The organism is Exiguobacterium sp. SH5S13, assembly GCF_004337085.1.
Lineage (GTDB): Bacteria > Bacillota > Bacilli > Exiguobacteriales > Exiguobacteriaceae > Exiguobacterium > Exiguobacterium aurantiacum_A.
On the sequence record NZ_SJUS01000002.1, the window covers coordinates 1 to 115343 of the forward strand.

Consider the following 115343-nt stretch of genomic DNA (forward strand, 5'->3'; position numbering starts at 1 on the left):
CTAGCTCTCATCTCATGTACGCTTCCGTGAATCATCCACTTGTCCACTCCTTGTGTCCTCCCCTGACGCTGTTTCTGAGAACAGTGTAGCGAAGAATTGATTGTTGTGGAAAGTGTTGCGTCGTAGTAGTCGCCAGTTGCCCTTTAAGTTTAGCAGTCACAACGGGTATCTTCACGGAAAGGTTTCCTTCCCTATGTCGACCACACTCCCGCAGAACAATCCGTTTGGAACGCGGCCTGTTGAGGCTATTGAGTGGGATGAGTGCGATCGGGCTGGAACGTATCTTGAACAACATCAGCGATAGTACGCTACTCCGAATGTTGAAACGATCGGAACATCATGTGAAGAGACCTGCCCCTCGCGTTATCGGTATCGATGACTGGGCCTGGAGAAAACGAAAAAAGTATGGGACGATCATCTGCGACCTTGAGACCAGACGCCCAATCGCCTTGCTTCCCTCTCGGGACGTCAACACTGTCTGTGCCTGGATCCGTTCACATCCAACTGTCCAGGTCGTGGCACGGGACGGATCGGTCGAGTTCCGGGAGGCCATCCGCTTGGCCGATGAGACGATTCAACAGGTGAGTGACCGATGGCACCTGTTTCATAATTTAGGAAAGAAAATTGAAGAGATCTTGAAACGGCGCCTTCCATCTAGCGAAAAGATTCTTCTCGAACCGGATGATCTAAGCGTCGAACGTGAGCTGACCGATGCCGAGAGAAGGAAGTGGACACTGGTTCAATCCGTACAACAAGATGCCAAGCAAGGTGTCCCGATCTCCGTGTTGGTCCGACGACACCAGATTGATCCGAAAACATGCCGAAGATATCTGAAGATGACTGAGCCACCAAAGATTAATCGGTCTCACCAAAAACACAGCGCAGACATCTACAAACGAGACATCGTCAGATGGATCCGTCAAGGCAGGACGACAGAATGGATGCATCGGACATTGAGCCGGAGAGGATATGCGCGTGGAATCAGTACGTTTCGACCCTATGTCGCAAAGTTGAAAAAAGCAGTCCCACACGAAATAAGCATCAATCGACGAATTATCCAGAAAGTCCTTTGGGAGGACGAGCCTTCCAACGAACCACTTCTCCTAAAGATACTGGACATCTACCCCTTCTTGAAGCAATTGAACGAGCTCGTCCGTTCATTCAAGGAACTCTTTGGGGAGACGACGTCTGAACAGGATATCTTAAAGTGGTGTGAACAAGCGGAACGGATGAACGAAACACCACTATCCTCTTTCGCAACCTATATACGAGGCGATGTCGACGCCATCCGGCTCGGGATGACGCTGCCCTGGTCAAATGGCATGGTCGAAGGACAGGTCAATCGACTGAAAACGATCAAACGTCAAATGTATGGTCGGGCGGGATTGGCGCTGTTGCGCATCAAAATATTGAATATCACTTGAAGCCTGATGTTCTACTGAGATATGAATCGATGTCTACATAACCGTAGAGATGGAGCGTTTCATCAAAAGTGAGGAAGAACCACAGCGTTGATTACATAAATACGAAGGCGAAATTAAGTAAATCTAATTTTTAATTCGTTTAGTAAGGAGATATCTTACTTTTCCTAAAAATTCAATCCATTTGTCATGGTGAATGACTTAGTTATGGCAATAAGCAAATTGTATAACTCCAGAAGATTTCTTTTATATTGGAACTACTCTCTTCACGTATATTATTATGAAAATTCCTTTATAAGCATAGCTATTAATTTTTTATTACTACTATAAAGTTTATATAAATATTAAATGTGTTTTAGATACTGCAATTGCATATTTACAAATAGGCTCCCGCATTTGCGAGAGCCTGTCGGGTTCATTATTTGACGAGTGTGATCGTCTTCGTCGTCACGTTGCCGGCGAGGTCGACCGCTTCGAACGTGAACGTATTCTCTCCTGACGTCACAGGAAGCGTGACTTTTTCAGTTCTTGAGAAAGCGCGCATCTCGTAAGGTGCTTTTAGTGCCTGGCTGAATTTCAAATCACCGTTCACGAGGAGCTTCACTTCATCAAAATTATCTTTGACAGTCACGTTGACGTTGACCGCAGTTTGTTTTTTCCCGATTTGTTTCGGTAGTTTCCCGATCTCGATGACGGCTGGTGTCGCATCGACAAAAATCGTCCGTTGGAAGTTGGCGACGTTTCCAGCCGCATCCTCAGCTACGAAGCGGAGTTTGTGCACGCCATCTATAAATGTCCGATTCGTACTGAAGTCATACCGTTTCGTTGTTTCATTCCATGTGAGCGGGACATCGATCCCATCGACTTGGAATGAGTTGATGTTTGATGCGTCTTGAATCGATCCTTTGATGGGGACGATTGACGTCGCGTAAGGTGACAAAGCGAGCGGCGCGTCCAAGAAGACGCCAGGTTTTTCTGAATCCGTCGAATAGGCGACTGTTTTGGTCGTGCTATTTCCGGCATGGTCGGTGACGCGGACGCTGACTTCATCGGTCTCACTAAGTGGCGACGTGAAGGCATGACTGGCCGACCCGTTTGCAAGTTTGGCGACAGACTTACCGTTCAAGAAGTATTCGACAGAATGGATACCAGAGAAGTCGTCGTTCGCTTTTACGGACAAACTGTCATCTTGCCACTTCGCCGAGAACGTCGGATCTGTATAGTCGACTTTAACCGGGAAGCGGAGCGTCTGTGCCTCTTTTTTCATGTAATCGATGCTCGCTTCGATCTCATAGAAGTACTTGCCGGCCGGGGCCGGGTTACCGTTCAATTGTCCGTCCCATTTGTAGTCGGCTGAGTAGTAGTAAGGTGTATTGCGTCCGCCATCGAAGTAGTTTTTACGCAACTCGTCATCTTGCCGGAGCGTGCGGACGACATCGCCTGACTCGTCGACGATGCGATATTTGACGTCTTTGGCGTTACGAAGGAGCGAGAAGACCGGTGTCGCCACATCTTTTACGTTGTCCCCGTCAGGAGAGAACGCGATTGTGTCGGACGTGAACGATTCATCTAGGTTCATGCCCAAATAATTCCCTGTCTGATCGACCATTCCAGCCGTCTGATAGAACGATCCTGATTCATAGATGGAAGCGTCAAAGATCGGTGCTTTGCCCCAGTCGCCTTCGAAACCGACGAACGGTACGACGAGTCCTGGATTGCCTTCTGCCCCGTTCACATCGGTCAAGCGCACGAAACCGTCGACGAAATAGCCGTTTTCAAATACGTCTTTGGCCGAGACGAGACCGTTCAGCGTCTTTGGATTGAGAACTTGCGCTTTCGAGACGTCGAGCGCGATTTTGAGTTCGACTGTTTGCTTCGCTTTCAGTTTGACCGTATTTGCTTTCTTCCCGTTGATCGTCACGCTGGCGTTTTGGAGTGGTTGGGCCTCCATCGCATTTTGAATCGTCCCGGCCGTCCGTTCGATGGCGAGGTCGGTCTGAAGTGAAGACGAAACATCGTATGACACGGCTTTGTCGGATAAGTTCTCGACAACAAGCGTGAACGTCGCCTTGCTTCGGTTGAGTTCTTTTAAGGCAACTTTTGCTTCTTTTGTTGTCTTTTCATAGGCGACGGCTGGCGTTGAGACGGCCGCGTGCAATTGCATCAAACCGGCTCCTCCCCGACGCGGCGTGTATGGGAGGTTCTGATTCAACTGTTGGTTGTATGGACCGATATCAGTCACGGCTTTCGATGTGTTGATCAACAAATTCTTCGCCATCGTTACCCGAGCCGTACCGCTTAAAGCGAACTCGCGGTCGACACGTTCGAGCACGAGCGCGGCGCCTCCTGCGACGTGTGGTGCAGCCATCGACGTTCCGCTCATCAATCCGTATTGATCGTCATTCAACGTCGAGAAGATTTGTCCGCCTGGCGCCGAGATTTCAGGTTTGAAATCGAGGTTTGGTGTCACACCCCACGAAGTGAAGTTAGACAGTGAACCGGCTGCACGGTTAGCGACGCTAATGCGGTCACCTGCGAATTTAATGTTCATTTGTTCACCGGCAACGAGTCGCTGTTGAAGCTCATTTCCGTCTTTAATGCTGAGTGATGCCATCGGGATTTGTGGGTTCGCTAGCGCCATACTGACGTAATCACCATGACCGACGGCACCGCGGACGATGACACCGGCAGCCCCGTTCGCTTCGGCTGTCTTTTGAATGTTCGAGTAGAAATAGGCGCCGTCACGCACCGCGAAGACAATCTTCCCTTTCACGTCTTTCCCGACGTATTGACCAGGCTGTCCGTCACCGACATGGACGAGTTCATAGTCCCCGTTCGTGAAAGCTGGGCCATCTTGTTTCTTCCATCCGATTTTATCTGTCTTGTCACCGGATTGAATCGAGAAAGCGTCCAATTGGATTTGGTCGTTCTCGAGTGAGGCGACTGAAGTCGAGGCCGAGCTCACGCTCGGAGCGCCGACGACGCCGGTATCCGGGTTGTTCGCATAAGGGAGATCGTATCCGTTTCCGAAGTACGCCGAGTTACCAGCTGAGATCGACATGAAGACACCGTTATCGACAGCACGCTGTACCGCTTGTTGCTCGGGTGAGTCGGCATCGACGAAACCGGCCGTCGATCCGAGACTCATATTGATGACGTCGGCGCCGAGTTTGATGGCATCGTCGATCGCTTTAATATAGATATCGCCGTACGTCGAGGCGTAGTTCGGGTCGTTGCTGAATACTTTGAGACCGAGTACTTGCGATTCTGGAGCGACACCTTTCAAACCGCCAGTCGCCTCATCCCCGTTGGCCGCGACCGTACCCGATACGTGCATCCCGTGCATCGAGGCGCCAGGGGAATCATCGCGAATATCATCGTTCTCGTCGTAATAGTTATAAGCATAAGGAACTTTCTCGTTTATGTAGGCTCCCGGCAAACCGAACTCACTGACTGCCGACTCGACCTCACCTTGCGTGAGCTCCGCTTTTGTATCGTCGGTTAAGCGGAAGTCGCGATGGTCTGCATCGACACCCGTATCGATGACGGCGACGATCGTTCCTTCGCCGGTATACCCATAGTCGCCCCATGTTTGTTGCGATTGGACCATGCCGTTACTCGTTACCATATCCGGTTTGACCTCGGGACGCTCGTATTCATTGACGACATGGACGTGAGCGACTTCAGGTAACGCTTCAACTTTCTGGACGTCTGTAGCCGAGAGCAACGTACTGAATCCGTTGAAGACGGTCGTGAACTCTTCAATCGTTTCTGCTTTCACACCTTTTTTTGAGATGGCGGCTTTCGCTTTTTTCTGTTCGGCTTTGACGAGCCCGTGAGCATTGTCTTTCTCGGCCTTCGTCAATTCATTAAATTTTTTCCCTTTCTTTTTTGCTTGTTCGATGGCAGGTGCACCGACAAGTTCGACGACGACACGCAATTTTTCTTGCTTGTCGGCAATCTCAGCGTTCGGCGTAACGGATCGTTTGGCAAGTACCGGATCTGTTCCGAGTCCGAGCAGCCCAGGTGTTAACGCCAGGCATGTCGCGAGGGAGACGTTTACATAAAATTTAAGTTTTGGCAATTTGAAAATCCTCCAATCATTTAATTGAAAAGTATATGTATTTGTGGAAAATGATAGCCTAATTCGAACTGATAATCCTTGGTTTTTTCGAAATAAAGGGTAATGAATTTGAACAAGTTTAAAAATTCTGACAATTACTTTCGGCCTATCTTTTACTAAAACAGCTAGGTCTAAATTCACGCGTTCAACTCAAGTTTCAAAATTGGGGCGTGATATGACCTCGAATAAAATGATTCGAACAATTCGCTTGAGATTTTTTTGGAAAATTGGTATGGTCTGAATAGATAAAACACATAAAACTTATCGACATAGTCGGAATAAAGCGATGGGGTGGAGCAATGGGATTACAGTTCATGGACATTTTTAAGGAATGGGCAACGCAATACGACACGACCGTGGCCGGACATGACGAGCAATATAAAGAAGTGTTCGCAGGTTATGAGGAGATGTTGAGCGATGTCGTGGATCATCTCGAAGGGAAGGTCATGGAGTTCGGAGTCGGGACCGGGAACTTAAGTATGAAGATTTTAGAACGTCACGAGCTGGTTGCGGTCGAACCGTCACCGGAGATGCGGGCTGTCGCCGCCGAAAAACTTGAGATTGATATTATCGACGGTGACTTTTTAAACTATCCGACGACAGAGCAGATAGATACGATCGTGTCGTCATACGCGTTTCACCATCTGACGGATGAAGAGAAACGGACAGCGATTCAAGGTTACGTCGAGCAGCTCGATTCACCGCGATTCGTCTTACTCGACACGATGTTCGCCTCACAAAAGGCGAAGCGAGACATTCTCGACTGGGCGAGCGTGAACGGTTACGACGATTTAATCGAAGACTTGAACCGTGAGTTTTATCCGTACACGCAAACGATCCAAGCAATGCTCGAAGCGAACGGCTATACGGTCTCGCTGACACAAAAAAATAAATTCGTCTGGCTCGTCGTGGCCACGAAACAATCTGGAGGAACTCAATCATGAAAAGTTATAAAGTCGAAAGTTTTAATTTGGACCATACAAAAGTACAAGCGCCTTACGTCCGTTTAGCGGGTGTGAAAAAAGGTACGGCCGATACGATCTATAAATACGACATTCGTTTCATCCAACCGAACGAGGGACTCATGCCGATGCGGGCCGTCCACTCGCTCGAACACTTGATCGCTGAAAATAGCCGCAGTCACTCGGAGCAAATCGTCGACGTCTCGCCGATGGGTTGCCAGACTGGTTTTTACTGGACGATGTTGAACGATGGAGACTACGAAGCGATGCTCAGCCTCGTCGAAGCGACGTTGCGTGATGCGGTCGCCGCGGAAGAGTTGCCGGCGCAAAACCCGATCCAATGCGGTAGCGCCAACCACCACGACTTTGAGGGCGCAAAAAAATTAGCGGCCGACATGCTCGCGAAACGTGACGAGTGGCACATCATCTTTAAGGACGAAGCGTAATATGCTCGTCAATAACGTCTATGAACTGATCGGGGACACACCGCTGCTCGAGTTACGGACGTTGCCTGTTCCGAAAGGCGTTAAAATATACGGCAAGCTCGAGATGATGAATCCAGGCGGGAGTGTGAAAGACCGGCTCGGGCTTCATTTGATCGAACAAGCGCTTGAACGCGGCCAACTCGAACGGGGTGGTACGGTCGTCGAGCCGACGGCAGGGAATACCGGCATCGGGCTCGCCCTCGCCTGTCAGCGGTACGGGGTGAACTTGATCACGGTCACGCCTGAAAAGTTTAGTCAAGAGAAGCAAGCGCTCATGTCATTGCTTGGCGCGACTGTCATTAACACGGAAACCGAGCTCGGGATGAAGGGTGCGATCGAGCGGGCCAAAGCGCTGGCGATTGAACATAACGCCTATTTACCTGAACAGTTCTCGAATCCGGATAACCCGGATACGTATGTCGATTCACTCGCCCGAGAGTTATTGCAAGATATACCGAACATCGACGTCTTCATCGCCGGCGCGGGCTCGGGTGGCACGTTCACTGGGGTCGCCGCGGTTTTGAAAAACTACGGCACCCGCAACGTTGTAGTTGAGCCCGAAGGATCAATCTTAAACGGTGGGCAACCAGGGCCCCATAAAACAGAAGGAATCGGTGTCGAGAAGTGGCCTGTGTTTTTAGATCGCGAACTCGTCGATGGGATTTATACGATTTCTGATGATGACGCGTTTTATTACGTCGCCCATTTGGCGAAGCAAGAAGGACTGCTCGTCGGAAGTTCGTCCGGCGCGGCCATCGCCGCCTGTGTGCAAGAAGCAAACCGGATGACCGAAGGTGTGATCGTCACGATTTTACCGGACAGTGTCGAACGATATTTAAGTCAAGGAATAGTCAAGGAGGCAGAACATGCGTACAAAAACAGCGCTTATTCACGGCGGTAAGACGACGGACCCGTTGACGGGTGCCGTGACACCAGCCATCTATCAAACGAGTACTTATAAACAAGACGGAATCGGCAATTTGCGGGACGGGTATGAATATTCGCGGACGGCTAACCCGACGCGGACGGCGCTTGAGACGCTGATCGCCGACATCGAAGGCGGGGCGCGTGGTTTTGCGTTCGCTTCAGGGATGGCCGCCATCTCAACGATTCTCATGTTAATGAAATCAGGGGACCACGTCATCGTCGGTTCTGACGTATATGGGGGAACGTACCGTGTATTCAATCGAGTATTTCAATCACTTGGCTTGGAAGCATCTTTTGTCGATACGTCTGACGCGGCGGCAGTCCGCGAAGCCGTCCAACCGAACACGAAAATGATTTATGTCGAGACGCCGACGAATCCGCTCTTGAACGTCACGGACATGCGGAGTGTGCGTGACATTGCGACCGAGGCCGACGTCTTGTTCGTCGTCGACAATACGTTCATGACACCGTATTTCCAAAATCCGATTGAGTTCGGTGCGGACTACGTCTTGCACAGTGCCACGAAATATTTAGGTGGACATAGTGACGTCGTCGCCGGACTCGTCGTCGCCCGGACAGAAGATTTAGGGGAACGTTTGGCGTTCCTACAAAACTCGGTCGGAGCCGTGCTCGGACCGCAAGACAGCTTCCTCGTCGTGCGCGGCATCAAGACGCTCGCGGTCCGGATGGAAGAGATCGAGACGAACGCGCTCGCACTCGTCGAGTTCTTGACGTCTCACGAGGCGATCAGCCGGGTGTTGCACCCGAGCATTGCCGGCGAGACGGCGAAACAAGTCCATCTGTCACAAGCCCGAGGCTTTGGCGGCATGATCGCTTTTGACGTCGGCTCGGCCGAAGCGGCAGAGACGGTCGTTGCGAAAACGAACTACTTCACGCTCGCTGAAAGTCTCGGTGCGGTCGAGAGCTTGATCAGCGTGCCGGCACGGATGACACATGCCTCGATTCCGGCCGAACGTCGGGCAGAACTCGGCATCACGGACGGGCTCGTCCGTATCTCTGTCGGACTTGAAGACGTGAACGATTTGATTGAAGACTTGGAGCAAGCACTTGCGGCCTTGACGACAATCACGAGCTGAATGAACGTGTGACACGAGGTGCGCTCTCAGAGCGCGCCTCTTTTGTCGTGGGAAGGGTGGAAGAAATCGCTTGAATGTCCGAAACGCATCGACTAAACTGACGATAATTGATTAGGAGAGCGGGTGAACGGATTGAATAAAGGAGTCATGCCCACAATCGGTGCGTACGTCATGTGGGGCATCCTGCCGATCTATTGGAAGTTTCTACAGGAAATACCGAGCAGTCAAATCCTCGCCCACCGTATCGTCTGGTCGTTTCTATTCATTTTACTCGTCTTGAAATGGACGAAACAGTGGACTGAATTCAATTATGCGCTCAGACATCGGGCGACGCGGAACGCCTTTATGTTGAACGGCTTTATCGTCAGTGCGAACTGGTTTGTCTACATATGGGCGGTCAATCACGGCTATATCATCGAGGCATCGCTCGGATATTACATCAATCCGCTCGTCAGCATGGTGTTAGGTGTCCTCGTTTTTCGGGAATCATTAAACCGAGTCCAATGGCTCGCGGTCGGTGTCGCGACGGTCGGGGTGCTCGTCTTGACGTTCGGTTATGGGTCGTTCCCGTGGATTGCTTTCATATTGGCGAGTACGTTCGGGTTTTACGGAATGGTCAAAAAACGGCGGCCGCTTGCGTCGACGGTCAGTCTAGGTATCGAGACGCTCGCGGTCGTTCCGGTCGCGGTCATCTTCCTCGCCTTCGAAACGTCGCGCGGCGGGCTCACGATGACGGGCGAACCGATTGTCTGGGCCGCGCTCTTAGGCACGGGCGTCATGACGGCGTTGCCGCTCCTGTTGTTCGGTTACGGGGCGCAACATATCCCGTTCACGCTCGTCGGTTTTTTACAGTTTATCGCCCCGACGCTCAGTCTGGCGATCGGTGTCATCTTGTACGACGAACCGTTCACGACGTATCATATTTTCGCGTTCACATGCATCTGGATCGCCATCTTTTTCTTCAGTTGGAACAGCTGGGTCCAAACGCGAAAACGCCGTCAACTTGCATGAAGTGAAAGCTGTTACATTTCTCAAAAACATGATAATATGTTAGATGTCAGACCTATATGTCAGAGGAGGAATTTATTATGGAATTAGCACGTTATATCGACCACACGGCCTTGAAGGCAGAAACAACGAAAGATCAAGTCACAAAACTATGTGCAGAGGCACTTGAGTACAAATTCGCGAGCGTTTGTGTCAACCCGACATGGGTCGCTTACGCTGCCGAGCAACTTAAATTAGATGAGGACGTCAAAGTTTGTACGGTCATCGGATTCCCGCTCGGTGCGAACACACCTGAAGTGAAAGCGTTCGAAACGAAAGATGCGATTGCCAACGGCGCAGACGAAGTCGACATGGTCATCAACATCAGCGCGATGAAAGACGGCGATTTCGACCTCGTCGAACGCGACATCCGTGCCGTCGTCGAAGCAGCAAACGGTACGCTCGTCAAAGTCATCTTTGAAACGTGCCTGCTTACTAAAGAAGAAATCAAAAAAGCGGCTGAACTGTCAGTCAAAGCGGGTGCGGACTTCGTGAAAACGTCGACTGGATTCTCAACTGGCGGCGCTACCGTCGAAGACATCCGACTCATGCGTGAGACGGTCGGACCGGATCTTGGCGTCAAAGCATCAGGTGGCGTCCGTGATTTCGCAGGCGCACAAGCGATGATCGATGCTGGTGCAACGCGCATTGGCGCTTCTGCCGGAATTGCCATCGTCACAGGCGGGCGTTCGGACAGCGATTATTAATTGAAGTAGTAGTTGACCACACGACTTAATTTCACTATAATGTGGTATGACGTGTGAAACACGTTTCCTTAGTCGTGTAATTCGGAGGGAGGGAAAACTAGTGGAAACTCGTGTCCGTAAAAACGAATCGCTTGAAGACGCTCTTCGTCGTTTCAAACGCGGTGTTGCGAAAGATGGCACTCTTGCCGAAGTTCGCAAACGTCGTCACTACGAAAAGCCAAGCGTAAAACGTAAATTGAAATCAGAAGCTGCTCGCAAGAACAAGAAATTCTGATTGAAGTTTCTTTTGTAGAGAGGGTGTTGGCTCATGAGTCTGCAAGAACGCTTGACGGACGACATGAAGCAAGCCATGCGCGCTAAACAGAAAGATCGTCTCACGACGATCCGGATGGTCAAAGCGTCGCTCCAGAACGAGGCCATCAAACTTGGTCGACAAGATCTTACTGAGGAAGAGGAGCTCACGGTGCTCAACCGAGAGATGAAACAGCGCAGAGACTCCCTCCGAGAATTCGAAAGCGCTGGTCGTGAAGACCTTGCTTCTAAAGTAGCTGATGAAATTGTCGTACTAGAGGTCTACATGCCTAAGCAACTCTCTGAAGACGAAGTCACAGCAATCGTCAAGGCAGCAATTGCCGAGACGAACGCTGCGGGTCCGTCCGATATGGGTAAGGTGATGGGCGTCGTCATGCCACAAGTTAAAGGCAAGGCTGACGGTGGTCTTGTGAACCGAATTGTCAAACAACAATTGACGAATTAATGATAAAAGGCAGGGAACTTTGGAGAAATCCAAAAGTTTCTGCCTTTTTTTGCGTATTATGAAACCACATTCAATCTTGTTTCGTATACACTAGAGATAAGAGGTAGCTTTGGATTTGGAAGGGGGTAGCAATACGATGACATTTGGTCTCGGAGTGATTCTGACGGTGTTTTTCGTCGGGATTGTCCTTCTTGGAATTGAAGTGTTCGTTGCCGGTTTTGGATTGTTCGGGGTCCTCGGGATAGGCGCCGTCGTGGCGAGTTTGATTATGGCAGGTGCCACGATCGGGCAGCTTTGGCTGTCACTTGGTTTAGCGACGGCGCTTGTTGCGGGACTCGGGTTTTGGGCGTACCGTCGACTGCAGTCGAATCGCTCGCTCATGTATAAAGGCTTGATTTTGACCGATTCGACGTCGACTGATAAGGGGTATTTGTCTCATGACGACCGGAAACGGTTGCTTGGGAAAGTCGGTGTCACATTGACGCCGCTTCGTCCAGCAGGTACTGCTGAGATTGAAGGCGAACGAATCGACGTCGTGGCAGAAGGTAGCTATCTCGATGAACAAACAAAAATTGAGGTGTATAAAGTCGACTCAGGACGCGTTGTCGTCCGACGCTTTGTAGAACCGAAGGAGGGTGTAACAGAATGACACCAGAACTATTAAGCACGTTACTCATCACAGGTGGGGGATTGATCGCGCTCGCCGTGTTCTTCACGTTTGTACCGGTCGGGCTGTGGATCAGCTCGTTTGCTTCAGGCGTCCACGTCTCCATCTTCACATTGATCGGGATGCGACTTCGTCGCGTCGTCCCGTCTAAAATCATCAACCCGCTCATCAAAGCCGTCAAAGCAGGCATCGGTTTGAACACGAACCAGCTCGAGAGTCACTTTTTAGCCGGTGGTAACGTCGACCGTGTCGTCAACGCTTTGATCGCGGCGCACCGTGCCGATATCGAGTTATCGTTCGAACGTGCCGCCGCCATCGACCTTGCTGGTCGGAACGTGTTAGAAGCCGTTCAGATGTCGGTTAACCCGAAAGTCATCGAGACACCGTTCATCGCCGGTGTGGCGATGGATGGGATCGAAGTGAAAGCGAAAGCGCGGATCACGGTTCGTGCCAACATCGACCGCCTCGTCGGGGGTGCCGGTGAAGAAACGATCATCGCCCGTGTCGGTGAAGGGGTCGTCTCGACGATCGGTTCGCAACATAACCATAAACACGTGCTTGAGAACCCGGACATGATTTCACGTACCGTATTGACGAAAGGTCTCGATTCAGGGACGGCGTTTGAAATCTTGTCGATCGATATCGCCGACATTGATATCGGTAAAAACATCGGCGCGGTGCTCCAAACCGACCAAGCCGAGGCAGATAAGAAAATTGCGCAGGCGAAAGCCGAGGAACGTCGCGCGATGGCGATCGCCCGCGAGCAAGAGATGAAGTCGTCGGTCGAAGAAATGCGCGCCAAAGTTGTCGCGGCCGAGGCGGAAGTACCGCTCGCGATGGCAGATGCGCTTCGTAACGGCAAACTTGGGGTCATGGATTACGTCAACTACTTGAACGTCCAAGCGGATACGCAAATGCGTAATGCGATCGGGCACCCAGTCGAATCTGATAGAGAGTAATCGATATGGATGGATTATGGATCTTACTATTAGTCGCCTTCGGGGTCGCTTCCGCGGTCATGAAGCGACTTGAGAAGTCGTCATCTACAGGAGAAAAGCCACCGAGCACGGATCTGAAACGGTATTTGGATACGGTCGGCGACATGGTGAAAGAAGTCGATGGACAACTCAACGATCCGCGAGACGAACGACAGAACAAAGTACCGCAAAAAGTTCGTCGTCGTGTCGCGATTCCGGTCGAAAATTCAGACCGGCACGAGTTTGATCCGAATCGGCACGCACCAAAGTCGCGTGAGTCGCTCCCGAAAGTGAGCGCTGCGTTCGAACAGGCAGTCAAAATCCCTCCGATAACGGAAGCGACCGATTCACGACAGACAGCGCAACCGCGCATTTCGATGAAGCAAGCGCGTCAAGCCATCGTCTGGAGTGAGATTCTTCAGCCGCCGGTCTCGAAACGCCGCCGTCGGTAATTTTTTTAGCAGTGACTCGATGTCACTGCTTTTTTTTGTGGCTCGAGCTAACGGTCTTTCTTTCACGAACGGCATGATAGTGCTAAAGTAAAGAAGGAACAATCTATAGATGAGGGGGAGAAACATCCATTGATTATGACAGATAAGATACCGTTCGTCATGGAACATGCGAGCGAAGCGCAGGCACTCCTCGGACCGAAAGATGAGGTGTTCCATGCGATCGAGGCCGAGCTTGCCGTCGCACTTACGCCTCGTGGCGAAGAGCTGATCATCCAAGCCGATAGCGCGGAGACGCTCGAATTGACGAAAAGTGTGATCAAGACGTTGCAACAACTCGTTAAACAAGGTGCACGGTTGAACGAGGGCGATGCGATCAGTGTCATCCAACATATTAAGATCGGCAAAGGGGAAGAACTGCTCGAACATTATGGCCGCGTCGTCTTCACGACGAACAAAGGGAAACCGATCCGGGCGAAGACGGTCGGACAGAGCCGTTACGTCCGGGCCATCGAGAAACGCGACCTCGTATTCGGGATCGGGCCGGCCGGGACCGGGAAGACGTATTTGGCGGTCGTCCTGGCTGCGCGGGCGCTGAAAGAAGGTCAAGTGAAACGGATCATTTTGACGCGTCCTGCCGTCGAGGCGGGTGAGAACCTCGGTTTCTTGCCGGGTGACTTAAAAGAGAAAGTCGACCCTTACTTACGACCGCTCTATGACGCCTTGTTTGACGTCTATGGTGTCGAACACACGAACCGTCTGCTCGAGCGAGGGACGATCGAAGTCGCCCCGCTCGCTTACATGCGCGGACGGACGCTTGAAGATGCGTTCGTCATTTTGGATGAGGCGCAGAATACGACGAAAGAACAGATGAAAATGTTTTTGACACGGCTCGGGTTCGGGTCGAAGATGGTCGTCACCGGTGATTTGACGCAAGTCGACTTACCGAGAGGGAAAGCGTCGGGGCTTCAAGAAGCGCTCCATCTCCTCGAAGGGGTCGACGGGATTCATTTCGAGCACTTTAGCGCCTCAGACGTCGTGCGGCATCCACTCGTCAAAAAAATCATCAACGCCTACAGTACAGATATTACATGACGAAAGGGGGGGCACTGATGCAGCAAGCACGTCATTGGACGGTCGCCACAATCTCCGTCCTCTTTTTTCTCATCCTTGGCGCGATCCTCTACTTTACGGTGCGCCCATCAATCATCAGCGTAGAGCCGCTTGGCATCGCCGCACAAGATATCCGCTCCCCGATCACGATCGAGGACAGGGTCGCCTCAGACCGTCTGAGACAAGACGCGACGAACGCCGTCGGGAGTCAGTTCTCATTACGCCGTGAATTCGCCGATCAACAGATTGCCAAAATCGAGCAATTGTTTGCGGCGTTCGAAGACACGGATGAGGACACTGAACTGTCTGATATCAAAAATCGATTGAACTCGACAGAAGTGAACGGGCTCCTTGCAGACGATGAGTTGAACTCACTCCTGGAGGCGACCGTGAACACGCGTCGTACCGTCGAAGACGTCGCCGTGACGGCGCTTCAAGAAGTCATGGCGAATCGGATCGAAACGAGTTCCGAGTCGATTGCCGAGGCGAGAGACCGGGCGTCGACGGTCATCGACCAATCACCGTTGTCGTTAGAATTCCGAGCGGTCGCGACGAGTTTAAGTGACCAACTGATCGTCCCGAACTATGTTTTCGATTCGGAAGCGACTCGTCAGAAAGAACAAGAAGCGATCGACGCCGTTGAACCGGTCATCATTCAAGAAGGACAGCTCCTCGTCAACCAAGGGGAAGTCGTGACCCGTGAAATCTATCGGAAGCTCGAATTGACCGGTGCGATTGACCCGAACCGTTCGTTCGCGCCTTTGTTCGGTGCCTATTTGCTCAGCGGACTCTTGACGGTCGGATTTTTATTCATGCTGATCCGTTCAAAAATTCAAGAACTTTTGCTCCGACCTAAAATTTTGATTACTGTCTATGGCCTACTATTGCTGCAACTAGGTATTTTCTTCGGCGTCGGTTATATCGGGATCGAGTTCACGACGTATGCGTACGTCATCGCCCCGACGGCGTTCGTCGTCTTATTGCTCCGTATCTTAGTCGATGAACGGGTCGCGTTGGCTTCGGCGCTCATCACGATGATCGCTGGTTCAATTGTTGCGAGCTTTGGCCAAAATACGAGCTTTATGACTGTCGTTTACTTTGCGACCGGGAGTTTCCTGGCTGTCTTTTTGGTCGAACCGAAGATTCAACGGAAACGCTTGTTCCTTTCAGGCGTCTTGCTCGGAATCATCAACATCATCATGGTGCTCGCGCTCCTGTTCTTGCGGAACACGCAAGTGACGTGGGAGATGGTCGCCTATTTATCCGGTTTCGCGATCACGAGCGCCTTGTTGTCGATCGTTCTCACGTTCGGCTTCCTGCCGTTTCTAGAGCCTTGGTTCGGCGTGTTGTCGTCCGGACGCTTAGTCGAATTGATGAGCCCGACGCACCCGCTGCTGCGAAAACTGTTGATGGAGGCTCCGGGTACGTATCACCATAGCATGATGGTCGCCAATCTCGCCGAGTCGGCGTGTGAGGCGATCGGGGCCGACGGTCTGCTCGCCCGGGTCGCGAGCTATTATCACGACCTCGGCAAGACGGAACGGCCGCTCCACTTTATCGAGAATCAACAAAACGGCGTGAACCCGCACGACCGGCTCACACCGGAAGAGTCGGCCGACATCATTATGGCGCATCCTTACGACGGCTCTGATTTGTTGCGGCGCTATAAACTGCCGAAAGAGATTATCGACATCGCCGAGCAACATCACGGGACGTCGCTGCTCAAGTTCTTTTATGTGAAAGCGAAAGAGTCACGAGACGTGTCGGAGTCACGTTTCCGTTACCCGGGACCGAAACCGCAGTCGCGTGAGGCGGCGGTCGTCATGATCGTTGATTCGATCGAAGCAGCGGTCAGGTCGCAAAAACAGCCGACACCGGAGCGGATACGCCAGCTCGTCAGCTCGATCATTCGCGACAAGCTCCAAGACGGTCAGTTCGAAGAGTGTGACTTGACGACGAAGGAAGTGTGGCGTGTCGGCGAGAGTGCGTGCGAGACGTTGACCGGCTTGTTCCATGAACGGATCGAATACCCAGAACTAAAGAAAGAAGGCGAATTACATGCAAATCATCTCGAACGATGAACAAGGGCTGTTGACCGAGTCTCAGCTCGAGTTAGTCGAATCGATTTTAGTTCACGCGGCCTCGGCGGAACAAGTCGAAGAACCGAGTGAACTGTCAGTCACGTTTTTAACGAATGACGAGATTCAAGTCATCAACCAGGAATGGCGCGGCAAAGACGCGCCGACGGACGTCATCAGTTTTGCGTTTGACGAGATGGGAGAAGAAGAGATGGACTTCATGCTCGATGAGGATGAACCTCGTCTATTGGGCGACATCGTCATCTCGGTGGAGCGGTGCCGCGAGCAAGCGGCGGACTACGGTCATTCGTTTGAACGCGAACTCGGCTTCTTGGCGATCCATGGCTTTCTCCATTTGCTCGGCTACGACCATATGACGCCAGAAGAAGAAGCCGAGATGACGGCGCGTCAGGAGCAAGTGCTCGCTCACTTTGAGTTGAAGCGAGGCGAGGTGTGAATCCGTTCTGGTTTGCGGTGCACGGGATCGTGCACGCAGTGCGAACCGAACGGAACATGCTGATTCACCTCATTGCAAGCTTGCTCGTCGGATTGTTCTGTTGGTGGCTCCCGACGACAACGCTTGAAAACCTCATCTTGTTCGGTTGGGTCGTGCTTGTCATCGCTCTCGAATTGATGAACACGGCCGTCGAACGGACGGTCGATCTCGTGACGAAAGACATCGAGCCGCTCGCCAAACAAGCGAAAGACGTCGCGGCGGGCTCGGTCCTCGTCGCTTCGGGCGGAGCAGCCGTAACAGCGCTCGTCATTTTCGGACCGTATTTATTCGCTTTATAATCAATGTATTGGAAATTTAGAAAGCAGGTGCACTATGTATCAAGAAGGTTTTAAATCAGGTTTTGTTTCAATTATCGGACGTCCGAACGTCGGGAAATCGACGTTCTTGAACCGGGTCATCGGTCAAAAGATCGCCATCATGTCAGACAAACCCCAGACGACACGTAACAAGGTCCAAGGTGTCTATACGACAGACGACACGCAAATCATCTTCATCGACACGCCAGGGATCCATAAACCGAAGCACCGTCTCGGCGACTTCATGATGAAAGTGGCGACGAACGCGTTGCGCGAAGTCGACGCGATTTTGTTCATGGTCAACGTAACAGAGCCGCGTGGTGCCGGTGACGAGTTCATCATCGAGAAGTTGAAAGGACTCGACACACCGATCATCCTTGTGATGAACAAAATCGATTTGATTCATCCGGACGAGATCCCTGCTGTCATCGAACAGTATACGAATCAACTTGATTTCGCGGCGTACGTTCCGATTTCAGCCTTGCAAGGCAATAACGTCGAACCGCTCATCGGTGAGATCAAGAAGCTGCTACCAGAAGGGCCGATGTACTATCCGGCTGATCAAGTGACGGATCACCCGGAGCGCTTCATCATCTCGGAACTGATTCGCGAGAAAGTGCTTCATAACACGCGCGATGAGATTCCGCATTCGATCGCGGTCAACATCGAATCGATCAAGAAACGAGACAACTCGGACATGGTCGACGTCGAAGCCGTCATCATGGTCGAGCGTGACTCGCAAAAAGGAATCGTCATCGGCAAGAAAGGTGCGATGCTCCGTCAGGTCGGGACGGAAGCGCGTCATGACATCGAGCTCTTGCTCGGTACGAAAGTGTATTTAAACTTATGGGTGAAAGTCCAAAAAGATTGGCGCAATAAGATGGGCCAACTCCGTGACCTCGGGTTCCGCGACGACGAGTATTGAGCCATGTTACAAAAAGTCACGGGCATCGTCATTCGGACCGTCAATTACGGTGAATCCAACAAAGTCGTGACCCTCTTCACAGAAGAGCTCGGGAAAGTCGCCGTCATGGCACGCGGTGCGAAAAAGCCGGGGAGCCGGCTGCACGCAGCGAGCCAACCGTTCGTCGAAGCCGTCTATATCTTCCCGGCGAGCCGCGGTCTCGGTCAACTCAAGTCGTCTGACGTGATTACGTCATACCCGGAAATCCGTAAAGATGTCGAGCGGATGGCGTATGCCGTGTACTTGCTCGAACTCGTCGATAAAACTGTCGAAGATCGAGTCCCGAATCGGCCGTTATACCGAATTTTGAATGACGCGCTCCAAGCGCTGAACGCCGGAATGGACCCTGAGATCATCACCCATCATTTCGAACTCAGAATTATGTATCTGCTCGGCGTCGCCCCGGTCTTGACCGGTTGTGTGCGGTGCAATGATGTGACCGACCCGATGTTCTTTTCCGTGACGTCGGGCGGGTTTCTCTGTTCGCGCCACCAAGAGGCAGGGTCGATTCAGATGAGTGAGCGGCTGGCAAAGTTACTTTACTTGTTGAGCCGGCATGAGTTGTCAGAGTTTAGTAACGTCCCGTTGACGAAGGAGACACGTCTCCTGTTACGGCAACTGTTTGACGCCTATATGGACTCTTACAGCGGACTGAACCTCAAGACGAAACGGGTCCTCGATCAGATGCAGCGACTTTACTTGAACGATGATTGACAATTCATGCAAGGTTCGATACCATAATCTACGATTAGACAAATGAAATAGCGTGCGCTGTGAAGGAAAATGAGTAGTTCTTAAATCATGGGTAAAGCGAGTTCGGGAAGGTGAGAGCCGAACGCCATGAAGAGAGCGAATGGCGATTCCGGAGCGCCCCAATCCAAAGAGTGGCCTCGATACCGAGGCAAGTAGGGTGGAACCGCGGGTAATCCCGTCCCTATGTGCATGGCACATAGGGGCGTTTTTTGTCGTTTCAATACTTTTGGAGGTGTCACATATGAAGCACAAAACGGTGCAAGAAATCATTCTCACGTTGCAAAATTTTTGGGCGTCGAAAAACTGCCTGACGATGCAAGCGTATGACGTAGAAAAAGGGGCCGGAACGATGAACCCGATGACGTTTTTACGGAGTCTCGGACCAGAGCCGTGGAACGTTTGTTATACGGAGCCGTCACGCCGTCCGGCTGACGGTCGATACGGGGAAAACCCGAACCGTCTGTATCAACATCACCAATTCCAAGTCATCATGAAGCCGTCCCCAAACAACATTCAAGAACTCTATTTGGAGAGTTTGGAGTTGATCGGTATCAACCCGCTCGAACACGACATTCGCTTCGTCGAGGACAACTGGGAAAACCCGACGTTCGGTGCGGCCGGACTCGGTTGGGAAGTATGGTTGAACGGGATGGAAATCACCCAGTTCACATACTTCCAACAAGTCGGCGGGATCGAGTGCGACCCGATCGCCGTCGAGATCACGTACGGTCTCGAACGTCTCGCGTCATATATTCAAGAAGTTGAGAGTGTGTTCGACCTCGTCTGGACAGACGGTTTCAAGTATGGCGATATTTTCTATCAGCCAGAGTTTGAACACTCGAAGTACACGTTTGAGCTGTCAGACGTCGATATGTTGTTCACGTTGTTCGATACGTATGAGAAAGAAGCGAAGCGGGCGCTCGAGGAAAACCTCGTCTTCCCGGCGTACGATTACATCTTAAAATGCTCGCACACGTTCAACCTGCTCGACGCGAAAGGCGCGATCTCGGTGACGGAACGGACCGGTTTCATCCAACGTGTCCGCAACATGTCGCGGGCATGTGCGGCCAAATTTATCGAAGAACGGGAACGCCTCGGCTTCCCACTCCTTAATCAAGAGAAAGCAGGTGCCTTGGATGCGTGACCTTTTACTAGAAATTGGACTTGAAGAACTACCAGCCCAATACGTGCTCCGCTCGGAGAAACAGTTAGGAGAGCGCGTGGCGGCGTTCTTGTCGGACGCCCGCGTCGACTTCGGAGCTGTCACGGTCTATTCGACACCACGTCGTCTCGCTGTACTCGTTCGTGACGTCGAGGAGAGTCAACAAGATTTGACGGAGACGCTCCGGGGACCGGCTAAAAAGATTGCGCAAGATGCAGACGGAAACTGGTCGAAAGCGGCAGCGGGATTTGCGCGTGGACGCGGACTGTCAGTCGACGACCTTTACTTCGCGGAAGAAAAAGGGGTCGAATACGTCTTCGCAGATCGTCACGAGTCAGGTCAGCCGACGGCTTCATTACTTGGCGGCCTTGAAGACGTCGTCCGCGGCATGACGTTCCCGAAAAATATGAAATGGGGTACGAGCAGCCTCCGCTACATGCGTCCGATCCGCTGGTTAGTCGCCATGTTTGGGACAGAACAGATCGATTTCGAGATCGAGGGCGTCCAAACAGGTAACGTGACACGCGGACATCGCTTCTTAAGTAAAGGCGACGTGACAATCTCATCACCTGACCGCTATGTGGCCACGCTCGAACAAGAGTTTGTCGTCGCATCTTACGACGACCGTCGCGAACGCATCGAACGTCAAATCGAACAGTTGGCGAATGAACAAGGATGGACGGTGCCACTTGACGCGTCGTTGCTTGAAGAAGTGACGAACCTCGTCGAATGGCCGACAGCCCTGTTCGGTGAGTTTGACGCGAGCTACCTCGACCTTCCTGAAGAAGTGTTGATCACGACGATGAAAGAGCATCAGCGCTATTTCCCAGTCTATATCGGTGACACGCTCCAACACTATTTTGTGACGGTTCGTAACGGTAACGCAGACCATCTGCAAAACGTTGCCAAAGGGAACGAGAAAGTCATCCGGGCACGACTCGCCGATGCCGTCTTCTTCTATGAAGAAGATAAAAAGACGAAAATCGACGACCAGCTCGACCGTCTCGATCGCATCGTCTTTCATGAGAAGCTCGGGACGACAGGCGCGAAAGTTCGCCGCGTCCAACAACTCGCGCTCACGCTCGCTCCACTGTTCAATGCCGATGCTCAGAAAGTCGAACGCGCTGGGAAAATCCATAAATTCGACCTCGTTAGCCAGATGGTTTACGAATTTACCGAGCTTCAAGGCGTGATGGGAGAAAAGTATGCACTCCAGCAAGGTGAGGACAAAGAAGTTGCGGCCGCGATCCGTGAGCACTATATGCCACGCTTCGCCGGAGACGCTTCACCGGCCATGCCGACGGGGGCCGCGCTCGCACTCGCGGATAAACTCGATTCGATTGCTGCGTTCTTCGGGGTCGGCATGATTCCAAGCGGTTCACAAGATCCGTTCGCCCTTCGCCGCCAAGCGCAAGGAGTCGTTCAAATTCTTGGAGATTGGCACGTCGATCTACCAGTCGACAAATTACTTTCACAAGTTGTCGAATCTCAGGTGGAAGCAGGACTTTATGATGCCGATAAAGAACAAGTCAAGGCGCAACTTAATGACTTCTTTATGCTCCGCTTGAAGTATCGTCTGCAAGAGAGACAAGTACGATACGATGTGATTGACGCCGTTCTCACGACTGGTCTGACTGTCGAACAGCTCGACGCTCGCGCGGAGGCGGTTCAAAACATGCTGTCAGACGAGGCGAAACAGTTGATCGAGCAGTTGACGCGCGTCGTCAATATCGCTAAAAAAGGCGAACCAGGACTAGTGGATCCGGCCTTGTTTGAGAATGCTGAAGAGAAAGCCCTTCACGCCGCGGTCGAATCAACGTTGCCCGAGACACATGAAGCGGTCGAAGTGGGCGACTACATGCGTGCCATCACATCACTTCGAGCGCTTGAACAACCGATAAGTGCTTATTTTGAAAATACGATGGTCATGAGCGACGTAGAAACGATTCGCCATAATCGTCTCAGTGAGATGAAGCGACTCGCTACGACGATCGAGCGTGTTGCTGACTTCAGCGCGCTCGTACTCTGATCAAACTAGAGGGGGTTGGCTATGCAGCTGAATGAACGCCAACAGAAGATTGTTGAGATTGTGAGAGTGAACGGACCGATCACGGGAGAGCAGATTGCTCAAGAGTTATCGCTCACCCGTGCCACGCTCCGCCCTGATCTTGCCATTTTGACGATGACTGGAATATTAGAAGCAAGACCACGCGTCGGCTACACGTTCGTCGGCAAACGAAATTCATCGCTGCTCCGCGAAAAACTTGATTCGCTGACCGTTGGTGATTTCATGTCGTCCGCGAAAGTCGTCAGCAATGAAATGACCGTGTATGATGCGGTCGTCACGTTGTTCTTAGAAGATGTCGGGTCGTTGTTCGTCGTCGGAAAAGACAATGAACTTGTCGGGGTGTTGTCCCGCAAAGATTTACTGCGGGCGGCCATCGGCAATCAGGACCTCGACCAATTGCCTGTCAACGTCATTATGACACGGATGCCGAATATTACCGTTTGTGAAAAAGGTGAGACGCTCATTCGGGCCGGGATGAAGTTGATTGAGAAACAGATTGACGCCATGCCTGTCGTCGAAGAGAAGGATGGTTCGCTCATCGTGCTCGGCCGAATGACGAAGACGAACATGACCAAGGTGTTGATTGCACTTGCCAACGATGAATCGTTCTGAGGAGGAAATTGGTTTGATAAACAAACAACTCGTATTTGTCGTGAGTGACTCTGTCGGAGAAACGTGTGAGCTCGTCGTCCGGGCGGCAAGCATCCAATTCCATGAGAATGCGATCGAGACACTCCGGATTCCTTTCGTCGAAGACGAACAGACGATTCATGATGTCGTCACGCAGGCTAGAGCCCAAGGAGCGGTGATCGCCTTCACGCTCGTTAACGAAGAACATCGCTCATTGCTCGTGTCACTCGGTAAAGCGTATGACGTCAAAACGATCGACCTGCTCGGTGATCTCCTCGACATCTTATCGGGAAAACTGGGGGAGAGTCCGCGTGAGAAACCGGGTCTGATCTATCGTCTAGACGAGGATTACTTCCGTAAAATCGAGGCGATGGAGTTTGCCGTCAAGTATGACGACGGACGCGATCCGCGTGGCTTGAAAAAGGCTGATATCGTCCTCGTCGGTGTGTCTCGCACATCGAAGACGCCGCTGTCACAATATTTGGCGCTAAAACGTTATAAAGTCGCTAACGTCCCGCTCGTGCCGGAGTCGCGTCCGCCGGAAGAACTGTTTGAGCTGTCACCGGATAAGTGTGTCGGTTTGATCATTTCGCCGGACAAGTTGATTTCGATTCGAATGGAGCGTTTGAAATCGCTCGGTTTAAAACCGGAAGCGGATTACGCTCAACTCGAGCGAATCAATCGGGAACTCGAGTACGCGCGAGGGATATACGAACGAATCGGCTGCGAGGTCATCGATGTGACGAATAAGGCGGTCGAAGAGACGGCAGGGATCATTTTACGTCAGCTTGAACAGTCGAAAGATGACTGAGCGCTCGCATTAGTAATCGACGCGTGTTAACGGTATAATAGAGTATTGACACGATAGTGAAACGGAACGTGGTGAGCGTTCCGTTTCGTTGCGAGATTGGATAGGGAGTGGTGGAGTTGCCACGGATACCGGATGAAGTCATTGCGGAAGTGAAACAAGCCACGGATATCGTGGACTTGATCAGTGAACGCGTTGAATTGAAGAAACAAGGCCACCGTCTTGTCGGACTTTGTCCGTTCCACTCGGAAAATAGTCCTTCTTTTTCCGTATCGCCTGAAAAAGGCATGTATCATTGTTTCGGTTGCGGTGCTGGCGGGAACGTCTTTACGTTCGTCATGGAAACGGAAGGGTTGTCCTTCCCGGAAACGATTGAGCGCTTAGCGACACGGGCAAACATCGCTGTAGAAGGGGTGGCCGGTGACGAAGAGCTGACACGCGATCAAGTCGTTCGTAAACAAATGCGTGATGCTCATCGGATCATCGCCGACCTGTATCACGAGGTATTGATGAAAACCGAGGCCGGAGAAGTCGGCTTGACGTATTTACGTGAACGCGGTTTGGCCGAGACGACGATCGGGCAGTACAAAATCGGATACGCCCCTGATCAACGCCGCTTCACCGTCGATTCACTCGAGCGAAGAGGGTTCGACCTAGAAGTCATGGTCGAGGCAGGACTTATTTCTAAATCTAGATCCGGTGAATATTTTGACCGGTTCGAAGGAAGAGTCGTCTTTCCGATTGCGGATCGAGACGGCACAATCGTCGGATTTAGCGGCCGTGCGATTGACGACAGACAGCCCAAGTATGTAAATACGGCGGAGACACCACTCTTTAACAAGAGTGAGCTGTTATTTGGATTTTCACAAGCACGTGCATCGATGCGGAAACAAAAACGGGTGCTCCTCGTCGAAGGGAACGTCGATGTCCTCCAAGTCGCCCAAGCCGGGACGGCCGAGGTCGTCGCTTCACTCGGGACGGCATTTTCATCGCAGCATGCCCGGGCGTTGTCACGGATGGTCGATGAAGTCGTGATTTGTTACGACGGAGACCATGCCGGACAAGAGGCGACGCTCAAAGTCGTTCGCATGCTCGAGGCGTATCCGCTCGACGTCCAAGTGCTCATGCTACCGGAGAAGACGGACCCGGATGATTATATTCGGACGAACGGTCGGGAGCAATGGCAACGTTTTGTCGAATCGGAACGCTTATCCGTCCTCGATTTCATGAACCGGACGCTTCGGCGCGGGAAAAATATGAATCGAGAAGGAGAACGGATTCGGTTTATTGAAGCGATGCTTGGGGAAATCAGCAAGACGGACAACTCGATTCGCCGCGATTTATATTTAAAAAAATTGGCGAACGAGTTTGACATTCCTGTCGAAACGCTAGCGAATCGAATGCCGCGACCGGTGTCGAGCCAAGTGCAGGCATCGCCAGCGGTTCGTGAACCAGAACCAATCCGTAAACGATCGAGTAAAGCGAATGAACCACGTTTTGTGAAGGCCGAAAAATTACTGTTACGGGCGATGCTCAGCGGACCGGAACGGGTTCGCTTCGTCCGCGACCGACTCGGCCTAGCTTACCAAGATGAGATTCATCGCATGTTGGCGACGGCGTTTTATGAGATCGTTTCAGAAGATATGACGCTTGAAGAGTTTGAGCAGGTCATGCCGCCTTTTATGGAGCGTCACTGCGACCAACGTCCTGACTATGCCAACCGCTATGCAGAGATTCGGCTCATGTCAGCGCCTGATGATCTGACTGAAGAGGTTTTAGATGAATACATTAAGGTGATAAACAGTTATGAGGAACAGCGTCAAATCGAGCGAGCAAAAAGGGAAATCGGGCAGGATGCCGAAAGTATAGTAGACCAGGCATCGAAGCTACAAGAATTGATTACCCGGAGTCGCCGCTTACGTGAACGATGAACGTGAAGGAAGTTTGGAAGGAGTTGAACTGCTAGATGGCAGAGAAGAAAAAAGAGGATTTATTTAACGCCATAGACGAACTTGAAAAGTTGGGGAAAAAGAAGGGTGTCGTATCGATGCAAGCGATCCAGGATCGCCTCAGCCATTTTGAGGTCGATTCAGATTTTATCGATAACTTCATTGAAGATTTAGAAGGCAAAGACATCCGCGTCACAGAAGATGCGGCCGATGCCGAAGAGACTCCTACGAAAAAAGAAGACGAAGAGGTCGACTTGAATGATCTGGCTGTACCGCCAGGAATTAAAATCAACGACCCGGTCCGGATGTACTTGAAAGAAATCGGCCGTGTCGATTTGTTGAGTGCCAAAGACGAGACCGAACTCGCGAAGCGAATCGAGCAAGGCGATGACGAGGCGAAAAAACGTCTCGCTGAAGCCAACCTTCGTCTCGTCGTCTCGATCGCGAAACGCTATGTCGGTCGCGGTATGTTGTTCCTTGACTTGATCCAAGAAGGAAACATGGGTCTGATCAAGGCAGTCGAGAAGTTCGACTACATGAAAGGGTTCAAGTTCTCGACGTATGCGACGTGGTGGATTCGTCAAGCGATCACACGTGCCATCGCCGACCAAGCCCGAACGATCCGGATTCCGGTCCATATGGTCGAAACGATCAACAAATTGATCCGTGTTCAACGTCAATTGTTGCAAGACCTCGGGCGTGAGCCGGCTCCTGAAGAGATTGCCAAGGAAATGGAATTGACGCCTGAGAAAGTTCGTGAGATTTTAAAAATCGCGCAAGAACCGGTGTCGCTTGAAACACCGATTGGTGAAGAGGACGATTCGCACCTCGGTGACTTCATTGAAGATCAAGATGCGATGGCACCTCAGGATGCAGCAGCCTACGAGCTGCTCAAAGAACAACTCGAAGACGTGCTCGATACGTTGACAGACCGAGAAGAGAACGTACTCCGTCTCCGCTTCGGGCTTGATGACGGTCGGACGCGCACGCTCGAAGAAGTCGGTAAAGTGTTCGGGGTCACGCGTGAGCGGATCCGTCAAATCGAAGCGAAGGCGTTACGGAAGCTCCGTCACCCGAGTCGCTCGAAACGCTTGAAAGACTTCCTCGATTAATCGTGTTTTTGAATAAAATGTGAAGTTTTAGAAGAAAGGAAGGAAAATGAGTGATTTTCCTTCCTTCTTTATTGTTTTTTGAGTAAAATAGTGATGGGTAGAAATTTGGAAAGAACATGAGGGGGAAATACAATGCGTAATCCATTGTTACCGTTTGCAGCGATTGCGATCGTCGCAATCATCGCTATGGTCTCATTATCGTATTTTGGCGTAAACCAAGCGCAACAAGCCGCTGAAGGTCCAGCCGTCACCGAGATGAACCCGGAAGACTTGTACGCTGCTAAAGGCTGCACAGGTTGCCACGGCGGAAATCTTGAAGGTGGCGTCGGTCCGGCGTTGACTGGAGTCGGAGAACGTTTGTCTGCTGAAGAAATCGCGAACATCATCGTCAACGGTCAAGGTACAATGCCGGCCGGTCTCGCGTCTGCCGAAGAAGCCGACGTGCTCGCGACATGGTTGATCGAACAATAAGGGTGAGGCGTACTCCTTCTGGGGTACGTTTTTTGTTGTCCGGACAAGAATATTTCGTTACCCTAAAGAAGAAGAAGTAGACAAAAGGAGTTGTCCCCATGCAAGAACAAGTCACGTTAGACCGGCGACTGAAACGAGTCGTCGATTTTATACCAGCTAAAAGCATTTTAGCCGATATCGGTTCCGACCACGCTTACGTCCCGTGTTATCTCGTACAGCAAGGAATCATCGACCGGGCCATCGCCGGAGAAGTGAATCAAGGACCGATGGAAGCGGCCAAAGCCCAAGTCGATTTGATCGGCGCATCGGACAAGATTGACGTCCGGCTCGGTGACGGATTGGCGGTCCTGAATGAAGACGAGGCAACATGTATCTCGATCTGTGGGATGGGCGGAAGCTTGATCCGCTCGATCTTAGAGAACGGACGGGATAAGTTAGGCGCGGTCGAACGACTCGTGCTGCAACCGAACGTCGATGGACAGCAAGTTCGGGAATGGTTGCTTGTATCAGGTTTTACGCTCGTCACGGAAACGATCGTCGAGGAGAACGATAAAATATATGAGATTCTTGTCGGAGAGCGGGGCACAGAAACGCGTTACAGTGCGGACGAGGCGGAGCGGACGTGGCAGCTTATGTTCGGGCCGGAGTTGCTGAAGACTCGTCCTGAACCGTTCAAGTTGAAGTGGGGCCGGGAAGCGGACAAATTGGATTACGTGCTCGGTCAAATGGCCGCAGGCGCCCAGACCGAGGCGCTCGTCCGGAAGCAGGAGGAGTTCAAAACGTTACGCGACAAAATGAGAGAGGTGAGTCAGTGATGGCAAACGGAAATCATATCATCCAACTGTTTGAAGAGTTCGCGCCGAAACACCTCGCGGTCGAAGGCGACAAGATCGGCCTGCAGATCGGTACGCTGAATAAACAAGTGAATCGGGTCATGGTCACGCTCGACGTGCTCGAGTCGGTCGTCGACGAAGCCATCGAACAAGAGGTGGACTTGATTATCGCGCATCATCCGCCGATCTTTAGTGCGCTCACCCAAGTGACCGATCGCAACGCCGCCGGTCGAATCGTCATGAAATGTCTTCAAAACGACATCGCCGTCTACGTCGCCCATACGAATTTAGACGTCTGTGAGGGTGGGGTCAACGACTGGATGAGCGAGGCACTCGGATTACATGAGACCGAAGTGCTCGTCCCGACGTATGAAGAGCCGGTGTATAAATTGTCGGTCTTCGTCCCGGAGACACATCAGTCCGCCGTGTCTAAAGCGTTAGGCAAGGCCGGAGCCGGTCGGATCGGGAATTACGGCGATTGCCAATTCACGGTCACAGGGAAAGGGCAGTTCACCCCTCTCGACTTGGCCGACCCGTACCTCGGGCAAATCGGGAAAACGGAGCAAGTCGATGAAGTGAAGATCGAGACGATCGTTACCGAAAGTAAGAAGAAGCGGGTGTTAAAAGCGATGTTTGACGCTCATCCTTACGAAGAGGTCGCTCATGACTTGATTCGGGATGAGATTGCAGGGCCTGTCCTAGGTCTCGGCCGCATCGGTCGACTCGACAAGCCGCTGACGCTCGCTGAATTTTCTGAACATGTCAAAGCAAGCTTTGGTGTCGAAGCGGTGCGGGTCGTCGGCGACTTGGACCGAACGATCAAAAAAGTGGCCGTGCTCGGTGGTGACGGCAACAAGTACGTCTCGGCCGCGCACTTCAAGGGAGCCGACGCCTACGTGACCGGTGACTTATATTTCCATGTCGCCCACGACGCGATGGCGCTCGGGCTCGCCGTGGTCGACCCGGGTCATCACGTCGAGAGCGTCATGAAACAAGGCGTCGTCGACGTCTTGCAACAGAAGTTCACGGCAGCAAAACTCGAGGTCGAGCTCCTCGTTTCCGCTACGAACACGAACCCTTTTAAGTTCCGCTGAAACCGAACACAACCCCCGTCCTCATGCATGAGGACGGGGGTTGCTTGTCATTTGCGAAGCGCCTTCACTCTCGGCAGGATGTTTCGTAGTTCGAGATAAGGTGTCTTGTCGTGTGTGCTCAAGTCATCACGGTCGTACTGCGTCAAAAAGTCGATGACTTTTTTCGTGATCGGTGTCGGTGTCGACGCGCCCGATGTGACCGCGACCGTTTCGACGTCTTGAAGCCAATTGAGATCGAGCTCACTCAAATCACCGATGCGATAGGCATTCGTCCCGGCAATCTCTTTAGAGACTTGGGCGAGACGGTTCGAGTTGTTCGATTTCGGATCACCGACGACGATGAGCAAGTCGCAGTCGCCGGCCTGTTCGGCGACTGCTTCCTGACGAACTTGTGTCGCGTTACAAATCTCGTTATGCACCTCGACGTGAGGATAGCGTTCTTGAATGAGGTCGATCAATGCCGAAACGTCCCATTGGCTCATTGTCGTCTGGTTCGTGACGAGAATGTTTGCGTCTAACAAACGATCTGGCAACGCCTCAAAATCGCTCTCGTACTGGACGAGATGGACTTTTCCAGGGGCGACACCCATCGCGCCTTCAGGTTCGGGGTGACCGTGCTTGCCGATATAGATGACTTCGTAGCCGGCCGCTGTCTTCTCACGAATTAAATCGTGCGTGACGAGAACGTCAGGACAAGACGCATCGACAATCGTCAGTCCTTTTTCGATGGCACGCTTCCGAACGAGCGGGGAGATACCGTGGGCCGTAAACACGACGGTCCCTTTGTCGATTGTTTCAACTGCTTGCATCCGATCCTCGCCGTCTACGGTCTTGACGCCTAAGTCTTCAAACGCTTGGGTGACGTGACGGTTATGGACGATCATACCGAGTATATGGATAGGCCGTGGTAAATCTGGGTTGGCCACGGCTTCATTCGCTAATTTCATGGCATCGACGACGCCATAGCAGTATCCGCGTGGGCTAATTTTTTTAACTTTCATTTCGTGATGAACGCTCCTTTCGCGATGCTTTCCTACGTATTAGTCTAACATTGTTTCGAAAATACGAAAAGAATTGCGTGTATTCATGCTATAATCTTAAGGTTAGAAAGGAGGGACACCGTGGAACGCTTGAGAACATTGCTTGAAGTTCGAAAATCGTACTTCTTTCAAATCACATTTATTATCTTTATCATTCTTGGACTCGTCATCTCATCACTAGCTTTCTCTGCCGATCGCGTGACGGTGTCCCGCGCGGAAGAATTGGCGAAAGAACAATTTGACTATGCGATTGATGGGAGTATCGAGAACCTCGAGACAAGGCTTGGGAAATTGTATGAAGACCTCGTCTACCTTGGTGCTTATGTTGGAAACGAAACTTGGATTGAAGAGCGGATTCGGACGGGTTACTTGAACCAACGAACGAGTTTCACTTCGATCTTTTACTATGATTTACGAGAAGATGAATTCACTTGGTATTCGCAACGGCAAGTCCCCGCGATGACGTTAAAGGCTGATCCGAAATTTAAAGAAGTCATCACCTCGAACGGCGACAATGTATTCATGAGTGACCCGATATCGATTTCTGGTGATGCCGGCACGTATCTTTACGTACCAGTCATCGAGGACAACCGACCGATTGGCATGTTTGGTGGCAGTATCAGTGTGCTTAACTCGGACCTCTATCGGCGCATGCTCGAATCCACGAACGATGACATGATTCTCTATCTCTTAAATGAGCGGGGAGAAGTGTTATCGACATCGTTTAACCTCGTCACGGATGCTGAGCGAAGGTTATCACGCTCAATCGTCGAAACGACGGATGAGTATGACGTTCGGACGATTTTAAGTACCGACGACGACGTCATCATGTTCGAACCGGACGCTCGAGTGGACGGATGGAGCGTATTGGCCAAGCATAGCACGGATTCGGTGTATGAGGCGGTCTACGATACACGCTGGCAATATTTGATGATTACACTCGTCACTTTCTTCTTAAGTATTTTAGTCGGTCTCCTTCTCTCTAAGACATTGACGAGCCCGCTGCTCGAACTCGTTCAAAACATCAAGAAACAACAGTCACTCGAACCGATTTTACTCGAACGCACCGGTTCAAAAGAAGTCCAGACGCTCCTCGATACGTATAACGACTACTCGAATCGGATGGAGACGGCTCGACGTGAGCAGTTGAGCCAACAACAGCTCTTGCTCCAACAAGAGAAGCTCGCCTCGCTCGGTCAACTCGCGGCCGGGATCGCTCACGAGATCCGTAACCCGCTCACACCTGTCCAAATCACCTTGCAGATGGCGAAAGAAGGTCATGGTAGTGAAGAAATGCTCGACCTTGCACTGTCCGAGCTCAATCGGGCTAACCATTTGATTACGACGATGCTCACGCTCGCCAAACCAGATCAATCCAAGCTTCAAGAAGAGTGGCTCGACATGACCGAATTTGCGAGTCGGCTCGAGTTCTTACTCGACGCCGAATGTTATAAACGGGTGACGAAGTGGGAACTGATTGTTCCGAACGAGATGCCGCCGTTCTACTGTTCGAGCGACATGCTCGTCCAAACCATCTACAACTTGTTTAAAAACGCCGTCGAAGCCGTCGATTCAAAAGGGGCGGACGGTAGCGTCACGGTCACGGTCCTCTTCACGGAGCGGGATTATCGGTTCTTGATTGAGGATAACGGGATCGGGATGACGAAAGATCAAGTGAACACGGTCGGGTCGGCATTCTATACGACGAAAGAGAACGGCAACGGGCTAGGGCTGTATATGATTCGAGAATCATTAAAAGCCGTAAACGGTCAAATGGAGATCGAGAGCGTTGAAGGAGAAGGTACGGCGATGATGATTAAAATCCCAAGGCGGACAGACGTATGAAAGGCTTCCGCTATTACTGGCTTTGGATTCCCGTCGTCTGGGCCATGACGATTTTATTGATCACGTCGATCCAGTTGCCGGAACGCGTGACGACGAACAATGAGGTCGGCTTCGTGTTCGTCAGTGAAAAACACGAACACGCCAATAAGTTGTTAGCCGCCTTTGTACGAACAGCCAATCAAAAAGGGTTCATTCCGATTCCGACGACAAGTGAAGATTCACGTGTCTTAGAAAAAGAGAAATTGGATTCTTTGATCGAACGCGGTGTCAAAGCCATCTTCGTGACGACGCTTGACGAGACGTTCATACAGTCATCGCTCGAAAAGGCGAGAGAGAATGGCATCCCGATTATCGCGATCGACCGGATGATCGACCACGATAGCGTGCTCACGTCCGTCGTGTCCGATAACGTTGAAATCGGGCGGATGGCCGCCAACCATATTGCCGCCCAACATACCGCACTCGGTCGGCCGATCCGTGTCGTCGAAGTGCGGGGAACGGCAAAAGTCCGCTCGACCATCGACCGTAGCCTTGGGTTGACCGAGTACGATAAAGCCCATGACGACCTCGAGGTCGTGGCCTCGCTCACGGGTAACTACGATACGTTCCAAGCCGAGATCGAGATGTCGCGTTGGCTCGAGGAAGACATCCCGTTCGACGCCGTGTTTTCCCATAACGACGACAACACGTTCGGGGTCGTAAGGGCGCTCGAGAGCAAGGGACTAAATGACAAGACAATCGTGTCGGTAGACGGTGTGACAGAGATTTACCCGTTGATTCATAGCGGGAAAGTCGATGCGACGGTCGTGCAATCCCCGAACGAAATGATTGAAGTCGGGTTCAAAGCGCTCGAACAGCATTTGAGCGGTAAAAAAATCTCGGCGCACTACTATTCATCGAGTTACTTGTATGAAGGACTCGGTAAAGATTAATTGACAAATAACTAGATTCCGCTATGCTAGGAAAAGTGGAAAGAAACAGGAGGTGTATCGATTGAACAGCTTCCAACAGTTCAAATTGTTACCGTTTATCGTCGATGCCTTGACAGAAAAGCGCATCACTAACCCAACGGACATTCAGGCACGGATTATTCCAGCCGCGATGAATGGCCGTGACATCATTGGAAAATCACAAACCGGGACCGGGAAGACACTCGCGTTCCTCTTACCTATTTTAGAATCGATCGACCCGAGCGAACACGAAGTCCAGGCGATCGTTGTCGCACCGACACGCGAACTCGCCTGGCAGATCCACGAAGAGTTGAAAACACTCCTCGTGAAGCAGCCTGACTATATTAAGACGAGTTTGATCGTCGGTGGAACTGACCGCGAACGTCAAATCGACAAGATGAAAAACCCACCACAGTTGATCATCGGGACGCCAGGCCGTCTACTCGACTTGATGAAAGTTCAGGCGTTGTTCCCGCATAAAGTCAAACATTTCGTCGTCGATGAAGCCGATCAAATGCTTGATATGGGCTTCTTGCCAGAAGTGGACCGCATCGCGCAGTCGCTTCCGGAAAGACTGCAAACGATGGTCTTCTCAGCAACAATCCCAGAGAAGCTCGAGCCGTTCTTGAAGAAATATCTTCATGACCCGCGTTATGCAGAAGCGAGTGCCGAGCACCGCGTCGCACCGAAGATCAAGCACCACGTCATCCCGGTCCGTCACCGCGATCGCAAAGAATTGACGGTCGAAGTGGCCAAAGCGATCAATCCGTTCGTCTGCCTCGTGTTCACGAACACGAAACAAGACGCGGATGAGCTCGAGAAGTCGTTCCAGGAGGCAGGCCTCAACGTCGGGACGCTTCATGGCGACATGCAAGCCCGTCGACGCAAGCAAGCAATCAAAGACATTAACGATGCAAAATATCAATACGTGATCGCAACCGACTTGGCTGCCCGCGGGATTGATATTAAAGGTGTGTCGCACATCATCAACTTCGGTATCCCGAAAGATCTCGACTTCTACACACACCGTGTCGGCCGGACCGGTCGTGCCGGTGCTACCGGAGAAGCGTATACGCTGTATGAAGATCACGAGAACGGCCCGATCAATCGACTTGAAGAGCGTGGTTTCGCGTTCACACATGTCGATGTCAAAGGCGGGACGCTCCAAGAGATCAAGACTCGTAAACGCCGCGTGACCGACCGTAAGATGAAAGTATCGCACACGGCGCACAGCCGTATGGCCGGTGAGATCAAGAAGGCGAAGAAGAAAGTCAAACCAGGCTACAAGAAGAAGTTCAAGTATAAATTGAAAGAGACGGCTTCGCGTGAGCATATGCAACAACAGCGCACGGAACGTCGTGAGACCCGTAAGAAGAACAGACGGTAATCACTAAACAGAAGAATCGACTTCATGGAGTCGGTTCTTCTTTTTGTGTACACTAAAGGCAGAAGATTGCGAAGGAGAGTTGACTATGTTAAAAATTGGTTCACACGTTTCGGTTTCAGGTAAGAAGATGCTGCTCGCTGGCAGTGAGGAAGCCGTCTCGTACGGTGCGACGACGATGATGGTCTATACGGGCGCGCCTCAAAACACGCGCCGTAAACCGATCGAGGAGTTAAATATCGAAGCGGCGCTTGTCCACATGGCGGCGCATGACATCGAGGAGATCGTCGTCCACGCCCCATACATCATCAACCTGGGCAATACGACGAAACCCGAGACGTTCGAACTCGCGGTCTCGTTTTTGGCGGCTGAAATCAAGCGGGCCGAGGCGCTACAAGTCGCCCGTCACGTCGTCCTTCACCCAGGTGCCCATGTCGGTGCCGGCGAAGACGTCGGTCTCGCTCGCATCATCGAAGGCTTGAATGAAGTGCTGACCGGAGACGAGACGGTGAAGATCGCCCTCGAGACGATGGCAGGAAAAGGAAGCGAACTCGGGAAGACGTTTGAAGAACTCGCGACGATCATCGACGGAGTGACGCATAACGACCGGCTGTCGGTCTGTTTCGACACGTGCCACGTCCATGACGCCGGGTATGATCTCGTGGGGGATTTAGACGGCGTGATTGCCGAGTTTGACCGCATCGTCGGAATCGACCGACTCGGCGTCATCCACGTCAACGATTCGAAAAACGTGCGCGGGGCGAGAAAAGACCGCCACGAAAATATCGGCTACGGGGAGATCGGTTTTGACGCGTTGAACCGAATCATCCATCATGAGGCGTTCGCGCATTTGCCAAAAATTCTTGAAACACCTTACATTCCAATCAGCGAGAAGACGAAAGTCGCGCCGTATAAGCAAGAGATTGACATGTTCCGGTTAGGCGCGTTCGACGCCGAATGGCGCGAACGATTCGCGCTCGCGCATCAATAAGCGATGAGCGTGCTAAAGATCGATCCAGAGACGTATGACGTATGGGCGGCGCTCCCGACATACTTTCGCGAGCAGAGCCCGTTTTACATTGAAGGAAGCGTTGAGGGACCAGCCTTGATCGAAGTCGTTGGATATGGGATCGTCGCGGAAGTCGAGATCATGCTCGTCGAGACGATGACGCGCCCCGACGACCGGTATTGGCGAACGCGTCCCGACGATGAAGTTCGAGACTATTGTCTCGTCGATTTAGTCGGCCTTGATTTTCATCATCCGCTGCTCAAGAGTGGTATGTACGACGTGTCGACGTCATATGCGACGTTAAAAGATATGTGGGACCGCGGTTATCAAGTCCCATCCCAACGCTGGACACGGCAAACGTACGAGACGCATCTAGCCCGGGAACGAATGATGATGCACCGTATCGCTTCCGTCACGGCTTGTACGAGCTGTGGAGTCGACTTGACAGACAGGTATGGGGCGATGGCCCATCGTCTGCTAGAGTACCATCTTGAAGGGGACAGCGGGATGTGGGTCTGTCCGACTTGTCATAAGGCGATCCATCATGCAGAGTAACAAAAAGAACGATGCCCGCGGGCATCGTTCTTTTTGTTTAAAATGGCCAGTTCGCGAGCGCGAATTGGTAAACTTTCATCCCGAGAAAGACGCCAAAGATTCCGATGACGCCAGGCAAGACCGGGGGGGCAGGCAACGGCAACTTCAAGGCAGTGAAAATCATGCCACAGATGAGGCCGGCGAGCAACGAGAGTAAGATTTCTTGCATGAATGATTCCTCCATATTCGAAAATGAAAGCGTTTCAACTGACTAATCGAACTAATTATACAATGTTCTTTCTCGTTTGAGAAGTCTAACATCAGTCATCAGTCATTTTCTCATTTTCGGCCCGAAGGCGAAGCACTTCACGTTCGGCCCAGTTCGACGGCTCCCGTTCGAAGACGCTCGGGATGTTGTTCCAACGGCCGCCTGTATATTGATGGATAATGATCTGCGATTGAATTTTCTCTTGGCCGGGCTCTTGTTTGATGTAGACGTAACTGCCATCGGCGCGTTGGATCCGCGCTTTGACGTTGTCGACGAGCTGTAGCGCGAGCATGTCTTTAATGTATGACTTATGACCCGCATCTAGGATCGGGAACAAGATCTCGATGCGCTTTTTCATGTTTCGGGTCATCCAGTCCGCAGACGAGCAATACAAGTCTTCTTTCCCGTTTTGATAGAAATAGAAGATGCGAGAATGTTCTAGATAGCGGTCGATGATCGAGACGACACGAATATTGTCCGAGACACCTTTAATGCCGGGCCGCAGGCAACAGATGCCGCGAATGATCAAATCGATCTTGACCCCGGCCTGAGACGCGTCATACAGCTTCGTGATGATCGACTTGTCGGTGAGCGAGTTCATCTTGGCGACGATGCGACCGTTCCCATACTTCTCATGCAGTTTGATTTCGTCTTCAATCTTATGAAGGAAGAAGTCGAGCATGTCGTCAGGCGACGTCTCGAACTCATGCCAAGACGGTCGTTCACCGTAACCGGAGAGCCAGTTGAAGAAGTTGGTCGCATCTTCGGCCAAGTCCTCATTTGTTGTCAACAAGCCGATGTCCGTATAAAGCTTCGCCGTCGAGTCGTTGTAGTTACCGGTACCGAGGTGGACGAAGCGTTGGAGGACACCTCCTTCTAAAATCCGCACGACAAGCGTGATCTTCGAGTGCGTTTTTAACTCTTTATAGCCGTAGATGACGTGGGCCCCGGCTTTCTCGAGCTGTTTCGCCCATTGAATGTTCTTCTCTTCATCGAACCGGGCCTTCAGTTCGACGAGGACGGTGACTTGTTTGCCGCTCTCGGCAGCGTCAGTGAGCGCTTTAATGATCGGTGAATCGCCAGACACACGGTAAAGCGTCTGCTTGATGGCCAAGACGTTCGGGTCTTTCGCGGCCTGAGCGATAAAGCGGACGACCGGGTCGAACGAATGGTATGGGTGATGGAGCAAGTAATCCTTTTTCAAGACGGCCTTGAACAAGTCCTTGCCGGGCTCGAGTCCTTCCGGGACGAACGGGATGAGCGTCTCATTGATCATCTCGTCATATTCGATCCCGATCTTGTTGTAGATGCCAAACAAGAACGTCAAATCGATTGGTCCGTCGACGACGAAAATATCGCGCTCGTGCAGATCGAGGACGTCTTGTAGCATAAACAACAGTTCTTTACTGAGTGAACGTTGTTGGACCTCGAGGCGGATGCCGACGCCGTAACGGCGTTTCTTCAATTCTTTCTCGATCTGTTTCAACACATCGTGACTGCCTTCTTCATGGAACGGCATGTCAGCGTTGCGGGTGATCCGGAACGGCATCGTCGACTCGACTTCAAAGCCTTTGAAGAGCGAATCGATAAATTGGATGATGACGTCTTCGAGCAACATCAAATCGGCATGTTCTTCGTCTTCTGTCGGCAGTTCGAGAAAACGCGGTAGGACGGCCGGTACTTGAACGAGGGCGAGTCGCTTTTTGCCTTCGGCGGTCGAAGAGATTTCGACGGCAATATTGAGCGATTTTGACAACAGCATCGGGAACGGGCGATACGCATCGACCGCGATCGGTGTCAAGACCGGGAAGACGTGGGTCCGGAAATACAGTTTGACGAAATTAAGCTGCTCTTTGTTCAAGTTCTTCGGACGTAAAAAGCGGACGTTTTCGTTTCCGAGCTGTTTGACGATTTTTTTATACGTCGCATACTGGACTTCGACGAGTTCTTGAGCCTTGATCGAGATCGCTTTAATTTGCTGCTTCGGTGTCAGCCCGGCCTTGTCCTCCGGTTGGTTGAATCCGGCGAGCACCTCGTCTTTCAGTCCTCCGAAACGGACCATGTAGAACTCATCGAGGTTTGCACTGAAGATGCCGAGGAATTTGAGACGTTCCATGAGCGGATTGCGGTCATCGATCGCTTCTTGGAGCACGCGCTCGTTAAAGCTGAGCCAGCTCAATTCGCGGTTGTTAAAATGTTCGGGTAAGTAAGTTGTCATAAAGTAATCCTCTCCTCTACGCGTAGCTCGATCGTCGTTTCGATCGCGCGTTCTAAATGCTTTTTGTGACGGATGCCACGCTGCAGTTCAAAGCGCGGGGACGTCGTTGTTTGAAGGGTGAAGGCAAGCCCGTCGTCTGTTGTCTCGACGTCGATGTCCTCGACGACTTGACGCTCGGTCAAATCGAGCGCGTCGACAAGTTTGACGATTGACCCGATCAGCTCTAGACTTTTTAACATTTTCGAGTCGAACCATTCAGGAAAGCCCTCGATATGCTGTTCGAGCAGGCGCCGGGACTTGTAAGACGTGACGAGTGCCAGGGCGAGCCGGTCTTCGTTGTTCATGCCTTTAAAGTCATTTGTCGTGATCAAATGGAACGTATGGTCGCTCTTGTTGTTATGGTCGATGTATTCACCGACGTAAGCGAGACGGCAAGCTGCTTCTAACAGTCCCGGTTCGAACGGTTTTGGTTTGATCGTCTTCGCCTCGATCAAGCCCATATAAATTTGACGGGCCAGATGGACGAGATGACGATGCCGGACCGGGTCGACGTCGTATTGTTTCTCGAAGTGGCGGAAACTTTCTTCTTTGACATCAGCGAAACGGATCTCGTTGTTCTCTTTTAAATAGTATTCATAAAATAGCCCTTCCCGCAGACCGTTATTGCTCATCGTAAACTCAGGCACTTTTAAATAGCGGGCCAGTTCATCGATTGCGGTCACGGCCGGAGCGATGATGTCCATCCGGTCTTTTGACAGGCCATCGAGTCGTCCGAGTTGTTTCGTCGACATGTCGATCAGTTCATCGACGACTTCGTGAAGCCGGTCGGCACCGAGCGTATATTGATGGATGCCTTCAAGCGGGAAGTGGGACAACGACTGTTCGACGCGGACGAGGTTACGGGCGGTCCCGCCGACGCCGACAAGCGGAACACCGTGAGGGACGAGCCACTCGATGTCTTTGAACGCCTTCTTCAAGAAAGAAGTCAGTTGTTTCCGCTCATCTTTCGAGAGCGTGTCGCCTGACATAAAATCGTTCGTCAACGTGACGGCACCGAACGGGAAACTATGATAAAAGACGAGCTCGCGGTCTTTGAAGTAAGTCACTTCCATTGAGCCGCCGCCGATGTCGACCGAATAGCCGTCTTCGATATAAGTCGAGTTGACGATGGCCGAGTATCCGTAATACGCCTCTTCATAGTCACTCAACAAGCGGATCTCCATCCCGGTCGCGTCAAGGACCTCGTTTAAAATCGCTTCAGAATTGCTGGCGTTGCGGATGGCTGCGGTCGCGACCGGCAACATCTCTTTGACGCCATGATGCTTGTTCAGACTGATGAAATGGTCGAGTGTCTCGATTAACGATTGGATGCCCATTTCGGATAGTTCGTTCGCATCGGTGATGTGACTCGAGAGCCGAGCGACTTCTTTCACGTTCAACCGTTCGAAATATTGGCCGTGTCGATTCACTTCAAAAATGACGTTGCGAATCGAGTTTGACCCGATATCAATGACTGCTAATTTTTTTTCCACGGTAAATCCCCCTCTGCGATACCTCTAGTGTACAACGAACACTAGACAAACTCATCTTGATTTTGTGTGAAGGCGTGACGACGAGCGCCGCGATCTTCTCAAACTTGAAGCATTTAATAATATTCTGTATAATACAGACGCCAAGCAAGTAGAAATGATTACGATTTATCAAACGAGAGAAGGGTAGCTCATGACGACATCTGTCGTAAAATTAGATCATGTTTCGTATTATTACGATGGCACGGCCGCACTTCAGGACGTGTCCATCGACATCAAGCAAGGTGATTTCGTCGCCATCGTCGGCGAGAACGGGTCAGGCAAGTCGACGTTGATTCGGACGATCCTTGGTCTATTGAGCCCGCAGGCGGGAACGGTCGAACTGTTCGGTCACCCGCAAGGCCAATTCAAAGACAAGTCCCGTATCAGTTACGTTTCCCAAAAAGCGGCGTCATTTAACTCTGGGTTTCCGGTGACGGTCGAAGAAGTCGTCGCCATGGGCCGGTACGGACGGCTAGGCCTGTTCAAGCGATTGAACATGGAAGATAGGGCCGCGATTCAAAATGCGCTCGAGACGGTCAACATGTGGCAGTATCGGAACCGCAAAATCGGAAGCCTGTCCGGTGGGCAACAGCAGCGTGTGTTCATCGCCCGGGCCATCGTCAACCAACCCGATTTGCTCATCTTGGATGAGCCGACGGTCGGGGTCGACCAAAAGCATCTGCGGGACTTTTATGAAGTGCTCCACTTGTTGCGCGAGCAGACGTCATGCACGTTCATCCTCGTCACGCACGATTTAAACGTCGTCACCGACCTCGTCACGAAAGTCGTCCATCTTGACCGAGGACGTATGGCCTGTAACTGTGGGTTGAAAGAGTATAGCGAACTAGGAGAACTTGCCGCCATCAAGCCGTATCCCGTCAAAGTCCTCGTTCATGAAGGTATGTCATGATTGCCGACTTGTTAACCTATAGTTTTTTACGTTATGCGTTCATAGCGGCCGTCGTCATCGGGTTTACGGCCCCGTTGATCGGTTCCTTCGTCGTCGTCAGACGGATGAGTCTGATTGCTGACGCTTTGTCACACGTGACGCTCGCCGGCATCTCCTTTAGTTTATTTCTCGGACAGTATGTCTTGTTCTTCTCTGACTTGAATCCGCTCTACCTCGGGACGCTCGTCTCGGTGCTCGCGGCGCTCGGTCTCGATTGGCTCCGCAATAAGTACGTCCATTTCCAAGAGCTGTCGATCCCGATCATGATGTCGGCGGGGATGGGACTGAGCGCGATCTTCATTTCGTTGTCGCGCGGCTTCTCGGTCGATTTGTCGACGCTGTTGTTCGGTTCGATTTCAGCGGTCAGTCCGTCTGATATCGGTTTGATTCTAGCTGTCGCGCTCATCACGGTCATCGTCATCGTCGTGTTTTATAAACAGCTCTTGTTCTTGTCGTTCGATGAAGAACAAGCAAAAGTGTCCGGATTGCCGAGCACGCTGTTACACTTGTTGTTCATGCTCGTCGTCGCGCTCGTCATCGCCGTCAGTATGCGGATCGTCGGCACGTTGCTCGTCTCAAGCTTGATCACGTTACCGGTCGCGGCCGCACTCCGGTTCACGAACAGTTTCAAACAGACGATTGTTTGGGCAATCGTGTTCGGTGAGCTTGCGACGATTGGGGGACTTGTACTCGCCTACGAACTAGACGTCGCCCCGGGCGGTGTCATCGTCTTGCTCGCCGTCTTGATTTTGGCTGCCGTCATGTTGTTTGAGAAGATCGGCTCGTTACGGAAGAAGGGAGTACTCCATGAAACAGACTGAACAAATCGAACGGTTGCAGTCGTCGTCATTGAAAGTGACGCCGAAACGGATTGAGATGTACGCTTATTTGGCGGCCGAAGAGCGCTATATCAGTGCGAAAGACGTCCTCGACTATATGCGTTCGAAACATCCGACGATGAGCTTTGATACGGTCTACCGGAACTTGAAGTCGTTTGCGGAGGAAGGGTTGCTCGAAGCGACCGAGTTGAACGGTGAGAAAGCGTTCCGGGTCACGTGTGGCTCATCGCACCACCACCATCATTTGATCTGCCGCGGGTGCGGCAAGACGAAACTGCTCGAACTTTGCCCGATGCGTTATGTAGGGACGCTTGACCCCGATTTTGAGGTCATCGATCATAAATTTGAGATTTACGGGTATTGTAAACAATGTAAGTAAGGAAGTTGATTACTTCAACTTCCTTTTTTGTGTACATATGGGGAGGGAGTGAGTCGATGATTTATACGGCAAGTGATATCAAGCGAGCGGATGAACAGGCTTTTGCGCACGGGACGACGCCTGAAGTTTTGATGGAGCGGGCGGCGCTGGCCTTGACGAATCGTTTGGCGATTCGAGCAGAGGCGTCCGTCCTCGTCGTCTGTGGACGAGGGAATAACGGGGGCGACGGCTGGGTCATCGCCCGTGAACTGCACCGGCGTGGGTATGACGTCAGCGTCTGGGCACCACTCGGTGAGCCGAGATCGCCAGAAGCCTTGACGCACGCAGCGTTAGCGAAGCAAGTGGTCCCGGTCGTAGATAATCCGAGACAGGCGGACTATATCATCGATGCCTTGTTCGGAGTCGGCCTTGACGGACCGGTCACCGGGAAAGCGAGAGACGTGATCACCTGGATGTGCGACCAAGCGGCGACGGTGATCGCGGTCGATGTCCCGTCCGGTGTGCCGAGCGACGAGACGAGCCGGTTCGACGGTCACGCGATCGAAGCCGATCAGACGTTGACGTTACATGGTTATAAGCGTAGTGCGTTCTTGAATCAAACCGCACCGTTTTACGGGAAAGTCGAACGAATCGACATCGGATTGCCTGAGACGTCGAACTGGCGCGTATTGACGGAGGCCGATTTTGACCGCGGTCTGCTATCCCGTGATCCATATGGCCATAAATCGACTTACGGTCACGGCCAGCTCGTCGGCGGGAGCCGCCACTTGATCGGGGCACCGTTTTTAGCGGCTCAGGCTGCCCTTCGGAGCGGACTCGGGCTGCTCGACTTGGCGGTGCCGGCTGAGGCGATGGCACTGGCCGCAACGTTACCGGAGGCGATGTTTTACGAGATTGACGCCATACCGGACGCGCGGTATGCGGCGACGGCGATCGGTCCGGGCATGGTCGAGGATGAACGGTTGACGAACGCTTGGCAAGCGGTCAAGAAACGGACGACGCCGATCATCGTCGATGCCGGTGCGCTGACGAAGGAACACTTACAGGCGTCGGGCCCATTGACGCTCACCCCGCATCCCGGTGAACTTGCCCGGTTGACGGGACAGACGGTCGAGATGATCGAGGCAGACCGGTTTAAGGCCGCATCAGACTTTGCGAGGCAACATGGGGTTCATCTCATTCTAAAAGGGACGTACACGTTGATCGTTTCGCCAGACGGGACTGGTGCCGTCAACACGGTCGCAGCACCGGCACTCTCGAAAGGCGGGAGTGGTGACGTCCTGACCGGCATGCTGCTCGCGCTCTGGGCCCGGAGTGCGCGGATCGAGCCGGAGCAGCCCCCGAACGAACAAGCCGTCCTATGGCACGCGTTAGCCGCTAGGTCGGCGAGTGAACGGATTCATCCGGCAAGCGTTCTCGCGAGCGATGTCATCGAGGCGATCGGACGGGTATAGAAAAGAGGAATCCAGCGGCGGATTCCTCTTTTTTATAGGGTAATGATGGATTTTGTAGTCTCGAAGCGGTCGACGAGATGGAGTGCCTCGTTCCAAGACGTGATGCGTTTCACCCCGTCCGGTAACGGTCGACGATTATACGGGGCATCGAACAAGAGCACTGGAATCAATGTCTGTTCATGGATCGAGATGGCATTCTCATAGCGGTCCTCCATGAACAAGTCGAGCGCGAGATCTTTGACGACGCCGACTTTGTCGTGACTGCCTGTCATAATCAATGAGTCGAGCGGCAGTTCGTACTGTTTGATCCAGTCCTCGGTGACAGAGCGAACGGCCTCGCTGCGCGCCGTCACGTAGTGAAGTTGGTGCGTTTTCCGAATGTGCCAGAGCACTTCGTTCACTTCAGAGTGAGGTAGTGAACGCCGATAGATGGCTTCTTCATGACCGTGTTCGATCATGAACGTCCAAAAATCATGTTGCGTCATATTCGTGTACGTATGGAGCTCGTATTCGGTCGCCTGATGATAATCGATGGCGTAACCGAGCATGTCGTTCATATAGTGAAAGCAACTTTGCGGATCCGTGACGGTTCCGTCTAAATCTATCCCAATGTGCATCTTGATTCCTCCTTGCCATAACACTCATTGTATCAAAAGCCCGCTCGGTTGCAACCGAGCGGGCGAGAGATTAGTTAGATTGGTTGGCAAGTTGTTGTTCTTCAAGCTCACGCGCGGCAAGTTTCTCGGCGACGATGGCGTCGATTTCTTTCTTCAACTCTTCGACCATCGTTGCTTCCGGTACTTTACGGATGATTTTCCCGTGACGGAAGAGCAGGCCTTCGTTACGGGCACCGGCGATGCCGATGTCCGCCTCACGTGCTTCACCTGGTCCGTTGACCGCGCAGCCGAGGACGGCGACTTTGATGTTGACGTTAATGTTTTGGATGTACTCTTCAACTTCTTTCGCAATCGAGATCAAATCGATTTCGATGCGGCCGCATGTCGGGCAAGAGATGAGCGTCGCGGCGTTAGCGGCTAGGCCAAACGACTTGAGCACTTCTTTGGCGACTTTGATCTCTTCGACAGGGTCGTCAGACAGCGACACACGTACCGTCGAGCCGATCCCGAGTGAGAGGATCGCACCGAGTCCGGCCGCTGATTTGAGTGATCCTGAGAACAGTGGTCCTGATTCAGTGATCCCGACGTGGAGCGGGTAGTCGAACGTCTTCGCGGCGAGCGTGTACGCCTCGAGGGCAAGGTTCACGTCAGACGCTTTGAGCGAAATGATCGTGTTGTAAAAACCGAGGTCCTCTAAAATCTTGACGTGATGCATCGCACTTTCGACCATGCCTTGGGCTGTCGGATATCCGTATTTTTCGAGGAATTGCTTCTCGAGCGATCCGGCGTTGACACCGATGCGGATCGGGATGCCTTTCGCTTTAGCGGCGTTAACGACCGCTTCGACTTTCTCACGGCGACCGATGTTACCAGGGTTGATCCGAATCTTGTCGACACCGCTTTCGATGGCTTTCAACGCCAATTTGTAGTCGAAGTGAATATCGACAACGAGCGGGATGTTGATGCGACTCTTGATTTCAGCGAGCGCGTCGGCCGCTCGCTCATCTGGACAAGCGACGCGGACGATTTGGCAGCCCGCTTCTTCAAGACGTAAAATTTCGGCGACAGTCGCTTCGACGTCGTGCGTTTTCGTCGTCGTCATCGACTGAATGACGACTTCATCAGATCCTCCGATGATGACGTTGCCGACACGAATCGGACGAGTTAATGAACGGTGTAAAATTTCTGACATATACGTAATCTCCTTCTTTTGGAAAGGTTCCAATCGATTTAGATGGTTGGTTTCTTTCTTATCATAACGAAATGTTTGTGAAAAAGCACCCGGCAAGCGCTCCTGAGATGTGCTCTTTACAAAGCCTAACGTTATCTTAACAGAGGCTTCATAATTTTCCACCGTCTCAAGACCGATATATCGGACGAATAGTAACTTGAGAAAGGTGAGGATTAGATGTGTTAACGCGATTGCAACAGCTGTGGAAGCAGCGACGTCCCGACGGCGTCAAAATTGAGCGACGTCTCCAATGGACGCTGATGCCGCTTGTCGTCATCCTGTTTTTGACGACGTTCGGTTGGTTCGCCCTGAAAGCGGAACACCTGTTGACAGCTGAAGTCGAGAAGCGCTTACTCCGAGAAGCGACAGTCATGCGCGAGACGGTCAAAACGACGTACGGGGCATACCTATCAAATGAAAAAGGGTTGGTACGCTCATTGAAGTCGACGTACATGCAACAGGCGTCAATTTTATCAGCGGACGGACTCGAGGCCGGTCAGTACTTGATTCGAGACGAGCAAGTCGAGCAATTGACAGGAAAAAAAGCGAGCAAGCAGCTTGAAGACAAATTTAATGAAGTGACAGTGAACGAACTCGCAGTCATTGAACGAGACGATTTCTTTTTAGCAGCGGTTCCGATCCCAGAACTACAAGCTCATTACGTATTGGCTGTCACGAGACAATCGGTACTTGGCTCGATGTGGGAACTTCGACAGGCGCTTTTCGCTGTGATCATCATAGCGATGGGAATCATTATCTATTTATTTTCTCGGATGATTCGTCGCGAAGTCAGACCGTTATCGCAGTTTGCGACGCGACTGCGTGAGGCGGTAGAGACGCGTGCTTTTAAAGAAGTAGACTTAGGAGCCAAGTCGTTCGAGATCCGTAGTTTAGAGCGTGAGTACAATACGTTCATCGGTCTGTGGAAAAAGTCGTTGCTGACGATGGACGAGACGTCTTTGGCGTTTGAGACGAGCTTGCCGACGTTCATGCGGCAACTTGCATCAAATGAACAACAAGTTGTCGCTTTTAAAGAAGTCGCAAGTACGGTCGAACAGACGAGTCGATCGTATCAGGCGTTTACGAGTGAATCGACGCATCGCTTCACGGACATTGCGGCCCATGTCGCGGCACTCAAACAAGATATTTCGGCTGTCGACTTGAGAGCGGTAGCGCTGCAACAAACGATTTCGAGCGAAATCGCCTCGTTTGCTTCGGTCAGAGGCGTGAGCGAGCAGTTCAAAGAGAAGGCGGGCGGTATCCAAGAGCGTTTACGCGACAGCGCGGAAACGTCAGAACGAGCCGACGAAGCGCTACAGACGATTTTATCGGTCGCGGCAGCCACGAAGATGTTGGCATTGAACGCCTCAATCGAAGCGGCTCGCGCCGGGGAACACGGAAAAGGGTTTGCTGTCGTCGCTCATGAAGTCGGTCAGCTAGCGAAAGTGACGAATGAATCTTCGATACTTGCCGTTGCGGCAATCGGACAAATCAAATCCGAACGGGAAGAGATTTTTAGCGATATGATTCGCTTCGGCGACGATATCCTTCATTTAGGTGAGACGTTGGACCGAGTTGAGGCAGGGATTGCGAGAATCAATCACGAAGTGCGCGACCAGATGGCTGAGTTCCAATCGATCACGGATCAGACGGCCGCGACGGGAAGTCAGTTGCTCCACATGGCGGAAGCGAACGAACAACTGAAAGAAATCGGCTTGACGCTCGAGCGGAAGTTGAACGAATTGTACGAAGGGGTCGAAGTATGGACGGACGTTCAAGCAACGTTACAAGCAGCCGGGACAGACCTCGGTCATCAAAGTCGACGGCTGCAGGAAGTACTTACTGAACTTGCACCGAAGACGTGATAAAAATCGGGACAGCGCGTATTAGCGCCGTCCCGATTTTTTTTGTTTAAGCGGAATTTGGAATAGCGGGACGGTCAAGAAGACGATCGTGACGACAAAGCCGAGCCAAAGAAGTGCGGGCATAAAGTGATACAAGGCGACGAGCACGAGCGTCGGCACGAGTGTCATCGCGACCGCGTAAGGCCAAGCTTGCCGATACGGCCACGGTTTCTTCATTCGAAGTCTCGTCACGAGTTGAACGAACAAGGCGGCGACGGCGACCCAAGTCATATAGAAGAAGAAGATGGCGAACCCGTGTAAAAACAACCACATCGGTGCGAAAAAATCGGGTCGCAAGACGAGGTAATCTAAAACAGTCGCGACGATTGTAAAGACGAGGCTCGCCAACATATAAGTGTGCAGCGGAGCCAGACGAAGCCGTAGCGTTTGCTTCGTAGGTAGCAGGCTATGGCGGATAAACATTGATGTCGTTTTAAGCATACAGACAAAACCCCATTCTGTTATAGTACAAATCATCTAAAATACATAAAAATAAGACAACTATTTAATAAAACCTTAACATTAAACGTGTTTACATCAACTCAGGGAAGAAGGCATAATGAGTAAGGCAATAAGAACCAATTAAACACAACCAATTCACAATCAAAAGGGGTACAAAAATCGTGGAATACAATTTGCAAGAAATGTTATTCATGTTTTTTGGAGGATTAGGGATCTTCCTATTCGGTATCAAATCGATGGGAGACGGCCTTCAAAAGTCTGCAGGAGATCGACTCCGCGACATCCTTGATAAGTATACAACGAATCCATTCCTCGGAGTACTAGCCGGGATCATCGTTACGATTCTTCTTCAGACGTCTACAGGTACGACAGTTATCACGGTCGGTCTTGTCAGTGCCGGTTTCATGACGCTCCGTCAAGCGATCGGGGTCATCATGGGTGCGAACATCGGGACAACGGTGACAGCGTTCATCATCGGAATTGATATCGGTGAGTATGCGCTCCCGATGATTGCCGTCGGTTCTGCACTGTTGTTCTTCTTTAAAAAAGAGAAGTTTCAACATATGGGTCAAATCATCTTTGGCGCCGGAGCTCTCTTCTACGGTCTTGAACTTATGGGAGACGGCATGCGTCCGCTCCGTACGAGCGAGTACTTCTTCGAACTCACACAATCGATGAGTCAAAACCCGATCCTCGGAGTTGTCGTCGGTACGGTGTTCACGTTGATCGTTCAATCGTCATCAGCGACGATCGGTGTCCTCCAGGAACTATACGCTGGTGGTTCGATCGACTTGAAGGCCGCTCTACCGGTCTTGTTCGGTGATAACATTGGGACGACAATCACAGCGGTTCTCGCTGCACTCGGTGCGTCAGTCGCGGCTCGTCGCGCAGCTGCGGCCCACGTCATCTTTAACTTGGTCGGGACGGCCATGTTCTTGATTATCTTACCGCTCTTTACGCAATACATTTTCTGGATTACAAATTTCCTTAACATTGAGGCGAAGATGCAAATCGCCTTCGCCCACGGTACGTTCAACGTCGCCAACACATTGATCCAGTTCTGGTTCATCGGGACAATTGCCTGGGTCGTGACGAAACTTGTACCAGGCGAAGATTCAATCGTTGATACGAAAGCGCAACACTTGGACCCAATCTTCATTCAACAGTCGCCTTCAATCGCGGTCGAACAAGCTAAATATGAAGTCATCCGCATGGGTGATTTCGCGAAGCTTGGTCTTGATGAGGCACGTTCTTATATGGAGACTGGTGACAAGAAGCACGCGGAAAAATCAGCGCACATTGAAGATGCGTTAAACTCGCTGAACTCTAAAATTACGGATTATCTTGTTCAACTCGCGGCCGTCGATTTGACGGAGCACGAATCACAACAACATAAGACACTCATGCATGCCATCAACGATATCGAGCGAATCGGTGACCACGTTGAGAACATCATCGAGTTGATCGACTATAAGACGGCGACACGCATCACGCTCTCGCCGGGAGCTCAAAAAGAATTGACGGAAATGTATGATCTGACACGGGCCACACTCGAGAAGTCACTCCAAACGCTCGCGAGCGGTGACATGGTCGAGGCGCGTCAAGTCATCGAGATGGAAGCGAAACTCGACATGCTCGAGCGCCAGTTCCGCAAAAATCATGTCGTTCGTTTGAACACAGGTGAATGTGACGGCCAAGCTGGTATGTTCTTCGTCGATATGCTCTCGAACCTTGAGCGGATCGGTGACCATGCGATGAACATAACGGAAATCACACTCGAAGACGCAACGAACGAAGTATCGGTCTAACGTTTCGAAAAAGTTCTGCTACTTAAGTTATAAGTAGTAGGACTTTTTTTCGTACATATGACTTTTCATTGACAGTGGCGGCTTCATTCAGTATATTATTACTGTATAACAACGTGGCGGTGTAGCTCAGCTGGCTAGAGCGTACGGTTCATACCCGTGAGGTCGTGGGTTCGACTCCCTCCGCCGCTACCAATAAGGACCCTTAGCTCAGCTGGTTAGAGCAGACGGCTCATAACCGTCCGGTCGTAGGTTCAAGTCCTACAGGGTCCATCAAAGACAGCTTTCTGATGAAAGCTGTCTTTTTATTTACATTTTTGTTTTCAAAAGTGAAGACGTGGGTAAATATTCGTTAGCATTTTATTTTTGAAAAATATGAAACGAGGCGAAGTAAGATGGAACGAAATCATACGATGATGCAATTTTTTGAATGGCACGTCCCGGCTGACCAAAAGCATTGGAAGCGATTGAAAGAACGTGCTTCTAAGTTGAAAAAAGCAGGAATCACCGCACTTTGGTTGCCACCTGTCACAAAAGGTCAAAATGATGAGGATACGGGATATGGTGTCTATGATTTGTATGATTTAGGCGAGTTTGATCAAAAAGGGACCATCGCTACAAAATATGGGACGAAGCAAGAGCTGCTTGAGGCGACGAAACACGCCCAAGAGCTCGGGATGCAAGTATATATGGACGTCGTGTTGAACCATAAAGCTGGAGCCGACGCAACCGAGAAGTTCGACGTGTTAGAAGTCGACTCGGAAGACCGGACGAAAGTGTTGTCGGAAGAACCGTTTGAGATCGAAGGGTGGACGAAGTTTGATTATAAAGAACGAAACGATAAGTACTCGTCGTTCAAATGGAACTTCCATCATTTCAACGGCACGGACTATGACGCGGCGAGCGAGCATAGGGGTATCTTCTTCATCTTAGGCGATAACAAAAAATGGAATGACAACGTCGATAGTGAGTTCGGCGTATACGATTATCTGATGTTCGCGAACATTGACTATCATCATCCGGAAGTCCAGGAAGAAGTGTTAAGTTGGGGCAAGTGGTTCATCGAAGAGACGAAATGTGACGGCTTCCGTCTCGATGCGATCAAACATATCAACTATGATTTCGTCAAAGAGTTCAGCCAAACGATGAAAGATGAAAAAGGTGAGAACTTTTACTTGGTCGGTGAGTTTTGGAAGTCAGAGCTCGAAGATTGCCGCGCCTTTTTAGACAACATCGACTACCACGTCGATTTGTTCGACGTGCCGCTCCACTACAATTTGCAACGTGCCTCGATCGAAGGCGCATCGTTCGATTTGCGGACGATTTTTGACGACACGCTCGTCCAGTCCCACCCGTTTCACTCGGTCACGTTCGTCGACAACCATGACTCACAGCCGGCCGAGGCGCTTGAATCATGGGTCGAAGATTGGTTCAAACAAAGTGCTTACGGTCTGATCTTGCTTCGCCGAGACGGTTATCCGTGCGTCTTCTACGGGGATTACTACGGCATCAACGGGCCCCACCCGACTGAAGGGAAGAAACAGGCCATCGATCCGCTTCTGTACGCACGTCGCGAAAAAGCATACGGGCAGCAAGATGATTACTTCGATAACGAGAACGTGATCGGCTGGGTCCGACACGGTAGCGAGGACATCGAGCGCTCAGGTTGTGCCGTCATCATCTCGAATAACGAGGAGGCGGAGAAACGGATGTACGTCGGGGAATATCGTGCCGGGGAGAAATGGGTCGACTTGACGCAGACGATCGATGAAATCATCGAGATTGACGAAGATGGAAAAGGGGTATTTAAAGTAGCGGCAGGATCGATCTCGGTCTGGGCGTTGCCGGACGAAGAGGTGGAATAAGCCTTTACAATTGAGTAAGCCGTCACAAATCTGTTACATTTAAAGCGAACGTTGTTCAAACCAATTTAAAGGGGGATTTTAGTTATGGCTAAATTTGAATTACCACAACTTGATTACGCATACGATGCACTCGAACCACACATTGACGCACGCACGATGGAAATCCACCATTCGAAACACCACAACGCTTACGTCACGAACGTGAACAATGCACTCGAAGGAAAAGATGTAGAGTACTCTTCACTTGAAGACTTGCTCCAAAAACTCGATTCGCTTCCTGCTGACATTCAGACAGCTGTTCGTAACAACGGCGGCGGCCATTGGAACCACTCGTTCTTCTGGAAGTTGTTGAAGAAAAACGAGAACGGGACACCAACGGGCGAACTCGCAACGGCGATCGACGAAGCGTTCGGCAGCTTTGACGCGTTTAAAGATGAGTTCACGAAAGCCGCTACAACTCGTTTCGGTTCAGGTTGGGCTTGGCTCGTCGTCAAAGGCGGCAAGCTCGAAGTCACGTCGACACCGAACCAAGATTCACCGATCATGGAAGGCATCACGCCGATCCTCGGACTCGATGTTTGGGAGCACGCGTACTACTTGAACTATCAAAACCGTCGCCCGGACTACATCCAAGCGTTCTTCCACGTCATCGACTGGGATTACGTCGCGAAGCTTTACGCTGACGCCAAATAATGACACGATCCCGAGATTCGGTTGAATCTCGGGATTTTTTCTACATTTCATTAATTTGTAAACAAATTATGATATAGTGAAAATCGAGTCTGAAAATAGAAATACAGAAAAGTATAATATAGAAGCAACTGAATGTGGAAGGAGATAACTGAATTGGCTAGACACCGTGTGAAAGTGCCGAAAAAACGGCGTAACCACCTTCCGTTACGGTTAAATTTATTGTTCTTTATCGTCTTCATCTTGTTTGCGACGTTGATTTTTCGGTTAGGCGTCGTCCAAATCGTCAACGGAGAGTTGATCGCCCGAGAAGTTCAAAAGACCGAGTCGAGCAAGATCAAGTACGAGGTGCCTCGCGGCAAAATCTACGATCGGAACGGGCAAGTGTTGGCCGACACGATCTCGAACTATTCGGTCATGTACCGTCGCTCCCAAGTGACGAAAACGGAGGAGCGTCTCGATGTTGCGGTCAAACTTGCTAAGATCGTCGACATTCCGGAGAAAGACCGCAAAGTGACCGAACGGGACCGCAAGGACTATTGGATCGCCATCGATCCCGAGCGCTCGCAAGAACGAGTTCAATCGCTTCTCGCCGAGCTGCCGGAAGAAGAGCGGGCCGCCTTGTCGAACCAAGCAGTCGATCAGTTGCTGCTTGATTCAATCACACAAGCAGAGATCACGTTCGATGATGCGACCGAAGAGATCATCGCCATCAAACATAATATGGAGAGCGGGTACGCGTTAGACCCACAAGTCATCAAGATCGGCGCGTCGCCGAAAGAGATGGCTTTGATCGAAGAAAACTTGGAGCTGTTGCCAGGCGTCAGCGTCGAACCGTATTACCAGCGGGCTTATCCGTTCGGTGAAACGTTCCAAAGTTTCCTCGGAAGCTATCGTCAAATCCCGGCCGAGCAACGGGCCTCGTATCAAGCGAAAGGCTACGGGTTGAACGATCGGGTCGGGACGTCTTATCTCGAGCAGCAATATGAAGATATTTTACGCGGGACCCCGGCCTATGACGTTTTCACGACGTATAAAGGTCAACCGGTCGGTGAGCCTACGCGCGTGAGCGGTAATCCCGGAAAAGACATCATCTTGTCGACGGATATCGAATTCCAAAAAGAAGTCGATGAGATCTTGAAGAAGGCGATCCGTGCCGGGCGTTCGGGGAGTCCGCACTTCGACCGGGCTTTCGTTGTCGTCATGAATCCGAAGACGGGCGAGCTGCTCGCTTTGTCTGGCCAAGAGTTAGATCTTGAGACGAACGAGTTTAAAGACGTCTCGACAGGAACCGTGCTCCGGGCGAGCCAAATCGGCTCGACGATCAAAGGGGCGACCGTCGCGTTCGGACTTGAAGAAGAAGTCATCAAGCCGGGCGAATACATTTACGACGCGCCGATCCGCATCGGGTCTTCGCTCAAATCGTCTTACCGGAACATGGGGAACATCAACGACCTCGATGCGCTTGCCATGTCGTCGAACATTTACATGTTCCAGATCGCGCTCAGGCTCGCCGATTATTACTCGACCGGCCAAATCGTCGGTGACAACGTCACTGAGGCGTTCAATACGATGGAGCACTACTATAAACAGTTCGGACTCGGGATCGAGACGGGCATCGATCTTCCTTACGAATCAATCGGTTTCCGGAGCGTACCCGACCGCGTCACACTGTTGATGGATATGTCGATCGGTCAGTTCATCTCGTACACGCCGATCCAACTCGCGCAATATACGTCGACGCTTGCCAACGGCGGATATCGGGTGCAGCCGCATCTGTTAAAAGAGATCATTGAACCGGGATCGCTCGATGAGATGAACAAACAAGTCGTCAGCACGTTCCAGCCGAAAGCGCTGAACAAAGTCGACATCCGCGACGAGTTCATCCAGCGTTCGCGTCAAGGCTTCCGTCAAGGGGTCGAGAGCGGGACGTCACGGATTCTCCAACAGACGGGAGTGACGGCGGCCGGTAAGACCGGGACCGCGCAAGCGATCGCGGAAGGGCCGGACGGTCAAGCGAAGCGAAACGATAAAGGTGAGCCGATCAAGACGCTCAACTCGAACCACGTCGGCTGGGCTCCGTATGACGATCCAGAGATCGCGTGGGCGATCATCATGCCAGGTCTTGAGGCGGAAGGCGTCAACACGCGCGTCGCCCATGACATCATGAAAGTATATTTTGATTTAGAAGACGTCCAAGCGCAGCTCCAGTAAAGAAGTCACTTCGGTGGCTTTTTTTATCTTTACAATTCTTTTACGTTCCGTTTATTTATCGTTAATAGTAGTTTATTAGGATGTTAATTGTAGGACGAAACAACAGATCCACAACACAAATCAAAGCAAACTCAAGGAGGACGTCAGAAATGTCTTGGATGAAAAAATCAGCTTTACTCGCTTCAATCACTTCGGTGGCCATCGTCGGTGCCGCGTGTGGAAACAATGAAGAAGAAAACGGTGGAGCCGAAGGGGACGCACTTTCAGGTAAAGTCGTCATGGACGGTTCGTCTACCGTATTCCCAATCATGGAAGCGGTCGCTGAAGAGTATTCAGCTGAACAGCCAGACGTTGAAGTAACGGTCGGTGTATCTGGAACGGGCGGCGGCTTCAAACGTTTCGTGACCGGGGAGACAGACTTCTCGAACGCATCACGTGAAATCAAAGAAGAAGAAGCAGCCGAAGCTGAAGCGAACGGCGTCGAGTACACAGAAATCGCGGTCGCGCTTGACGGATTGGCAATTGTCGTCAACCCTGAGAACGATTGGGCCGATGATATCACGATGGATGAGCTTAACATGATGTGGACAGATATGAACGTGAAGACATGGAAAGACGTCCGCTCGGACTGGCCGGATGAAGAGATCTCATTCTTCTCACCTGGTAAAGACTCAGGTACGTTCGATTACTTCAACGAAGCAGTTCTCGAAGATACAGACGTTCGCCAAGATGCACAGTTGTCAGAAGACGACAACGTCCTCGTAACAGGAGTTGCCGGAACGAAAAACGCGATCGGTTTCTTCGGATACGCGTACTACATTGAAAACGAAGGCACGTTGAAATCGTTGAAAGTAAACGGCGTCGAGCCGACAGCTGAGAACGTGACATCGTTCGAATACCCACTGTCACGTCCAATCTACACGTACGTGAACAACGCATCGATGCAAGAAAAGCCGCAAGTTGTAAACTTCGCACGCTTTATGAACGAAAATGCCGGAGCACTTGCTGAAGAAGTCGGCTATGTCGCGATGGAGCAGGCAAGTTACGATGAGAACGCTAAACTGATTGATGAACTCGCTGGTGAATAAATAGAGCAAATGGCAGAAGGTGAGAGATTCTCTCGCCTTCTCGCCATGCTTTCTAGTATGAAGAGGTAGGGAGCGATAAACGAGATGAACGAATCAAAAAATGAGTTCTCGATTCGAGAGATGATTAACGCGAATAAGCAAAAAAAATATAGTACGACGAACGTGTTTGACAAAATCATGCCGTTCTTATTATTCTTGAGCGCATTTGTCTCGGTCGTCACGACGATCGGGATTGCTTTGACGCTCGGCTTCGAACTGTTCAAGTTCTTTGAAAAAGTCCCGGTACGCGACTTCCTAGGCTCGACCGAATGGTACCCGCTCAGTGCGGACCCGAGTTTCGGTGTTTGGGCGCTCGTCATGGGCACACTCCAAATCACGCTCATCGCGATGATCGTGGCAGTGCCGCTCGGACTCGCATCGGCCATTTATTTGAGCGAGTACGCGTCTGAACGGGCCCGGACGATTCTCAAGCCGATCCTTGAAGTCCTCGCCGGTGTTCCGACGATCGTCTTCGGGTTCTTCGCCTTGTCATTCGTCACACCGATCTTGCAGTCGCTCATTCCAGGGTTGAAGATCTATAACGCCCTCAGTCCAGGGATCGTCGTCGGCATCATGATCATCCCGATGATCGCGTCGATTTCGGAAGACGCGATGAGTGCCGTTCCGAAAAAGATTCGTGACGGGGCACTCGGCCTCGGTGCGACACGTCTAGAAGTCGCCCTCAAAGTCGTCATGCCAGCCGCGCTCTCCGGAATCATCGCTTCGATCGTCCTCGGGATGAGTCGAGCGATCGGTGAGACGATGATCGTCACGATCGCGGGTGGGTCGCAACCGAACTTCGAGTTCAACCCGCTCGACTCGATCCAAACGATGACGGCGTATATCGTCCAAATCGCCAAAGGTGACGCCGGTTACGGGACAATCGAATACTATAGTATCTATGCGGTCGGTGCGCTTCTATTCATCTTTACGCTCGTGATGAACTTGTTCGCGAACTGGGTGACGCGCCGCTTCAGAGAGGAGTACTAATATGGCTTTGCCGAACAGTGAGTTCAAGAATACGAAGAACTATATTGACCATGAGACCGTATCGCGACGGATTAAAAGTCGCCTACGATTGAACGAAATCTTTAAATACATCTTTTTAGCGGGGCTCATCTTCGCCTTGCTCGTCCTATCGACGCTTATTTATGACGTGATCTCAAAAGGTGGCGGCTGGGTCAATCTCGACTTCCTCCGCAACTTCCCGTCACGCCGCGCCGAACAGGCCGGTCTTTATCCGGCTTTGATCGGGACGCTTTGGCTCATGATGCTAATCGTGCCGATGGTGTTTATCGTCGGTGTCGGTGCCGCGATTTACTTGGAAGAGTACGCACCGAAAAACCGGCTCACGTCGTTTATCGAAGTGAACATCTCGAACTTGGCGGGTGTCCCGTCGATCGTGTTCGGTTTGCTCGGATTGACGTTCTTCGTCCGGACGGCCGGACTTGGCAGCTCGGTCATGACGGGGGCGCTGACGCTCGGTCTGATGAGTTTGCCGATTGTCATCGTCGCGTCACAAGAAGCGTTACGGTCTGTTAAGATGGAGCTGCGTCATGCGTCGCTCGCAATGGGTGCCTCGAAATGGCAGACGACGTTCAACGTCGTGTTACCGTCAGCCATTCCAGGGATCATCACAGGGATCATCTTGGCCGTATCCCGGGCCATCGGCGAGACGGCACCGCTCATCATGATCGGGGCGGCGACGTTCATCTCGACGACACCGAACAATGTGTTTTCAGACTTCACAGCACTCCCGATTCAAATTTACAGCTGGACGAGCCGTCCGCAAGCTGAATTCCAAAACATTGCCGCTGCCGGCATCATCGTCTTGATGACACTGCTCATCACGATGAACTCGGCCGCAATCTATATCCGCAACAAGTATACAAATCGACATTAAGTCGCAGCAGTAAACGAGGAGGACTCTCGAGATGATGAAACAAACAGAGCTTAAAGGAGATCATAACGTGAATACAACGACGACCCAACCGACCGAGACCGTGATGCAAAAAGACAGTGCTTATGTCGTGAACAATTTGAACTTATGGTACGGCGACGATCAAGCATTGATCGACGTCAATCTCGACATTAAGAAAAACGAAGTGACGGCCATCATCGGTCCGTCTGGTTGTGGGAAGTCGACGTTCATCAAGACGTTGAACCGGATGGTCGAACTCGTCCCGACGGTACGGACGAACGGGGAGATTCTTTACCATGGCCGCAACATCTTTGATCGTGACTATAGAGTTGAAGATCTCCGCACGTCGGTCGGGATGGTGTTCCAGCAGCCAAACCCGTTCCCAAAATCCGTGTACGACAACGTCGCGTACGGACCGCGCACGCACGGGATCAAAAATAAAAAAGTGCTCGACGAGATCGTCGAACGCTCACTGCGCGGCGCCGCGATTTGGGAAGAAGTGAAAGATCGCTTGAACGAAAACGCCTACGGTCTCTCAGGTGGTCAGCAACAGCGCCTTTGTATCGCCCGGACACTTGCCATTGAACCAGACGTCATTCTTATGGACGAGCCGACGTCAGCGCTTGACCCAATCTCGACACTTAAAGTCGAAGAGCTCGTCCAAGAGTTGAAAGAGCAATATTCGATCATCATCGTCACGCACAACATGCAACAGGCAGCACGTGTGTCTGACAAGACGGCGTTCTTCTTGAACGGGGAAGTCGTCGAGTTCGACGCAACCGATAAAATCTTCTCGAATCCAACTGACAAGCGGACTGAAGATTACATTTCTGGCCGGTTCGGTTAAGAGGGGGAGATTACTATGGCACAAAATCGCGCGTTTTTTGATGTTAAATTACATGAACTAGAAGAGAAAGTCGTTCGCTTGGCGAACTTGACGATGCGCCAAACGGCGACGGCGATCGAGGTACTCGAGAAACGAGACCTCACGCTCGCCCAGACGGTGATCGACAATGATAACGAACTAGATGACCTCGAACTTGAAATCAACGACCAGGCGATTCTCTTGATTGCCAAACAACAACCGGTCGCGACTGATCTTCGCCGCTTGATCGTGACGATGAAGTCCGCGACCGATCTTGAACGGATCGCGGATTACGCGACGAACATCGCTAAAGCCGTGACGCGAATCGAGCACGTCCCGTACTTGCTTGACATTAAGCCGCTCAAGCAGATGGCCGAACAGTTGATCGATATGCTTGAACTCGCAACCCGGGCCTATCGTAAAGGTGAAGCCAGCCGGGTCCGTGAGTTGAATGAGATGGACAAAGTCATCGATGATCTCAACTTACAGGTGATCAAGCAATATATCGGAAGTCTACCGACGATGACGGTCGGAACGAACGATGTTTATGAGTTTGCAAACATCGCCCGCTATCTCGAGCGGATGGGCGACCATGTGACCAATTTCGGGGAACATTTGATTTTTCTCGAAAAAGGGAAGCATTATGATTTAAATCAGTGATAAAAGTGGTAAAGAACAACAGGTCTGTTGTTCTTTACTTTTTTTTGTGCAGGAATTCACTGAAAAAGAACGAATACGTAGAGCATATGGATTTTTTTTTTGGAAGGGAGCCAGACATAAATGGAAGAAAAAATCGTATCCTTGAAACAACAAGGGCTTACGTTAAAACAGATTGCAGAACAATTAGACATGCCAGTCGGAAAAGTCCAGTACGCATGGCGTAAATGGCGTTCCCAGAACGGTGAGGTCACCAAGCCGACAACCGCTCCTAAAAAATCTTCTAATGAAGGGAAGGATAGAATGAAACGAAACGAGAAAGAAGCTCCAACAGTGGGGCAGGTCGCCTCGACACTCCATCACGAAGAGCCGAAGCAGTCACCGCTCCTTGAAACAGGTCCAGACGGTTTTTGGAAGCTTCCAGACCGCTACGATGTCGACCTCATGCACGCGGTCGTTCAATCCCCGAACGCGGTCTATGTTTTTTGGGAAGTGTCAGACGCTGTGAAAGAGACGCTGACGATGCAGTTCATGCGGCCGTGGGAAGATTTGCCGAAGGCGTTCCGCATCTTAGACATCACCCTGCTCGATTACACATCTGGTCATGCGAACCGGTCTTATACGTTCGAGTTGCCGGAAATGACGAACAGCTGGTTCGTCCGTCCGCTCGACCCGAACACGACGTACGTCTTCGAATTCGGGATTCGGACGATGGAAGGCGAATTTCTTCCGCTCGTCGCCTCGATGCCGATTGATACGCCGCGGAACGAACCGGCAGGAGTCGGACGTTTTGCCGAGCCGGTCAGACGTTGGCAATTCGGTGAAGTCGAGTCACCAGAACTACTCGATACGTTACCAAAATATTCTGCATACCGCTGCGTACGCTGAGGAGGACACACTATGAAACCAGGTTATTTTTCACTCGTCCTACATGCCCATCTTCCGTACGTGAGGCATGAAGAGAAACACCGGCTAGAAGAACGCTGGGTATATGAAGCCATCTCCGAGACATACATCCCGATTCTGTGGCAAGTCGATCGACTTCAACGGCCGCTGCATTGGACGGTCAGTATCTCTCCGCCCGTCATCGAAATGCTCGCCGACCCGCTCGTCCAAGATCGCTACCTCGGGCATTTAGATGAGATGCTTGAACTGATCTCAATCGAACTGGCTGAGGGTCGGAGCGAACAAGAAGTCGAGACGCTTCATTTTTACGAGCGCCGTTATCAAGACTTGAAGAACACGTTCCTCCATTGGGAGAAAAATTTGAACCAAGCGTTCCGTACATATCGTGAGCGAGGCTTCATCGATATGGTCACATGTACGGCGACACACGGTTTCAACCCGCATCTGTTCACCGATCAGGCGGCGCGGGCCGAGATTCGGACCGGATTGAACTGCTTCGAGCGGCATTACGGCTTCCGTCCGACCGGTATTTGGTTACCGGAATGTGCGTATACGCCAGGAGTCGACCGCATCCTCTATGAGGAAGGGATTCGCTACACGTTCGTCGATGAGCACGCGTTGCTCGAGGCCGACCCGACGCCGGACAAAGGCATCGGTGCGCCTGTCTATTCGCCGCACGGAGTCGCTTTGTTCCCACGTGATCAAATTATCTCCGGGAAGATTTGGAGTTCGATGATCGGTTATCCGGGGCATCCGGACTATCGCGAGTTTTATCGCGATCTCGCCTACGATCGGGACTGGGAATACATTCAAGCGTTCATGCATCCGGAAGGCATCCGTTTCGACACAGGTTTGAAAATGCATCGTATCACGGGCGACAGCGACGAAAAAGACTATTACGTCCGCGGATGGGCCGAACATCAAATCGATAATCACGCGACCGATTTCGCCGAGACGCTCGCGGCGCATTTAGAAGCGCACGGTGGACAAACGTTCCCGCCGTTCCTCGTCACGGCACCGTTCGACGCCGAACTGTTCGGCCATTGGTGGTTTGAGGGCCCTGAATTTTTAGGGCAAGTCGCGGAGCGGCTAGAGGCATACGGGATTGAGACGATCACGCCGGCACTCTTCCTCGAGCGTCATTTCCAAGACCTGCAAACAGTACAAGTTTCGATGAACACGTGGGGCCGGAAAGGTTACGGCGATGTTTGGATCAACGAGCGCAACGAATGGATGCTCAGACATTTGCACACGATGGAGACGCAACTCGTCAAAGACGTGGCCGACTATCGGAACACCTCGCCACTCGCCGACCGGGCTTTAAGACAGCTCATTCGTCATTATGTGCTCTCAGTCTCGAGCGATTGGGCGTTTATCTTGGACGGCCAGACGACGGCGCAATACGCCGCCGAACGTTTCCGGGAACATACCCGTCTGTTTGCCGAACTCGAAACGGCGCTCTACGAAGGCAAGCTATCGGATCGCTTGCTAGACGAGCACTACACGGTCTATCCGTTCTTAGACGACGTTGACATTGATATCGATACGTTCCTATCTCCACACGACTATTATGTGACGCAGGAGCGTGGCGAAGAAGGTGAGGTCATTCTCGTCCTCACGCCAGAATATACAGGCAATATCGTGGGCGACCTCGGTCACCGCGTCGTCGCTGAAGTCGAGGCACGAGCGGCTGACGGGGAGACCGTTTACGTCCTCACGCCGCACAGTGAAGGACTGCCTGAATACGAGCGCCACAATCGCGTTCACGTGTACCGGGTCCCGCTCACGAGTCCGTTTCTAGAGCATGTCATGAACCAAATCGCTGCTCAGAACGTCGCCTACGTGAAACTCGTCCAACAGTTACAGACGATGGTCAACTTCAAAGCGGTCCATCATTTCGATTGGATGACGATTCCAGCGGCACGTTCACTTGCGAAGTCACTAGATATTCCGTTATACTCAACTATGTTGTCATTTGAAACGTCCCGCAACCCGCACGGGCACGGTGGCCTGTTCGATGCGATCCATCGCATTGAAAACGGCGTCCTCTCGGAAGCTGATACGGTTTATGTCGGTGAACAGCTCTCGATCGAGGAGCTCGCGACGCGGTATGTGATCGGCGATAACGTAAAAACGTGCCTACCGCTCGACGCGTCACCGTACGGGCAGAAACGTTTGAAAAAGAACGTGAAATAACCTTGCTTTTTCAAAAAAAACTTGGTAGGATAATTGAGTATGCTTAGACTGTAAAGCAAAAGCACTTGATACAACATTAGTAAGATGGGAGTGAAAGATATGCGCGTTAAAATCACACTAGCTTGCACAGAAACAGGCGATCGCACGTACATCACGAAGAAAAACAAACGTAACAACCCAGAGCGCCTCGAATTGCGCAAATACAACCCACGTCTCCGTCGTCACACGCTTTACCGCGAAGTGAAATAATTGAGACCGGCCGTCACTCATGTGGCGGCCTTTTTTTTCGATAGGAGGAATAAAAGATGACGGCTAAACAAGAGCTCCGAAAAGCGGTTCATGTGAATATTCGCGTGCTCACCGATCGTGACGAGCGTGATGAAGCGATCCTACATACCGTGGCGTCACTTCCTGAGTGGCAACAAGCGCATACGGTCGCACTCACATTGTCACTCGACCTTGAAGTGAATACGCGTCCGCTCATCGATACAGCTTTAAAAGCAGGAAAATCGGTGTTAGTGCCGAAAGTAATGGAACAGGGGCTCACGTTCCACGAAATCAGGACGTTCAGCGACCTCGAGCCGGGGGTAATGGGTATTCTCGAGCCGACGACCGCGGAAACCGACCTCGACATCGATGTCTGTATCGTGCCAGGCCGTGTCTTTGACCGTTCTGGATATCGGATCGGTTGGGGCGGGGGTTATTACGACCGTTTCTTAGCGACATATCGCGGTGCTACGATCGCGCTCGCCTACGACGTACAAGTGCTCGAAGAAATACCGATCGAACCACACGACATACCTGTCGAACTGATCGTGACAGAAAGGGAAATGATTCGATGCTCTCAATCGTCCTCGTAACTTGTCTAGTTGCACTGGCCGGATATCTTCTCCGGTCGTTGACGTTCTCTGGAGCGATCTTGACGATCGTGACAGGGGCGGTCATCGGGTTTGGTTTTGGCTGGTTCGGGCTGTACTTGCTCGGTGTGTTCTTTTCGACGTCCTCGCTCGCTTCAAAATATCGCGCCCGCGACAAGGCGTCGGTCGATGACATCGTTGAAAAATCCGGGCCGCGTGATTTCGTGCAAGTGCTTGCGAACGGAGGAATCGCCATGCTCACCGCAATCGGAATGGCGATGACTTCGAACGAGGCGTGGCTATTCGCTTACGTCGTTTCAATCGCGGCGGCGACGAGTGACACGTGGGGGTCGGAGTTCGGCGTCCTCGCATCGCGCCGACCGCGCTCCGTTTTGACATTGCGTGAAGTTGAACCGGGGACGAGCGGTGGGGTGTCACCGTTCGGTACGCTCATGTCCATCGCCGGCGCGACGATCATCGTCTTGGCATCGCTCCCGTTCTTGAACATAACGATGGGCACGCTATTTCTATTGATTGCGCTCGGTCTGAGCGGCAGCGTCGTCGATACGTTACTCGGTGCGACCGTGCAACGAAAGTATCGCTGTCGGACGTGCCGAAAACTGACGGAGAAAAAGCTGCATCACGGCGAAGCGACCGACTATGTATCTGGATGGCGCTTTCTCGGCAACGACGCCGTTAATTTCTTGGCGATCGCCTCCGCGGCGGCGATTGGTTTTCTTGTTTTCGCATAAGGGTAGTACAGAGAATGAGGATGTTTCAAACGAATGTGAATTTTGTCACAATATTGCCAAACTGAAAACGGTTTCTCTTGTATTGACTGTTTGTGAATGATGTTACAATCTAGGTGTAACAGACAAAACAAAAACATGAAACAGATTGTTTGAAGGGTGGAAAAACAACATGGAAACATTAAATCATGCAAAAGTAACACGGGTCGCTCTCGTCGGGGCCGGAGCGGTCGGTGCAAGCTTCGCGTATCAATTGACGACAGCGAGCCTATGTGAAGAACTCGTCATCATCGACATCAACAAGGCGAAGGCAGAAGGCGAAGCGATGGACTTGAACCACGGCGTCTCGTTCGCTTCGTCACCGATGCGCGTATGGGCTGGAGATTACACGGACTGCGGTGCTGCAGATATCGTCGTCATCACGGCCGGAGCTCCTCAAAAACCAGGTGAGACACGTCTCGACCTCGTTGAGAAAAATGCGAAAATCATGAAATCGATGATCACTGAAATCATGGCTTCTGGCTTCGACGGTATCATCATCCTCGCGTCAAACCCGGTCGATATCATGACACACTTGGCTTGGAAATACTCGGGTCTTCCGAAACATCGCGTCTTCGGATCAGGGACTGTACTCGATACGTCACGCCTCCGCTACATGCTAGGTGATTACTTCAACGTCGATCCGCGCAACTGCCACGCTTACATCATGGGTGAGCATGGCGATACCGAGTTCGCGGCGTGGAGCAACGCCCGGATTTACGGCAAATCGGTCGAACAGTTGCTTGAAGAGAACGACGAGTATACGTGGGAAGACCTTGAAGACATCTACGTCAACGTTCGTGACGCTGCGTATCACATCATCGAACGTAAAGGCGCGACGTACTATGCGATCGGTCTCGGCTTGCTTCGTCTCGTCAAAGCGGTGCTCCGTAACGAGAACACGTTGCTCACGGTCGGTGCCTACTTGGACGGAGAGTACGGCTTGAACGATATTCATATCGGTGTGCCGGCAATCATCAACCGCCAAGGCGTGCGTCAAGTCGTCGAAATCGAGTTATCAGAAGAAGAGAAGCAGAAAATGCTCCATTCGGCAGACGTGTTGTTGAAAACGATGAAACCTGTTTTATAATATATTCGCGATATAGACGTAGTCGGCGTATGCCGGCTACGTTTTTTATGTGTTGGCACGGACGGCGGACAGATTCAGAAAGCGCCAACTTTTGTCGTCATGATCGAATTGGATTACAATTAAGACAGAAGGAAAGGAGGGGATTCAGTTGACGCAACCGGGATGTTTTTGGGAAGACATTTACCATGCGGTCGAGGCAGGCGGTCGGGTCGAAGGGATACTCGAGCCTTCGCGCGCGCTGCTATTGTTCGACACGAAAGCTGGAGACCTCTATCACCTGTACATAAAGACGGATAAGGCGTGGGCAAACCATGTCGCGATCGAGATCGAGGCGGTCATGAGCTCGTTCCGACTCGCACGACTCGGGCGTGCGAAGCTTCATGTCCATATATACGGCGACGCGCTCGTCGATGAGGAGCGACTTGAGACGTTGTCGTTCCAAGTCGCGGCCAAGGTGAGACTCGACAGGCACACGTGTGGCGATGAACAAGATGAGACCCGGTTTCGGTCGCTCGCGCTCGCACTCGATAAACAGCGAAAAGCCGAACTGAAGAAGCGATTCTCATTCGGTGAACCGCAACTCGTCTATGCGCTCATGATGTTGACATTTGTCGTCATGTGGCTCGCCGAATCGCTCGGCTCGACGCTCGATCCGAACACGCTCATCCGATTCGGCGCCAAAGTCAATCCGCTCATCGACGATGGCGAATGGTGGCGCCTTGTCACACCGATGTTCCTTCATATCGGCTGGTTTCATTTTGCGATCAACATGTTCGCGCTCTGGTCGCTCGGCCCGCTCGTCGAACGCATGTATGGGTCACCGAGGTTCTTGACGATCTATCTGTTGGCGGGCGTCATCGCGTCGACTGCCTCCTACGCGTTCAGTGAAGCGATTTCGGCAGGCGCGTCCGGTGCATTGTTCGGTCTCGTCGGCGCACTGCTCTATTTCGGACTGCGTGACCGTTCGCTGTTCATGAAGACGCTCGGCCCACCGCTGTTTATTATGTTAGGATTGAACGTAGGGCTCGCCTTCGTCCTCGGTGCCAGCTTGGACCACTCGGCCCATGCCGGGGGCCTCATCGGTGGATTTTTGATGGCGGGCGTGGTCGGATTACCTGATGAAACGACAAAAAAATGGCGCCTGTTGTTCACGGTGCTCGCTATTGGATTGACCGGGACATTATACTGGCTCGGATATAATCGATGACAAAGGAGTAACAACATGATTGATACGTTAAAACGATTAGTAGAGATTCCAAGTCCTTCTGGAATGACGCACGAAGCAGTCAGTTACGTCGAACGAGAGCTCACGGACCTCGGGGTCGAGACGAGCCGATTGACGAAAGGGGCACTTTTAGCCACGTTTCCTGGACAAAGTGGCCCGGCCCGTCTCTTGACCGCCCACGTCGATACGCTCGGTGCGATGGTGAAGGAAGTGTTGCCGAGCGGACGCTTGCGGCTGACGCAAGTCGGCGGTTACGCCTGGACCGCGATCGAGGGAGAGAACTGTCTCGTCCATCGCGAGGCGGGCGAGGCGGTGGACGGGACGATCCTCGTTCATCAATCGAGTGTGCACGTCTATAAAGACACGAACAGTGCCGAGCGGACGGCGACTAACATTGAAGTGCGTCTCGATGCCGACGTTCATACGGCGGACGACGTCCGGGCATTAGGCATCGAAGTCGGGGACTTCATCTCGTTCGATCCCCGTTTCAAGCAGACGGAGACGGGTTATGTTAAGTCACGCCATCTCGATGATAAGGCGTCGGTCGCCATCCTGCTCGATTTGGCGCGTGACTTGGTCAAAGCGGACTTGCCACATACGGTCTACTATTTGATTTCCAACTATGAAGAGGTCGGTTTTGGCGGGAACGCCGGGATCCCGGACGAAGTCGATGAGTATATCGCAGTCGATATGGGCGCGCTCGGGGACGGGCAACACTCGGACGAGTACACGGTATCGATCTGTGCCAAAGATTCCTCAGGTCCGTACGACCTCGAGTTGCGTCGTCAGTTCACGAAGCTTTGCCGCGACCACGACATTCCGTTCAAAGTCGACATTTATCCGTTCTACGGTTCGGACGCATCAGCTGCGATCCGGGCCGGCTATGACGTACGACATGCGCTCGTCGGTCCTGGGATCGAGTCGAGCCACAGCTATGAACGGACGCACCAAACATCGCTCGAGGCGACACGAGCGTTGCTGTATCGCTACGCATTGACCGCGATGGGGGAATAATGATGAGAAACTTTTATGACGTGCAACAGTTTTTAAAATCGTTTGGCACAATTATTTACATCGGAGAGCGTGACGCCGAGATCGGTCTCATGATGATGGAGTTAGACGAATTGAACGCCGGTGGGATGATCGAACAGCGCGAGTATGACACGGCAAAGATTATTTTGACGCATGAACTAAAAAATTCAATAGATTGACAGAAAAACCTCTTGTGCAAATGTTTGCACAAGGGGTTTAATAGTGTAGACTATTGAATGAAAGCGATTTATTTGAGACGAGGAGTGGAATGCATGAAGTGGTTATTAGGAATCGACATCGGCGGGACGACGGTGAAAATGGCCGTCCTAGACATGAACGGGATCATTTCAGACAAGTGGGAGATCAAGACGGACATCCGTGATAATGGGGTACATATCCCGACAGATATCGCCGCCTCGTTTGAAGCGTACCTTCAGCAATCGGGAAAAGTGAAGCATGATTTTGCGGGTGCGGGAATCGGAGCTCCGGGATTCATCAACTTCTCAGAAGGTGTCGTCGAATACTCGCCGAACATCGGATGGAAGAACTTTGAGCTCGTTAGCGAATTCGAGAAAGCGGTCGGATTGCCGGCCGTGCTCGAGAATGACGCGAACGCGGCCGCGCTAGGGGAGATGTGGAAAGGCGCCGGTGAAGGAGCGTCTGAACTGCTCGCAATCACACTCGGTACGGGTGTCGGAGGCGGTGTCATCACGAACGGGAACATCGTCCATGGGGCGGCCGGCATGGCTGGTGAGATCGGACATATCACGGTCGAGCGCGACGAGGCGAAAGCGGTCATGTGTGGATGTGGGCGCAAAGGCTGCATCGAGACGATCGCCTCAGCAACCGGCATCGCCCGTCTCGCTTTACAAAAGCGTAAAGGGAGAACGACGTCATTGAACGAGTTAGGTGAAGTGACGGCTCGCGATGTGTTTGAAGCCTATAAAGCGAAAGACGAGGTCGCGACAGAAGTCGTCGAAGAGATGACGGAATATCTCGGGTTGACGATTTCAAACATCGCCAACACGTTGAACCCTAAAATGATCGTGATCGGCGGCGGCGTTTCAAAAGCGAGACAAGCTTTGCTCGAGCCGCTTGATGAACAATTTAAGCGGTTTGCCCTTGAACGGGTATATACGTCGACGACGTTCAAAATTGCCGAACTCGAGAATGACGCCGGGGTCATCGGCTGCGCTTGGCTGGCACGAAAACATTTTTTGCCGACTAGAGTCTAACCTGTAAAGCACACATGCGATTTCGCATGTGTGCTTTTGACGTACAAAGGGAATTGTAAAGGTATGGTTGATTTTTTGTTAAAAAAGGGGTAAGATTTGGACTTGATACTGGACTGTTACCGTTAGTGAAATAGATAACAAGCCAACTACATGTTATTGAACTTATTCATGGCGCATCCTGCTTGAGGACGTCTTAAAACTGAAAAGAGGAGGAGGCCGTCAGATGAAGTCATCTCAAAGCTTATCGAAGCTGACTATGCGACTGAATGAAACGGTCCGCGCTTCGTTTCAAGAATATCGGTTATTTTGGATATTTAGTTTATTACTTTGGACGAAGACGTACGTAGTTTACCAATTTTTCTTTGACATCCCGATTGAAAACACAGCTCAAGCGTTCATCTTGTTGATCAGTCCGATCAGCTCGACCTTGTTCTTGTTCGCTTTTAGTTTCTTCTTTAAAGGAAATAAGCAAAAGTGGGTGCTGTATACCCTTTATGCGGTCGCCTCGTTCCTGTTGTTCGCGGACGCTGTCTACTACCGCGAGTTTACGGACTATTTGACGATGCCTGTCATTTTGCAACCGTCGAACATGGAGACGCTGTCGACTTCATTCATGTCACTGCTTGAATGGAAAGACTTGATCATTCTTGGGGACGTGCTCGTTTTGCCGTTCGTACTACGGAAGATCAATACGTTGCAAACCGCCGCGTCTCACCGCCGGGCGCTCATCACGTTCGTGGCAGCTGTCGCCGTGTTCTTGTTCAACTTGTCGCTTGCTGAGACGGAACGCCCTGAACTGTTGACGCGTTCGTTCGACCGTGAGCTGCTCGTCAAAAACATCGGGACGTTCAACTTCCACGTCTATGACGCGATGCTTCAAACGAAGACGTCCGCGCAGAAAGCGATGGCCGATGGGTCGGAGTTAGCCAAGATTGAAAAGTATACCCGCCAAAACTATGCGGCGCCGAATCCGGATTTGTTCGGGAAATATAAAGGCAAAAACGTGGTCGTCGTCTCGCTCGAGTCGACACAAAACTTCACGCACAATATGAAAGCGGCGAACGGCGAGTATATCACGCCGAACTTGAACAAGCTGATCGAAGAGTCCCATTACTGGCCAAACTATTACCATACGGTCGGGCAAGGGAAAACGTCAGACGCCGAGTTCGCCCTCGATAATTCGCTGTATGGCCTGCCACGTGGAGCCGTTTACTTCACGAACGCTGATAATGAGTACCAAGCTCTTCCTGAACTGATCAAAGAAGAGAACTATTATTCGGCCGTGTTCCATGCGAACAACAAATCATTTTGGAACCGCGATTTGATGTACAAGAATACCGGTGTCGACATGTTCTATGATGAGAAGAGTTACGACCTTGGGAATCCTGAGGACATGACGGAGTGGGGCTTGTTGGACGATAGTTTCTTTGAACAATCGATTCCGATGCTCGAGGAACTCCCGCAACCGTTCTATGCGAAGTTCATCACGCTCACGAACCATTTCCCGTATACGATGCCGAGCGAGGATTACGAACTCGTGCCGAAATTCGAGACGAACTCGACGACGCTTAACAACTTCCCGCAGGCACTCGCTTACCAAGACTATGCGCTTGGCCTGTTCATCGACCAACTGAAACAGAACGGGATGTGGGAAGATACGATTTTCGTCGTGTACGGTGACCACTACGGCATTTCGACAAACCATAACGACGCGGTGGCCGACTTGCTCGGTAAAGAAGAGTTGACGCCGTATGATGTGGCGAAACTTCAACAAGTGCCGTTCGCCATCCATTTGCCGGGCCAAGAAACAGGCGAAGTCCATGAGACGATCGGAAGTCATATCGACATGAAGTCGACGCTCCTGCACTTGCTCGGCATCGATACGTCGGACTTGGTCGGGTTCGGGAACGACTTGTTCGCTGAAGACCGCAACAGTCGTGCCATCTTCCGAGACGGCACGGTCGTCACGGAAGATTACGTGTGGACGCAATCGATGTGTTACGATGCGACGACTGGAGAAGCGGTTGAAGATACGACACTTTGCGGACCGGTCACGGAAGAAGCCGAAAAAATCCTGCAAATGAACGATGACTTGATCTATTCGGATTTGCTTCGCTTCAAAGAACAAACCGATTAATAATCAAGAGCTAGCGCTGACCGTTAAACGTCAGCGCTTTTTTTGCGGAATAAAAAAAGACGACCGCAGTCGTCTTCGTAGTAAGTCAACATTAACCTGGGATTCCACCGAAAATCAATGTTGCGACGCCGAAGAATCCAAAGACGAGCGCGGTGATTCCGGCAAACGCAAGTGGAAAGAATTGGCGTTTTTTGAATGAACGGGCCATCCCCCAAAGTGCAACAAGTGCTACGATGAGTGAAATCCATCCAAATGGCTCATACAAATGCATGACGAGTTCCCCCTTTATTATACGTCATGAAATTCATAAAAATTTCACTGAAATATCACTATTATTTTATCCGAAATAACACACGCTGTCGAGCAAAGGTTGCCACCGCTACAATTTTGCCACAATATCGTTTAGAATGGTTGTGGAGGTGTTTTAGATGAATATTGTAAAAATCACATCGGGCCTTGCCCAAGAGAACGGATACGTGCTCGAACAAGACGGAACGGTCGTTATCGTCGACCCGGGCACGGACGACCCGAAATTCTTTGAGGTGGTGGAACGTTTCGGCGGATTGAACGCCATTTTGTTGACGCATGCCCACTTTGACCATATCGGCGGAATCGACGCGCTGCGCGATCGCTATCCGGTGCCGGTCTATGTTCATGAAGCCGAGCGGTCATGGCTCGCCGACGGCGAAAAGAACGGGGCGGCGAAATTCCATCTTCCGCACTCGTCGATGCGACCGGCCGAACGGATTTATCAAGGTAAGAAGCTGGAGATTGGTGCGTTTACAATCGAGTTGCACCACACGCCGGGCCACTCACCAGGGAGTGTCACCTTGCACATCCCGAGCGAACGTGTCGCCTTTTGCGGGGACTTGATCTTCAAACAATCGGTCGGCCGGACCGATCTTTTCGGCGGCGACCAATCGACGCTCCTCGGGTCGATCGATCGGATGCGTCAATTATTGCCGGCCGAGACGGTGCTCTATTCAGGTCACGGACCGAAGACGACACTCGAAGCTGAAATTCGTTCAAATCCATTTTTTGAGCGGTGAACATAAAAAAAGATTGTCTCGACGAGAGACAATCTTTTTTTACATTTGGAAGTTACTCCAATACGTGAAGACGACGAAGAAAACAGTCAAATAAGCGCCGAACACGTATACATACGTTTTTTCAGTCAGTTTCAAGTAGCCTAGTGCGACAAAGAAAATTGTTTGAGCTAAAAAGACAAGACCCATTACGACGAAGTCACCAGTATGTTCGCTACTGCTTTGATCTCCACCGAGTGCGCCCACGAAAGCCAGCGCCGCGATCAACCCAGTCCAAAAGCCTAGGACACGGAACATTCTCGCCATGTTAATCCCCCCATACGTACATTATTCCATTCTCATTCACTATTTTACCAACACATTCAGAAAAATGCTATGAAAACGTGTGAATTGAGCAAAATAATCGTGAAAAATATGTGAAATCAAGATGTTGTACAAAGTTGTACAAAAAACCAAAAAAAGTTGTACAAACTATGTACAAAGTACAGGATAGGTTGTATAATCAACTTACAAGCATTGAACGGAACAGGTTGTCAAATAAAAGGAGGCGCTGAAAGTGGCAAGTGAACTTATGTTTTATACGTATCCAAGCTGTACGTCGTGTCGAAAAACGAAAGCGTTTTTACAAGAGCAACAACTTGACGTGAACGAACGCCATATTTTCCGAGACGCTCCGACGGTAGACGAACTCTTGACGCTACTTGCACTTAGCGAAGACGGAGTCGATTCACTCCTAGCAACGAGAAGTCAAGCGTTCAAACAGCTCAACGTTGACGTCGATGAATTGAAACTGAGCGAATTGCTGAAGTTGATGAGCGAAAATCCGAAGCTGTTGAAACGCCCGATTTTGACAGACGGTAAAGAAGTTATTGTCGGCTACGACAAGGCGTCAATCGAGACGTATGCCCGCCGCCATGATTTGACTTCGGTAAACGTTTCATAAGACAAGTCCACTTTCCTAAGAGTGGGCTTTTTTTTATGCTCATTTATGAGGTGGGGACAATGAAACTGGTGATTGATCGATTGATTAAAGCGGCGCGACGGCTCGAGGCGAGCGATGTCCATTTCATGCCAGGCAAAGACGCCGTTATCGTACAGGCGCGTCACGGGACGTCGATCACAAAGCTTGAGACGATACCACGTCCAGACTACGAACGGCTCACATTACATATGAAATATTGGTGTTCATTGGCTGAAACGGATCATCGGGTTCCGCAATCTGGGATATATGATCGGAACGAAGAAATGATCCGGGTCACGTTTTTGCCGTCATTTACTGATGTGCTCATGTCATGGCGTCTGCCGAACGTCTCGTTCCAACTTCAAGAGTTGTTATCTGAAGTGGATGTGTTGCGTTTTCAAGGCATGGCTGAGCTGCGGCACGGCTTGTTTTTAATCGGTGGCGCGACCGGGGCCGGAAAAACGACAGTCCTCTATGCTTTTCTTGAAAGTTTGAAGAACCACCGGATCGTGACGATCGAAAACCCTCCCGAACAGCAATTGACGGGTGTGATCCAGCTCGAGGTGAATGTATTGGCAGGACTGGATCATAAACGTTTGTTGAAAGAAACGTTGCGAGCCGACCCGGATATCATCGTTGTCGGGGAGGTGCGGACGAGTGAAGAATTGCGTGTCGCGCATGATGCGGCACTGAGCGGACATTTGACGATCGCGACGTTTCATACGGCGAGTATCGAAGACGGTGAACGCCGTCTCGAACAGTTGATCGGCAAAATAGAGGTGCCGCGCCATTGGTGTGTGTTGCAGCGGAGAGAGGAGGTGACTTGCTCATGGTCGATGTCCGTTCCAGTAGGGAGCTGAACACGATCCGGCGCTTCCTGCGACTGCAAGCACGAGGGGTCGGGTTGAAAAAGACGTTCGAGACGCTCGAGTTGCATGAGCGGGGGAAGCAAAAACAACTGATTCGTGTGATGCGGCAAAAGCTCGAGAGTGGTCTGGCACTCGCCGACGTGTTCTCTGAACTCGTCACGGATGCCCGCATGCGAGACATGCTTGTCACGGCGGAACGGGGACATCATTTCATTGAAGGTCTAGAACAAGTGCTTGCCTTATCGATGATGCGTCGAGGCCTGCAGCAAGAGTTAAAACAACTGGCGAGGTATCCGCTCGTCATCTTGACGATGCTTTTAGGGCTTGGTGCCATTTATGCGCTGTACATCTTTCCGAAATTGCTCTCGATGGTGCAGGTCGACGATTTAGACGGAATCAGCGCCATCCTCTTGTCACGAGGTTTTTTCCCGGGCTTGTTCGTCGCGCTCATCTTGACGGGCGGCGGGAGCTATTGGGTCGTGAAGCGAGGCCGGTCCGTCCCGATCCAATTCGTCGAGCGGGGAAGACGACTGTATGTCACGTATTTGTTTGTCAGCGAACTGTCCTTACTGAGTGAAGGGCAAATTTCGGTGCGTCACGTCATCGAGCGTCTCTCTTATGGAGAAGGGGAAGTGGCGCAAATCGCCCGGCGCATCCATGACCGGATGTCTGGTGGAATCGAGTTGGAGGCGGCGGCCCGAGAGGAACGTCTGCTCGACCATGAAGTCGTCAGCTTGTTCGGGGTCGGGACGGTGAGTGGAGACCTCGGATTGATTATGGCGTTACATCGAGACTTGATCTTTGAAGAGATGGAACTGTATTGGAAGCAACTGATCGCCAAGACGGAGCCGCTTTTGTACGGCTTCTTGACCGTCATGGTGACGATGATGTTCTATACGATTTATTTGCCGGTCAAACTAATTATGGCCCAACTATGAGGAGGAGAATTATCGTGGCAAAATTCAAATCAGACTGTCAGGCAGAGCAAGGGTTCACACTCGTTGAAATGGCGGCAGTCTTACTAATCATCTCGGTCTTGTTGCTGCTACTCGTCCCGTCTATGTCGGACGGGAAGTCACGGGCGGATAGCGTCAGTTGTGAAGGGAGCGTACGGATTGTCGAATCTGAAATCAATTTATATTATGCGGAACATAAGGCGTATCCAGAATCGCTCGCCGTCATCAAACGTGCTTCGACCGAGAACCCGCTCGAATATAGCTGTCAGTCGATGACGTACACGTACACGCCGAGCACAGGTGCGTTGGCGCTGAAATGAGACAAGGCGGCTATACGCTCGTCGAGATGGCTTGGGTACTCGTCGTCCTGTCGTTACTCCTTTTAGTGGCGACACCTACCGTCCGTTCGATGGACCGACTCGCGCTCATCGACTTCACGGAGGCGCTCGTCCAAGACATCGCCGAGGTCGGTCAGTATCCGTACGTGGCCGCCAATGAAAAATGTGTCCCGCGCTTGAGATGGTATATGAAAGAACGGCGGTATCACATCACGTGCGGGACGACGTCGATCACTTCAGGCATCGTTCCCGACGGTGTCGAGATGAGTCTGCCGACAACGAACGAAATCGTCTTTTCAAAGTCGGCGGCGACGTATGCCGGACAGTGGAAATTTTACACGGGCCAAGTCGCGGTCACGTTGAAGTTCAGGATGGGCACGTATGAGCCGGAGGTGATCCATAGTGGGGGAGGATGAGCAAGGCGTCACGTTTTGGGAAGTTTGTTTAAGTCTAGCCCTCCTGCTCGGATGGGTCGGTGTGATTGCGCCGTTCGTTACGGCGGGTACGGAGCGGGTGGAGCGTCTCGAGGCGACGGTTCGGACTTATGAACGGCTTCAAGGGGAGGTGTTGCTCGATGCGGCCGATCCAAGCGGTGAAGTCGAAATTTGTGAACAAGACATATGTCTGCCGACGCTCTGAGGGTGGCTTCACGTTGCTCGAGATGACGTTCACATTATTGTTGCTCCCCTTGTTCATCGGGCTACTCGTCCACTTTTTAGCGCTCGGGGAGGCGTTTTACGAACAACCGCGCGGTCAAGTGAACACGACACCACAACTCATCGTCCGCAAACTGTTCGACAGTCGTGACTGTCAGGTGCGAGAAGGTAGACTCGTCGGTACGTACGTTCGACCCGATGAGACGACGTGGATGTGGACGCTCAAGCAGATCAATCGGAACTTAGTCATGGTAGGCGAAGAGGGAGGGAACTTGTTATTTATAAGAGGAATCGATGGTTATCGCGTCGAACCGTTAGGAAACGGCTACCGGATTCAGTGGACCGACTCGATCGGTCCGCGGGAGAAGTCCGTGATGTGCATGCGCTCGGGTTCTTCGTCATCTCTACGCTAGTCCTCTTGACGTGGCTATTAGCTGCAGCATTGTTTTGGTATACTGATATCGAACGAAGCACGGAACGTCTGACGCTCGAAATTTTGGCGATTCGCTTCGAATCCCATCTCATGGTCGCCAAACATTCGTGCCAGACAGAAGCAGAGATCATCGTCAAACCGACGGGTACGGTTTTCTGCCGACCGCTCGGGCCAGGTACGACGGAGGTCGAGATCCGGTTGAAGACGGGAGAGAAGCATAAAGAGGTGATTTATTTCGATGACTAGACCGTTTTACATCATCGGGTTTATGGGTACAGGTAAATCAAGCTTAAAACGATATCTTGAAAAATCGAATCATGTCATCGATTTGGATGAAGCGCTCGAACGGCATCTTGGAATGGGTTTACCTGCTTATTTCGCCCGACACGGTGAGAGCGCGTTTCGAGCCGAAGAGACGGCGATGCTTCGAAACGTTCATGCGGACTATATCGTGACAGGTGGCGGAATCGTCGAGCGCTCAGAAAATATCGAATGGATGCGACGGCATGGGCGCATCGTTGCCCTTGAGTTGCCGTTCGAACTGTGTTGGGGGCGTATTAAAGACTCGGACCGTCCGCTCGTGCAACTTGGTAAAAGGAGCGTCGAGGCGCTATACGAGCGCAGGCGTCCGCTTTACGCTTACGCCGATGTGACAATCGACGCCTCATTGAGCTCGGAAGCGATTGCTTGTGAACTAGATCGGTTGAAGGAGGAAGACAGATGATTTGGATTAATCTTGGTATTATCGTGCTCGCACTCGTCGGGCTAGGTGGATACGGATTTTTATTGTATCGGAACAAAATGAAGACCGATCTGCGCCGTGTGAAACGGTTGACGGAACGGTTTACGATTCGAATGAACGTGATTCAAGGCTTGGTCGGTGAGATCAAACAGCACATCGACACGGTCAACGCATCGGTGAAGCAAATGAAGGCTTATTCGGTTAAAGTGAAAGACGAGTCGCTCGAACTGAAACAGGCAACGGTCGGCCTTACGAAGGAAATTAAGCGGACCGCTGGAATCGATCGTTCAGGCGTTTCCACTGAGACTGAAATATGAAATAATGAGGATGAAAACGTTTTCGTTTTCAATCCTCTTTATTTTTGCCCATTTTTGCTAGGCAGCGCGTCAAAAAATTGATAGAGTGGAATAGAAAACGAAATATTTCATCAAATGCATTACTTACGTTCGGGATTGGGGGATATTATGGAGAAGTTAACGTTGAAACGTACGCCTTTGTACGACCTGATTTCTACGAAGGCGAAGATGGTGGATTTTGCGGGGTTTGAGATGCCCATCATGTTCTCGTCAATCAAAGAAGAGCATCAAGCGGTTCGGGAGCGGGTTGGTATGTTCGATGTATCGCACATGGGGGAAATTCGGATTGAAGGTCCGGACGCGTTCGAAAACGTCCAACGTCTTGTGACGAATGACGTCTCGAAGCTGAATATCGGGCAAGCGCAATACAACTTGTTCTGTTTACCTGACGGCGGGGTCGTCGACGACCTGCTCGTCTATCGGCTCGATGAAGACGCGTATTGGCTCGTCGTCAACGCCTCGAATATTGAAAAAGACGCGGCCCACGTCCGTCGATACGTATCAGGGGACGTCACTGTGACCGATGAATCGGATGCGTACGGTCAAATCGCGATCCAAGGTCCGATTGCAGAAACAGTACTCGGACGAATCACGGACTTACCGCTACATGAGATCAAGTTCTTCCGGTTTTTGAGCGGCGACGTTGCCGGTGTGCCAGCAATCATCTCGCGGAGCGGCTATACAGGTGAGGATGGGTTCGAAGTATACGCCCGGGCCGAAGACGTCGCGAAGATTTGGACTGCGCTCGAAGCAGAACAAGTGACGCCGTGCGGGCTCGGTTCACGTGACACGCTCCGTTTTGAAGCTTGTCTGCCGCTGTACGGGCATGAGTTAGACGAGACGGTGACGCCGTTCGAGGCCAACTTGAACTTTGCGGTCAAGCTCGATACCGACTTCGTCGGGAAAGATGCCCTCGTCAAACAAAAAGAAGATATTCCGCGCCGTCTGATCGGCTTGAAGCTGCTCGGCCGCGGGATTGCCCGACAAGGTGCGCCCGTCTTGTTTGACGGCGAGACGATCGGCGTCGTCACGACGGGAACGATGCCGCCAACCGTTAACGAATCGATCGCTTGGGCCCGGATCGATCGCCGGTTTGTCGAACAATCAAACTTCATCGTCGAAGTTCGGGGCAAACAAATAGAAGCCGAACGTGTGCCGACACCGTTCTATAAACGTAAATGATACAGGGGGATTCAGAATGAACAGAATGGAATTTCGTTATTTACCGATGACCGAGCAAGACGAACGCGATATGCTCCAGACGATCGGTGTCGAATCGATCGAAGATTTGCTTGAAGATATCCCGGCCACGCTCCGGGAGACGGCATCGTTATCTGCCATCGGCGCTCCGCTCCCAGAAGTCGATCTCGTCCGCCACATGACGAAGCTTGCCGAGAAGAACCTTCACACGAAATCACATCCGAGTTTTCTAGGAGCCGGCATGTACGACCACTTGTCGCCAAGCGTCATGAACCATATGTTGCTCCGTTCTGAGTTTTACACGGCGTACACGCCGTATCAACCTGAAATTTCACAAGGTGAACTGCAAGCGATGTTCGAGTTCCAGACGATGATTTGTGAACTGACGGGGATGGACGTCGCCAACTCGTCGATGTATGACGGCATTACCGCACTCGCGGAAGCGACGTACCTCGCGAGCGCTCATACGAAGAAGAAACGTGTCATCGTCTCCGGTGCTGTTCACCCGGAAGCGAAAGACGTCATCCGCACATACGCGGATGGACCGGGACTTTCAGTTGAATATACGCATGTTGCGGCCGGCGTGACGGATTTGACGGACGTCGATTTGACGGACGCCTCGTGTCTCGTCGTTCAGTACCCGAACTTCTACGGTCGCGTCGAGGACTTGGCGACGCTCGCGAAAGCGGCCCATGATGCCGGTGCGCTCTTTGTCGTATCGAGTAACCCGCTCGCACTCGGTATTTTAGAGTCTCCTGGTGCGCTCGGTGCCGACATCACGGTCGGGGATGCCCAACCGTTCGGGATCCCACAAAGTTTCGGTGGTCCATCGTGTGGCTACTTCGCCGTCAAAAAGGCGCTCATGCGTAAACTGCCGGGTCGTCTCGTCGGTCAGACGGTCGACGAGGACGGGAAACGCGGCTTCGTCTTGACGCTACAGGCACGAGAGCAGCATATCCGCCGCGATAAAGCGACATCAAACATCTGCTCGAACCAGGCGCTCAACGCGCTCGCCGCCTCGATCACGATGTCCGCGCTCGGGAAATATGGGATTCGTGACATGGCCGTCCGCAACATTCAAACGGCCCACTATATGAAAGAGGCACTGAAGTCGGCCGGTTACCCAATCATCGACGAAGGACCGATGTTCAACGAGTTTGTCGTCGATTTCGGTACCGATGCCGAAACCGTGTCACGCCGCTTGCTTGACAATGGGATCATCGGTGGATTGCCGCTCGGAACGTATGATGCTGATCGTCAAACACAGATGTTGCTATGTGCGACCGAACTGCGCACGAAAGAAGAGATTGACGGATTTATTGAAGTGGTTGGGGGGACGAACTGATGCAACACGAACAAACGCTCATTTTTGAAGTGTCACGTGCCGGACGTACCGGTTACAACTTGCCGACACCGACCGTACCAGAAGTTGATATCGAGGCGCTGTTACCGGCGTCGATGATTCGTCATGAGGTGGCCGAACTGCCGGAAGTGTCGGAACTAGATGTCGTTCGTCACTATACGTCGCTGTCGACGCGGAACCACGGTGTCGATTCCGGCTTCTATCCGCTCGGATCATGTACGATGAAATACAACCCGAAAGTGAACGAAGATATGGCACGTCTGCCTGGGTTCGCCCACATCCACCCGCTCCAACCGATCGAATCGGTGCAAGGGGCGCTCGAGATGATGGTCGACCTTCAAGACCAGCTCGCTGAAATCACGGGGATGGACGAAGTGACGCTCCAACCGGCAGCCGGTGCCCACGGGGAATGGACCGGACTCATGTTGATCAAAGCGTTCCACCAGCATAACGGCGATATGAATCGGACGAAAGTACTCGTCCCAGACTCGGCGCACGGGACAAACCCAGCTTCGGCCGTCGTCGCCGGATTCGAGACGGTCACGGTCAAATCGGATGAGCGGGGACTTGTCGACCTCGCTGACTTAAAAGCGAAAGTCGGAGCCGACACGGCAGCGCTCATGCTCACGAATCCGAACACGCTCGGGTTGTTCGAGGCGGACATTCTTGAAATTTCCAAAGTCGTCCATGAGGCAGGCGGTAAACTGTACTACGACGGGGCCAACTCGAACGCGATTCTAGGGATCGCCCGTCCTGGTGATATGGGCTTTGACGTCGTCCACTTGAACTTGCACAAGACGTTCACAGGACCGCACGGCGGCGGCGGCCCGGGCTCGGGACCGGTCGGCGTCAAGCGCGACTTGATCCCGTACTTGCCGACACCGATCGTAAACAGAGCGGATTCAGGCTTTACGCTCGATTACGATCGCCCGCAGTCGATCGGACGCATCAAACCGTTCTATGGAAACTTCGGCATCAACGTACGCGCCTACAGCTACATTAAGACGATGGGCGCCGAAGGGCTGACGCGCGTCTCACGCGAAGCAGTGTTGAACGCCAACTACATGTTCGCCCGTTTGAAGGACGCGTTCGATGTGCCGTACGACACGTACTGCAAGCACGAATTCGTCTTGTCAGGTAAACGTCAAAAAGCACTCGGTGTCCGTACGCTCGACATCGCCAAACGATTGCTCGACTTCGGATACCATCCGCCGACGATCTACTTCCCGCTCAACGTCGAGGAGTGCATCATGATCGAGCCGACCGAGACGGAATCGAAAGAGACGCTCGACGCGTTCTGTGACGCGATGCTCCAAATCGTCAAAGAGGCAGAAGAGAATCCGGAGATCGTTCAGACGGCGCCGCACACGACGGTCATCAAACGACTCGACGAGACGCTCGCTGCCCGTAAGCCGGTATTGAAGTATGAGCGACGTCAACCATCGTCAATCAACTAAGCCACAACCCGCTCGCAATTCGCGAGCGGGTTTTTGATTTGTGCCAAGATGAGTGGTTGTGACGATTGTATGAACTAAAAAATGTCTTAAATGTGAATAGTTGAATAAGTGTGTGGACTTGAAACTATATAACTAGCAAACTAGTTATATAAAGGAGGTGATGAAGATGGAATGGGCTTTGAAAACAGACGAAGAACTTCGTGAATCCTTACGTATCTGTCAATTTGATGAGGAAGAGCTCGAGCGACAAGCCGCCTTCCATAAAGGGCTGGCAGATCCAACTCGGTTAAAGATCGTCCGCCTGTTAGGCATAGTCCCGATGTGCTTATGTGAACTGTCGAGCGCGCTCGAGATGCCGAACTCTACGTTGACACATCACCTCCGTTTGCTAGAGCGTGGTGAAGTCATTCGCTCGACACGCTTGGGACGGAACACCGTTTTTCAATTGATAGAGAAAGAAGTGGGTGAACATGTTTGATCGGATTGGAGACTTTATCGCATACGACGTCCTTGATCTAAGTGGCCGTTTCGGTGAAGCTGTACAATTTTTCGTGATGGACGTCGTGAAAATAACCGTGCTGATGAGCATTATGATTTTTGTGATCGGATATATTCGCAGTTATTTCCCTGTAGAAAAAGTTCGCGACTATTTGAGTGGCAAGCGGAAAATTGGCGGATATATTGGTGCCGCTGGTCTAGGCGTCTTGTCACCATACTGTTCCTGCTCGACGATCCCCTTTTTCATCGGGTTCGTGGAAGCGGGTATTCCGCTCGGGATGACGTTCACGTTTCTCATCACGTCACCGATTGTGAATGAAATTTCCATCGTCCTTCTCATCTCGATGTTCGGTTGGAAGATCGCGTTCTTATATGTATTTGCAGGGGTGATGGTCGCATTGTTCGCTGGCCTGCTAATTGAAAAGTTACATCTTGAAAAGTATGTGCAAGACTACGTATATCGCATCAAAAGTCAACAAGTCGCGGTCACGGTTGAATTATCACAAGCAGATCGTTTAGTGACAGCGCTCAATGGCGTCTATGAGACCGTAAAAAAAGTGGGGCCTTATTTACTGATAGGGATTGCGATCGCGGCAGGGTTTCACGGGTTCATCCCGGCTGAGTTCATTATGCGTGTCGCAGGGGGAGATAACTGGTATGGCCCAATCATTGGAACGTTGATCGGGGTTCCGCTCTATTCCAATGCGATCGGGACGTTGCCGGTCATCGAAGTGCTCGTTGGGAAAGGAATGGCGATCGGAACGGCTCTTGCGTTCATGATGTCGACCGTCGCTTTGTCTGTACCTGAAGGTCTATTGTTGAGCCGGGTGTTGAAGAAAGAGCTCGTCATCATTTTCTTCGTCATTGTGACGTTAGGGATCATGATAATTGGTTACTTATTCAATTTTATACTATGAGGAGGAGTCGAACATGAACATAAAGATTTTAGGAACCGGGTGTCGCAATTGTAAGACGCTGGAGCAAAACGTCGTAGAAGCGTTACGGCTAACTGGAAAGACAGCGACGGTTGAAAAAGTGACGGATATCGAACAAATCATGTCATATGGAATTATGAGCACGCCTGGCCTTGTCGTCAATGAGGAAATTAAATCGGTAGGGACAGTTTTAACACCAAAGTCAATCGCTAAATTCTTTTGAACGTTCAATCAAACAAGCGTTGCCCCAACGAATGTTGGAGCAACGCTTGTTTGTGAGGGTCAGTCTTTTTTGACTTTCCCTTTCCAGTTTTTAAATCCGCCTTCAAGCATATAGATGTCGGTGTAGCCATTTTTCATGAGCAGTTTGGCTGCCTGGTTCGTACGTGACTTGCCTTGGCAGTACATGAGGATCGGTTGATCTTTCCGTAGCTCTTTCATCCGAAGTTTCATCTGGCCGACCGGGATATTACGGGCCCCGATGATATGGCCTCCCTTGTACTCATTCGGTTCACGGACGTCAATCAGTTGTCCTTTGCGGAGCGAAGCACGAAATTCTTCTTGTTTCATTTTTTTCAAACCACGAGCCGGCATGAAGCGCCAGACGATATATGCGATGAGCGCAGCCCAGAGGATGATGACGAGGATTGTTTCGATTCCCATTGATGTTCTTCCTTTCTTTATTAAGTTTCACCAACATTCATTATAAAGAATTTAAGGTCATGAGACAATGATTGACTAGACGATTTGCCCGTTCTGCTTTCGGTTTTACACGGGTTACGCTAAAATGGAGATTGGAGAACGGAACATAAGGGGAGGCTACGCCCATGCCGACACCGAGTATGGAAGACTACTTAGAACGAATCTACTTACTGATGGTCGAGAAAGGATACGCCCGTGTATCTGATATCGCCGAACATTTAGGGGTGCATCCCTCCTCAGTCACGAAAATGGTGCAAAAGTTAGACCGGGAAGGTTATTTGGTGTATGAAAAATACAGAGGCCTGATGTTGACGAATAAAGGGCAGAAGATCGGCAAGCGGCTCGTCGAGCGGCATACGATGCTCGAGTCGTTCCTACGGCTGATCGGGGTCGATGAAGCGCACGTCTATGAGGATGTTGAAGGCATCGAACATCATTTGAGCTCGAACACGCTCGACTGCATGACCCAATTCGTCGAATTCTTTGAAGACAAACCCGAGCTGATGGAGCAGTTTCGACAGTTTCAGGAACTAAATATGACACGCGATGAGTGAAATCGACCGCGATCCGATCGTCGAATCGGGTAGCGGTCTTTTTATGCACCTGAACCGAAAACCGAACATTAACATCATGTTATTGAATTAAAGTCTATTTTTAGGGTGATTGTATGATAGAATAGTTGCTGGATAGATAAATGAGGGGGTGACGGCGAACGATCGCCGAAAAATGAACATTCAAATCAAAGGGAAGTTATTTGATGAAGCACAGATCAAACAGCGCGTCGCTGAACTCGCGGAACAGATCGAACGTGATGCGGCCGGGACGCCGATCGTCCTCGTCCCCGTGTTAAAAGGTTCACTCGTATTCGCCGCTGATTTGATGCGACAGATGAAAGGAAGCGTCCAACTGGACACGGTCGCGACTTCGTCTTACGGGAAAAAGTCGGTCTCGAGCGGGAACGTCCAACTTCGGAAAGATCTCGACCTCGACGTCGAAGGGAAATATGTCGTCATTATCGAGGACATCATCGATACCGGTCAGACGCTCAAATTTTTGTGTCAGCATATGAAGCTGCATCAACCGGGAGAATTGAAAATTTGCACGTTGCTAGATAAACCGGCTCGTCGCCTCGTCCAACTTGACGCGGATTATGTCGGATTCGAGATTCCAGATGAGTTCGTCATCGGGTACGGTATCGACTACGCGGAACAATACCGCAACTTACCGTATATCGGATTTGTCGATACAGACTAAAAGGAGCGCCTCGAGAGGCGCTCCTTTTACATGTTCGCTTTCTTTTTCTTCTTGCCTTTTTTTCCTTCGATGACGGTCAGGTGAGGGGCATCGCTGCGGTGGACGCTCGTACGTTTCGACAGTTTGGTCACGTTCGAGCCTGGTTTGGTGTTCTTTTTCTTAGCGGCCGCTGCGGAAGGTTTGACTTTGGGGCTATTGCCTGGTCGCGCCATCCGTTTTTTCGACGCTTGCGCGGTCTTCCGGTAACGCACGTCCTCGGCCGAAATTTTAGGAGCCATGAAGACCCGGTAAATCACGTAAAAGATTAACCCGAAAATACCGATGAAGAGCAACTGTCTGAACAATCGACCAGGATCGGTCGCTAACATATGTCCGACTCCGATGAAGCCCAAGATGAACACGATGGTCGCCGCGGTCGAGCCGATTCTTTGTCTGATCATGGTGTTTTCCTCCTCTTTATCCCTCTCTTTGGACGTCTGGTTGACCGAGCTCGGAACGTTCCCACGTCTCGAACGCTTCGATGGCGACGCGGATCTGTTCGTCGTTCGGTTCGCGCGTCGTTAGTAGTTGCAAGGAAAGTCCTGGTTTACCGAGCACGGATAAGAACCGATGCTCCCGGAAGCGATTGGTGAATTGAAGCACCTCGAACGAGATGCCGATGACGACCGGCAACAGCGCGATCCGGCTGACGAGCCGGACCCAAAGTGGGTCGATTGGGACGACCATATAGACGCCGATGCCGACAAAAACGGTGAACAGGATGAAGCTTGAACCACACCGATAGTGGAGGCGTGAGCTTGAACGGACGTTATCAACGGTGATCGGTCGTCCGGATTCGTAGCAGTTGATAACTTTATGCTCGGCGCCATGATATTGGAAGACGCGTCTGATGAGCGGGGTCAATGAAATCAAGTATAGGTAGCTGAGCAGTAATACTAGTTTAATTCCCCCTTCGAGCAGGTTTTGAATCACGTGACCGGACAGTGCGGGCACGTTTTGGAACATAGCGGCAAGGAGCGCCGGGGTGACGTTGAAGATCAATTTGCCGAAGATGTAAGAAATGACACCGACGATGGCGATCATGATGACCATGAGGATGTTTTGCTTTTGCTCTGGCTTCTCCGTGACGTCTTCGCTCGGGTCGACGTCATAGCGATCGCTCGCGAAGTTCATGTGGGCCGAGCCGTTCTTTAACGACTCGTATAAAGCGACGATGCCGCGAAGGAACGGGACTTTTTTCAACGATTGGACCCACGGGACGAGGAGTCGAGGCTGTTTGAACGTCTCGATCGATCCGTCTTTACGCCGGATGGCCGAGGCGCTCTCGGTGCGTCCTTGGAACATGACGCCTTCGACGAGTGCTTGACCGCCGACGGGGATCAACTGTTTATTTTTCATAGGTTCTCCTCGATTCTGACAAGTATATAGTTGAATTATAACGTGATTTGATCGAAAAACGAAACCTCAGGTGACGCGATTATCGCTCTTCGCATAAATTTGTTACAATAAGAAAGACTTGACGAATGAGGGGGAAGGCTTGTGCATATACTTGTCTTGAATGGACCGAATTTGAACTTGCTAGGTAGACGGGAACCGGATGTGTATGGGGATGTCTCGCTGAAAGGCTTGACGGCAGAACTGTTGCTCGAAGCACCGGGAGATGTTCGTCTCACGTTCATCCAGTCCAATCATGAAGGTGAGCTGATCGATGCGCTGCATGAGGCGTATGATTACGCGGGCGTCATCTTGAACGCCGGGGCGTATACGCATACGTCGATTGCATTGCGGGACGCGATTGCCGCTATTTCAGCCCCGGTCGTCGAAGTACATATCTCGAACGTGCATGCCCGTGAGTCGTTTCGTCACGAATCGAAACTTGCCGGTGTCTGCCTCGGCGTCATCAGCGGCTTCGGATTGACGAGCTATACGCTCGCGTTGCATGCACTCATCGAACATTGGAGGAATCGACATGATTGAACGCGTCAACAAGCTACAAGCTCAGTTAGAAATGAACGGGATCGATGGATTGCTCGTGACGAAACGAGAGAACATTCGTTACTTGTCTGGGTTTACCGGGTCGAGCGGGGTCATCTTGATCACAGCGAAGGCGGCGAGTTTCATCACGGACTTCCGCTATACCGAGCAGGCGGCTAGCCAAGTAACCGGTTATGACATCATCGAGCTCGAAACATCGCTCATCAAGTCGGTGTCTGACATCGCGAGCCGAGAAGGGGTGAAGCGTCTCGGGATCGAACAAGATGACATGACGGTCGGGACGTATCGGACGTATGAAAAAGAGGTAGCGGCTGAACTGGTCGAGACGTCAGGGATCGTGGAAAAGCTGCGCTTGATTAAGGACGAGGCAGAGATTAAGATAATGAAGGAAGCTGCGGCGATTGCTGATGCGGCGTTTGCCCACATCCAGACGTTCATTCGCCCGGGACGCACTGAGAAAGAAGTCGCCAATGAGTTGGAGATGTTCATGCGCGGCCAAGGTGCGGATTCGTCTTCATTCGATATGATCGTCGCTTCTGGTCATCGTTCGGCATTGCCGCACGGTGTGGCCAGTGACAAAGTCATCGAAGCGGGTGAACTCGTGACGCTCGACTTCGGAGCGTACTACAAAGGGTACTGTTCGGATATTACGCGTACGCTCGCAGTCGGCGAGATCTCAGACAAATTGCGCGAGATTTATGACACGGTGTTACGTGCCCAACTGGCAGGCGTGGAAGGGACTCGGGCCGGCATCACCGGCATCGAGGCTGACGCGTTGACGCGTGACGTCATCAAAGAAGCCGGGTACGGCGAGTACTTCGGCCACTCAACCGGTCACGGACTCGGAATGGAAGTACATGAGGCGCCAGGGTTGTCGTTCCGGTCTGACACGGTGCTCGAACCTGGGATGGTCGTCACAATCGAGCCTGGGATCTACATCGCCGGCATCGGTGGCTGCCGCATCGAGGATGATGTCGTCATCACGAAGGATGGAAATGTCCGTCTCACGCAGTCGCCAAAAGAGTTAATCACGATTGAGGCTTGAGTCTCAGCTCATTTTTAGGAGGAAATCACTATGGTATCAGTAAACGATTTAAAGACAGGGTTAACAGTCAAAACATCAGACGGGTCGATTTGGCAAGTCATCGAGTTCCAGCACGTCAAACCAGGTAAAGGCGCAGCGTTCGTTCGTACGAAAATGCGCAACTTACGTTCTGGCGCGATTCAAGAGACGACGTTCCGGGGCGGCGAGCGGGTCGAACGCGCTCACATCGAACGTAAAAAAATGCAGTATTTGTATCCGATGGGCGACACGTACGTCTTCATGGATACAGAGTCGTATGAGCAGCTCGAATTGACGGGCGAGCAAGTGAAAGCGGCGCTTCCGTTCATGCTCGAGAACATGGAAGTGAGCATCGCTGATTATAACGGTGAGATCCTCGGGATCGAACTTCCGACGACGGTCGTCTTGACGATCACAGAAGCTGACCCAGGTGTTAAAGGGGATACGGCGTCGAACGTCAAAAAGAACGCTACGGTCGAGACGGGCCATATCATTCAAGTCCCGCTCTTCATCGAGCCAGGTGAAAAAGTGACGGTCGACACACGTACCGGCGACTTCATGGGACGTTATAACGGGTAATACGAGCAGTGTCCATTCAAACGAATGGGCACTTTTTTTGTCGTTGCATTCACTGGTCTGACCAGTTATAGTAGAGTAGAGATTAGTACCAGGTATAAATAGGGGGTTATTTCATGCAAATCGATCACATTAAAGAGCTGATTGAACTGCTCGACCAGACGTCTATCCATGAGATGGAGCTCGAGACGTCCGAGTTCAAACTGTCATTAAAAAAAGAAACGGCGCAACAAATCGTCACGAGCACACCGCTTGCTCAACCGAGTACTGCTCCGTTATCTGCACCAGCCGTAGACGAGAGCGAAGCGCCTCAAGCGGAAGTGAGCAACTTACGTACCATCACATCACCGATGGTCGGAACGTTTTATTCACGCCCGGCCCCGGATAAAGACACGTACGTCAAAGTAGGCGACCGTGTCGAGACGGGTCAGGTCGTCTGTATATTAGAAGCGATGAAACTGTTCAACGACGTCGAGGCCGAAATCAGCGGGGAAGTCGTTGAAATCCTCGTCGCCGACGGCGATTTAGTCGAATATGGCCAAGCGCTCTTTAGCGTGAAGTGAGGGTGCTATGAAATTACTCATTGCAAACCGCGGCGAGATCGCGGTACGAATCATTCGGGCAGCCAAAGAAATGAATATCCCGACAGTCGCCGTCTTTTCGGAGGCGGATCGTGAGGCGTTGCACGTTCGTCTCGCGGACGAGGCGTATTGTATCGGGCCGAACCCGTCGAAAGACTCTTATTTGAATATCCCGAACATCTTGTCGGTCGCTTGTGCGGTCGATGCGACGATGATCCATCCGGGGTATGGATTTTTGGCAGAAAATGCCGAGTTCGCCGAGATGAGTGAAGCGTGCGGGATCCAGTTCGTCGGTCCGAGCAGCTATGCGATTCGGAAGATGGGCATTAAAGATGAAGCGAAACGGACGATGATCGAGTCAGGTGTTCCTGTCGTCCCGGGATCGAGCGGTGTCGTGACGGATGATGAGGCGATTGAACTCGCTCGAGAAATCGGTTATCCGGTCATTATCAAGGCGACGGCCGGAGGCGGCGGACGCGGCATTCGTGTCGCTTTCGACGAAGAAGAGCTCATCAAAGGACTCGTCGCGACCCGTAAAGAAGCGAAACAAGCTTTTGGGAACGGTGACGTCTATTTAGAGAAATATATCGAATCGTTCCGTCACGTCGAGGTGCAAGTGCTCGCTGACCAGTATGGGAACGTCATTCATTTAGGAGAACGGGACTGCACGATCCAACGCCGGATGCAGAAACTGATCGAGGAGGCCCCGTCGCCTGCGATCGACGAGGCGACGCGTCAAGCGATGGGAGAAGCGGCCGTCAAAGCGGCGAAAGCGATCCAATACTCGAGCGCCGGGACAATCGAATTTATTTACGTCCCTGAATCGAACGAGTTTTACTTTATGGAAATGAACACGCGAATCCAAGTCGAGCATCCGGTCACGGAGATGATCACCGGCTTTGATCTCGTCCAAGCGCAACTTGAAGTCGCGCTCGGGCATCCGCTCGCCATCTCACAGGCCGATATCGTCTTTAGCGGTCATTCGATCGAATGCCGCATTAACGCCGAAGACCCGTTCACCGACTTCCGTCCGATGGCCGGCAAGATCGATCAATATATCGTTCCAGGAGGAATGGGGGTACGGGTCGACAGCGGCCTGTTCGCAGGCTCCGTCATCCCGCCGTTTTATGACTCGATGGTGGCGAAGCTGATCGTCCACGCCCCGACGCGCGAGGAAGCGATCGCGAAGATGCTCCGGGCCCTTGACGAGTTCACAGTATCGGGCATTCATACGACGATCCCGTTCCATCAACAAGTTATGGCGCACGAACATTTCCGCAACGGTGCGTTCGACACGAAATTTGTCGAAAAAGAAATGATACTGACGAAATGAGTCGAACGAGGAAGCCCGAACATTATTTCGGTCTTCCTCGTTTTTTGTACTGAATTTGTGAGTGCTTTATGCTAAACTATCACAGTCAACAACCCGCCACTTAACGCCTTGACGGTCCGTTTGAGGTGGGGGCTTGCGTCCATCGAGGACTCGACGGCGCCTCTACCCTCGTAGAGTACGGTTACGCTCGTTCCTGCCCGGTAGTGCGGACGGCGCTCATGCGCCTCCTACCTTCGCGTGGCGGAACATCGGGACGGTTGACCTCGCCCCTTCCATGGGGGTCATGCTCCCGTGGCACCTGTACCGATGTGTTCGATGCCTTTCCGATGCAGGTTCATCGCGCCGACGCGGTCATCATTCGATCGGTACCGGCAGTTCTTGCATTGGAACGTGTGCAGCTTCTTGTCCCGGTTCGCCTTCTCGGTGTGCCCGCATGTCGGACAGGTCTGGGAGGTGTGTCTCGGGTCGACGACGATCACCTTCTGACCGTTCAGTGCGGCCTTGTACTCGAGCATGCGACGGAACTGGTAGAACGCCCACGACACGGAGACGTAGCGGTTTCTCGCCCGCACCTTCTCTGTGGCGGCATGGATGCCGGTCAGGTCCTCCAACACGAACAGCGTGCCCGTTCGACTTCGCCGACTTGTACCGAGCGATCACCGTCTTCATGACCGACTGGGCCATCTGGCTCTTCAGGCCGAACCGTTGCCGGAGCTCGGCATAGTGCGAGTCGTTGAGGCTCGCCTGGTTCAGGTCCCTCGTCTCGAAGACGTGTCCCGACAGCCAGTCACAAGCCGACCGGTATGCGTCCATCGTTGCCCTCAGGATAGCCGCTTGAGGGGGCGGGACGAAGAGTTGGACCTTCGCAGTGATGGTGGACATTGGGTTCACCGCCTTTCACTAGAGATAATATTTTTTTCCCGTAGAGAACAGTTTACAAACGAACAACCGGAGAGGATGGGCAAGAGATGAGGCCGGTATCGATAGCGACGTTGTCTGCCAAAACGGACATGCGTGATTCAGTCCCGGCGGCAATTTCTCCCCCACTTATCGTCGGGCTGTGCCCGGAGCACGATTGAAGTAGGGGTATCCTTGCCGATTAAAGATGAAAGCAAGCAAAAGGAGAGTATCTGAATGAAACGTCATGAAGCACGGGAAAAAGCGATTCAAACGCTTTTTCAAATCGAAGTATCAAAACTTGAGGTAGACGAGGCTATCGAATTTGCCCTTGATGGCATGGACTCTGATCCATTCTACGAACAACTCGTCGTTGGAACGTTGGAGAAGAAAGATGAGATTGACGAATTGCTCATCGAAAACTTGAAAAACTGGAGACTCGACCGTCTCGGAAATGTCGAGCGGACGATTCTCCGCATGGCGACGTACGAGTTGCTCTACGTCGAGACGATTCCGGACAAAGTCACGATCAACGAGGCGGTCGAACTCGCCAAATCGTTCGCCGATGAAGAAGCGGCCAAGCTCGTCAACGGCGTGCTCGGTAACATCATTAAAGCGTAAGCGAAGACAAGCACACGGTCTGTTAAACAAATAGAGAAGACACCACACCAACTACAGAGAAACCTAAGACAATGGGGGATGAGAGAGATGGCAGTAGTGATCGACGGGAAACAAATCGCAGCATCGTATCGGGAAACGTTGAAAGAACAGGTGACGGCTCTTCGGTCACGAGGGATCATACCGAAATTAAAAGTCGTTTTAATCGGGAATGACCCGGCGAGCCACAGTTATGTTCGCGGGAAAGAGCGGGCGGCCGAAGAGATTGGCATCGACTCGCAAATACTTCGATTTGATGAAGACATGACCGAGGCAGAGTTACTAAAGCTGATTGATTTATTGAATGACGATCATGAGGTGCACGGGATTCTCGTCCAACTTCCGTTACCGAACCATATCGATGAATCCCGCGTCATCATGCGGATTTCTCCAGAAAAAGATGTCGATGGCTTCCATCCGGAGAACGTCGGCAAAATGATGCTCGGATTGAATACTTTGTTGCCGTGCACGCCGCACGGGATTTTACACCTCGTCAAAACGCAGACCGATCTCGTCGGGAAGCATGTCGTCGTCGTCGGGAGAAGCCAGATCGTCGGCAAACCGGTCGGCATGCTGTTTTTGAACGAGTCAGCGACCGTCACGTATTGCCATTCGAAGACGGCTGACCTCGGAGCGATGACGAGACAGGCCGATATTTTGATCGTCGCGGTCGGACGGGCCGGACTCGTCACGGCCGACATGGTCAAACCAGGTGCGATCGTCATCGACGTCGGTGTCAACCGTGTCGACAATCGCCTCGTCGGGGACGTCGACTATGAAGGCGTCCGTGACGTCGCGAGCGCCATCACGCCTGTTCCTGGCGGCGTCGGACCGATGACGATCACGATGCTCATGCATAACACGGTCGAGGTCGCTTCGCGTGGCTAATCCGATTCAAGTGTCCGAAGTCGTCCGTTACGTCAAACGACAGCTTGACGACGATCCGATTTTACAACAAATCGCGGTCGTCGGTGAGATCTCGAACTTTAAACGTTACGCTTCGGGTCATTGCTATTTCACGTTGAAAGATGAGGCGTCTCGCATGAAAGCCGTCATGTTTTCACGTGACGCCAGAACGCTCACGTTCGAACCGACAGACGGGATGAACGTCGTCGTCGTCGCTCGCGTGACGATGTACGAGGCAACAGGTGACGTTCAGCTGTACGTTGAACTGATGCGTCAAGACGGTGTCGGTCTATTGTTTGAACGTTACGAGGCGAGAAAGCGCGAACTCGAAGCGAAGGGGTGGTTCGACGCGGAACGGAAGCGTTCGCTCCCGGCCTTCCCTGAACGGATCGGGATCATTACGTCCCCAAAAGGTGCTGCCTTGCACGACATCGCGACGACACTGCGGCGCCGGGCGCCACACGTGGCCATCACGTTCGCGCCGGTTGCCGTCCAAGGTGACTTGGCGGCCCCGCAAGTAGCGAGTGCGATTCGCTGGATGAACGAACGGACGGACTGTGACGTCTTGATCGTCGGCCGGGGCGGCGGCTCGATCGAGGAACTGTGGGCGTTCAACGAAGATATCGTCGTTGAAGCGATTTACAACTCGACGATTCCGGTCATTTCGGCCGTCGGTCACGAAACCGACTTCACGCTTGCCGATTTCGTCGCCGACTTACGTGCGGCCACACCGACGGCTGCGGCGGAACTCGCGACGGCGACGATCGATGCGCAGCGAAAAGACGTCGAGCGTTTGACGATGCAGTTGCAGCGTTCCGTCACGAATCAAATGACAGCTGTGCGCGACCGGCTCGAACGGGCGGCGAACAGCTACGGGTTGAAGTCGCCGCGGTTCACGCTCTCACAAAAGCGGGACCGGTTCGCTCAGGCTGAGATCCGTCTCGAGCAAGGTGTCACCAAACAACTGACGTTCGCCCGCCATCGTCTCGCTCAATCGCAGCAGCGGCTCGATGTCCGGAATTTGGCTCGGGCACTGCGGACGAACGATGAACGGTACCGTCAATTTGAAGGACGACTGAACCGGATCCGGCCGCTCGAACGGCCGACCGAACGCTTTACCGCGCAGGCCGGCAGGTTGCATGCGGTCAGCCCGCTCGCGGTCCTATCCCGAGGCTATACGCTTACCGAGCAAGACGGGACGTACGTGAAAGATGTCAAACAACTACATGACGGAGTCGTGACGATCCGTTTCCGTGACGGTCATGCCGTCGCGGAAGTGAAGGAGAGACATTATGGCGAAGAAACAAGAAGAACAGACGTTTGAGACGGCGCTGGCCCGACTCGAAGACATCGTGGCGAAACTTGAGACTGGAGAAGTCGCGCTTGAAGAAGCGATGACGCTCTACGAGGAAGGTGTTCGTCTGTCGGCGCTTTGTCAGTCAAAATTGACGGCTGCCGAAAAGAAAATGGACGAAATTTTAGAACTGGACGGTACGCTCCGTGACAAAGGAGGCGCCGTATGAGTCAGTTGATGCTCGATGAGTGGAAACGTGCGGTCGAACAGGCGATGAGTCGTCTCGTTGACGACGCGGCCATGCCGAAGCGACTGTTCGAAGCGATGACCTATTCATTAGAGGCAGGTGGGAAACGGATTCGTCCGGCCCTTCTTTACGCCGTCCTAGATACATACGGCCGACCGATTGAACTTGGTCACGAAGCCGCCGTCGCACTCGAGATGGTACATACGTATTCACTCATTCATGACGATTTGCCGGCGATGGACGACGACGATGTCCGCAGAGGCCGTCCGACGAACCATCGCCAGTTTGATGAAGCGACCGCGATCCTTGCGGGCGATGCGCTCTTGACGGACGCATTTCAGGTGATCACCCGCACGGACGCCGCGCCTGAAAAACTAGTGAGTTTGATTTCACGGTTCAGCGAGGCGGCCGGTAGCGCCGGGATGGTCGGTGGACAGCTAGACGACATGTTAGCCGAGAAACGACAACACGTATCGCTCGAGACGCTTCAGTCGATTCATGCCCGCAAGACCGGGGCGCTGCTCGTCTATGCGCTCGAAGCAGGCGCGATTTTGGCCGATGCGTCCGCAAGCGACCAAGCGGCATTGAAGCGTTTCGGAGCGCATCTCGGTGTTGCGTTCCAAATCCAAGATGACATTTTAGACGTCGAAGGCGACGAGGCGTTGATCGGGAAGCGCGTCGGTTCGGATGAAGGGAACGATAAATCGACGTATCCGAAGCTGCTCGGTCTTGACGGTGCGAAACAAGCGCTCGCTCAGGAAGTCGCGCAAGCTGAAGCTGCGCTCGCCGAACTGTCGGTCGCTTCACCTCGTTTGCATGAGCTACTTTACTTTGTCGTCAAACGCAATCATTGACTTTAGGTGACACGATGAGCACATCGTGTCACCTTTGTTTTTCTGTATGTATAGCATATATGGACACATTCTTGTAAAATGTAAGGTACGAATCAGTAATACGACAGGAGAAAGGATGGTCATCATGGACCTGACATCCATTCAAGACCCGTCATTTTTAAAGAAAATGTCGGTGACCGAGATCGAAGCGCTTGGCGCAGACATCAGACGGTTCTTGATTGAAAAATTGGCAGAAACGGGAGGGCATCTCGGACCGAACCTCGGCGTTGTCGAGTTGACGCTTGCCTTGCACCGTGTATTTGACAGCCCGAAAGATCAACTCGTATGGGACGTGGGGCATCAAGCCTATGTCCACAAAATTTTAACGGGACGGACGAACCAGTTCGACACGCTTCGCCAGTATAATGGCTTATGTGGGTTTCCGAAGCGCTGTGAGAGCGAGCACGATGTATGGGAGACGGGGCACAGTTCGACCTCGTTGTCGGCGGCAATGGGGATTGCCATCGCCAACGAGCTAAAAGGGCGAGCGAATGATCGCGCCATCGCCATCATCGGAGACGGTGCTCTCACGGGCGGAATGGCGCTCGAAGCACTCAATCACATCGGGGCCGAGAAACAAAACGTCATCGTCATTTTAAACGACAATGAAATGTCGATCGCGCCAAACGTCGGGGCGATGCATAATATGCTCGGCCGGATGCGCGCGTCACGTAAACTGAAGCATGCCCGCGAGGAAGTCGAAGCGCTCATCAAGCACATCCCGATTGTCGGAAGTTCGCTCGAACGCAGTGGCGAACGAGTCAAGTATATGTTGAAGTCGGCACTCATACCGGGTACGTTCTTCGAAGAACTTGGCTTCACTTACTTTGGACCGACGGACGGTCACGATTTGAAAGATTTGCTCGAGACACTCGAGTATGCGAAAAAAATTGATGGACCGGTACTCGTCCATGTCATCACGAAAAAAGGCAAAGGCTATCGCCCGGCCGAACTAGACGGCATCGGGACGTGGCACGGTCTCGGACCGTACAAGATTGAATCTGGTGAAGTCATTAAAGGGAAAGTCAAAGGACCGAGTTATTCAAAAGTCGTGGCCGAAACGATCACGAAAGTCGCGGAGACGGATGAGCGTGTGACGTTGATCACGCCAGCGATGAGCGTCGGTTCGAAACTGGACTGTTTCAACAAGCAATTCCCGGAACGCATGTTTGACGTCGGCATCGCCGAGCAACATGCGGTCACGCTCGCCGGAGGTCAAGCGACACAAGGTCTCAAACCGGTCGTTTCGATTTATTCGACGTTCTTCCAGCGCGCATATGATCAGCTCGTGCACGATATTTGCCGCCAAAACTTGAACGTCGTCTTCACGATTGACCGGTCGGGCCTTGTCGGCGCCGACGGGGAGACGCACCAAGGCGTGTTCGATATCGCCTTCATGCGCCATGTGCCAAATATTCGGATTTTGATGGCGAAAGATGAGGAAGAATTGCAACATCTCGTCTACACGGCGTTAAAATACGATGATGGACCGATTGCTGTGCGGTTCCCGCGCGGAGAAGGCATCGGTACCCCGATGAGTGAGACGTTGCGTGAACTTCCGCTCGATGAGTGGGAAGTCGTGGCTGACGGGACGGACGTGGCCATCTTGACGTTCGGGCCGCAAGTGCAAGATGCGCTAGAAGTGAGAACGCTCCTCGAAGGACAACGGAGCGTACGGGTCATCAACTGCCGTACGATCAAACCGCTCGACGATGCGATGCTTACCGCGCTCTATGAGGAAGGCATCCCGCTCGTCACGCTCGAAGAGGCCGTTCTTGCCGGAGGATTCGGAAGCAGCGTGCTCGAGCATGCGAGTGATGCGAGACAGTTCCCGCGCGTCCTTCGTCTAGGGATTCCGGACCGTTATATTGAACATGGCGCGGTCAATCAACTGCTAGAAGAAATCGGGCTCAGACCGTCTCAAATCGCGGAATCGGTAGAGCAGTTCATTCAAATGACAAATCGACAGAATGTGTGAGGAATTATGGAAAAACGAAATAAAACAAGATTAGATGTATTGCTCGTCGATCGCGGGTTAGCGGAGACGAGAGAGAAAGCGAAACGGGCCGTCATGGCCGGAATCGTTTACAGCGGGACCGAACGGCTCGATAAAGCCGGCGATAAAGTGTTTGACGACATCCCGCTCGAAGTCAAAGGGCAGACAATGCCTTACGTCGGCCGTGGCGGGCTAAAGCTTGAAAAAGCACTCCAAGTGTTCCCGCTCGACGTCTCCGGGCGTATCGGGATCGATATCGGCTCGTCGACGGGTGGTTTTACCGACTGTGCCCTTCAAAACGGGGCGACGCAAATGTATGCGGTCGACGTCGGTTACAATCAGTTGGCTTGGAAGCTTCGGAGCGACGAACGCGTCGTCGTCATGGAACGGATGAACTTTCGGCACGCGACGAACGAGCAGTTCCCGATTCAACCCGACTTTGCGACGATTGACGTCTCGTTCATCTCGCTTCGGCTGATGATTCCGCCGTTAAAACAAATTTTAAAACCGGACGGTGTCGTCATGGCGCTCATCAAGCCTCAATTTGAGGCCGGTAAAGCGGATGTCGGAAAAAAAGGCATCGTTCGGGACCGGTCGATTCATGAACGCGTCGTCAATGAGATGGTCCACTACTTCGCATCTGAAGGGTTCTGGGTCGAAGGGCTCGACTTCTCGCCGATCACTGGCGGTGACGGCAATATCGAATTCTTGCTGTTCGCCCGTTACACAGGGATCGGTGGGGTCGAACCAGCTCTCGACGTGTCAGCGGTCATCGACAAGGCACATACTCAACTGAAGAAAACCGTATGAACAGCTGCAGACGATTTGTCTGCAGCTGTTTTTGAAGGTGGTTGCTCACCATATCTTTCCTTTTCAACCTTGGAATGGTAGACCTTTTTTCGCCAATACTTTAGAATGATACTGTATATGTGAAACGAAAAATGAGGTGTCAGGTTGTATGAACAAAGGACAACGATTGATTAAAATTCGAGAGATCGTTACGAATCGTGAAATTGAGACCCAAGATGAACTCGTGGACGAACTCCATCGGTCTGGTTACCCAGTGACGCAGGCGACAGTGTCGCGTGACATTAAAGAACTTCATCTCGTCAAGGTGCCGCTCAATGACGGCCGCTATAAGTATAGTCTGCCGGCCGACCAGCGCTTCAACCCGTATGGCAAGATGAAACGGATACTCGGCGACAGCTTCGTCTCAGTCGACTCGGCCCAAAACTTGGTCGTCATGAAAGTGTTGCCCGGTAATGCGGACGCGATCGGCGTCTTGATTGACCACTTGTCATGGGATGAATTGATCGGGACAGTGTGCGGGGATGATACGATCTTGATGATTGCACGGGATGAGGACCAGGCGAAGCAGATCATCGAACGACTACTCGGAATGTTATGAGGTGAATTATCAGATGTTAGCAGAACTATCGATCAAACAATTTGCGATCATCGATGAATTGAACGTCACGTTCAAGCGCGGGATGACCGTATTGACCGGAGAGACGGGGGCGGGAAAATCAATTCTCTTGGATGCGATCGGACTGCTCGTCGGAGGACGAGGTTCGAGTGAATTCGTGCGTTACGGTCAAGATAAAGCGGAAATCGAAGGGCTGTTCGTCGTCGAACCCGATCACCTGATCATCGAGGCGGCGACGCAGTACGGAATCGAGATCGAGGAAGGGACCGTCATTTTGCGCCGTGATTTACATAGTAGCGGCAAGAGTGTGTGTCGTGTCAACGGCAAAATGATGCCGCTGTCGACGTTGCGTGAGTTGGGACGTCTCTTGGTCGATATTCATGGACAACACGAGCACCAACATTTGATGGATGCCGAGCACCATCTCGGCATATTGGACAGTTTCGGCGAAACGGATCTGGCCCCGTTGTTAGCGCGTTATCACGAGACGTACACCGATTGGAAACGTGTCGCTGATGAACTGAAACGACTCAGCCAGAGCGAGCAGGAATTGGCCCAACGAATGGACTTATTATCGTTTCAAACGAATGAAATCGACGCGGCCGAGCTCAAAGTCGGGGAAGAGCAGGCGTTGACTGAAGAACGGAACGAACTTGCAAACTTTGAACGGATTCATCAGCACGTCCGCTTGTCCTACGACGCCGTTGCGGACGAGGGGAAAGGGATTGATCAAATCGGCATCGCGATGCGGGAGATGGAGGAAGGTTCGGCGCTCACGGCGTCACTTGCGCCGATGGCCGAGACGATCTCGAACGCGTACTTCCTGCTTGAAGACGCCAAGTTCCAATTGCGCGACCAACTCGATTCGCTTGAATTTGATCCGATTCGGCTCGATGAGATTGAAACGCGCCTCGCGTTGTTCCAACAATTAAAACGGAAATACGGGGCGACGATTGACGACGTCATCACGTACGGAGAAAAAATCACAGAAGAGTTAAAAACGATGACAAATCGGGAAGAACATCTTCAAGAAATAACAGATCGACTCGACAGACTCGAACATTTGATGCGTTCGGCCGGCCTCGAGTTGTCGGCAGCAAGGAAACGAGCGGCCGGCGAGCTTGAGAAGGCGATTCAGCGTGAGTTGAAAGAGCTCTACATGGAGAAGACGAAGTTCGAGGTCCGGTTCAAAGAAGTGTCGTACAAGACGGACGGGCTCGATCAAGTCGAATTCTATATGATGACGAACGTCGGAGAGCCGTTCAAGCCGCTAGCGAAAGTCGCCTCGGGCGGAGAGCTGTCACGGGTCATGCTCGCGTTAAAATCGATTTTCTCAAGGACGGTCGGTGTCGCGTCAATTATCTTTGACGAAGTCGATACGGGTGTCTCGGGACGGGTTGCCCAAGCGATGGGGGAGAAGATTTTCCGCTTGTCGGTCGGTTCACAAGTGCTTTGTATCACGCATTTGGCCCAAGTGGCCGCCATGGCGGATCATCACTTGTATATTACGAAGACCGAGACGGACGAACGGACGAAGACAAACGTCGCCGCGCTTAACCATGAGGACCGCATCGATGAACTCGGAAGAATGATTGCCGGTGCGCAAATGACCGATCTGACGAAACAGCATGTGGAGGAGCTACTTGATATGTCCCTCCAATTAAAACGGAAGTTTATCGAAGGAGTGTCTTAATTGATTACATTATGCATTGCGGACGACAATCGTGAAATCGTCGACTTGTTGACTCGACAACTTGAGTCCGAGTCCGACTTGAAAGTCGTAGGGACCGCTTTCGACGGCGAAGCATGCTTAGACGTCGTCAAGACACACCAGCCGGACGTGCTACTGCTAGATATCATCATGCCGCATCTTGACGGGATCGGTGTGCTAGAACGGCTTCAAGTAGACTTGCCGCACACGAAGCCGGAAGTGATCATGCTCAGCGCTTTCGGGAAAGATGAAGTCACGAAACAGGCCGTTCAACTGGGTGCTTCTTATTTCTTGGTCAAACCGTTCAACATTCAACAACTGATCTCTAAAATCCGCGAGCTGGCCGCGGGTTCAAGCCGCGAGTTCGAGCCGATGTCGCCAGAAGAACTCGACATCTCGCTCTTGTTGCAACAGCTCGGCATCTCGCCGCGGATCAAAGGGTTTAAGTATATCCGCCAAGCGGTCGTCTATGTTAGGGAGCGGCAAGAACTTTTAGGGTTGATCACAAAGGAATTGTATCCGATGATCGCCAAAGAACATGAGACGACGTCGTCTCGGGTCGAGCGGGCGATGCGTCACGCGATTAAGACGGCTTGGGAAAACGGGATGCGGGATCACGAGATGTTTGACGGTCGTCCAGAGCGAGAGCGCAGCCCGAAAAACTCAGAATTTATTTCGTATTTCGTCACGTACCAATCGTTCAAACAACAATGAAGGAGTCAGGGGAATCCCCCTGATTTCTTTTCTTTTTTTATAAAGAAAGCGCTTGCATTTTTGATGATTCTTGTTATAATAAAGGTGTACCAAGTTACTTGGACGAGCGTCAGATGAACGCTTTCTAACATGTTCCGGAACAGGTTAGAGCAAGAAATCATCTCGGCTCGCTATCCGTTAATAGCTCAGAGGTGCGAACGACATCTCAAATCGTTATTGTTCCGACGAGAGGTCGCGACATTCGCTCATTTGCGAGACGATTCCGACATCGGTTCGAAGCTAGGGACCCATGTCAGGGTAAAACGAATCGTTCAGTTGACCAAAAGGAGTGTTGTCAATCGTTGAACATCTCATGGCAAGCGTTCGACTTCACAATGGATGGTTGGACATGACCCGATGAACATTTGTTAGTAACTCGAATGAGTACGTTTCCGTTCACGCAAGACGGCAGTTACTAATTTCTTTCAAACTTCTTCATTAAGAAGACCATTGGATCTCATGTCAAAGCAGTATAGCAAGTCTGAAAGGAGATCATCCGTAGTGATCACAATTCAATATGAATAAAAAGGTTCCGCACTTGAAATGAAGTCAAGTTAGGGAACCTTTTTTTTGTGTGTTCAAGAATCTATTCGTGGGACTTTTCCTGTCTTCTTGTCGCGATTAAAGATATACCCTGCAACGAAACCGATACCGCCCATTGCCAGTAACAGACCGAACGTTCCTTGCAGCATCGATGCTGCAGCAACCGACTCGATCCATGTGAACGGGGCACTCGTTTTTAAAAAGAAGCTGTCACGTAAAAGCTTGATGCCGTAGACACCGAATAGGCCTGGGATGATTAGGATCAGAAGCGCGATCGCACGCATAGTATCTCCTCCTTTTCCACTCATTATTTTAACAGAAAACGAGAGCGGAAACACTGCCTTTTTCGAAGAGTTGCGAAAAGGAAGGCGGTTGAGTAGCATGAATATAGATTAGGAAAATTGGGGGATTTTAAAAATGAATAAACGATTGTTGATTGTCGGAGCGGGGAAAGGCGGGACCGAGGTGCTCAAGATGCTCCTTGATTCCCCGCTCGTCACCGTCGCTGCCGTCATCGACTCGGACATAGCAGCAGAGGGGTTGAAGCTAGCACGGAGTTGGGGAATCCAGACTTCGAGCGATTGGCACGCGTGTGCCGACAAAAAAGTCGACTTTGTGATCGAGACGACCGGACAGAGCGAGACGTTCGTTGAACTGAAGGACCATTTTTCGGAGGCGGTCGTGCTACCAGGCGAGTTTATCCGGATCGTCGTCGAGCGGCTGAAGCAGAACCAACAGATGCTCGAAGCGATCATCGACTGTACGAGCGAGGCGATCTCGGTCGCCGACCATAACGGGAATACGATTTTAATCAATCCGTCCTATACCCGCCTGACCGGATTTAAAAAAGAAGATGTCGTTGATAAACCGGCGACGGCAGACATTGGAGTGCAGGAGAGCGTGCACTTGAAAGTTTTATCGACTGGTCAAGGCGTACGTGATATTCGGATGCAGATCGGGGCGACGCGCCGAGACATCCTCGTCAACGCCGAACCGATTGTGGTCGAAGGGAAGCTGCGCGGTTCCGTCGGCGTCATTCGCGACGTGTCCCAAATCCGGGCGTTGCGTGATGAGTTGAAGGAAGCGAAGACGCGGATTCGCAACTTGGAGGCGAAATATCAATTTACAGATATCATTGCGACGAGCGAAGCGATGCGCTTCGTCATCGAACAAGCCCGCCTAGCGGCACTCACGCCGGTCACCGTGCTCATACGCGGCGAGTCCGGCACCGGCAAAGAACTGTTCGCCCACGCCATCCACGGCGAATCGCCGCGGAAGTTTAAAAAGTTTGTCCGGGTCAACTGTGCAGCCATCTCGCCGACGCTGTTAGAGAGCGAACTGTTCGGGTATGAGGATGGTGCGTTCAGCGGGGCAAGGCGCGGCGGGAAAGTTGGCTATTTCGAGGAGGCGGACGGCGGATCTTTGTTTTTAGACGAGATTGGCGAACTCCCGGTCGACGTTCAAGTCAAGCTACTCCGGGTCCTCCAAGAACATGAAGTCGTTCGAGTCGGGGGCACGAACGCGATCCCGGTCGATGTCCGGATCATCGCGGCGACGAACGCGAACTTAGAACAGAAAGTGGCGGACGGGACGTTTCGCGAGGATTTATATTATCGGATCAACCGGATGCCGATCCACATCCCGCCGCTCCGTGACCGACTTGAAGAGATCGAGCCGCTTTGCGAGCGGATTATCCGTAAACTGAATCAAGAGTATGGTCGACTCGTCCATGGGGTCGATCAAGCTGCGATTGAACTATTAAAGAGTCAATACTGGAAAGGGAACGTCCGTGAGCTTGAGAATGTGATCGGCCGGGCGATGATTTATATGGCGAGTTCTGAGCAATGGATCGCTCCCCATCACCTTCAACTATCGACACGGACCGTCACGGCGCGATCAGTCGAAGCCGTATCGCTTCAAGACGCCGTCGCTCGCTATGAACGAGACTTGATCGACCGGGCGATCGCTGAAGCGGACGGGAACAAATCAGAAGCAGCGCGGCGGTTACACATCTCGATCCGGACGCTGTATAATAAACTTGAACGTCTGCAGTAATATGCATGCATAATTCTGCTTACTATGCAATGTATTGCAGGGTGGTTCTTCGTTTAAAGCGCTTTCAAAAGCGGAAGCAAACTTGCATAATATAAAGTGTAGACAGGTTAGGGGGGACAACGATGAACTTTGACAGGATGCTTGAACGGGCAAAACGGTTAGATGGATGTACCGTGTCGATTGCCGGGGCGGCCGACGTGGAAGTGATCCGCGCCGTCAAGCTTGCGACCGACCATGGATTGTCACGATTTATCCTATTCGGGGATGCCCGGGAGATTAAACGCTTGTGTGATGAACATGACATTGCCGAGTCGACGATCGATATTTTACACGTCAAGGGAGAAGCCGATATCGCCAAACGAGCGACGCTCGCGGTTCGCAACGGTGAGGCTGATGTCCTCATGAAAGGAATGGTGTCGACCTCGGTCTTCATGAAGGCGGTGCTCAGCCGGGAGGCGGGACTAAGGACGAATCGCACGCTAAGCCACGTCGCCTTGTTCCAAATTCCAAATCGAGAGCGGTTGATCGGTGTGACCGACGCGGCGATCCATATCGCTCCGACGCTCGAAGAGAAAGTCGATATCATTCATAATGCGGTCGGCGCGATGCGAGACATCGGTTACGAGTTGCCACGTGTCGCTGCAATCGCGGCAGTTGAAGTGGTCAATCCGCAAATGACCGCGACGACCGACGCCGCGCTCCTTGCCCAGATGAACCGGCGCGGCCAAATCAAGGGTTGCGTCGTCGATGGACCGCTCGCACTCGACAACGCCGTCGACATGATTGCCGCCAAACAAAAAGGGATCGCTAGTGAAGTTGCCGGACAAGCCGACCTATTGCTCGTCCCATACATAGAGGTCGGCAACGTCCTTTATAAATCGATCATGTACTTCGCCGGGGCCAGCGTCGCGGCGATCGTCGTCGGGGCCAGTGCCCCCGTCGTCTTGACGAGCCGGGCCGATACGGCCGAGGCGAAACTTTATTCGCTCGCGTTCGCCCTACTGCACGCTAAAAAATAACTGATGACTCAGGAGGAATAAAAAATGATGGAAACAAACATGGAACCACGCTTTCGAATTTTTGACGTATTGCAGGCTGAGGACTATGAACAGATCGTATTTTGCCAAGATCAAGCATCAGGCTTGAAAGCGATCATAGCGATTCATGATACGACGCTCGGACCAGCCCTCGGCGGACTGCGGATGTGGAATTATACATCAGAAGAAGAGGCGCTCACAGACGTGCTACGTCTCGCCAAAGGGATGACGTACAAGAATGCGGCGGCGGGACTCAACCTCGGCGGCGGGAAAGCCGTCATCATCGGGAACGCGAAGACGGACAAATCGGAAGCATTGTTCCGTGCCTTTGGCCGCTACGTCCAGTCGCTCAGCGGTCGCTACATCACGGCTGAAGACGTCAACACGACCGTCGCCGATATGGACTTCATCCATATGGAGACCGACTACGTGACGGGCGTCAGCCCTGCGTTCGGCTCGAGCGGCAACCCGTCTCCTGTTACTGCATACGGTGTCTATCGCGGCATGAAGGCGGCCGCGAAGTGGAAGTTCGGTTCCGACTCGCTCGCCGGCAAGACGGTCGCCGTCCAAGGTGTCGGGAACGTCGCCTATAACTTGTGCCGCCACTTGCATGAGGAAGGCGCGCATCTGATCGTCACGGACATTAACGAAGACGCGCTCAAACGAGCCGAGACGGACTTTGGGGCGACAGTCGTCAAACCGGATGAGATTTATGCGGTCGAGTGTGACATCTTCGCGCCATGTGCGCTCGGTGCGGTCATCAACGATGCGACGATCCCGCAACTGAAAGCTCAAATCGTGGCCGGTGCGGCCAACAACCAACTCGCTGAAGACCGTCACGGCGACGTGTTAGAGGAGCGAGGTATTCTTTACGCACCAGACTTCGTCATCAACGCAGGCGGTGTCATCAATGTGGCCGATGAGCTTGAAGGGTACAACCGCGAGCGGGCCATGAAGAAAGTCGACTTGATTTATGACAACATGCAGCGTGTGTTCGAAATCGCTGAACGGGACGGGGTACCGACTCACGTCGCGGCAGAGAAGATGGCCGAAGAGCGCATCCAGATGATGTCGCGCTCGCGCAGCCAGTTCTTGAAAGTCGAAAAAAGCCTGTTAGGTGGGCGCTAATATGACGAGACAGCTCGTTCTAGCAATCAACCCGGGATCGACGTCAACGAAAGTCGGTTTATTTGAGGGCTCAGACGAAATTTTGTCGAAAACGGTCCGCCACGGAGAAGATGTCACAGGATTGTCACTCCCGGAACAATTGCCTCACCGGGAGCAAGAAGTACGGGACTTGTTAATTGAATCGGGCATCGCCGGCGAATCGTTGTCGGCGATCGTCGGTCGCGGCGGACTGCTCGCCCCAATGACTTCGGGGACGTATGCCGTCAATGAACTCATGCGCGAAGATCTCACGAGTGGGCGCTACGGCGTGCACGCATCCAACTTGGGCGGCTTGATCGCCTATAAGCTCGGAGAATTATTTCAAGTACCGAATTTTATCGTCGACCCGGTAGTCGTCGACGAGATGCATGACTTCGCACGAGCGACGGGCATGCCAGAAATAAATCGACGGAGCATCTTCCACGCCTTGAATCAAAAAGCCGTGGGCAAGCGCTTCGCCGCAGAAAATGGAAGCGATTACAACGAGCTCAACTTGATTATCGCGCATCTCGGGGGCGGCATCACGGTCGGGGCGCACGCGTCCGGGAACGTCATCGATGTGAACAATGGACTCGACGGCGACGGTCCGCTCGCACCGGAACGAGCCGGCTCGATTCCTGTTGGACAGGTAGTAGAACTATGTTATAGTACCAGGTATAATAAAGACGATATGAAACAGAAAATCGTCGGTCGCGGTGGATTGTATGCGCACCTCGGGACGGTCGACGCCATCGAGATCGAAGACCGGATGGCGGCAGGTGACGATAAGGCCGCACTTCTCTATGAGACGATGGCGTACCGAGTCGCCCAAGAGATCTCCAAGCACGGGGCCACGCTGTCAGGGAACGTCGATGCCATCATCTTGACGGGCGGGATCGCCTACTCGGATTGGCTGACCGGGAAGATCAAAGACCGGGTCGGCTACTTGGCACCCGTCCACGTCTATCCGGGTGAGGATGAATTGAAGGCGCTCACGGAAGGGGCCCTCCGGATCATCCGGCAAGAAGAAGCTGTAAAAGCATATGAGGGGGATACACATGGCACGAGAATTTGATGTCATCGTCATCGGCGGCGGACCTGGTGGTTACGTCGCCGCGATCAAAGCGGCGCAGGCCGGTAAGCACGTCGCGATCGTCGAGGCGGAAAAACTAGGCGGGACATGTCTACATAAAGGCTGCATCCCGACAAAAGCGCTCTTGAAGGCAGCGCACGTCTATCAAACGGCGAAACATGGCGAAACGTATGGCGTAGAAGTCGGGACGGTCACGTTCAACATGGGACGGGCACAAACGTTCAAACGAGAGCTCGTCTCCGGCCTTGAGAAAGGCATCGAGCACTTGATGAAGCAAGGGAAAATCGAAGTGTTCCGCGGCAAAGCCTCGATCTTGGGACCGAGCATCTTCTCGCCCCAACCGGGAACGGTCGCGGTCGAGGATGAAACCGGCGAGTCGGAGCTGTTGTTGCCGAACCAGTTGATCATCGCGACGGGATCGATCCCCCGGGAGCTCCCAGGGTTGCCGTTCGATCATGAGCGCATCCTCAACTCAGACGACTTGCTCCAGTTCGAGCAGTTGCCGACGTCCATCGCCATCATCGGAGGCGGCGTCATCGGCGTCGAATGGGCGTCGATGCTGATCGACCTCGATGTCGACGTGACGCTGATCGAGGTCGGCGAACGTCTGTTACCGCTCGAAGACAAGGCCGTCTCGCGAGAAGTCGAGCGACTGCTCAAGAAACGCGGCGTGCGTGTGAAGAAAAATGTGACGGTCGACCCGGAACGCACGACCGTGTCAGCGGACGATGTCGCGCTCGCGGTCGGCGACGAAGAGATCACGGTCGACTGTGTGCTCGTCTCGATCGGTCGGATCGCGAATACGGAAGACCTCGGGCTGCAGAACACGTCGATCATCGTCGAGAACGGCGTCATCCAAGTCGACTCGCAATATCGGACGAAAGAACGTCACATCTTTGCGATCGGCGACTGCATCGGAAAACTCCAGCTCGCCCACGTCGCGTCAGCTGAAGGTGTCAAAGCGGTCGAAGCGATTCTCGGTCAAGAACCGACACCGCTCGACTACAACGTCATCCCGCGCTGTGTATATGGTGTACCCGAAGTCGCATCGGTCGGATTGACCGAAGAGGCGGCAAAAGCAGCGGGACACGTTGTCAAGACGGGGACGTACCGTTTCAACGGTCTCGGAAAAGCCCGGATCGAAGGACAGGCCGACGGATTCGTCAAGCTGATCTCAGATTCGGACACTGACGACCTGCTCGGAGTGCACATCGTCGGACCGAAAGCGACAGAACTGATCACTGAAGGCGGGCTCGCCCTCGTCTTGAACGCGACGGCTTGGGAGATGGGTCAGCTCGTCCACCCGCACCCGGCACTGAGCGAAGCATTCCAAGAAGCGGCGCTCGCCGTGGACGGGTTACCGATTCATGCCTAAGGAGGAAACAGAAAATGGAACAAATGACTGTGAATTCATATGAAGAGCTCGGTTTGTCGAAACAAGACCTCACCGCGATGTTTGAGACGATGGTCCGGGCCCGTAAAATCGATGAACGGATGTGGAAATTGAACCGAGCCGGGAAAATCCCGTTCGTCGTCTCGTGTCAAGGACAAGAAGCGGCCCAAGTCGGGGCGGCGTTCGCCCTCGAGAAAGGGACCGACTACATTCTCCCATACTACCGGGACGTCGCCGTCGTCTTGCATTTCGGTCAGACGGCGCGTGACTTGATGTTGTCGGCGTTCGCCAAAGCGGAAGACCCGAACTCGGGCGGCCGGCAAATGCCAGGTCACTTCGGCTCGAAACAACTTCGCATCGTGACGGGGTCGTCTCCGGTGACGACGCAAGTACCGCATGCGGTCGGTGTCGCACTCGCGGCCAAACTGAAAAAAGAAGAGCTCGTCACGTTCGTATCGTTCGGTGAAGGCTCGTCGAACCAAGGGGACTTCCACGAAGGGGCAAACTTTGCCGGCGTGCATAAGCTTCCGGTCATTTTGTTCTGTGAGAACAACAAGTACGCGATCTCGGTACCGCTGTCGAAGCAACTCGCCTGCGAGCGCGTCTCGGACCGGGCGAAAGGATACGGGATGCCAGGAGTGACGGTTGACGGGATAGACCCGATCGCCGTCTACGTCGCCGTGAAAGAGGCCCGCGCCCGCGCACTCCGCGGAGAAGGGCCGACGTTAATCGAGGCGGAAGTCGAACGGCTCGTGCCGCACTCGTCGGATGATGATGACAAGGCGTACCGCTCGTCAGAAGAACTCGCCGAACTGAAAAACCGCGACGGGATCCAGTTGTTCCGGAAGCGATTGCTCGAAGATGGCGTCGCAACCGAGGCCGAACTCACAGACATCGAGACGAAAGTCGACGTCGAAGTGAACGAAGCGACGACGTACGCCGACAAGGCGCCTTACGCGTCACCGGAATCGACGATGGACCACGTGTACGAGGGGGATAACTGATGAAAACGTTTATTGAAGCGATCAACGAAGCAATCCATGAAGAGATGGAACGCGATGAGAACGTGTTCGTGCTCGGTGAGGACGTCGGCGTCCGCGGTGGTGTCTTCCGGGCGACGCAAGGCTTGATTGAAAAGTATGGTGAGGACCGTGTCATCGATGCTCCGCTCGCTGAAAGTGCGATCGCAGGCGTTGGGATCGGTGCGGCCATGTATGGGATGCGGCCGATCGCCGAGATGCAGTTCGCCGACTTCATCATGCCGGCCGTCAACCAAATCGTGTCCGAGGCGGCGAAAATCCGTTATCGCTCGAACAATGACTGGACGTGCCCGATGGTCATCCGGGCGCCGTTCGGGGGCGGGATCCATGGCGCGCTCTATCATTCACAGTCGGTCGAGGGCATGTTCAACTCGACGCCTGGTTTGAAAGTCGTCATCCCGTCCGACCCGGTCGACGCCAAAGGACTGCTCAAGGCGGCGATCCGTTCGAACGATCCTGTCCTCTTCTTTGAGCATAAACGGGCGTACCGCTTGTTAAAGGCGGACTTACCGACTGACGACTATACGGTCGAGATCGGCAAGGCCGCCGTCAAACGCGAAGGCGACGACGTGACGATCATCACGTACGGCCTCTGTGTCCATATGGCCCAAGAAGCCGCGAAGACGCTCGAGGCGGAAGGGATCAGCACGCATATTTTGGATTTACGCACGGTCTATCCGCTCGATCAAGACGCGATCGTCGAAGCCGTTAAGAAGACGGGTAAAGTCCTGCTCGTGACCGAAGACAACAAAGAAGGTAGCATCATCGGGGAAGTTGCAGCCATCATCGCCGAGAAAGCGCTGTTTGAACTCGATGCGCCGATCGAGCGCTTGGCAGGGCCGGACGTGCCGGCGATGCCATACGCGCCACCGATGGAGAAGTATTTCATCGTATCCCCTGAAAAAATTGCGGAGCGGGCCCGTCAGCTCGCTGCGTTTTAAGGAGGGGCCTCATGGAACAGACAATCAAAATGCCACAACTCGGGGAAAGTGTGACCGAAGGGACGATCACGACATTCCTCGTCAAGCCGGGCGACCGGGTCGAAGAGTATGAACCACTCGCTGAAGTCATGACCGATAAAGTGACGGCCGAGATCCCGGCGACGAGTGCTGGGATCATTAAAGAGCTGTTGATTGGTGAAGGCGATACGGTCAGCGTCGGAACACCAGTCTTGACGATGGAAGTCGCAAGCGCTACCGATGAGCCCGCCGAAGTGACAACTGAAGACACGAAGCAGCCGGAACAGGCTGCGGTCGTCGCGACCGTTCCTGTTTCCGCGCCGCCGCGTAATAGAAGCGCGAACGGGCGTTTCTCACCGGCCGTCATCCGTCTCGCGAGTGAGAATGATATCGATTTGGATCAACTCGACGGCTCAGGACTCGGTGGCCGGATCACGCGGAAAGACGTCCTTCGTTACTTATCGGAAGGTCGTCCGCGCCAACCGGAACCGGCGACGCAAGTACCGGTTCAAGAGACGATGACGCAAGTGAAGCTCGATGTGCCAGAAACCGTCACGAAACCGTCCGTCGCGCCAATGACCGCTTCGACACCGAGTGAATCGTCAGACCGTATCGAGATGATCCCGACGGCGGGTGTCCGTCAAGCGATCGCGAGCAACATGGTCCGCTCGAAGCACGAGGCACCACACGCATGGCTCATGATCGAAGTCGACGTGACGAACCTCGTCGAGGCGCGCGCCAAATTGAAAGATGAGTTCTTCGAACGGGAAGGCGTCAAGTTGACGTTCATGCCGTTCTTCATGAAGGCGGCGGTCGAGGGTCTGAAGAAACATCCGATGATGAATTCGGAGTGGGCCGGGGACCATATCAAAGTCCATAAAGATATCCATCTATCGGTCGCCGTCGCGGCGAACGATGCGCTCTACGTCCCGGTCATCAAGCATGCGGACGAGAAGAACATCAAAGGGCTCGCCGTCGCGCTTCAAGACGTCGCCGGCCGTGCCCGCGCGAACCGTTTGAAAGCCGACGAGATGCGCGGCGGCACGTTCACGATCAACAATACGGGTGCTTTCGGATCAATCCAATCGGCCCCGATCTTGAACTACCCGCAAGCGGCGATTCTCTCGGTCGAATCGATCGTGAAACGTCCCGTCTGGGTGAACGGTATGTTCGCGGCACGCGACATGGTCAACTTGTGCATGTCGGTCGATCACCGCGTCCTCGATGGTCTCGTCGCCGGACAGTTTTTACAGGCGATCAAACAGTCGCTCGAATCAATCGACCCGAACACGTACACACTTTATTGAGCCAAAAAGGAGCCACGGACGCATGTCCGTGGCTCCTTTCGTTAAATTGACCGTTCAATCAATGACTCGATGTCGCGGCGAATGCGTTCGGGCGAAGATAAGTCGGCCTGTGAGTAACTGAGCCGATGTGTCGACTCATCGGTCCCGGTTAAGTCGGCGAATAGACTGCCTAAACTATGGACGCTCTTGTCGACTTGGATCAACAAGTCGAGGCTCGTCTCGTCTTGGAGCAAGATGACCTCGAGTTCGTCGAGCCGACGTCCGAAACTTGTGCCGTTCGGCGAATACTCGAGCTCTTGAGCGATCGGGAGTCGTCCCGAGCGCTGTCTGGCCGGCAGCATCTCGGTGTCGGCTTTTTTCAACCGGAAACCGATATCGTCGAGCACGTCGAGGATGACTTGCTGCTTGTGGTTCGGTTTGACGAGAATCGAATCCTCGTCTTTCGGGTCGACCGCTTGGGCGATATCGAGGCCGGTCTCGATCCATGTCTTCGACTGGCTGACGGAGATCGGTGTGTTGAACGGCACCTCGATCGTGAACGGGATCTCTTTCACTTCGTCCGGTCCGATCATGAACGGGGCCTCGTTCAACAGGATTTTTTCGATCGTGAACGTCGAATAGGTCGTCTTGTCATTGACCTCGTGCTTGTAGAGCGTATTGAAGAAAATGTAGATACGGTCGACCGATTGTTCGACGTTGCCGCCTTTGATGTGGACGACCCCGTCGAGCGTACCGCCGGGAACACAACTGTTCTCCGCAAGGCGCGTATCGACGGTCGCGGCCCCGATTCCAATCGATGAAAGTAACTTTTTAAACATATGGTGATCCTCCTTTGACGTTTGCACGTGTTCGTGTAATAGTATGTACGGATGCACGTTTAAAAAGTTTCGCAACTACTTAAAAAAAGGATGAATCAAGTGGAATATACAGATTTGATGGAACGGCTCAACGGTCTGATCGAAGATGGGGAGCTCGTGACGGCGACAATCAGTCAACCACGTCAAAAATCGAGCGATTTACGCCGGGTGAAACTGAAGCCGGTATTGTTGAAAGATGAGTACCACATACAGTTTGAATACCAATTTGAGCGCGTCATGAAACATAAAAATTTACGTACGGAAGAAGCGATCGCAGAGCTTGGACAGCTGCTCGAAAACTTCCGGCAAGGACAGTTTCAGCTGAAAGCGACCGAGCTCCATTTCCAACTCTCGAAAAAGTTTAAAGTGACGTATAAAGAGCGGCCAACGGACGTGAAGCAAGTGAAACTGACGCACAACCGCGAAAAGCAGTACGTGCTGCCGGTCGATGAGCCGGTCCCGTTCCTGATTCGCCTCGGCGTCCAGTCGGCAGATGGGAAAGTGAAGCGTCAGAAGTACGATAAGTTTAAACAAATCAACCGGTTCCTCGAGTTCATCGAGGATTCGATCAAATACCTCCCGACCGACCGGACTGTCCGGATTCTCGATTTCGGTTCGGGCAAATCGTATCTGACGTTCGCCTTGTACCATTTCTTGCATGAGATGAAAGGGTATGACGTACACATCACCGGGCTCGATTTGAAGAAGGAAGTCATCGAGGAGTGCGCCGGGATCGCCCGCGACCTCGGCTACGAGCGGCTCGAGTTTCTCGTTGGGGACATCAATGAATTTGAAGGCGAGTCGGCGGTCGATATGGTCGTCACGCTCCATGCCTGCGACGTCGCGACCGACATGGCGCTCGCGCGAGCGGTCCGCTGGGGGGCGAAAGTCATCTTGAGCGTGCCGTGTTGCCAGAAAGAACTGAACCGGCAACTCGAGGCGCCGAGCCTCGACGTCATGCTTCAACACGGCCTCGTCAAGGAACGGTTCGCGGCGCTCGCCACCGATTCGATCCGGGCCGAACTGCTCGGTCTCGTCGGCTATGAAGCGCAGTTGCTCGAATTTATCGACATGGAACATACACCAAAAAATATTTTGATTCGCGCCTATTTGACGAACCGCGAAGCGACCGAAGAGCAGCGCGTCCGCTACAAAGCGTTCAAGTCGTTACTCGGTGCGGACCCGTTCCTTGAAGGTCAGTTGAGCGATAGACTTGTCCTAACCGATCCACAAGACGTAAAATAAGAAAGATAAGACGAAAGTCGAAAGGGGAAACAATATGGATTTTCAATTATACTTTCAAGATGTAGTCGAACAGGCACGCAATGAGGTACGGGCAGCAGGATACACCGAACTGACGACACCGGAAGAAGTCGATGCGGCACTGAAAAAAGAAGGCAAGACGCTCGTGCTCGTCAACTCGGTATGTGGTTGCGCCGGTGGGATCGCTCGTCCGGCCGCGGCCTATGTGAACAAGATGGAAGGCACGAAACCGGATCAGTTCGTCACCGTCTTCGCCGGACAAGACCGGGAAGCGACGGACCGGGCTCGTGAGTATTTCGAAGGGTACGCCCCGTCGTCACCATCGATCGCGCTACTCGAAGATGGAAACATCGTCACGATGGTCGAACGGAGCACGATCGAGTCGTCGACGGCTGAAGAGCTCGTCGAACAGTTACAGACGTTGTTCGATATTTATTACGCGTAATCAATGTGTGGGCGCAAAGGCTTTGCCTTTGCGCTTTTCCTTAAGAAGGGATCGATCGAATGGAACCAGTCGTTAAAATCATGAGTGAGGCGGAATATGCGATCGCCTTGTCGCGAGGTGAGATCAACGAAGAATCGCTCCAAACGGAAGGATACGTTCGTTGCTGCACCCCGCAACAGATCAGTAAAGTCGCGAGGCGTCACTATCACGGGGAGCGGGTCGTGCTCGTCTCATTCCATATTAGCCGCCTCGGCAGCTTGCTCCACTACGAGCTAGATGAGGACGGAGATCGCTATCCTCACGTATATAGCGCCATCCCGATCACGTCGGTAAAACGGGTTCAACCTTATGGGTCGACAGATAACGGTACGGTCACGTATTTCGCTTACGAGCGGATGTGACCGTATTTTTTTTGAATTTTATGCATGAATATACTTTACAATTAATAATTATGTGTATATAGTGGTTGAAGAACAAGTCAGACATATGAAGAGCGGAAGAACTATTGAGACAGAAAAACAAATATGTCATAATTTTGTTAAAGTTCTGACAATTCCATCTTATTGAAAAGGGGAAAATGAACATGAAAAAAAGTTTTCTAGCATTATGTATCGCAGCACTGGCTGCATTTTCGGTCGCCTGTGGCGCCGACGTCAATGAAGGCGGGTCATCGTCGACGAATGAGGAAGACGACAAAGTCCTCGTCATGGGGACGAGCGCGGATTACTTCCCTTATGAGTTCGTCGATACGGCGAGCGGTGACGAGATCGTCGGATTCGATATCGACATCGCCAAACAAGTGGCCGACAACATGGGCTATGAATTGAAAATAGAAGATATGGACTTCGGTAGCTTGCTCGGGGCCTTGAACGCCGGACGCGTCGATTTCGTCATGGCGGGTATGACGCCGACTGAAGAGCGGAAAGAGAACGCTGATTTCACAGATATTTATTTCACGGCGAAAAACTTGATTCTATCAAAAGGCGACGCGATTCAAACGCTTGAAGACCTAGACGGGAAACAAGTCGGCGTCCAGCTCGGTTCGATCCAAGAAGGGATTGCCAAAGACCAGATCCCTGGCGCGGAAATCGTCGCCTTGAACAAGATCCCTGAGATCATTCAAGAGATCAAGACAGGCCGCATCGACGCAATGGTCATCGAAGACACGGTCGCGAAGAAGTACCTCGACCAAGACAGCGAGCTATCGACGTTTGAAATCGTTGACGAAGAAGAAGCCGGCTCGGCCGCGGCTTTCCGTAAAGACGATGAGCTCCGCGATCAATTCAACGAAGAGTTGAACAAATTGATCGAATCAGGAGAAATCGAGAAGTTAGCTCAAAAATGGTTCGAAGAAGAAGCAGCACCAGCTGAATAATTATG

General features: G+C 52.2%; 118 protein-coding genes, 2 tRNA genes and 1 pseudogene. 105 read left to right on the forward strand and 16 right to left on the reverse strand.

Going from position 1 to position 115343, the window contains the following annotated elements; all coding sequences use genetic code 11:
* The first annotated feature begins 95 nt into the window (after window positions 1–95).
* Window positions 96–1424, forward strand: coding sequence for an ISL3 family transposase (locus EVJ30_RS01415; protein ID WP_131467813.1), 1329 nt, complete (start codon window positions 96–98; stop codon window positions 1422–1424).
* Between the two features lie 415 nt (window positions 1425–1839).
* Here EVJ30_RS01415 and EVJ30_RS01420 read toward each other — a convergent pair whose 3' ends face one another.
* Window positions 1840–5505: a S8 family serine peptidase gene (locus EVJ30_RS01420; protein ID WP_131467815.1), complete on the reverse strand. Its 3666-nt coding sequence runs from the start codon at window positions 5503–5505 to the stop codon at window positions 1840–1842.
* A gap of 338 nt (window positions 5506–5843) precedes the next feature.
* Between EVJ30_RS01420 and EVJ30_RS01425 the strand changes: the two genes are divergently transcribed.
* From EVJ30_RS01425 to EVJ30_RS01550, 26 genes are all read left to right on the forward strand, one after another.
* Window positions 5844–6488, forward strand: coding sequence for a class I SAM-dependent methyltransferase (locus tag EVJ30_RS01425; RefSeq protein ID WP_131457988.1), 645 nt, complete (start codon window positions 5844–5846; stop codon window positions 6486–6488).
* Window positions 6485–6952 carry an S-ribosylhomocysteine lyase gene (locus EVJ30_RS01430; RefSeq protein ID WP_016508081.1) on the forward strand — a complete coding sequence of 156 codons (468 nt, stop codon included), beginning with the start codon at window positions 6485–6487 and terminating at the stop codon, window positions 6950–6952. Before EVJ30_RS01425 ends, EVJ30_RS01430 begins: the two co-directional genes overlap by 4 nt.
* 1 nt (window position 6953) lies before the next feature.
* Window positions 6954–7892 (forward strand): PLP-dependent cysteine synthase family protein, encoded by a 939-nt coding sequence (locus tag EVJ30_RS01435; protein WP_131467817.1) that lies wholly within the window; start codon window positions 6954–6956, stop codon window positions 7890–7892.
* Window positions 7858–9015, forward strand: coding sequence for a bifunctional cystathionine gamma-lyase/homocysteine desulfhydrase (locus EVJ30_RS01440; protein ID WP_131467819.1), 1158 nt, complete (start codon window positions 7858–7860; stop codon window positions 9013–9015). The genes EVJ30_RS01435 and EVJ30_RS01440 overlap by 35 nt, the downstream gene beginning before the upstream one ends.
* 147 nt (window positions 9016–9162) lie before the next feature.
* Window positions 9163–10026, forward strand: coding sequence for an EamA family transporter RarD (rarD, locus tag EVJ30_RS01445; protein ID WP_070327895.1), 864 nt, complete (start codon window positions 9163–9165; stop codon window positions 10024–10026).
* 77 nt (window positions 10027–10103) lie between these two features.
* Window positions 10104–10769, forward strand: coding sequence for a deoxyribose-phosphate aldolase (gene deoC / locus EVJ30_RS01450; protein ID WP_070326989.1), 666 nt, complete (start codon window positions 10104–10106; stop codon window positions 10767–10769).
* A 79-nt stretch (window positions 10770–10848) separates the two neighbouring features.
* Complete coding sequence (gene rpsU, locus EVJ30_RS01455; protein ID WP_286203271.1) at window positions 10849–11043, forward strand: 30S ribosomal protein S21; 195 nt, start codon at window positions 10849–10851, stop codon at window positions 11041–11043.
* 33 nt (window positions 11044–11076) lie between these two features.
* Window positions 11077–11526, forward strand: coding sequence for a GatB/YqeY domain-containing protein (locus tag EVJ30_RS01460; RefSeq protein ID WP_070326991.1), 450 nt, complete (start codon window positions 11077–11079; stop codon window positions 11524–11526).
* Window positions 11527–11662: 136 nt separating this feature from the next.
* Window positions 11663–12175, forward strand: coding sequence for an NfeD family protein (locus EVJ30_RS01465; protein ID WP_131467821.1), 513 nt, complete (start codon window positions 11663–11665; stop codon window positions 12173–12175).
* Window positions 12172–13152, forward strand: a complete 981-nt coding sequence (floA, locus tag EVJ30_RS01470) for a flotillin-like protein FloA (RefSeq protein WP_016508066.1) — start codon at window positions 12172–12174, stop codon at window positions 13150–13152. The genes EVJ30_RS01465 and floA overlap by 4 nt, the downstream gene beginning before the upstream one ends.
* A gap of 5 nt (window positions 13153–13157) precedes the next feature.
* A complete protein-coding gene (locus tag EVJ30_RS01475) occupies window positions 13158–13622 on the forward strand; it encodes a hypothetical protein (protein ID WP_131467823.1) in 465 nt (154 codons plus the stop codon).
* A 135-nt stretch (window positions 13623–13757) separates the two neighbouring features.
* Window positions 13758–14714, forward strand: coding sequence for a PhoH family protein (locus tag EVJ30_RS01480; protein WP_070327896.1), 957 nt, complete (start codon window positions 13758–13760; stop codon window positions 14712–14714).
* A 17-nt stretch (window positions 14715–14731) separates the two neighbouring features.
* Complete coding sequence (locus tag EVJ30_RS01485; RefSeq protein ID WP_236633362.1) at window positions 14732–16813, forward strand: HD family phosphohydrolase; 2082 nt, start codon at window positions 14732–14734, stop codon at window positions 16811–16813.
* Window positions 16791–17267: an rRNA maturation RNase YbeY gene (gene ybeY, locus EVJ30_RS01490; protein WP_131457992.1), complete on the forward strand. Its 477-nt coding sequence runs from the start codon at window positions 16791–16793 to the stop codon at window positions 17265–17267. Before EVJ30_RS01485 ends, ybeY begins: the two co-directional genes overlap by 23 nt.
* A gap of 17 nt (window positions 17268–17284) precedes the next feature.
* Window positions 17285–17605, forward strand: coding sequence for a diacylglycerol kinase family protein (locus tag EVJ30_RS01495; protein WP_255417716.1), 321 nt, complete (start codon window positions 17285–17287; stop codon window positions 17603–17605).
* 34 nt (window positions 17606–17639) lie between these two features.
* On the forward strand, window positions 17640–18548 hold the full coding sequence (era, locus tag EVJ30_RS01500; RefSeq protein WP_070326997.1) for a GTPase Era: 909 nt from the start codon (window positions 17640–17642) through the stop codon (window positions 18546–18548).
* A gap of 3 nt (window positions 18549–18551) precedes the next feature.
* Window positions 18552–19301, forward strand: a complete 750-nt coding sequence (gene recO, locus EVJ30_RS01505) for a DNA repair protein RecO (RefSeq protein ID WP_131457993.1) — start codon at window positions 18552–18554, stop codon at window positions 19299–19301.
* 280 nt (window positions 19302–19581) lie between these two features.
* Window positions 19582–20484, forward strand: a complete 903-nt coding sequence (gene glyQ / locus EVJ30_RS01510) for a glycine--tRNA ligase subunit alpha (protein ID WP_016508054.1) — start codon at window positions 19582–19584, stop codon at window positions 20482–20484.
* Window positions 20477–22531, forward strand: coding sequence for a glycine--tRNA ligase subunit beta (gene glyS, locus EVJ30_RS01515; RefSeq protein WP_131467825.1), 2055 nt, complete (start codon window positions 20477–20479; stop codon window positions 22529–22531). The genes glyQ and glyS overlap by 8 nt, the downstream gene beginning before the upstream one ends.
* A 21-nt stretch (window positions 22532–22552) precedes the next feature.
* Entirely contained in the window at window positions 22553–23182 is a 630-nt protein-coding gene (gene ccpN, locus EVJ30_RS01520; protein ID WP_070327000.1) for a transcriptional regulator CcpN, read from the forward strand.
* Window positions 23169–24011 carry a pyruvate, water dikinase regulatory protein gene (locus tag EVJ30_RS01525; protein ID WP_131467930.1) on the forward strand — a complete coding sequence of 281 codons (843 nt, stop codon included), beginning with the start codon at window positions 23169–23171 and terminating at the stop codon, window positions 24009–24011. Before ccpN ends, EVJ30_RS01525 begins: the two co-directional genes overlap by 14 nt.
* Window positions 24012–24121: 110 nt before the next feature.
* On the forward strand, window positions 24122–25939 hold the full coding sequence (gene dnaG, locus EVJ30_RS01530) for a DNA primase (RefSeq protein WP_236635961.1): 1818 nt from the start codon (window positions 24122–24124) through the stop codon (window positions 25937–25939).
* 35 nt (window positions 25940–25974) lie between these two features.
* The gene (gene rpoD, locus EVJ30_RS01535) at window positions 25975–27069 is read left to right on the forward strand and encodes an RNA polymerase sigma factor RpoD (RefSeq protein ID WP_016508087.1); all 1095 of its coding nucleotides are present in this window, start codon (window positions 25975–25977) and stop codon (window positions 27067–27069) included.
* Between the two features lie 132 nt (window positions 27070–27201).
* Window positions 27202–27540: a cytochrome c550 gene (gene cccA, locus EVJ30_RS01540; RefSeq protein ID WP_070327002.1), complete on the forward strand. Its 339-nt coding sequence runs from the start codon at window positions 27202–27204 to the stop codon at window positions 27538–27540.
* Window positions 27541–27638: 98 nt separating this feature from the next.
* On the forward strand, window positions 27639–28355 hold the full coding sequence (locus tag EVJ30_RS01545; protein WP_131457997.1) for a tRNA (adenine(22)-N(1))-methyltransferase: 717 nt from the start codon (window positions 27639–27641) through the stop codon (window positions 28353–28355).
* Window positions 28355–29467: a Nif3-like dinuclear metal center hexameric protein gene (locus tag EVJ30_RS01550; RefSeq protein ID WP_131467827.1), complete on the forward strand. Its 1113-nt coding sequence runs from the start codon at window positions 28355–28357 to the stop codon at window positions 29465–29467. The genes EVJ30_RS01545 and EVJ30_RS01550 overlap by 1 nt, the downstream gene beginning before the upstream one ends.
* A 47-nt stretch (window positions 29468–29514) precedes the next feature.
* Here EVJ30_RS01550 and EVJ30_RS01555 read toward each other — a convergent pair whose 3' ends face one another.
* On the reverse strand, window positions 29515–30468 hold the full coding sequence (locus EVJ30_RS01555) for a 4-hydroxy-3-methylbut-2-enyl diphosphate reductase (RefSeq protein WP_131459018.1): 954 nt from the start codon (window positions 30466–30468) through the stop codon (window positions 29515–29517).
* A 120-nt stretch (window positions 30469–30588) separates the two neighbouring features.
* On the opposite strand from EVJ30_RS01555, the gene EVJ30_RS01560 reads away from it, so the two are divergent.
* The 5 genes from EVJ30_RS01560 to EVJ30_RS01580 all read left to right on the forward strand — a co-directional run bounded on the left by EVJ30_RS01560 (window position 30589) and on the right by EVJ30_RS01580 (window position 36250).
* The gene (locus EVJ30_RS01560; protein ID WP_131467829.1) at window positions 30589–32352 is read left to right on the forward strand and encodes a sensor histidine kinase; all 1764 of its coding nucleotides are present in this window, start codon (window positions 30589–30591) and stop codon (window positions 32350–32352) included.
* Window positions 32349–33284: a sugar ABC transporter substrate-binding protein gene (locus EVJ30_RS01565; protein ID WP_131467831.1), complete on the forward strand. Its 936-nt coding sequence runs from the start codon at window positions 32349–32351 to the stop codon at window positions 33282–33284. Before EVJ30_RS01560 ends, EVJ30_RS01565 begins: the two co-directional genes overlap by 4 nt.
* Before the next feature lie 61 nt (window positions 33285–33345).
* Window positions 33346–34689: a DEAD/DEAH box helicase gene (locus EVJ30_RS01570; RefSeq protein WP_070327008.1), complete on the forward strand. Its 1344-nt coding sequence runs from the start codon at window positions 33346–33348 to the stop codon at window positions 34687–34689.
* Window positions 34690–34774: 85 nt separating this feature from the next.
* Window positions 34775–35677 (forward strand): deoxyribonuclease IV, encoded by a 903-nt coding sequence (locus tag EVJ30_RS01575; RefSeq protein WP_131442975.1) that lies wholly within the window; start codon window positions 34775–34777, stop codon window positions 35675–35677.
* A gap of 3 nt (window positions 35678–35680) precedes the next feature.
* On the forward strand, window positions 35681–36250 hold the full coding sequence (locus EVJ30_RS01580) for a hypothetical protein (protein WP_131459021.1): 570 nt from the start codon (window positions 35681–35683) through the stop codon (window positions 36248–36250).
* A 37-nt stretch (window positions 36251–36287) separates the two neighbouring features.
* Here EVJ30_RS01580 and EVJ30_RS01585 read toward each other — a convergent pair whose 3' ends face one another.
* The 3 genes from EVJ30_RS01585 to EVJ30_RS01595 form a co-directional block, all read right to left on the reverse strand.
* Complete coding sequence (locus tag EVJ30_RS01585; RefSeq protein WP_021065708.1) at window positions 36288–36458, reverse strand: DUF1427 family protein; 171 nt, start codon at window positions 36456–36458, stop codon at window positions 36288–36290.
* A 91-nt stretch (window positions 36459–36549) separates the two neighbouring features.
* Window positions 36550–38715 carry an RNA degradosome polyphosphate kinase gene (locus EVJ30_RS01590; protein WP_131459022.1) on the reverse strand — a complete coding sequence of 722 codons (2166 nt, stop codon included), beginning with the start codon at window positions 38713–38715 and terminating at the stop codon, window positions 36550–36552.
* Complete coding sequence (locus EVJ30_RS01595; protein ID WP_131467833.1) at window positions 38712–40247, reverse strand: Ppx/GppA family phosphatase; 1536 nt, start codon at window positions 40245–40247, stop codon at window positions 38712–38714. The genes EVJ30_RS01590 and EVJ30_RS01595 overlap by 4 nt, the downstream gene beginning before the upstream one ends.
* Window positions 40248–40437: 190 nt before the next feature.
* Between EVJ30_RS01595 and EVJ30_RS01600 the strand changes: the two genes are divergently transcribed.
* The 4 genes from EVJ30_RS01600 to EVJ30_RS01615 are packed head-to-tail and all read left to right on the forward strand — an operon-like array spanning window position 40438 to window position 43907.
* On the forward strand, window positions 40438–41196 hold the full coding sequence (locus tag EVJ30_RS01600) for a metal ABC transporter ATP-binding protein (protein ID WP_131467835.1): 759 nt from the start codon (window positions 40438–40440) through the stop codon (window positions 41194–41196).
* The gene (locus EVJ30_RS01605) at window positions 41193–42056 is read left to right on the forward strand and encodes a metal ABC transporter permease (protein ID WP_131459025.1); all 864 of its coding nucleotides are present in this window, start codon (window positions 41193–41195) and stop codon (window positions 42054–42056) included. The genes EVJ30_RS01600 and EVJ30_RS01605 overlap by 4 nt, the downstream gene beginning before the upstream one ends.
* Window positions 42043–42453, forward strand: a complete 411-nt coding sequence (locus tag EVJ30_RS01610) for a Fur family transcriptional regulator (RefSeq protein WP_131459026.1) — start codon at window positions 42043–42045, stop codon at window positions 42451–42453. The genes EVJ30_RS01605 and EVJ30_RS01610 overlap by 14 nt, the downstream gene beginning before the upstream one ends.
* A 56-nt stretch (window positions 42454–42509) precedes the next feature.
* A complete protein-coding gene (locus EVJ30_RS01615; protein ID WP_131459027.1) occupies window positions 42510–43907 on the forward strand; it encodes an NAD(P)H-hydrate dehydratase in 1398 nt (465 codons plus the stop codon).
* 32 nt (window positions 43908–43939) lie between these two features.
* Here the strand turns inward: EVJ30_RS01615 and EVJ30_RS01620 are convergent, their stop codons facing one another.
* Together EVJ30_RS01620 and ispG are read right to left on the reverse strand one after the other, a co-directional pair.
* Window positions 43940–44524, reverse strand: coding sequence for a hypothetical protein (locus tag EVJ30_RS01620; RefSeq protein ID WP_236634044.1), 585 nt, complete (start codon window positions 44522–44524; stop codon window positions 43940–43942).
* A 70-nt stretch (window positions 44525–44594) separates the two neighbouring features.
* The gene (gene ispG, locus EVJ30_RS01625; RefSeq protein ID WP_016508052.1) at window positions 44595–45716 is read right to left on the reverse strand and encodes a flavodoxin-dependent (E)-4-hydroxy-3-methylbut-2-enyl-diphosphate synthase; all 1122 of its coding nucleotides are present in this window, start codon (window positions 45714–45716) and stop codon (window positions 44595–44597) included.
* Window positions 45717–45934: 218 nt separating this feature from the next.
* Between ispG and EVJ30_RS01630 the strand changes: the two genes are divergently transcribed.
* Window positions 45935–47620, forward strand: a complete 1686-nt coding sequence (locus tag EVJ30_RS01630; RefSeq protein WP_131459028.1) for a methyl-accepting chemotaxis protein — start codon at window positions 45935–45937, stop codon at window positions 47618–47620.
* Window positions 47621–47641: 21 nt separating this feature from the next.
* Here the strand turns inward: EVJ30_RS01630 and EVJ30_RS01635 are convergent, their stop codons facing one another.
* On the reverse strand, window positions 47642–48100 hold the full coding sequence (locus EVJ30_RS01635; protein ID WP_236635586.1) for a hypothetical protein: 459 nt from the start codon (window positions 48098–48100) through the stop codon (window positions 47642–47644).
* 182 nt (window positions 48101–48282) lie between these two features.
* Here EVJ30_RS01635 and EVJ30_RS01640 point away from each other — a divergent pair, with 182 nt between their 5' ends.
* The 22 genes from EVJ30_RS01640 (at window position 48283) to EVJ30_RS01745 (ending at window position 70731) form a co-directional block, all read left to right on the forward strand.
* Window positions 48283–49929, forward strand: coding sequence for a Na/Pi cotransporter family protein (locus EVJ30_RS01640; protein ID WP_131459029.1), 1647 nt, complete (start codon window positions 48283–48285; stop codon window positions 49927–49929).
* 115 nt (window positions 49930–50044) lie between these two features.
* A tRNA-Met gene (locus tag EVJ30_RS01645) sits at window positions 50045–50121 on the forward strand.
* Between the two features lie 4 nt (window positions 50122–50125).
* A tRNA-Ile gene (locus tag EVJ30_RS01650) sits at window positions 50126–50199 on the forward strand.
* Between the two features lie 122 nt (window positions 50200–50321).
* Complete coding sequence (locus tag EVJ30_RS01655) at window positions 50322–51791, forward strand: alpha-amylase (RefSeq protein ID WP_131467837.1); 1470 nt, start codon at window positions 50322–50324, stop codon at window positions 51789–51791.
* An 84-nt stretch (window positions 51792–51875) separates the two neighbouring features.
* Complete coding sequence (locus EVJ30_RS01660; RefSeq protein WP_071397750.1) at window positions 51876–52484, forward strand: superoxide dismutase; 609 nt, start codon at window positions 51876–51878, stop codon at window positions 52482–52484.
* A gap of 153 nt (window positions 52485–52637) precedes the next feature.
* On the forward strand, window positions 52638–54695 hold the full coding sequence (locus EVJ30_RS01665; RefSeq protein WP_201739052.1) for a peptidoglycan D,D-transpeptidase FtsI family protein: 2058 nt from the start codon (window positions 52638–52640) through the stop codon (window positions 54693–54695).
* A 149-nt stretch (window positions 54696–54844) separates the two neighbouring features.
* On the forward strand, window positions 54845–55783 hold the full coding sequence (locus tag EVJ30_RS01670) for a PstS family phosphate ABC transporter substrate-binding protein (RefSeq protein WP_131458742.1): 939 nt from the start codon (window positions 54845–54847) through the stop codon (window positions 55781–55783).
* Between the two features lie 84 nt (window positions 55784–55867).
* The gene (gene pstC, locus EVJ30_RS01675) at window positions 55868–56812 is read left to right on the forward strand and encodes a phosphate ABC transporter permease subunit PstC (RefSeq protein WP_016508080.1); all 945 of its coding nucleotides are present in this window, start codon (window positions 55868–55870) and stop codon (window positions 56810–56812) included.
* A gap of 1 nt (window position 56813) precedes the next feature.
* Window positions 56814–57725: a phosphate ABC transporter permease PstA gene (pstA, locus tag EVJ30_RS01680; protein ID WP_131458743.1), complete on the forward strand. Its 912-nt coding sequence runs from the start codon at window positions 56814–56816 to the stop codon at window positions 57723–57725.
* 103 nt (window positions 57726–57828) lie between these two features.
* Window positions 57829–58590, forward strand: a complete 762-nt coding sequence (gene pstB, locus EVJ30_RS01685; RefSeq protein WP_233589588.1) for a phosphate ABC transporter ATP-binding protein PstB — start codon at window positions 57829–57831, stop codon at window positions 58588–58590.
* A gap of 15 nt (window positions 58591–58605) precedes the next feature.
* Window positions 58606–59268, forward strand: a complete 663-nt coding sequence (gene phoU, locus EVJ30_RS01690; RefSeq protein ID WP_071397746.1) for a phosphate signaling complex protein PhoU — start codon at window positions 58606–58608, stop codon at window positions 59266–59268.
* Window positions 59269–59388: 120 nt separating this feature from the next.
* Entirely contained in the window at window positions 59389–60153 is a 765-nt protein-coding gene (locus EVJ30_RS01695; protein ID WP_131440104.1) for a DUF4912 domain-containing protein, read from the forward strand.
* Window positions 60154–60165: 12 nt separating this feature from the next.
* The gene (locus EVJ30_RS01700; protein ID WP_131467839.1) at window positions 60166–62367 is read left to right on the forward strand and encodes a 1,4-alpha-glucan branching protein domain-containing protein; all 2202 of its coding nucleotides are present in this window, start codon (window positions 60166–60168) and stop codon (window positions 62365–62367) included.
* Between the two features lie 84 nt (window positions 62368–62451).
* On the forward strand, window positions 62452–62616 hold the full coding sequence (gene rpmG / locus EVJ30_RS01705; protein WP_016510885.1) for a 50S ribosomal protein L33: 165 nt from the start codon (window positions 62452–62454) through the stop codon (window positions 62614–62616).
* Between the two features lie 56 nt (window positions 62617–62672).
* Window positions 62673–63227, forward strand: a complete 555-nt coding sequence (locus tag EVJ30_RS01710) for a 5-formyltetrahydrofolate cyclo-ligase (protein ID WP_131467842.1) — start codon at window positions 62673–62675, stop codon at window positions 63225–63227.
* Window positions 63206–63976, forward strand: a complete 771-nt coding sequence (locus tag EVJ30_RS01715) for a DUF92 domain-containing protein (RefSeq protein ID WP_131458747.1) — start codon at window positions 63206–63208, stop codon at window positions 63974–63976. The genes EVJ30_RS01710 and EVJ30_RS01715 overlap by 22 nt, the downstream gene beginning before the upstream one ends.
* A gap of 169 nt (window positions 63977–64145) precedes the next feature.
* Window positions 64146–65102, forward strand: a complete 957-nt coding sequence (locus EVJ30_RS01720; RefSeq protein WP_131458748.1) for an L-lactate dehydrogenase — start codon at window positions 64146–64148, stop codon at window positions 65100–65102.
* A gap of 148 nt (window positions 65103–65250) precedes the next feature.
* The gene (locus tag EVJ30_RS01725) at window positions 65251–66309 is read left to right on the forward strand and encodes a rhomboid family intramembrane serine protease (protein WP_131458749.1); all 1059 of its coding nucleotides are present in this window, start codon (window positions 65251–65253) and stop codon (window positions 66307–66309) included.
* 15 nt (window positions 66310–66324) lie between these two features.
* The gene (locus EVJ30_RS01730) at window positions 66325–67341 is read left to right on the forward strand and encodes a M42 family metallopeptidase (RefSeq protein ID WP_131458750.1); all 1017 of its coding nucleotides are present in this window, start codon (window positions 66325–66327) and stop codon (window positions 67339–67341) included.
* Window positions 67342–67343: 2 nt separating this feature from the next.
* On the forward strand, window positions 67344–67538 hold the full coding sequence (locus EVJ30_RS01735; protein WP_070327032.1) for a YqgQ family protein: 195 nt from the start codon (window positions 67344–67346) through the stop codon (window positions 67536–67538).
* Window positions 67539–67631: 93 nt separating this feature from the next.
* Complete coding sequence (locus tag EVJ30_RS01740; RefSeq protein WP_304984927.1) at window positions 67632–68594, forward strand: ROK family glucokinase; 963 nt, start codon at window positions 67632–67634, stop codon at window positions 68592–68594.
* A 223-nt stretch (window positions 68595–68817) separates the two neighbouring features.
* Window positions 68818–70731 carry an LTA synthase family protein gene (locus tag EVJ30_RS01745; protein ID WP_131467844.1) on the forward strand — a complete coding sequence of 638 codons (1914 nt, stop codon included), beginning with the start codon at window positions 68818–68820 and terminating at the stop codon, window positions 70729–70731.
* Between the two features lie 91 nt (window positions 70732–70822).
* Here the strand turns inward: EVJ30_RS01745 and EVJ30_RS01750 are convergent, their stop codons facing one another.
* Window positions 70823–71002 (reverse strand): DUF2759 domain-containing protein, encoded by a 180-nt coding sequence (locus EVJ30_RS01750; protein ID WP_070327033.1) that lies wholly within the window; start codon window positions 71000–71002, stop codon window positions 70823–70825.
* Window positions 71003–71159: 157 nt separating this feature from the next.
* Here EVJ30_RS01750 and EVJ30_RS01755 point away from each other — a divergent pair, with 157 nt between their 5' ends.
* A complete protein-coding gene (locus EVJ30_RS01755; RefSeq protein ID WP_131458753.1) occupies window positions 71160–71780 on the forward strand; it encodes an MBL fold metallo-hydrolase in 621 nt (206 codons plus the stop codon).
* A 39-nt stretch (window positions 71781–71819) separates the two neighbouring features.
* Here the strand turns inward: EVJ30_RS01755 and EVJ30_RS01760 are convergent, their stop codons facing one another.
* Window positions 71820–72083 (reverse strand): DUF2626 domain-containing protein, encoded by a 264-nt coding sequence (locus tag EVJ30_RS01760; protein ID WP_070327035.1) that lies wholly within the window; start codon window positions 72081–72083, stop codon window positions 71820–71822.
* Between the two features lie 265 nt (window positions 72084–72348).
* Here EVJ30_RS01760 and EVJ30_RS01765 point away from each other — a divergent pair, with 265 nt between their 5' ends.
* From EVJ30_RS01765 to EVJ30_RS01840, 16 genes are all read left to right on the forward strand, one after another.
* A complete protein-coding gene (locus EVJ30_RS01765) occupies window positions 72349–72720 on the forward strand; it encodes a Spx/MgsR family RNA polymerase-binding regulatory protein (RefSeq protein WP_016510368.1) in 372 nt (123 codons plus the stop codon).
* 59 nt (window positions 72721–72779) lie between these two features.
* Window positions 72780–73598: an ATPase, T2SS/T4P/T4SS family gene (locus tag EVJ30_RS01770; RefSeq protein WP_236635962.1), complete on the forward strand. Its 819-nt coding sequence runs from the start codon at window positions 72780–72782 to the stop codon at window positions 73596–73598.
* Window positions 73568–74545 carry a type II secretion system F family protein gene (locus tag EVJ30_RS01775; protein ID WP_131467848.1) on the forward strand — a complete coding sequence of 326 codons (978 nt, stop codon included), beginning with the start codon at window positions 73568–73570 and terminating at the stop codon, window positions 74543–74545. The genes EVJ30_RS01770 and EVJ30_RS01775 overlap by 31 nt, the downstream gene beginning before the upstream one ends.
* Window positions 74546–74559: 14 nt before the next feature.
* Complete coding sequence (locus EVJ30_RS01780; RefSeq protein ID WP_131458756.1) at window positions 74560–74883, forward strand: prepilin-type N-terminal cleavage/methylation domain-containing protein; 324 nt, start codon at window positions 74560–74562, stop codon at window positions 74881–74883.
* Window positions 74880–75317: a prepilin-type N-terminal cleavage/methylation domain-containing protein gene (locus tag EVJ30_RS01785; protein ID WP_131458757.1), complete on the forward strand. Its 438-nt coding sequence runs from the start codon at window positions 74880–74882 to the stop codon at window positions 75315–75317. The genes EVJ30_RS01780 and EVJ30_RS01785 overlap by 4 nt, the downstream gene beginning before the upstream one ends.
* Window positions 75304–75540, forward strand: a complete 237-nt coding sequence (locus EVJ30_RS01790; RefSeq protein WP_070327040.1) for a hypothetical protein — start codon at window positions 75304–75306, stop codon at window positions 75538–75540. The genes EVJ30_RS01785 and EVJ30_RS01790 overlap by 14 nt, the downstream gene beginning before the upstream one ends.
* Window positions 75476–75970 (forward strand): hypothetical protein, encoded by a 495-nt coding sequence (locus EVJ30_RS01795; protein WP_131458758.1) that lies wholly within the window; start codon window positions 75476–75478, stop codon window positions 75968–75970. Before EVJ30_RS01790 ends, EVJ30_RS01795 begins: the two co-directional genes overlap by 65 nt.
* Window positions 75971–75975: 5 nt before the next feature.
* A complete protein-coding gene (locus EVJ30_RS01800; protein ID WP_161568811.1) occupies window positions 75976–76236 on the forward strand; it encodes a hypothetical protein in 261 nt (86 codons plus the stop codon).
* Entirely contained in the window at window positions 76229–76714 is a 486-nt protein-coding gene (locus EVJ30_RS01805) for a shikimate kinase (RefSeq protein ID WP_236633366.1), read from the forward strand. The genes EVJ30_RS01800 and EVJ30_RS01805 overlap by 8 nt, the downstream gene beginning before the upstream one ends.
* Entirely contained in the window at window positions 76711–77049 is a 339-nt protein-coding gene (locus EVJ30_RS01810; protein ID WP_070327043.1) for a hypothetical protein, read from the forward strand. Before EVJ30_RS01805 ends, EVJ30_RS01810 begins: the two co-directional genes overlap by 4 nt.
* A gap of 147 nt (window positions 77050–77196) precedes the next feature.
* Window positions 77197–78270 carry a glycine cleavage system aminomethyltransferase GcvT gene (gcvT, locus tag EVJ30_RS01815; protein WP_131458760.1) on the forward strand — a complete coding sequence of 358 codons (1074 nt, stop codon included), beginning with the start codon at window positions 77197–77199 and terminating at the stop codon, window positions 78268–78270.
* A 25-nt stretch (window positions 78271–78295) separates the two neighbouring features.
* Window positions 78296–79633, forward strand: coding sequence for an aminomethyl-transferring glycine dehydrogenase subunit GcvPA (gcvPA, locus tag EVJ30_RS01820; protein WP_131464900.1), 1338 nt, complete (start codon window positions 78296–78298; stop codon window positions 79631–79633).
* Window positions 79633–81108, forward strand: a complete 1476-nt coding sequence (gcvPB, locus tag EVJ30_RS01825) for an aminomethyl-transferring glycine dehydrogenase subunit GcvPB (protein ID WP_131458761.1) — start codon at window positions 79633–79635, stop codon at window positions 81106–81108. The genes gcvPA and gcvPB overlap by 1 nt, the downstream gene beginning before the upstream one ends.
* 166 nt (window positions 81109–81274) lie before the next feature.
* Window positions 81275–81586: an ArsR/SmtB family transcription factor gene (locus tag EVJ30_RS01830; protein WP_236634048.1), complete on the forward strand. Its 312-nt coding sequence runs from the start codon at window positions 81275–81277 to the stop codon at window positions 81584–81586.
* Window positions 81579–82523, forward strand: a complete 945-nt coding sequence (locus EVJ30_RS01835; RefSeq protein ID WP_131458868.1) for a permease — start codon at window positions 81579–81581, stop codon at window positions 82521–82523. The genes EVJ30_RS01830 and EVJ30_RS01835 overlap by 8 nt, the downstream gene beginning before the upstream one ends.
* Before the next feature lie 13 nt (window positions 82524–82536).
* A complete protein-coding gene (locus EVJ30_RS01840; RefSeq protein WP_131458867.1) occupies window positions 82537–82764 on the forward strand; it encodes a thioredoxin family protein in 228 nt (75 codons plus the stop codon).
* A 59-nt stretch (window positions 82765–82823) separates the two neighbouring features.
* Here the strand turns inward: EVJ30_RS01840 and EVJ30_RS01845 are convergent, their stop codons facing one another.
* Window positions 82824–83204 carry a rhodanese-like domain-containing protein gene (locus EVJ30_RS01845; RefSeq protein WP_016510373.1) on the reverse strand — a complete coding sequence of 127 codons (381 nt, stop codon included), beginning with the start codon at window positions 83202–83204 and terminating at the stop codon, window positions 82824–82826.
* Window positions 83205–83368: 164 nt separating this feature from the next.
* On the opposite strand from EVJ30_RS01845, the gene mntR reads away from it, so the two are divergent.
* Together mntR and hpt are read left to right on the forward strand one after the other, a co-directional pair.
* Complete coding sequence (gene mntR / locus EVJ30_RS01850; protein WP_070327049.1) at window positions 83369–83797, forward strand: transcriptional regulator MntR; 429 nt, start codon at window positions 83369–83371, stop codon at window positions 83795–83797.
* 172 nt (window positions 83798–83969) lie between these two features.
* Entirely contained in the window at window positions 83970–84497 is a 528-nt protein-coding gene (hpt, locus tag EVJ30_RS01855; RefSeq protein ID WP_131458866.1) for a hypoxanthine phosphoribosyltransferase, read from the forward strand.
* 26 nt (window positions 84498–84523) lie between these two features.
* Here the strand turns inward: hpt and EVJ30_RS01860 are convergent, their stop codons facing one another.
* Together EVJ30_RS01860 and EVJ30_RS01865 are read right to left on the reverse strand one after the other, a co-directional pair.
* Window positions 84524–84937 carry an SA1362 family protein gene (locus EVJ30_RS01860; RefSeq protein WP_016510385.1) on the reverse strand — a complete coding sequence of 138 codons (414 nt, stop codon included), beginning with the start codon at window positions 84935–84937 and terminating at the stop codon, window positions 84524–84526.
* A gap of 16 nt (window positions 84938–84953) precedes the next feature.
* Window positions 84954–85895, reverse strand: coding sequence for a DUF1385 domain-containing protein (locus tag EVJ30_RS01865; RefSeq protein WP_131458865.1), 942 nt, complete (start codon window positions 85893–85895; stop codon window positions 84954–84956).
* Window positions 85896–86036: 141 nt separating this feature from the next.
* On the opposite strand from EVJ30_RS01865, the gene aroQ reads away from it, so the two are divergent.
* The 5 genes from aroQ to accC all read left to right on the forward strand — a co-directional run bounded on the left by aroQ (window position 86037) and on the right by accC (window position 90045).
* A complete protein-coding gene (gene aroQ, locus EVJ30_RS01870) occupies window positions 86037–86474 on the forward strand; it encodes a type II 3-dehydroquinate dehydratase (protein WP_070327052.1) in 438 nt (145 codons plus the stop codon).
* On the forward strand, window positions 86470–87537 hold the full coding sequence (locus tag EVJ30_RS01875) for a M24 family metallopeptidase (protein WP_070327905.1): 1068 nt from the start codon (window positions 86470–86472) through the stop codon (window positions 87535–87537). The genes aroQ and EVJ30_RS01875 overlap by 5 nt, the downstream gene beginning before the upstream one ends.
* Window positions 87538–87567: 30 nt before the next feature.
* Entirely contained in the window at window positions 87568–88134 is a 567-nt protein-coding gene (gene efp / locus EVJ30_RS01880; protein ID WP_070327053.1) for an elongation factor P, read from the forward strand.
* A 113-nt stretch (window positions 88135–88247) separates the two neighbouring features.
* A complete protein-coding gene (gene accB / locus EVJ30_RS01885) occupies window positions 88248–88694 on the forward strand; it encodes an acetyl-CoA carboxylase biotin carboxyl carrier protein (RefSeq protein ID WP_131458864.1) in 447 nt (148 codons plus the stop codon).
* Between the two features lie 7 nt (window positions 88695–88701).
* Window positions 88702–90045: an acetyl-CoA carboxylase biotin carboxylase subunit gene (gene accC, locus EVJ30_RS01890; protein WP_131467850.1), complete on the forward strand. Its 1344-nt coding sequence runs from the start codon at window positions 88702–88704 to the stop codon at window positions 90043–90045.
* 281 nt (window positions 90046–90326) lie between these two features.
* Here accC and EVJ30_RS01895 read toward each other — a convergent pair.
* Window positions 90327–90927 (reverse strand): annotated as a pseudogene (locus EVJ30_RS01895) (zinc ribbon domain-containing protein).
* A gap of 252 nt (window positions 90928–91179) precedes the next feature.
* Between EVJ30_RS01895 and nusB the strand changes: the two are divergent.
* From nusB to spo0A, 10 genes are all read left to right on the forward strand, one after another.
* Entirely contained in the window at window positions 91180–91563 is a 384-nt protein-coding gene (nusB, locus tag EVJ30_RS01900) for a transcription antitermination factor NusB (protein WP_131458862.1), read from the forward strand.
* An 87-nt stretch (window positions 91564–91650) separates the two neighbouring features.
* Window positions 91651–92487: a bifunctional methylenetetrahydrofolate dehydrogenase/methenyltetrahydrofolate cyclohydrolase FolD gene (gene folD, locus EVJ30_RS01905; protein ID WP_131458861.1), complete on the forward strand. Its 837-nt coding sequence runs from the start codon at window positions 91651–91653 to the stop codon at window positions 92485–92487.
* Entirely contained in the window at window positions 92480–93829 is a 1350-nt protein-coding gene (gene xseA, locus EVJ30_RS01910; RefSeq protein WP_131467852.1) for an exodeoxyribonuclease VII large subunit, read from the forward strand. The genes folD and xseA overlap by 8 nt, the downstream gene beginning before the upstream one ends.
* Complete coding sequence (xseB, locus tag EVJ30_RS01915; RefSeq protein WP_016510387.1) at window positions 93798–94028, forward strand: exodeoxyribonuclease VII small subunit; 231 nt, start codon at window positions 93798–93800, stop codon at window positions 94026–94028. The genes xseA and xseB overlap by 32 nt, the downstream gene beginning before the upstream one ends.
* Window positions 94025–94900, forward strand: a complete 876-nt coding sequence (locus EVJ30_RS01920) for a polyprenyl synthetase family protein (protein ID WP_131458859.1) — start codon at window positions 94025–94027, stop codon at window positions 94898–94900. The genes xseB and EVJ30_RS01920 overlap by 4 nt, the downstream gene beginning before the upstream one ends.
* A gap of 124 nt (window positions 94901–95024) precedes the next feature.
* On the forward strand, window positions 95025–96917 hold the full coding sequence (gene dxs, locus EVJ30_RS01925; RefSeq protein ID WP_070327906.1) for a 1-deoxy-D-xylulose-5-phosphate synthase: 1893 nt from the start codon (window positions 95025–95027) through the stop codon (window positions 96915–96917).
* 6 nt (window positions 96918–96923) lie between these two features.
* Window positions 96924–97745 carry a TlyA family RNA methyltransferase gene (locus tag EVJ30_RS01930; RefSeq protein WP_131467854.1) on the forward strand — a complete coding sequence of 274 codons (822 nt, stop codon included), beginning with the start codon at window positions 96924–96926 and terminating at the stop codon, window positions 97743–97745.
* Window positions 97746–97893: 148 nt separating this feature from the next.
* Complete coding sequence (gene ahrC, locus EVJ30_RS01935) at window positions 97894–98343, forward strand: transcriptional regulator AhrC/ArgR (protein ID WP_016510386.1); 450 nt, start codon at window positions 97894–97896, stop codon at window positions 98341–98343.
* Between the two features lie 13 nt (window positions 98344–98356).
* Entirely contained in the window at window positions 98357–100054 is a 1698-nt protein-coding gene (gene recN, locus EVJ30_RS01940; protein ID WP_131467856.1) for a DNA repair protein RecN, read from the forward strand.
* Window positions 100055–100786: a sporulation transcription factor Spo0A gene (gene spo0A, locus EVJ30_RS01945; protein ID WP_084812906.1), complete on the forward strand. Its 732-nt coding sequence runs from the start codon at window positions 100055–100057 to the stop codon at window positions 100784–100786. It abuts the gene before it with no gap.
* Between the two features lie 617 nt (window positions 100787–101403).
* Here spo0A and EVJ30_RS01950 read toward each other — a convergent pair.
* Complete coding sequence (locus EVJ30_RS01950) at window positions 101404–101652, reverse strand: DUF2627 domain-containing protein (RefSeq protein ID WP_131458857.1); 249 nt, start codon at window positions 101650–101652, stop codon at window positions 101404–101406.
* Window positions 101653–101785: 133 nt separating this feature from the next.
* Here EVJ30_RS01950 and EVJ30_RS01955 point away from each other — a divergent pair, with 133 nt between their 5' ends.
* The 8 genes from EVJ30_RS01955 (at window position 101786) to EVJ30_RS01990 (ending at window position 111398) form a co-directional block, all read left to right on the forward strand.
* Window positions 101786–103423: a sigma 54-interacting transcriptional regulator gene (locus tag EVJ30_RS01955; protein ID WP_131458856.1), complete on the forward strand. Its 1638-nt coding sequence runs from the start codon at window positions 101786–101788 to the stop codon at window positions 103421–103423.
* 122 nt (window positions 103424–103545) lie between these two features.
* Window positions 103546–104442 (forward strand): phosphate butyryltransferase, encoded by an 897-nt coding sequence (yqiS, locus tag EVJ30_RS01960; protein ID WP_201739053.1) that lies wholly within the window; start codon window positions 103546–103548, stop codon window positions 104440–104442.
* Window positions 104443–104466: 24 nt separating this feature from the next.
* A complete protein-coding gene (locus EVJ30_RS01965; protein ID WP_070327065.1) occupies window positions 104467–105588 on the forward strand; it encodes a Glu/Leu/Phe/Val family dehydrogenase in 1122 nt (373 codons plus the stop codon).
* A gap of 1 nt (window position 105589) precedes the next feature.
* Entirely contained in the window at window positions 105590–106681 is a 1092-nt protein-coding gene (buk, locus tag EVJ30_RS01970) for a butyrate kinase (RefSeq protein ID WP_131467858.1), read from the forward strand.
* Window positions 106665–108074 carry a dihydrolipoyl dehydrogenase gene (lpdA, locus tag EVJ30_RS01975; protein ID WP_131458854.1) on the forward strand — a complete coding sequence of 470 codons (1410 nt, stop codon included), beginning with the start codon at window positions 106665–106667 and terminating at the stop codon, window positions 108072–108074. Before buk ends, lpdA begins: the two co-directional genes overlap by 17 nt.
* A 23-nt stretch (window positions 108075–108097) precedes the next feature.
* On the forward strand, window positions 108098–109096 hold the full coding sequence (locus tag EVJ30_RS01980) for a thiamine pyrophosphate-dependent dehydrogenase E1 component subunit alpha (protein WP_070327907.1): 999 nt from the start codon (window positions 108098–108100) through the stop codon (window positions 109094–109096).
* The gene (locus EVJ30_RS01985) at window positions 109096–110073 is read left to right on the forward strand and encodes an alpha-ketoacid dehydrogenase subunit beta (RefSeq protein ID WP_070327068.1); all 978 of its coding nucleotides are present in this window, start codon (window positions 109096–109098) and stop codon (window positions 110071–110073) included. The genes EVJ30_RS01980 and EVJ30_RS01985 overlap by 1 nt, the downstream gene beginning before the upstream one ends.
* Before the next feature lie 11 nt (window positions 110074–110084).
* Window positions 110085–111398: a dihydrolipoamide acetyltransferase family protein gene (locus tag EVJ30_RS01990; protein WP_131467860.1), complete on the forward strand. Its 1314-nt coding sequence runs from the start codon at window positions 110085–110087 to the stop codon at window positions 111396–111398.
* Window positions 111399–111439: 41 nt separating this feature from the next.
* On the opposite strand, the gene EVJ30_RS01995 is transcribed toward EVJ30_RS01990, so the two are convergent.
* Window positions 111440–112216, reverse strand: coding sequence for a sporulation protein (locus EVJ30_RS01995; RefSeq protein WP_131467862.1), 777 nt, complete (start codon window positions 112214–112216; stop codon window positions 111440–111442).
* Between the two features lie 99 nt (window positions 112217–112315).
* Between EVJ30_RS01995 and EVJ30_RS02000 the strand changes: the two genes are divergently transcribed.
* The 4 genes from EVJ30_RS02000 (at window position 112316) to EVJ30_RS02015 (ending at window position 115338) form a co-directional block, all read left to right on the forward strand.
* Window positions 112316–113500 carry a class I SAM-dependent methyltransferase gene (locus EVJ30_RS02000; protein WP_070327071.1) on the forward strand — a complete coding sequence of 395 codons (1185 nt, stop codon included), beginning with the start codon at window positions 112316–112318 and terminating at the stop codon, window positions 113498–113500.
* Window positions 113501–113534: 34 nt separating this feature from the next.
* Window positions 113535–113963, forward strand: coding sequence for a BrxA/BrxB family bacilliredoxin (locus EVJ30_RS02005; protein WP_070327072.1), 429 nt, complete (start codon window positions 113535–113537; stop codon window positions 113961–113963).
* 59 nt (window positions 113964–114022) lie between these two features.
* Window positions 114023–114364 carry a DUF952 domain-containing protein gene (locus EVJ30_RS02010; RefSeq protein ID WP_131458485.1) on the forward strand — a complete coding sequence of 114 codons (342 nt, stop codon included), beginning with the start codon at window positions 114023–114025 and terminating at the stop codon, window positions 114362–114364.
* Between the two features lie 182 nt (window positions 114365–114546).
* The gene (locus tag EVJ30_RS02015) at window positions 114547–115338 is read left to right on the forward strand and encodes a transporter substrate-binding domain-containing protein (protein WP_131458483.1); all 792 of its coding nucleotides are present in this window, start codon (window positions 114547–114549) and stop codon (window positions 115336–115338) included.
* Window positions 115339–115343 lie beyond the last annotated feature (5 nt).

What these genes read in the sequence shown, in the direction of transcription:
- EVJ30_RS01985 (WP_070327068.1), top strand. Translation starts at nt 109,096, where the DNA reads ATGAAAACGTTTATTGAAGCGATCAACGAAGCAATCCATGAAGAGATG.
- EVJ30_RS01760 (WP_070327035.1), bottom strand. Translation starts at nt 72,083, where the DNA reads ATGGCGAGAATGTTCCGTGTCCTAGGCTTTTGGACTGGGTTGATCGCG.
- EVJ30_RS01950 (WP_131458857.1), bottom strand. Translation starts at nt 101,652, where the DNA reads ATGCGTGCGATCGCGCTTCTGATCCTAATCATCCCAGGCCTATTCGGT.
- EVJ30_RS01575 (WP_131442975.1), top strand. Translation starts at nt 34,775, where the DNA reads ATGTTAAAAATTGGTTCACACGTTTCGGTTTCAGGTAAGAAGATGCTG.
- mntR (WP_070327049.1), top strand. Translation starts at nt 83,369, where the DNA reads ATGCCGACACCGAGTATGGAAGACTACTTAGAACGAATCTACTTACTG.
- dxs (WP_070327906.1), top strand. Translation starts at nt 95,025, where the DNA reads ATGGACCTGACATCCATTCAAGACCCGTCATTTTTAAAGAAAATGTCG.
- EVJ30_RS01660 (WP_071397750.1), top strand. Translation starts at nt 51,876, where the DNA reads ATGGCTAAATTTGAATTACCACAACTTGATTACGCATACGATGCACTC.
- folD (WP_131458861.1), top strand. Translation starts at nt 91,651, where the DNA reads ATGGCAGTAGTGATCGACGGGAAACAAATCGCAGCATCGTATCGGGAA.
- EVJ30_RS01590 (WP_131459022.1), bottom strand. Translation starts at nt 38,715, where the DNA reads ATGACAACTTACTTACCCGAACATTTTAACAACCGCGAATTGAGCTGG.
- EVJ30_RS02005 (WP_070327072.1), top strand. Translation starts at nt 113,535, where the DNA reads ATGGATTTTCAATTATACTTTCAAGATGTAGTCGAACAGGCACGCAAT.
- EVJ30_RS01710 (WP_131467842.1), top strand. Translation starts at nt 62,673, where the DNA reads ATGACGGCTAAACAAGAGCTCCGAAAAGCGGTTCATGTGAATATTCGC.
- accC (WP_131467850.1), top strand. Translation starts at nt 88,702, where the DNA reads ATGAAATTACTCATTGCAAACCGCGGCGAGATCGCGGTACGAATCATT.
- yqiS (WP_201739053.1), top strand. Translation starts at nt 103,546, where the DNA reads ATGAACTTTGACAGGATGCTTGAACGGGCAAAACGGTTAGATGGATGT.
- gcvPA (WP_131464900.1), top strand. Translation starts at nt 78,296, where the DNA reads ATGGAATTTCGTTATTTACCGATGACCGAGCAAGACGAACGCGATATG.
- EVJ30_RS01480 (WP_070327896.1), top strand. Translation starts at nt 13,758, where the DNA reads ATGACAGATAAGATACCGTTCGTCATGGAACATGCGAGCGAAGCGCAG.
- EVJ30_RS01620 (WP_236634044.1), bottom strand. Translation starts at nt 44,524, where the DNA reads ATGCACATTGGGATAGATTTAGACGGAACCGTCACGGATCCGCAAAGT.
- EVJ30_RS01475 (WP_131467823.1), top strand. Translation starts at nt 13,158, where the DNA reads ATGGATGGATTATGGATCTTACTATTAGTCGCCTTCGGGGTCGCTTCC.
- EVJ30_RS01965 (WP_070327065.1), top strand. Translation starts at nt 104,467, where the DNA reads ATGATGGAAACAAACATGGAACCACGCTTTCGAATTTTTGACGTATTG.
- rpmG (WP_016510885.1), top strand. Translation starts at nt 62,452, where the DNA reads ATGGGAGTGAAAGATATGCGCGTTAAAATCACACTAGCTTGCACAGAA.
- EVJ30_RS01980 (WP_070327907.1), top strand. Translation starts at nt 108,098, where the DNA reads ATGACTGTGAATTCATATGAAGAGCTCGGTTTGTCGAAACAAGACCTC.
- EVJ30_RS02015 (WP_131458483.1), top strand. Translation starts at nt 114,547, where the DNA reads ATGAAAAAAAGTTTTCTAGCATTATGTATCGCAGCACTGGCTGCATTT.
- EVJ30_RS01440 (WP_131467819.1), top strand. Translation starts at nt 7,858, where the DNA reads ATGCGTACAAAAACAGCGCTTATTCACGGCGGTAAGACGACGGACCCG.
- EVJ30_RS01700 (WP_131467839.1), top strand. Translation starts at nt 60,166, where the DNA reads ATGAAACCAGGTTATTTTTCACTCGTCCTACATGCCCATCTTCCGTAC.
- hpt (WP_131458866.1), top strand. Translation starts at nt 83,970, where the DNA reads ATGAACATTCAAATCAAAGGGAAGTTATTTGATGAAGCACAGATCAAA.
- deoC (WP_070326989.1), top strand. Translation starts at nt 10,104, where the DNA reads ATGGAATTAGCACGTTATATCGACCACACGGCCTTGAAGGCAGAAACA.
- gcvT (WP_131458760.1), top strand. Translation starts at nt 77,197, where the DNA reads ATGGAGAAGTTAACGTTGAAACGTACGCCTTTGTACGACCTGATTTCT.
- EVJ30_RS01865 (WP_131458865.1), bottom strand. Translation starts at nt 85,895, where the DNA reads ATGAAAAATAAACAGTTGATCCCCGTCGGCGGTCAAGCACTCGTCGAA.
- EVJ30_RS01580 (WP_131459021.1), top strand. Translation starts at nt 35,681, where the DNA reads ATGAGCGTGCTAAAGATCGATCCAGAGACGTATGACGTATGGGCGGCG.
- rpoD (WP_016508087.1), top strand. Translation starts at nt 25,975, where the DNA reads ATGGCAGAGAAGAAAAAAGAGGATTTATTTAACGCCATAGACGAACTT.
- era (WP_070326997.1), top strand. Translation starts at nt 17,640, where the DNA reads ATGTATCAAGAAGGTTTTAAATCAGGTTTTGTTTCAATTATCGGACGT.
- phoU (WP_071397746.1), top strand. Translation starts at nt 58,606, where the DNA reads ATGGCACAAAATCGCGCGTTTTTTGATGTTAAATTACATGAACTAGAA.
- glyS (WP_131467825.1), top strand. Translation starts at nt 20,477, where the DNA reads ATGCGTGACCTTTTACTAGAAATTGGACTTGAAGAACTACCAGCCCAA.
- nusB (WP_131458862.1), top strand. Translation starts at nt 91,180, where the DNA reads ATGAAACGTCATGAAGCACGGGAAAAAGCGATTCAAACGCTTTTTCAA.
- EVJ30_RS01715 (WP_131458747.1), top strand. Translation starts at nt 63,206, where the DNA reads ATGCTCTCAATCGTCCTCGTAACTTGTCTAGTTGCACTGGCCGGATAT.
- EVJ30_RS01635 (WP_236635586.1), bottom strand. Translation starts at nt 48,100, where the DNA reads ATGCTTAAAACGACATCAATGTTTATCCGCCATAGCCTGCTACCTACG.
- EVJ30_RS01585 (WP_021065708.1), bottom strand. Translation starts at nt 36,458, where the DNA reads ATGCAAGAAATCTTACTCTCGTTGCTCGCCGGCCTCATCTGTGGCATG.
- ybeY (WP_131457992.1), top strand. Translation starts at nt 16,791, where the DNA reads ATGCAAATCATCTCGAACGATGAACAAGGGCTGTTGACCGAGTCTCAG.
- EVJ30_RS01565 (WP_131467831.1), top strand. Translation starts at nt 32,349, where the DNA reads ATGAAAGGCTTCCGCTATTACTGGCTTTGGATTCCCGTCGTCTGGGCC.
- EVJ30_RS01835 (WP_131458868.1), top strand. Translation starts at nt 81,579, where the DNA reads ATGTTTGATCGGATTGGAGACTTTATCGCATACGACGTCCTTGATCTA.
- EVJ30_RS01485 (WP_236633362.1), top strand. Translation starts at nt 14,732, where the DNA reads ATGCAGCAAGCACGTCATTGGACGGTCGCCACAATCTCCGTCCTCTTT.
- ispG (WP_016508052.1), bottom strand. Translation starts at nt 45,716, where the DNA reads ATGTCAGAAATTTTACACCGTTCATTAACTCGTCCGATTCGTGTCGGC.
- cccA (WP_070327002.1), top strand. Translation starts at nt 27,202, where the DNA reads ATGCGTAATCCATTGTTACCGTTTGCAGCGATTGCGATCGTCGCAATC.
- EVJ30_RS01860 (WP_016510385.1), bottom strand. Translation starts at nt 84,937, where the DNA reads ATGATCAGACAAAGAATCGGCTCGACCGCGGCGACCATCGTGTTCATC.
- xseB (WP_016510387.1), top strand. Translation starts at nt 93,798, where the DNA reads ATGGCGAAGAAACAAGAAGAACAGACGTTTGAGACGGCGCTGGCCCGA.
- EVJ30_RS01740 (WP_304984927.1), top strand. Translation starts at nt 67,632, where the DNA reads ATGAAGTGGTTATTAGGAATCGACATCGGCGGGACGACGGTGAAAATG.
- EVJ30_RS01610 (WP_131459026.1), top strand. Translation starts at nt 42,043, where the DNA reads ATGAAACAGACTGAACAAATCGAACGGTTGCAGTCGTCGTCATTGAAA.
- EVJ30_RS01795 (WP_131458758.1), top strand. Translation starts at nt 75,476, where the DNA reads ATGCGGCCGATCCAAGCGGTGAAGTCGAAATTTGTGAACAAGACATAT.
- lpdA (WP_131458854.1), top strand. Translation starts at nt 106,665, where the DNA reads ATGGCACGAGAATTTGATGTCATCGTCATCGGCGGCGGACCTGGTGGT.
- pstC (WP_016508080.1), top strand. Translation starts at nt 55,868, where the DNA reads ATGAACGAATCAAAAAATGAGTTCTCGATTCGAGAGATGATTAACGCG.
- EVJ30_RS01750 (WP_070327033.1), bottom strand. Translation starts at nt 71,002, where the DNA reads ATGCATTTGTATGAGCCATTTGGATGGATTTCACTCATCGTAGCACTT.
- EVJ30_RS01460 (WP_070326991.1), top strand. Translation starts at nt 11,077, where the DNA reads ATGAGTCTGCAAGAACGCTTGACGGACGACATGAAGCAAGCCATGCGC.
- gcvPB (WP_131458761.1), top strand. Translation starts at nt 79,633, where the DNA reads ATGCAACACGAACAAACGCTCATTTTTGAAGTGTCACGTGCCGGACGT.
- EVJ30_RS01785 (WP_131458757.1), top strand. Translation starts at nt 74,880, where the DNA reads ATGAGACAAGGCGGCTATACGCTCGTCGAGATGGCTTGGGTACTCGTC.
- EVJ30_RS01430 (WP_016508081.1), top strand. Translation starts at nt 6,485, where the DNA reads ATGAAAAGTTATAAAGTCGAAAGTTTTAATTTGGACCATACAAAAGTA.
- EVJ30_RS01730 (WP_131458750.1), top strand. Translation starts at nt 66,325, where the DNA reads ATGATTGATACGTTAAAACGATTAGTAGAGATTCCAAGTCCTTCTGGA.
- EVJ30_RS01830 (WP_236634048.1), top strand. Translation starts at nt 81,275, where the DNA reads ATGGAATGGGCTTTGAAAACAGACGAAGAACTTCGTGAATCCTTACGT.
- EVJ30_RS01845 (WP_016510373.1), bottom strand. Translation starts at nt 83,204, where the DNA reads ATGGGAATCGAAACAATCCTCGTCATCATCCTCTGGGCTGCGCTCATC.
- EVJ30_RS01605 (WP_131459025.1), top strand. Translation starts at nt 41,193, where the DNA reads ATGATTGCCGACTTGTTAACCTATAGTTTTTTACGTTATGCGTTCATA.
- EVJ30_RS01955 (WP_131458856.1), top strand. Translation starts at nt 101,786, where the DNA reads ATGAATAAACGATTGTTGATTGTCGGAGCGGGGAAAGGCGGGACCGAG.
- EVJ30_RS02010 (WP_131458485.1), top strand. Translation starts at nt 114,023, where the DNA reads ATGGAACCAGTCGTTAAAATCATGAGTGAGGCGGAATATGCGATCGCC.
- EVJ30_RS01545 (WP_131457997.1), top strand. Translation starts at nt 27,639, where the DNA reads ATGCAAGAACAAGTCACGTTAGACCGGCGACTGAAACGAGTCGTCGAT.
- EVJ30_RS01930 (WP_131467854.1), top strand. Translation starts at nt 96,924, where the DNA reads ATGGAAAAACGAAATAAAACAAGATTAGATGTATTGCTCGTCGATCGC.
- EVJ30_RS01425 (WP_131457988.1), top strand. Translation starts at nt 5,844, where the DNA reads ATGGGATTACAGTTCATGGACATTTTTAAGGAATGGGCAACGCAATAC.
- EVJ30_RS01615 (WP_131459027.1), top strand. Translation starts at nt 42,510, where the DNA reads ATGATTTATACGGCAAGTGATATCAAGCGAGCGGATGAACAGGCTTTT.
- EVJ30_RS01465 (WP_131467821.1), top strand. Translation starts at nt 11,663, where the DNA reads ATGACATTTGGTCTCGGAGTGATTCTGACGGTGTTTTTCGTCGGGATT.
- pstA (WP_131458743.1), top strand. Translation starts at nt 56,814, where the DNA reads ATGGCTTTGCCGAACAGTGAGTTCAAGAATACGAAGAACTATATTGAC.
- EVJ30_RS01735 (WP_070327032.1), top strand. Translation starts at nt 67,344, where the DNA reads ATGAGAAACTTTTATGACGTGCAACAGTTTTTAAAATCGTTTGGCACA.
- pstB (WP_233589588.1), top strand. Translation starts at nt 57,829, where the DNA reads ATGCAAAAAGACAGTGCTTATGTCGTGAACAATTTGAACTTATGGTAC.
- EVJ30_RS01550 (WP_131467827.1), top strand. Translation starts at nt 28,355, where the DNA reads ATGGCAAACGGAAATCATATCATCCAACTGTTTGAAGAGTTCGCGCCG.
- EVJ30_RS01755 (WP_131458753.1), top strand. Translation starts at nt 71,160, where the DNA reads ATGAATATTGTAAAAATCACATCGGGCCTTGCCCAAGAGAACGGATAC.
- EVJ30_RS01525 (WP_131467930.1), top strand. Translation starts at nt 23,169, where the DNA reads ATGAATCGTTCTGAGGAGGAAATTGGTTTGATAAACAAACAACTCGTA.
- ccpN (WP_070327000.1), top strand. Translation starts at nt 22,553, where the DNA reads ATGCAGCTGAATGAACGCCAACAGAAGATTGTTGAGATTGTGAGAGTG.
- efp (WP_070327053.1), top strand. Translation starts at nt 87,568, where the DNA reads ATGGTATCAGTAAACGATTTAAAGACAGGGTTAACAGTCAAAACATCA.
- EVJ30_RS01840 (WP_131458867.1), top strand. Translation starts at nt 82,537, where the DNA reads ATGAACATAAAGATTTTAGGAACCGGGTGTCGCAATTGTAAGACGCTG.
- EVJ30_RS01555 (WP_131459018.1), bottom strand. Translation starts at nt 30,468, where the DNA reads ATGAAAGTTAAAAAAATTAGCCCACGCGGATACTGCTATGGCGTCGTC.
- floA (WP_016508066.1), top strand. Translation starts at nt 12,172, where the DNA reads ATGACACCAGAACTATTAAGCACGTTACTCATCACAGGTGGGGGATTG.
- ahrC (WP_016510386.1), top strand. Translation starts at nt 97,894, where the DNA reads ATGAACAAAGGACAACGATTGATTAAAATTCGAGAGATCGTTACGAAT.
- EVJ30_RS01995 (WP_131467862.1), bottom strand. Translation starts at nt 112,216, where the DNA reads ATGTTTAAAAAGTTACTTTCATCGATTGGAATCGGGGCCGCGACCGTC.
- EVJ30_RS01775 (WP_131467848.1), top strand. Translation starts at nt 73,568, where the DNA reads ATGGTCGATGTCCGTTCCAGTAGGGAGCTGAACACGATCCGGCGCTTC.
- EVJ30_RS01695 (WP_131440104.1), top strand. Translation starts at nt 59,389, where the DNA reads ATGGAAGAAAAAATCGTATCCTTGAAACAACAAGGGCTTACGTTAAAA.
- EVJ30_RS01655 (WP_131467837.1), top strand. Translation starts at nt 50,322, where the DNA reads ATGGAACGAAATCATACGATGATGCAATTTTTTGAATGGCACGTCCCG.
- rarD (WP_070327895.1), top strand. Translation starts at nt 9,163, where the DNA reads ATGCCCACAATCGGTGCGTACGTCATGTGGGGCATCCTGCCGATCTAT.
- buk (WP_131467858.1), top strand. Translation starts at nt 105,590, where the DNA reads ATGACGAGACAGCTCGTTCTAGCAATCAACCCGGGATCGACGTCAACG.
- EVJ30_RS01920 (WP_131458859.1), top strand. Translation starts at nt 94,025, where the DNA reads ATGAGTCAGTTGATGCTCGATGAGTGGAAACGTGCGGTCGAACAGGCG.
- EVJ30_RS01765 (WP_016510368.1), top strand. Translation starts at nt 72,349, where the DNA reads ATGTTTTATACGTATCCAAGCTGTACGTCGTGTCGAAAAACGAAAGCG.
- EVJ30_RS01745 (WP_131467844.1), top strand. Translation starts at nt 68,818, where the DNA reads ATGAAGTCATCTCAAAGCTTATCGAAGCTGACTATGCGACTGAATGAA.
- accB (WP_131458864.1), top strand. Translation starts at nt 88,248, where the DNA reads ATGCAAATCGATCACATTAAAGAGCTGATTGAACTGCTCGACCAGACG.
- EVJ30_RS01810 (WP_070327043.1), top strand. Translation starts at nt 76,711, where the DNA reads ATGATTTGGATTAATCTTGGTATTATCGTGCTCGCACTCGTCGGGCTA.
- glyQ (WP_016508054.1), top strand. Translation starts at nt 19,582, where the DNA reads ATGAAGCACAAAACGGTGCAAGAAATCATTCTCACGTTGCAAAATTTT.
- recN (WP_131467856.1), top strand. Translation starts at nt 98,357, where the DNA reads ATGTTAGCAGAACTATCGATCAAACAATTTGCGATCATCGATGAATTG.
- EVJ30_RS01805 (WP_236633366.1), top strand. Translation starts at nt 76,229, where the DNA reads ATGACTAGACCGTTTTACATCATCGGGTTTATGGGTACAGGTAAATCA.
- EVJ30_RS01990 (WP_131467860.1), top strand. Translation starts at nt 110,085, where the DNA reads ATGGAACAGACAATCAAAATGCCACAACTCGGGGAAAGTGTGACCGAA.
- EVJ30_RS01720 (WP_131458748.1), top strand. Translation starts at nt 64,146, where the DNA reads ATGGAAACATTAAATCATGCAAAAGTAACACGGGTCGCTCTCGTCGGG.
- EVJ30_RS01435 (WP_131467817.1), top strand. Translation starts at nt 6,954, where the DNA reads ATGCTCGTCAATAACGTCTATGAACTGATCGGGGACACACCGCTGCTC.
- EVJ30_RS01600 (WP_131467835.1), top strand. Translation starts at nt 40,438, where the DNA reads ATGACGACATCTGTCGTAAAATTAGATCATGTTTCGTATTATTACGAT.
- EVJ30_RS01770 (WP_236635962.1), top strand. Translation starts at nt 72,780, where the DNA reads ATGAAACTGGTGATTGATCGATTGATTAAAGCGGCGCGACGGCTCGAG.
- EVJ30_RS01670 (WP_131458742.1), top strand. Translation starts at nt 54,845, where the DNA reads ATGTCTTGGATGAAAAAATCAGCTTTACTCGCTTCAATCACTTCGGTG.
- recO (WP_131457993.1), top strand. Translation starts at nt 18,552, where the DNA reads ATGTTACAAAAAGTCACGGGCATCGTCATTCGGACCGTCAATTACGGT.